This window comes from Ensifer sp. ENS07, assembly GCF_014852185.1.
GTDB classification, from domain to species: Bacteria; Pseudomonadota; Alphaproteobacteria; order Rhizobiales; family Rhizobiaceae; genus Ensifer; species Ensifer adhaerens.
Window position 1 is genome coordinate 224,724 of the sequence record NZ_JACVBE010000002.1, and the last position, 112,686, is coordinate 337,409.

The 112,686-nt window shown below is 63.0% G+C and carries 110 protein-coding genes (1 of these 110 cut by a window edge); 50 read left to right on the plus strand and 60 right to left on the minus strand.

The features are described 5' to 3' along the window. Positions 1–1,310, minus strand: partial view of a methyl-accepting chemotaxis protein gene (locus IB277_RS08150; protein WP_192370939.1) — the 5' portion only. The gene continues 1,234 nt to the left of window position 1, outside the view; 1,310 of the gene's 2,544 nt are visible here — the first part of the coding sequence; the start codon lies at positions 1,308–1,310; the stop codon falls past the left edge of the window. 454 nt (positions 1,311–1,764) lie between these two features. On the opposite strand from IB277_RS08150, the gene IB277_RS08155 reads away from it, so the two are divergent. The 3 genes from IB277_RS08155 to mobB are packed head-to-tail and all read left to right on the plus strand — an operon-like array spanning position 1,765 to position 3,866. Then, positions 1,765–2,673 (plus strand): DMT family transporter, encoded by a 909-nt coding sequence (locus IB277_RS08155; protein ID WP_060528791.1) that lies wholly within the window; start codon positions 1,765–1,767, stop codon positions 2,671–2,673. A gap of 9 nt (positions 2,674–2,682) precedes the next feature. After that, positions 2,683–3,348 carry a molybdenum cofactor guanylyltransferase MobA gene (gene mobA / locus IB277_RS08160; protein WP_090293918.1) on the plus strand — a complete coding sequence of 222 codons (666 nt, stop codon included), beginning with the start codon at positions 2,683–2,685 and terminating at the stop codon, positions 3,346–3,348. Then, on the plus strand, positions 3,345–3,866 hold the full coding sequence (gene mobB, locus IB277_RS08165; RefSeq protein WP_090293920.1) for a molybdopterin-guanine dinucleotide biosynthesis protein B: 522 nt from the start codon (positions 3,345–3,347) through the stop codon (positions 3,864–3,866). Before mobA ends, mobB begins: the two co-directional genes overlap by 4 nt. 22 nt (positions 3,867–3,888) lie before the next feature. Here the strand turns inward: mobB and IB277_RS08170 are convergent, their stop codons facing one another. From IB277_RS08170 to IB277_RS08180, 3 genes are all read right to left on the minus strand, one after another. Then, positions 3,889–5,487: a tetratricopeptide repeat protein gene (locus IB277_RS08170; protein ID WP_192370940.1), complete on the minus strand. Its 1,599-nt coding sequence runs from the start codon at positions 5,485–5,487 to the stop codon at positions 3,889–3,891. A 222-nt stretch (positions 5,488–5,709) separates the two neighbouring features. Further along, positions 5,710–6,453, minus strand: a complete 744-nt coding sequence (locus IB277_RS08175; RefSeq protein WP_110819192.1) for a polysaccharide deacetylase family protein — start codon at positions 6,451–6,453, stop codon at positions 5,710–5,712. A 168-nt stretch (positions 6,454–6,621) separates the two neighbouring features. Further along, complete coding sequence (locus IB277_RS08180; protein WP_192370941.1) at positions 6,622–9,003, minus strand: OmpA family protein; 2,382 nt, start codon at positions 9,001–9,003, stop codon at positions 6,622–6,624. A 418-nt stretch (positions 9,004–9,421) separates the two neighbouring features. On the opposite strand from IB277_RS08180, the gene IB277_RS08185 reads away from it, so the two are divergent. The 4 genes from IB277_RS08185 (at position 9,422) to IB277_RS08200 (ending at position 12,437) form a co-directional block, all read left to right on the plus strand. Further along, positions 9,422–10,204: an ABC transporter substrate-binding protein gene (locus IB277_RS08185; protein WP_034795139.1), complete on the plus strand. Its 783-nt coding sequence runs from the start codon at positions 9,422–9,424 to the stop codon at positions 10,202–10,204. Positions 10,205–10,373: 169 nt separating this feature from the next. Further along, positions 10,374–11,177, plus strand: coding sequence for an ABC transporter permease (locus IB277_RS08190; protein WP_034795142.1), 804 nt, complete (start codon positions 10,374–10,376; stop codon positions 11,175–11,177). Next, a complete protein-coding gene (locus IB277_RS08195) occupies positions 11,174–12,004 on the plus strand; it encodes an ABC transporter permease (RefSeq protein WP_060520672.1) in 831 nt (276 codons plus the stop codon). Before IB277_RS08190 ends, IB277_RS08195 begins: the two co-directional genes overlap by 4 nt. 166 nt (positions 12,005–12,170) lie before the next feature. Continuing rightward, a complete protein-coding gene (locus IB277_RS08200; RefSeq protein WP_034795148.1) occupies positions 12,171–12,437 on the plus strand; it encodes an usg protein in 267 nt (88 codons plus the stop codon). 69 nt (positions 12,438–12,506) lie between these two features. On the opposite strand, the gene IB277_RS08205 is transcribed toward IB277_RS08200, so the two are convergent. Further along, complete coding sequence (locus IB277_RS08205) at positions 12,507–13,232, minus strand: DUF2270 domain-containing protein (protein ID WP_034795151.1); 726 nt, start codon at positions 13,230–13,232, stop codon at positions 12,507–12,509. A gap of 204 nt (positions 13,233–13,436) precedes the next feature. On the opposite strand from IB277_RS08205, the gene IB277_RS08210 reads away from it, so the two are divergent. The 3 genes from IB277_RS08210 to IB277_RS08220 all read left to right on the plus strand — a co-directional run bounded on the left by IB277_RS08210 (position 13,437) and on the right by IB277_RS08220 (position 15,938). Beyond that, positions 13,437–14,264, plus strand: coding sequence for a class I SAM-dependent methyltransferase (locus IB277_RS08210; RefSeq protein ID WP_034795154.1), 828 nt, complete (start codon positions 13,437–13,439; stop codon positions 14,262–14,264). Positions 14,265–14,376: 112 nt separating this feature from the next. Beyond that, positions 14,377–15,246, plus strand: a complete 870-nt coding sequence (locus IB277_RS08215; protein ID WP_110819194.1) for an NAD(P)-dependent oxidoreductase — start codon at positions 14,377–14,379, stop codon at positions 15,244–15,246. Then, positions 15,243–15,938 (plus strand): DNA alkylation repair protein, encoded by a 696-nt coding sequence (locus IB277_RS08220; protein WP_181432607.1) that lies wholly within the window; start codon positions 15,243–15,245, stop codon positions 15,936–15,938. The genes IB277_RS08215 and IB277_RS08220 overlap by 4 nt, the downstream gene beginning before the upstream one ends. A 15-nt stretch (positions 15,939–15,953) precedes the next feature. Here IB277_RS08220 and IB277_RS08225 read toward each other — a convergent pair whose 3' ends face one another. The 3 genes from IB277_RS08225 to IB277_RS08235 form a co-directional block, all read right to left on the minus strand. Beyond that, positions 15,954–16,442 (minus strand): Lrp/AsnC family transcriptional regulator, encoded by a 489-nt coding sequence (locus IB277_RS08225; RefSeq protein ID WP_034795162.1) that lies wholly within the window; start codon positions 16,440–16,442, stop codon positions 15,954–15,956. 65 nt (positions 16,443–16,507) lie between these two features. Next, complete coding sequence (locus tag IB277_RS08230) at positions 16,508–17,143, minus strand: uracil-DNA glycosylase family protein (protein ID WP_090293927.1); 636 nt, start codon at positions 17,141–17,143, stop codon at positions 16,508–16,510. Further along, positions 17,136–17,723: a thermonuclease family protein gene (locus IB277_RS08235; protein ID WP_090293928.1), complete on the minus strand. Its 588-nt coding sequence runs from the start codon at positions 17,721–17,723 to the stop codon at positions 17,136–17,138. Before IB277_RS08235 ends, IB277_RS08230 begins: the two co-directional genes overlap by 8 nt. Positions 17,724–18,028: 305 nt before the next feature. On the opposite strand from IB277_RS08235, the gene IB277_RS08240 reads away from it, so the two are divergent. Beyond that, positions 18,029–19,564 carry a HAMP domain-containing sensor histidine kinase gene (locus IB277_RS08240; protein WP_090294420.1) on the plus strand — a complete coding sequence of 512 codons (1,536 nt, stop codon included), beginning with the start codon at positions 18,029–18,031 and terminating at the stop codon, positions 19,562–19,564. 3 nt (positions 19,565–19,567) lie between these two features. Then, positions 19,568–20,110, plus strand: coding sequence for a GNAT family N-acetyltransferase (locus tag IB277_RS08245; protein ID WP_110819195.1), 543 nt, complete (start codon positions 19,568–19,570; stop codon positions 20,108–20,110). A 4-nt stretch (positions 20,111–20,114) separates the two neighbouring features. On the opposite strand, the gene IB277_RS08250 is transcribed toward IB277_RS08245, so the two are convergent. Both IB277_RS08250 and cobT read right to left on the minus strand, forming a co-directional pair. Beyond that, positions 20,115–20,528 (minus strand): diacylglycerol kinase, encoded by a 414-nt coding sequence (locus IB277_RS08250; protein WP_034795175.1) that lies wholly within the window; start codon positions 20,526–20,528, stop codon positions 20,115–20,117. 228 nt (positions 20,529–20,756) lie between these two features. Then, on the minus strand, positions 20,757–21,773 hold the full coding sequence (gene cobT, locus IB277_RS08255) for a nicotinate-nucleotide--dimethylbenzimidazole phosphoribosyltransferase (protein ID WP_034795180.1): 1,017 nt from the start codon (positions 21,771–21,773) through the stop codon (positions 20,757–20,759). Positions 21,774–22,020: 247 nt separating this feature from the next. Between cobT and IB277_RS08260 the strand changes: the two genes are divergently transcribed. The 4 genes from IB277_RS08260 to IB277_RS08275 are packed head-to-tail and all read left to right on the plus strand — an operon-like array spanning position 22,021 to position 24,510. Beyond that, on the plus strand, positions 22,021–22,809 hold the full coding sequence (locus IB277_RS08260; RefSeq protein WP_060600886.1) for an adenosylcobinamide-GDP ribazoletransferase: 789 nt from the start codon (positions 22,021–22,023) through the stop codon (positions 22,807–22,809). Positions 22,810–22,844: 35 nt separating this feature from the next. Further along, positions 22,845–23,066: a DUF1289 domain-containing protein gene (locus IB277_RS08265; RefSeq protein WP_089044154.1), complete on the plus strand. Its 222-nt coding sequence runs from the start codon at positions 22,845–22,847 to the stop codon at positions 23,064–23,066. Beyond that, a complete protein-coding gene (locus IB277_RS08270) occupies positions 23,063–23,764 on the plus strand; it encodes a TIGR02281 family clan AA aspartic protease (RefSeq protein ID WP_060520665.1) in 702 nt (233 codons plus the stop codon). Before IB277_RS08265 ends, IB277_RS08270 begins: the two co-directional genes overlap by 4 nt. Positions 23,765–23,820: 56 nt before the next feature. Beyond that, positions 23,821–24,510: a permease gene (locus IB277_RS08275; protein ID WP_246812718.1), complete on the plus strand. Its 690-nt coding sequence runs from the start codon at positions 23,821–23,823 to the stop codon at positions 24,508–24,510. A 13-nt stretch (positions 24,511–24,523) separates the two neighbouring features. Here the strand turns inward: IB277_RS08275 and IB277_RS08280 are convergent, their stop codons facing one another. From IB277_RS08280 to IB277_RS08315, 7 genes are all read right to left on the minus strand, one after another. Continuing rightward, positions 24,524–25,285 carry an ABC transporter permease gene (locus tag IB277_RS08280; protein ID WP_034795209.1) on the minus strand — a complete coding sequence of 254 codons (762 nt, stop codon included), beginning with the start codon at positions 25,283–25,285 and terminating at the stop codon, positions 24,524–24,526. Then, positions 25,282–26,208 carry an ABC transporter ATP-binding protein gene (locus IB277_RS08285; RefSeq protein ID WP_034795212.1) on the minus strand — a complete coding sequence of 309 codons (927 nt, stop codon included), beginning with the start codon at positions 26,206–26,208 and terminating at the stop codon, positions 25,282–25,284. Before IB277_RS08285 ends, IB277_RS08280 begins: the two co-directional genes overlap by 4 nt. Before the next feature lie 106 nt (positions 26,209–26,314). After that, positions 26,315–26,800: a YeeE/YedE family protein gene (locus tag IB277_RS08290; protein WP_090293932.1), complete on the minus strand. Its 486-nt coding sequence runs from the start codon at positions 26,798–26,800 to the stop codon at positions 26,315–26,317. 395 nt (positions 26,801–27,195) lie between these two features. Next, entirely contained in the window at positions 27,196–27,528 is a 333-nt protein-coding gene (locus tag IB277_RS08300; RefSeq protein WP_034795232.1) for a metalloregulator ArsR/SmtB family transcription factor, read from the minus strand. 613 nt (positions 27,529–28,141) lie between these two features. After that, complete coding sequence (locus IB277_RS08305) at positions 28,142–29,377, minus strand: extensin family protein (RefSeq protein ID WP_192370942.1); 1,236 nt, start codon at positions 29,375–29,377, stop codon at positions 28,142–28,144. Positions 29,378–29,703: 326 nt separating this feature from the next. Further along, positions 29,704–30,255 (minus strand): Kazal-type serine protease inhibitor domain-containing protein, encoded by a 552-nt coding sequence (locus IB277_RS08310; protein WP_034795236.1) that lies wholly within the window; start codon positions 30,253–30,255, stop codon positions 29,704–29,706. A gap of 238 nt (positions 30,256–30,493) precedes the next feature. Further along, the gene (locus tag IB277_RS08315; protein ID WP_090293935.1) at positions 30,494–32,308 is read right to left on the minus strand and encodes a methyl-accepting chemotaxis protein; all 1,815 of its coding nucleotides are present in this window, start codon (positions 32,306–32,308) and stop codon (positions 30,494–30,496) included. Positions 32,309–32,581: 273 nt separating this feature from the next. Between IB277_RS08315 and IB277_RS08320 the strand changes: the two genes are divergently transcribed. The 3 genes from IB277_RS08320 to IB277_RS08330 all read left to right on the plus strand — a co-directional run bounded on the left by IB277_RS08320 (position 32,582) and on the right by IB277_RS08330 (position 34,329). After that, positions 32,582–32,971 (plus strand): acyl-CoA thioesterase, encoded by a 390-nt coding sequence (locus tag IB277_RS08320; protein ID WP_043626011.1) that lies wholly within the window; start codon positions 32,582–32,584, stop codon positions 32,969–32,971. Between the two features lie 11 nt (positions 32,972–32,982). Further along, on the plus strand, positions 32,983–33,573 hold the full coding sequence (locus IB277_RS08325; protein ID WP_162731911.1) for a hypothetical protein: 591 nt from the start codon (positions 32,983–32,985) through the stop codon (positions 33,571–33,573). A 120-nt stretch (positions 33,574–33,693) separates the two neighbouring features. Further along, positions 33,694–34,329 (plus strand): TerC family protein, encoded by a 636-nt coding sequence (locus tag IB277_RS08330; RefSeq protein ID WP_034795244.1) that lies wholly within the window; start codon positions 33,694–33,696, stop codon positions 34,327–34,329. A gap of 86 nt (positions 34,330–34,415) precedes the next feature. On the opposite strand, the gene IB277_RS08335 is transcribed toward IB277_RS08330, so the two are convergent. Continuing rightward, a complete protein-coding gene (locus IB277_RS08335; RefSeq protein ID WP_034795307.1) occupies positions 34,416–34,769 on the minus strand; it encodes a DMT family protein in 354 nt (117 codons plus the stop codon). Positions 34,770–35,242: 473 nt separating this feature from the next. Between IB277_RS08335 and IB277_RS08340 the strand changes: the two genes are divergently transcribed. Then, on the plus strand, positions 35,243–35,686 hold the full coding sequence (locus IB277_RS08340) for a TIGR02594 family protein (protein ID WP_034795245.1): 444 nt from the start codon (positions 35,243–35,245) through the stop codon (positions 35,684–35,686). Positions 35,687–35,753: 67 nt separating this feature from the next. Here the strand turns inward: IB277_RS08340 and IB277_RS08345 are convergent, their stop codons facing one another. Both IB277_RS08345 and IB277_RS08350 read right to left on the minus strand, forming a co-directional pair. Further along, positions 35,754–36,269 (minus strand): GNAT family N-acetyltransferase, encoded by a 516-nt coding sequence (locus IB277_RS08345; protein ID WP_090293937.1) that lies wholly within the window; start codon positions 36,267–36,269, stop codon positions 35,754–35,756. Positions 36,270–36,342: 73 nt separating this feature from the next. Next, positions 36,343–36,867: a GNAT family N-acetyltransferase gene (locus tag IB277_RS08350; protein WP_090293938.1), complete on the minus strand. Its 525-nt coding sequence runs from the start codon at positions 36,865–36,867 to the stop codon at positions 36,343–36,345. Between the two features lie 109 nt (positions 36,868–36,976). Between IB277_RS08350 and IB277_RS08355 the strand changes: the two genes are divergently transcribed. Both IB277_RS08355 and IB277_RS08360 read left to right on the plus strand, forming a co-directional pair. Then, positions 36,977–38,731: an adenylate/guanylate cyclase domain-containing protein gene (locus IB277_RS08355; RefSeq protein ID WP_090293940.1), complete on the plus strand. Its 1,755-nt coding sequence runs from the start codon at positions 36,977–36,979 to the stop codon at positions 38,729–38,731. 6 nt (positions 38,732–38,737) lie between these two features. Continuing rightward, positions 38,738–40,909 (plus strand): CHASE2 domain-containing protein, encoded by a 2,172-nt coding sequence (locus IB277_RS08360; RefSeq protein ID WP_060584971.1) that lies wholly within the window; start codon positions 38,738–38,740, stop codon positions 40,907–40,909. 168 nt (positions 40,910–41,077) lie between these two features. On the opposite strand, the gene IB277_RS08365 is transcribed toward IB277_RS08360, so the two are convergent. Then, positions 41,078–42,082 carry a FecR domain-containing protein gene (locus IB277_RS08365; RefSeq protein WP_090293942.1) on the minus strand — a complete coding sequence of 335 codons (1,005 nt, stop codon included), beginning with the start codon at positions 42,080–42,082 and terminating at the stop codon, positions 41,078–41,080. Positions 42,083–42,333: 251 nt separating this feature from the next. On the opposite strand from IB277_RS08365, the gene uvrB reads away from it, so the two are divergent. From uvrB to tyrS, 3 genes are all read left to right on the plus strand, one after another. After that, positions 42,334–45,360: an excinuclease ABC subunit UvrB gene (gene uvrB / locus IB277_RS08370; RefSeq protein ID WP_090293943.1), complete on the plus strand. Its 3,027-nt coding sequence runs from the start codon at positions 42,334–42,336 to the stop codon at positions 45,358–45,360. Positions 45,361–45,463: 103 nt separating this feature from the next. Further along, complete coding sequence (locus IB277_RS08375; RefSeq protein WP_192370943.1) at positions 45,464–47,008, plus strand: P-loop ATPase, Sll1717 family; 1,545 nt, start codon at positions 45,464–45,466, stop codon at positions 47,006–47,008. A gap of 377 nt (positions 47,009–47,385) precedes the next feature. Then, entirely contained in the window at positions 47,386–48,648 is a 1,263-nt protein-coding gene (tyrS, locus tag IB277_RS08380; protein ID WP_090293947.1) for a tyrosine--tRNA ligase, read from the plus strand. 589 nt (positions 48,649–49,237) lie between these two features. Here tyrS and IB277_RS08385 read toward each other — a convergent pair. Next, positions 49,238–49,588, minus strand: coding sequence for a helix-turn-helix domain-containing protein (locus tag IB277_RS08385; RefSeq protein ID WP_226020687.1), 351 nt, complete (start codon positions 49,586–49,588; stop codon positions 49,238–49,240). 166 nt (positions 49,589–49,754) lie between these two features. On the opposite strand from IB277_RS08385, the gene IB277_RS08390 reads away from it, so the two are divergent. After that, positions 49,755–50,636, plus strand: coding sequence for an NAD(P)-dependent oxidoreductase (locus IB277_RS08390; protein WP_060600926.1), 882 nt, complete (start codon positions 49,755–49,757; stop codon positions 50,634–50,636). Between the two features lie 135 nt (positions 50,637–50,771). Here the strand turns inward: IB277_RS08390 and IB277_RS08395 are convergent, their stop codons facing one another. Then, a complete protein-coding gene (locus IB277_RS08395) occupies positions 50,772–51,503 on the minus strand; it encodes an LssY C-terminal domain-containing protein (RefSeq protein ID WP_090293949.1) in 732 nt (243 codons plus the stop codon). Between the two features lie 218 nt (positions 51,504–51,721). After that, a complete protein-coding gene (locus IB277_RS08400) occupies positions 51,722–52,309 on the minus strand; it encodes a J domain-containing protein (RefSeq protein ID WP_034788490.1) in 588 nt (195 codons plus the stop codon). A 677-nt stretch (positions 52,310–52,986) separates the two neighbouring features. Here IB277_RS08400 and IB277_RS08405 point away from each other — a divergent pair. Next, the gene (locus tag IB277_RS08405) at positions 52,987–53,199 is read left to right on the plus strand and encodes a cold-shock protein (protein ID WP_034788487.1); all 213 of its coding nucleotides are present in this window, start codon (positions 52,987–52,989) and stop codon (positions 53,197–53,199) included. 327 nt (positions 53,200–53,526) lie between these two features. Here the strand turns inward: IB277_RS08405 and dusA are convergent, their stop codons facing one another. Further along, on the minus strand, positions 53,527–54,618 hold the full coding sequence (gene dusA / locus IB277_RS08410; RefSeq protein ID WP_090293951.1) for a tRNA dihydrouridine(20/20a) synthase DusA: 1,092 nt from the start codon (positions 54,616–54,618) through the stop codon (positions 53,527–53,529). A gap of 175 nt (positions 54,619–54,793) precedes the next feature. Then, positions 54,794–55,594, minus strand: a complete 801-nt coding sequence (locus IB277_RS08415) for a glycosyltransferase family 25 protein (protein WP_210339592.1) — start codon at positions 55,592–55,594, stop codon at positions 54,794–54,796. A gap of 400 nt (positions 55,595–55,994) precedes the next feature. Between IB277_RS08415 and IB277_RS38620 the strand changes: the two genes are divergently transcribed. From IB277_RS38620 to IB277_RS08445, 7 genes are all read left to right on the plus strand, one after another. Further along, on the plus strand, positions 55,995–56,117 hold the full coding sequence (locus IB277_RS38620; RefSeq protein WP_255380892.1) for a hypothetical protein: 123 nt from the start codon (positions 55,995–55,997) through the stop codon (positions 56,115–56,117). A 187-nt stretch (positions 56,118–56,304) separates the two neighbouring features. After that, positions 56,305–56,697: a hypothetical protein gene (locus IB277_RS08420; protein ID WP_060584956.1), complete on the plus strand. Its 393-nt coding sequence runs from the start codon at positions 56,305–56,307 to the stop codon at positions 56,695–56,697. A 110-nt stretch (positions 56,698–56,807) separates the two neighbouring features. Further along, entirely contained in the window at positions 56,808–57,044 is a 237-nt protein-coding gene (locus tag IB277_RS08425; protein ID WP_252160559.1) for a hypothetical protein, read from the plus strand. A gap of 193 nt (positions 57,045–57,237) precedes the next feature. Then, entirely contained in the window at positions 57,238–57,474 is a 237-nt protein-coding gene (locus tag IB277_RS08430; protein ID WP_082566472.1) for a DUF982 domain-containing protein, read from the plus strand. Positions 57,475–57,801: 327 nt separating this feature from the next. Further along, on the plus strand, positions 57,802–58,008 hold the full coding sequence (locus tag IB277_RS08435; protein WP_034788476.1) for a hypothetical protein: 207 nt from the start codon (positions 57,802–57,804) through the stop codon (positions 58,006–58,008). Positions 58,009–58,262: 254 nt separating this feature from the next. Beyond that, the gene (locus IB277_RS08440) at positions 58,263–58,949 is read left to right on the plus strand and encodes a fumarylacetoacetate hydrolase family protein (protein ID WP_060520644.1); all 687 of its coding nucleotides are present in this window, start codon (positions 58,263–58,265) and stop codon (positions 58,947–58,949) included. A 75-nt stretch (positions 58,950–59,024) separates the two neighbouring features. Next, the gene (locus IB277_RS08445; protein WP_060520643.1) at positions 59,025–59,555 is read left to right on the plus strand and encodes a gamma carbonic anhydrase family protein; all 531 of its coding nucleotides are present in this window, start codon (positions 59,025–59,027) and stop codon (positions 59,553–59,555) included. A gap of 50 nt (positions 59,556–59,605) precedes the next feature. On the opposite strand, the gene IB277_RS08450 is transcribed toward IB277_RS08445, so the two are convergent. The 3 genes from IB277_RS08450 to IB277_RS08460 are packed head-to-tail and all read right to left on the minus strand — an operon-like array spanning position 59,606 to position 61,729. Further along, on the minus strand, positions 59,606–60,001 hold the full coding sequence (locus tag IB277_RS08450) for a Fur family transcriptional regulator (protein ID WP_034788467.1): 396 nt from the start codon (positions 59,999–60,001) through the stop codon (positions 59,606–59,608). Beyond that, a complete protein-coding gene (gene znuB, locus IB277_RS08455) occupies positions 60,001–60,831 on the minus strand; it encodes a zinc ABC transporter permease subunit ZnuB (RefSeq protein ID WP_034788464.1) in 831 nt (276 codons plus the stop codon). Before znuB ends, IB277_RS08450 begins: the two co-directional genes overlap by 1 nt. Continuing rightward, a complete protein-coding gene (locus tag IB277_RS08460) occupies positions 60,824–61,729 on the minus strand; it encodes a metal ABC transporter ATP-binding protein (protein WP_060584952.1) in 906 nt (301 codons plus the stop codon). Before IB277_RS08460 ends, znuB begins: the two co-directional genes overlap by 8 nt. 183 nt (positions 61,730–61,912) lie before the next feature. Between IB277_RS08460 and znuA the strand changes: the two genes are divergently transcribed. The 3 genes from znuA (at position 61,913) to IB277_RS08475 (ending at position 64,649) form a co-directional block, all read left to right on the plus strand. Then, the gene (gene znuA, locus IB277_RS08465; protein WP_090293954.1) at positions 61,913–62,914 is read left to right on the plus strand and encodes a zinc ABC transporter substrate-binding protein ZnuA; all 1,002 of its coding nucleotides are present in this window, start codon (positions 61,913–61,915) and stop codon (positions 62,912–62,914) included. Positions 62,915–63,234: 320 nt separating this feature from the next. After that, positions 63,235–64,437 (plus strand): GTP-binding protein, encoded by a 1,203-nt coding sequence (locus IB277_RS08470; protein WP_034788454.1) that lies wholly within the window; start codon positions 63,235–63,237, stop codon positions 64,435–64,437. Continuing rightward, a complete protein-coding gene (locus tag IB277_RS08475; RefSeq protein WP_060600944.1) occupies positions 64,437–64,649 on the plus strand; it encodes a hypothetical protein in 213 nt (70 codons plus the stop codon). Before IB277_RS08470 ends, IB277_RS08475 begins: the two co-directional genes overlap by 1 nt. Before the next feature lie 35 nt (positions 64,650–64,684). Here the strand turns inward: IB277_RS08475 and IB277_RS08480 are convergent, their stop codons facing one another. Together IB277_RS08480 and IB277_RS08485 are read right to left on the minus strand one after the other, a co-directional pair. Then, positions 64,685–65,086, minus strand: a complete 402-nt coding sequence (locus IB277_RS08480) for an RcnB family protein (RefSeq protein ID WP_089044173.1) — start codon at positions 65,084–65,086, stop codon at positions 64,685–64,687. A gap of 124 nt (positions 65,087–65,210) precedes the next feature. Beyond that, entirely contained in the window at positions 65,211–66,839 is a 1,629-nt protein-coding gene (locus IB277_RS08485; RefSeq protein WP_060600947.1) for a glycoside hydrolase family 43 protein, read from the minus strand. Positions 66,840–67,184: 345 nt separating this feature from the next. Between IB277_RS08485 and IB277_RS08490 the strand changes: the two genes are divergently transcribed. Continuing rightward, positions 67,185–67,760 carry a TRAP transporter small permease subunit gene (locus IB277_RS08490; protein ID WP_034788445.1) on the plus strand — a complete coding sequence of 192 codons (576 nt, stop codon included), beginning with the start codon at positions 67,185–67,187 and terminating at the stop codon, positions 67,758–67,760. Continuing rightward, positions 67,757–69,577 carry a TRAP transporter large permease subunit gene (locus IB277_RS08495; RefSeq protein ID WP_034788443.1) on the plus strand — a complete coding sequence of 607 codons (1,821 nt, stop codon included), beginning with the start codon at positions 67,757–67,759 and terminating at the stop codon, positions 69,575–69,577. The genes IB277_RS08490 and IB277_RS08495 overlap by 4 nt, the downstream gene beginning before the upstream one ends. A gap of 82 nt (positions 69,578–69,659) precedes the next feature. On the opposite strand, the gene IB277_RS08500 is transcribed toward IB277_RS08495, so the two are convergent. The 11 genes from IB277_RS08500 to IB277_RS08550 form a co-directional block, all read right to left on the minus strand. Then, entirely contained in the window at positions 69,660–70,073 is a 414-nt protein-coding gene (locus IB277_RS08500; protein WP_090293957.1) for a cupin domain-containing protein, read from the minus strand. A gap of 149 nt (positions 70,074–70,222) precedes the next feature. After that, positions 70,223–71,329, minus strand: a complete 1,107-nt coding sequence (locus tag IB277_RS08505; protein WP_034788435.1) for a TRAP transporter substrate-binding protein — start codon at positions 71,327–71,329, stop codon at positions 70,223–70,225. A 275-nt stretch (positions 71,330–71,604) separates the two neighbouring features. Continuing rightward, positions 71,605–72,633, minus strand: coding sequence for an L-glyceraldehyde 3-phosphate reductase (gene mgrA / locus IB277_RS08510; protein ID WP_034788432.1), 1,029 nt, complete (start codon positions 72,631–72,633; stop codon positions 71,605–71,607). 129 nt (positions 72,634–72,762) lie between these two features. Beyond that, positions 72,763–73,941: a Gfo/Idh/MocA family protein gene (locus IB277_RS08515; protein ID WP_090293959.1), complete on the minus strand. Its 1,179-nt coding sequence runs from the start codon at positions 73,939–73,941 to the stop codon at positions 72,763–72,765. 15 nt (positions 73,942–73,956) lie between these two features. Then, positions 73,957–74,718 carry a sugar phosphate isomerase/epimerase gene (locus IB277_RS08520; RefSeq protein WP_090293960.1) on the minus strand — a complete coding sequence of 254 codons (762 nt, stop codon included), beginning with the start codon at positions 74,716–74,718 and terminating at the stop codon, positions 73,957–73,959. A 69-nt stretch (positions 74,719–74,787) separates the two neighbouring features. Further along, complete coding sequence (locus tag IB277_RS08525; protein ID WP_090293962.1) at positions 74,788–75,477, minus strand: D-lyxose/D-mannose family sugar isomerase; 690 nt, start codon at positions 75,475–75,477, stop codon at positions 74,788–74,790. 5 nt (positions 75,478–75,482) lie between these two features. Beyond that, on the minus strand, positions 75,483–77,957 hold the full coding sequence (locus IB277_RS08530; RefSeq protein WP_090293964.1) for a glycoside hydrolase family 2 protein: 2,475 nt from the start codon (positions 77,955–77,957) through the stop codon (positions 75,483–75,485). 89 nt (positions 77,958–78,046) lie between these two features. Further along, positions 78,047–79,141 (minus strand): ABC transporter ATP-binding protein, encoded by a 1,095-nt coding sequence (locus tag IB277_RS08535; protein WP_034788421.1) that lies wholly within the window; start codon positions 79,139–79,141, stop codon positions 78,047–78,049. Positions 79,142–79,145: 4 nt separating this feature from the next. After that, entirely contained in the window at positions 79,146–79,973 is an 828-nt protein-coding gene (locus IB277_RS08540) for a carbohydrate ABC transporter permease (protein ID WP_370689664.1), read from the minus strand. A gap of 115 nt (positions 79,974–80,088) precedes the next feature. Continuing rightward, a complete protein-coding gene (locus IB277_RS08545; protein WP_034788417.1) occupies positions 80,089–80,997 on the minus strand; it encodes a carbohydrate ABC transporter permease in 909 nt (302 codons plus the stop codon). A 200-nt stretch (positions 80,998–81,197) separates the two neighbouring features. Then, entirely contained in the window at positions 81,198–82,433 is a 1,236-nt protein-coding gene (locus IB277_RS08550; protein ID WP_090293966.1) for an ABC transporter substrate-binding protein, read from the minus strand. 520 nt (positions 82,434–82,953) lie between these two features. On the opposite strand from IB277_RS08550, the gene IB277_RS08555 reads away from it, so the two are divergent. The 4 genes from IB277_RS08555 (at position 82,954) to IB277_RS08570 (ending at position 86,802) form a co-directional block, all read left to right on the plus strand. Next, a complete protein-coding gene (locus IB277_RS08555; protein WP_060520634.1) occupies positions 82,954–84,009 on the plus strand; it encodes a LacI family transcriptional regulator in 1,056 nt (351 codons plus the stop codon). 112 nt (positions 84,010–84,121) lie between these two features. Next, the gene (locus IB277_RS08560) at positions 84,122–85,744 is read left to right on the plus strand and encodes an ABC-F family ATP-binding cassette domain-containing protein (RefSeq protein WP_090293970.1); all 1,623 of its coding nucleotides are present in this window, start codon (positions 84,122–84,124) and stop codon (positions 85,742–85,744) included. 234 nt (positions 85,745–85,978) lie between these two features. Then, positions 85,979–86,434 carry a hypothetical protein gene (locus IB277_RS08565; protein ID WP_143034190.1) on the plus strand — a complete coding sequence of 152 codons (456 nt, stop codon included), beginning with the start codon at positions 85,979–85,981 and terminating at the stop codon, positions 86,432–86,434. A 179-nt stretch (positions 86,435–86,613) separates the two neighbouring features. Next, positions 86,614–86,802 carry a hypothetical protein gene (locus IB277_RS08570; RefSeq protein ID WP_113079769.1) on the plus strand — a complete coding sequence of 63 codons (189 nt, stop codon included), beginning with the start codon at positions 86,614–86,616 and terminating at the stop codon, positions 86,800–86,802. A gap of 82 nt (positions 86,803–86,884) precedes the next feature. On the opposite strand, the gene gndA is transcribed toward IB277_RS08570, so the two are convergent. The 5 genes from gndA to ccoG all read right to left on the minus strand — a co-directional run bounded on the left by gndA (position 86,885) and on the right by ccoG (position 93,019). Further along, positions 86,885–88,315 (minus strand): NADP-dependent phosphogluconate dehydrogenase, encoded by a 1,431-nt coding sequence (gene gndA, locus IB277_RS08575; RefSeq protein WP_090293976.1) that lies wholly within the window; start codon positions 88,313–88,315, stop codon positions 86,885–86,887. A gap of 180 nt (positions 88,316–88,495) precedes the next feature. Then, on the minus strand, positions 88,496–88,654 hold the full coding sequence (gene ccoS, locus IB277_RS08580) for a cbb3-type cytochrome oxidase assembly protein CcoS (RefSeq protein ID WP_043615060.1): 159 nt from the start codon (positions 88,652–88,654) through the stop codon (positions 88,496–88,498). Further along, positions 88,651–90,939 (minus strand): cation-translocating P-type ATPase, encoded by a 2,289-nt coding sequence (locus IB277_RS08585; RefSeq protein ID WP_090293978.1) that lies wholly within the window; start codon positions 90,937–90,939, stop codon positions 88,651–88,653. Before IB277_RS08585 ends, ccoS begins: the two co-directional genes overlap by 4 nt. Then, entirely contained in the window at positions 90,936–91,448 is a 513-nt protein-coding gene (locus tag IB277_RS08590; RefSeq protein ID WP_034788399.1) for a FixH family protein, read from the minus strand. The genes IB277_RS08585 and IB277_RS08590 overlap by 4 nt, the downstream gene beginning before the upstream one ends. Further along, the gene (gene ccoG, locus IB277_RS08595) at positions 91,445–93,019 is read right to left on the minus strand and encodes a cytochrome c oxidase accessory protein CcoG (protein ID WP_034788396.1); all 1,575 of its coding nucleotides are present in this window, start codon (positions 93,017–93,019) and stop codon (positions 91,445–91,447) included. Before ccoG ends, IB277_RS08590 begins: the two co-directional genes overlap by 4 nt. A 227-nt stretch (positions 93,020–93,246) precedes the next feature. Here ccoG and IB277_RS08600 point away from each other — a divergent pair, with 227 nt between their 5' ends. The 5 genes from IB277_RS08600 (at position 93,247) to IB277_RS08620 (ending at position 97,402) form a co-directional block, all read left to right on the plus strand. Continuing rightward, a complete protein-coding gene (locus IB277_RS08600) occupies positions 93,247–94,725 on the plus strand; it encodes a sodium:alanine symporter family protein (RefSeq protein WP_089044184.1) in 1,479 nt (492 codons plus the stop codon). Then, on the plus strand, positions 94,701–95,534 hold the full coding sequence (locus IB277_RS08605; RefSeq protein WP_246802561.1) for a helix-turn-helix domain-containing protein: 834 nt from the start codon (positions 94,701–94,703) through the stop codon (positions 95,532–95,534). The genes IB277_RS08600 and IB277_RS08605 overlap by 25 nt, the downstream gene beginning before the upstream one ends. A gap of 64 nt (positions 95,535–95,598) precedes the next feature. After that, positions 95,599–96,009: an SRPBCC family protein gene (locus IB277_RS08610; RefSeq protein ID WP_112770918.1), complete on the plus strand. Its 411-nt coding sequence runs from the start codon at positions 95,599–95,601 to the stop codon at positions 96,007–96,009. Between the two features lie 4 nt (positions 96,010–96,013). Continuing rightward, a complete protein-coding gene (locus IB277_RS08615) occupies positions 96,014–96,367 on the plus strand; it encodes a VOC family protein (protein WP_034788390.1) in 354 nt (117 codons plus the stop codon). A 138-nt stretch (positions 96,368–96,505) separates the two neighbouring features. Beyond that, positions 96,506–97,402, plus strand: coding sequence for a hypothetical protein (locus IB277_RS08620; protein WP_060520627.1), 897 nt, complete (start codon positions 96,506–96,508; stop codon positions 97,400–97,402). Positions 97,403–97,436: 34 nt separating this feature from the next. On the opposite strand, the gene IB277_RS08625 is transcribed toward IB277_RS08620, so the two are convergent. Further along, positions 97,437–98,240, minus strand: a complete 804-nt coding sequence (locus IB277_RS08625) for a helix-turn-helix domain-containing protein (protein ID WP_112976544.1) — start codon at positions 98,238–98,240, stop codon at positions 97,437–97,439. 104 nt (positions 98,241–98,344) lie between these two features. On the opposite strand from IB277_RS08625, the gene IB277_RS08630 reads away from it, so the two are divergent. Next, entirely contained in the window at positions 98,345–99,898 is a 1,554-nt protein-coding gene (locus IB277_RS08630; protein ID WP_112976543.1) for an MFS transporter, read from the plus strand. A 379-nt stretch (positions 99,899–100,277) separates the two neighbouring features. On the opposite strand, the gene ccoP is transcribed toward IB277_RS08630, so the two are convergent. Genes ccoP through ccoN form a run of 4 tightly spaced genes read right to left on the minus strand, consistent with a single transcriptional unit; the run spans position 100,278 to position 103,684 of the window. After that, positions 100,278–101,141 carry a cytochrome-c oxidase, cbb3-type subunit III gene (ccoP, locus tag IB277_RS08635; RefSeq protein WP_060520625.1) on the minus strand — a complete coding sequence of 288 codons (864 nt, stop codon included), beginning with the start codon at positions 101,139–101,141 and terminating at the stop codon, positions 100,278–100,280. A gap of 4 nt (positions 101,142–101,145) precedes the next feature. Further along, on the minus strand, positions 101,146–101,298 hold the full coding sequence (locus IB277_RS08640) for a CcoQ/FixQ family Cbb3-type cytochrome c oxidase assembly chaperone (RefSeq protein WP_034788377.1): 153 nt from the start codon (positions 101,296–101,298) through the stop codon (positions 101,146–101,148). 12 nt (positions 101,299–101,310) lie between these two features. Continuing rightward, the gene (ccoO, locus tag IB277_RS08645) at positions 101,311–102,042 is read right to left on the minus strand and encodes a cytochrome-c oxidase, cbb3-type subunit II (protein ID WP_034788367.1); all 732 of its coding nucleotides are present in this window, start codon (positions 102,040–102,042) and stop codon (positions 101,311–101,313) included. A gap of 13 nt (positions 102,043–102,055) precedes the next feature. Next, a complete protein-coding gene (ccoN, locus tag IB277_RS08650; protein WP_034788365.1) occupies positions 102,056–103,684 on the minus strand; it encodes a cytochrome-c oxidase, cbb3-type subunit I in 1,629 nt (542 codons plus the stop codon). Positions 103,685–103,937: 253 nt separating this feature from the next. On the opposite strand from ccoN, the gene IB277_RS08655 reads away from it, so the two are divergent. Beyond that, positions 103,938–104,372, plus strand: coding sequence for a hemerythrin domain-containing protein (locus tag IB277_RS08655; protein WP_348646587.1), 435 nt, complete (start codon positions 103,938–103,940; stop codon positions 104,370–104,372). A 106-nt stretch (positions 104,373–104,478) separates the two neighbouring features. On the opposite strand, the gene IB277_RS08660 is transcribed toward IB277_RS08655, so the two are convergent. The 8 genes from IB277_RS08660 to hemN form a co-directional block, all read right to left on the minus strand. Beyond that, positions 104,479–105,189 (minus strand): PAS domain-containing protein, encoded by a 711-nt coding sequence (locus IB277_RS08660; protein ID WP_034788334.1) that lies wholly within the window; start codon positions 105,187–105,189, stop codon positions 104,479–104,481. Between the two features lie 371 nt (positions 105,190–105,560). Further along, positions 105,561–106,490, minus strand: a complete 930-nt coding sequence (locus tag IB277_RS08665; RefSeq protein ID WP_034788563.1) for a lipid A biosynthesis lauroyl acyltransferase — start codon at positions 106,488–106,490, stop codon at positions 105,561–105,563. 11 nt (positions 106,491–106,501) lie between these two features. Further along, positions 106,502–107,530 (minus strand): zinc-binding dehydrogenase, encoded by a 1,029-nt coding sequence (locus IB277_RS08670; RefSeq protein WP_034788322.1) that lies wholly within the window; start codon positions 107,528–107,530, stop codon positions 106,502–106,504. A 275-nt stretch (positions 107,531–107,805) separates the two neighbouring features. Next, positions 107,806–109,089, minus strand: coding sequence for a beta-ketoacyl-ACP synthase (locus tag IB277_RS08675; protein ID WP_060520623.1), 1,284 nt, complete (start codon positions 109,087–109,089; stop codon positions 107,806–107,808). Positions 109,090–109,101: 12 nt separating this feature from the next. Continuing rightward, a complete protein-coding gene (locus IB277_RS08680; RefSeq protein WP_034788318.1) occupies positions 109,102–110,304 on the minus strand; it encodes a beta-ketoacyl-ACP synthase in 1,203 nt (400 codons plus the stop codon). A 1-nt stretch (position 110,305) separates the two neighbouring features. Next, a complete protein-coding gene (locus tag IB277_RS08685; RefSeq protein ID WP_034788315.1) occupies positions 110,306–110,791 on the minus strand; it encodes a 3-hydroxyacyl-ACP dehydratase FabZ family protein in 486 nt (161 codons plus the stop codon). A 115-nt stretch (positions 110,792–110,906) separates the two neighbouring features. Beyond that, a complete protein-coding gene (locus IB277_RS08690) occupies positions 110,907–111,191 on the minus strand; it encodes an acyl carrier protein (protein ID WP_089044188.1) in 285 nt (94 codons plus the stop codon). A 118-nt stretch (positions 111,192–111,309) separates the two neighbouring features. Then, on the minus strand, positions 111,310–112,659 hold the full coding sequence (gene hemN, locus IB277_RS08695) for an oxygen-independent coproporphyrinogen III oxidase (protein ID WP_110818607.1): 1,350 nt from the start codon (positions 112,657–112,659) through the stop codon (positions 111,310–111,312). Positions 112,660–112,686 lie beyond the last annotated feature (27 nt).

The following is a 112,686-nucleotide window of genomic DNA, read 5'->3' on the forward strand; positions in this document are numbered from 1 at the left end:
AGCGTGCCGGCGATCATCGCCACGATCGAAACGTCGGCCGAACGCTGGCTGTCGACCTTGCCGGCCTCCTGGGCGCTGCTGACGAAGCTTTCGAGCGTCGTGCTGGCGGCTGCGACCATCGTCGCCGCTTCGCTCTTTGCCGTTTGCCAGCGGCCGCCGACGTCGATCAATGCAGCGGTGTCCTTGTCGATGTTGTCGAGCGACGGGCCGAGCTTACCCGGAAGGTCGCGAAGGGCAGCGTTCTTGCCGCCGAGTTCGCCGAGCTTGGCTGAGGTTTCGCGAACCGCCAGGATGTCGGCCATGACCGGCTCGCGGCCGGCGGCATCGAGCTTGCGATGCAGTTCGCTGATGTGCAGCCGCGTGCTGTCGAGGCCCTTGAAGGTGTCGCCCATCAGCGCGATCAGGGTCTTCAGCTGCGAGATCTCGGCATCCATGCCGACGAAGCGCTTGGCGGCCGTGTCGGAATTCTTCGCGGCCTCCTTGGCAAAGTCCGCTTCGTATTTCGAGAACTTGCTGAGGATCGGCACCAGCGCGTTCTTCTTCGCCTCGTTGTCATCGCCGCCGGCAAGGGTCGCCTGCACCTTCGTTGCCTGATCCTTCAGTTCGGCAATCGGCGCCTGCACCTTTTCCGAGGCGATCTTTTCCGCCTCTTCGATCTGCTTCATGAGATGCGGCAGAAGCTTGTTCGCCTGGTCGATCTTGGCGTCGGGGTTGACGGCCATGGTTACCGGCAGGCGGAATTTCTTGATGCGCTCCGCAAGGCCCTGATAGGCGGCGGCATCGAACAGCAACGCCTTGGCAAAGGCCTCCTTTTCACCCGATTCCTTGCGGATGATGTCGATCTGCTTGTAGGCGCCATTGCCCTGTTCGGTCATGTCGGCAAGAGCCTTGTCGAGCGACGCCGTCACCTGGTCGCGCTCGAGCTTGGTCGCCCAGAGCTTGTCCGTCTGGCTGCGCATGGCTTGACCAAGCGTAAGCACCGAAGCGATTTCCGCCTTGTCCTCGGCACGGGTCAACAGGCTGTCGAGCGTCTTCACGCCGCTTTCCTGTTCGTCGATCTGGGCCGACAGTGCCGTGCGCGTTTCCTCGCTCGGCGCATCGGCAAAAGCCTGCAGCGCGCCGCGCAGCGCCTGGAAATCCGAGAGATTGTTGATGGTTTCCCGCGTCACGGTCATATGGCCGTTGAGCGTGCGGGCAGTGAAGAAGCCGATGAGACCAATGCCGGCGATAAGCGCCACGAGCGGAACCACGAAAAGCAGCACCTTGGTGACGATACGCAGCCGTTGCAGCAAGCGATCGATGAAAGACATTGCGCACCCCTGATTATTCTTATGGGAAGCAGGCCCGCGCGGCGGTTTTTCTTGGCGGAAACACCGATGGGCCATCGGCCGGAGGCTCTCCCAAGCCTCAAGCAAACGTCCCTGGAATGGCCACCCTGCAAGGTTTATTGCGGCGCCACCCCGCCGATCGCGTCATGCGAATGGATGCGGAATTGTGGCGACGATAGGCAGCGAAACTTAAGATTCCGCGAATGAGCTTATGTTCGAACACACCGGCTTTACCGGCATGCGACAGTCTTTCCGGCAAAGGTTCTCCCTCGAAGGCATCTCTTCTACTTGCCGGACAAGAAAAGTCGGGGCGGCATGCGATCCCGTTTGCACAACCCGGCAGCCAATGCTTAAACATTAGGCGATCCATTCACGGATTCGCCTCCCCATCCGCCGGCAGCGCAGGCCGCTTGCCCGGCGTCGCAGGACAGCCAGCATGCAAGCCTCCACCAATTTCCGCGGCATTCTTTTCATGTGCCTGGCGATGGTCACGTTCTCGTGCAACGACGCGCTCGTCAAATCCGTCACCGGCGCAATGAATGTGGGGCAGATCATCTTCGTGCGCGGTTTGCTGACGACGCTGATGGTCGTGCTCGCGGCCTGGCATTTTCGCGCCTTCCGGCCGATCGGAACGCTGATGCGGCCGGTGATCCTCTTGCGCATCGCCATGGAGGCGTTGGCCTCGGTCACCTATATTTCGGCCCTCGGCCAGATCCCGCTCGCCAACGCCTCGGCAATCATGCAGGCGCTTCCCCTGGCCGTCACGCTCGGCGCCGCACTCTTCCTCGGCGAACCGGTCGGCTGGCGCCGCTGGACCGCGATCATCGCCGGCTTCATCGGCGTGCTCATCGTGCTCCGGCCGGGCCCCGAGGGCTTCACGCCGGCGGCGCTGACCGTGGTTGGGTGCGTCTTCGTCACCGCCACCCGCGACCTCTGTACCCGCCGCATCGGCCACGACGTGCCGGCGCTCTACATCACCGTGTCGACTTCGCTCGTCACCACCCTCGTCGGCGCCTTGCTCATCCAGCCGATGGGCGGCTGGCAGCCGATGTCGACGACGACCATCAGCCATATCGCTGCGGCAAGCGTTCTGCTGATGCTCGGCTACCAGACGATCGTGCTGGCGATGCGGGCCGGCGACATTTCGGTGATCGCCCCCTTCCGCTACACCAGCCTGATCTGGTCGATTGCGATCGGCATCTTCTTCTTTGCCGAGGTGCCGGATCACTGGATGCTGGTCGGCGTCGCGATCATCATCGGTTCGGGTCTCTACACCTTCTATCGCGAGACGCTGCGCGGTCGCAAAGCCGTCGCCCAGCGCTCGCTGACCGGCCCACTGGAATAGGAGTCGACAATGCCCGAAAGCCGTCCCTCGCCCCTGATCAGCGCATCCCTGCCCGCCGTCGTCCTTGGCGGCGGATTGTCGCGCCGTATGGGCAGCCCGAAGTTCGGCCTTCAGCTGGGCGGTCAGACGATGTTGACGCGCATCGTCGCCCGGCTCCGGCCTCAGGTGACGAGCGTCGCCGTCAACCTCAACGTCGATCCGGCTGGCGCCATCGACAGAGGCGTGCTCGTCATCGCCGACACAGTCCCCGGTTTTCTCGGCCCGCTTGCTGGCGTGCTGACAGCCATGCGCCATGTCGCGGCGACCAATCCGGCAGCAAGCCACGTCGTCGTTGTTCCGACCGATACGCCGTTCTTTCCGGATGATCTCGTCACCCGAATGGTTGCCGGCCTGACAGAGCACCAGCAGATTGCCGTTGCGGCATCCAACGCGCAGATGCATCCGTTGTTCGGGCTCTGGCCGGTCGCCCTTGCGGACGAGCTTGAGACCTTTCTGACAAGTGACCCGAAGCGCCGCGTCCGCGCCTTCATCGAACGCCACCCTTCGGTAACGGTCGATTTTCCGCTTATCGCGACGGCAGAAGGCGCATTCGATCCGTTCTTCAACGTCAACACGCCCGAGGATCTGACCGACGCGGAGCAATGGTTGCGTTTCTTCGAGGATGACAAAACATGAGCGCCATGAAGATCTTCGGCATCGCCGGCTGGAAGAATTCGGGCAAGACTGGCCTGATGGTACGGCTCGTCACCGAGCTAACGCGGCGCGGCTACATCGTCTCCACCGTCAAGCACGCCCACCACGACTTCGATATCGACAAGGTCGGGGCCGACAGCTACCGTCACCGCGAGGCCGGCGCCCATGAGGTGACGATCGTCTCCGGCACGCGATTTGCCATCATGCACGAATTGCGCGGCGCCCCGGAGCCAGGCTTCAAGGAGATCCTGGCGCGGCTCGCGCCTTGCGATCTCGTCCTCATCGAAGGCTACAAGCGCGAACCGATTCCGAAAGTCGAGGCTCGCCGTCTGGAGTCAGCGAACCGCGAGCCGCTGGCGCCCACCGACCCCCACATCTGCGCAATCGCTGCCGATCATCCGGTAGAAGGCTCCGATCTGCCGGTGTTCGAGCTCGACGACACGGCGGCAATTGCCGATTTCGTCGAGAAGGTCACAGGGTTACAGCGCAAAGGCGTCTGAAATGCGCGAAGGCGCTGCAGGCTCAACGCTGTGAGGCACGGCGATACTCTTCAGGCAGCTTCGCCAGCAACTCCTGCGCTTTCTGCATCCCTTGCGCGGCCGCCTTGGCATACCACTCGGCCGCGGCTGAAAGATCCTGCTCCACCCCATCGCCTCTCGCATAGGCGATACCGAGAAAGAATTGGGCGTCGGCATTTCCTTGCTCCGCCGCCTTGCGGAACCACCTGACGGCAGCCGGAGCGTCAATCTCCACGCCGATGCCATTGAGATAGGCGATGGCGAGATTGAACTGCGCCAAGGCATAACCCTGGTCAGCCGAAAGCTTGTAGAGCCGCGCCGCCTCCTTCGCGTTCTTCTCGATACCTTGGCCATTCGCATACATGACCGCCAGGTTGAATTGCCCTTTGGGATCTCCGCGATCGGCAAGCATCAGGAACCAGCGGTGCGCCTCGGCGTAGTTTTCATCGACGCCGGCACCCGTCAGGTACATGGCGCCGACATTCATCTGCGCTTGCGGGTTTCCCTGTTCTGCCGCCTTCAGGAACAGCTCGAATGCCTGAGCCTCGTCCTTCGCGACACCGCGACCCAGCATGTAGAAGATTGCCAGATCCACCTGCGCCGAGACCATGCCCCGGTCCGCCGCCATGCGGCACCACTTCACCGCCTCCCGATCGTCACGCCCGACGCCGAAGGCGCGCGCGTAGATCGTGCAGAGGAGATTCTGTGCCTGCCCGTTTCCGGCATTCGCAGCAAGCCGCAGCCAGCGATCGCCCTCCTTGGTATCGACCCGCCCGGCCTCGCTGTTGAAATAGAGCCTGCCGGCATTCACCTGCCCTTCGATGTTTCCCTGCTCGGCTGCTCGCACATACCAGTTGAGCGCCTCGGGAACGCTGCGTTCGACACCGGTGCCTCTCTCATACATAACGCCGAGATTGTACTGGGCGCGGGGTTCCCCGCCGACCGCGGCGCGCGACTCCCAGCGGTAGGCCTCCGCGTCATTCCTCAGCGTGCCGTTGCCCTGCAAGTAGGCGACGGCAAGATTGTGCATGGCCGCAACCAGCCCCTGGTCCGCAGCCTTCCGATACCATTCGAAGGCCCCGGCCGGATCGCGCGCCGTTCCGCGCCCCTCCTGAAGCATGTAGCCGAGATTGTATTGGGCCGCGGCATAGCCCTGCTCCGCCGCCAGCCGGTAGTAGGCAACGGCCTGCGCGTCATCCTTGGCGACACCCAATCCCTGTTCGTAGTGAACGCCGATATTGTACTGGGCGGCCGGCGTCTTCTGATCGGCTGAAAGCCGAAACCAGCGAAGCGCCTCGACATAGTTCTGCTTCACACCTTCGGCACCGTTGAAGTAGATCGAGCCGAGCAGGAACTGGGCTTTCGCGTTGCCCTTCGCTGCAGCCCTCCCGTACCAGCCGATGGCTTTCATGAGATCGTGGGCAACACCTTCGCCGGTCTGGTAGCGCATGCCGAGATCGACCTCGGCCTCAACGTCACCGGCCTCGGCGCGGTCCAGCACCTGCTCGAATGGTGGCAGAGCCGTGCCTGCGCCATAGGCACGCGTAGGCAAGGAAGCCTGCACGAGCAGTGCGATAACGAGCCCGAAGACGACACGTTTCATCCACCCCTCCAGAACCAGTCGCATAGGGAGAGAAGCCTAGGGGGACGAACCGGCAACGGAAAACGGATTTCGACGGGCCGCTACTTTGCGTCGAGCAGCGGCCTCGTGGCCGACGAGACATGAACCGCCGCGGAGGGCGCGCCGCATTCACGGCCCACACTTGCGGCTTACGCCAACGGCCTCGGCGTGCGGATATTTTCCGGTATCAGCCGTTGCTGGCGGTCAGTTCGTCGCGCCGACGGTCATTTCGTCCGGAGTGTCGTTCAGTCGCACGAAGCTGTAGCCCTTCGCCTTGAGGTCGAGGATGCCGCGGGCAACGCCGGCGCCGGCGGAATGGGTCGGTTGGTTGATATGGGCGATGATGACGTCGCCGTCCTTGGCGGCGCGAATGCGCTTCTCCGCCATCGCCGCACCCAGCAGCGAGCCACCATCACCGTTCACCGAGTAGCCGGCGATGCGGTAGCCCATGGCGCGGATCTGGCTCATCGACGAATGGGTGTATTTGGCCGTCGCGCCGCGAAACCACTTCGGCGCCGGCAGGCCATGCGCCTTGATTGCGACAGCACCGCCATCGACTTCGGCGGCGACTGCCGCCTCGGAGCCGGCTGCCGCGATGCCATAGACGGAAATCTTCACGTCGATCGGCGGCACGTGCATGGCGCCGTGGTCCTCGATCTCGAATAGATCCGGATGCGCCTTCATCACCTCGACGACGAGGCCGTTGCGCTTCAGCCAGCGCGCGGTGACGAAGATCGTGGCGGGGATGCGGTTTTCGATCAGTGTGCCGAGGATGCGCATGTCGGTGGCGCCGCTGCAGGCGTCAAGCGTCAGCGCCACCCGCGGCGCTCCGCCCTTTCCCTCGGGATTGGCGGGCAGACGCAGATCCGGCTCGACGAGCCCGGGCGCGGCGATGGCCGAATGGGCGAGCGTGGTGGCGGCAACAAGCGCGAGGGAAAAGGCTTTCATGGCAATCCGAGGAAGAAAAATCTGGGAAGGAATGTCAAACGACAGAAACCCGCCTTTTGCGAGGCGGGTTTCCTGCTCTTATCCGGGCAGTCCTGCCCGAAGCTTGATCCGCGCAGCGCCAATCATTTTGGCGCTGCGCGCGCCTTGTTAGCGCTGCGCGAAGCCCTGTTAGCGCTGTGCGACCGGGCGAACCAGCGGGGTCACACGGCGAATGGTGACGCGACGGTTCTGCTGTTCGGCGTCCTGGGTGCGAACCTTCAGGAAGCGCTCGCCATAGCCCTGGGTCGCCAGGTTTTCCGGCGGAATGCCGTAGACCTCGGTCAGCAGCGAGGCAACCGATTCGGCGCGCTTGTCGGAGAGCACCAGGTTTGAGCGGTCCGAGCCGACGGCATCGGTGTGGCCTTCGATGAAGAAGGTTTCACCCGGATCCTTGGCGAGGATCTTCTCCATCGCGGCTGCGACCTTGCGCATGGTCTTGGCCTGCGACATCGACACTTCGGCGCTGCCCGTCGGGAAGGTGATCGTGTCGAGGTCGACGCGGCGCACCTTGTCACGCAGGCGGGCGGAGTGGCGGACTTCGTCCATGGTGTAGACGCGCTCGACACGCTCGACCGGCGGCTCGGCCAGGAACTCGTAGTAGTCGCGATCCGGATCGTCGGAAACGTCGGCGATGTAGTCACGAACCGGGATGCGCAGGCGCATCGGCGGCAGTTCGTAGCCGACGTCGATGATCGCCGGACGCGGACCCTCGTCACGCTCGGGCGCATAGATCATCAGGTATTCGTTGCCGTCGCGGTCGACACGCGAGCGCTGCAGGATGTCGCCGTAACGGTTGTAGACGGTGACGATCCGGTAGCCGCCCGGACGCACGATGGTTTCGCGGGTACGACCGCGCGGAAGCTGATCGTAGTAAGTCTCTTCCGCATCGTAACGCAGGCGCGGACGGTCGTCGCCACGCACGAAGATCTGGTCGCCGACACCGAGGATCACCCGGTTGTCGACCTGCTCGACGATCTTTACCTCGGTGATGTTGTTGGTGATGTTGTTGACCGTCGTGTTGTTGTTGATCACCGTGTTGTTGATAACAGTGTTGTTGACGATGTTGGTCGTCTCCGGAACCACGAAGACCGGAGCCTCATCGACGCGCGTCCCCTTTTCGTTGAGGTTCGCTTCGATCTTCTGCGGTAGGTCGGCCGGCATCTCGGCAGCAATCGCAGCCTGCGCTGCGGCATCGTCGGCCGGCGGAGGGGCGTCCTCTTCCTTGGCGCGCAGTTCCTCACGCAGCTTCTGGCGCTCTTCGCGCGCCTGGTTGCCGCCGGCATTGTCGGCGTCCTTGTCGCTGTCGAGCACGGCAGCACCGTTTTCGACCGGCAGCACGACGGTTTCGTCGGTCGCGGCCGGATCATCGGCGATCTTCACCTTCTCTTCTTCCGTGCGGGTGTCGACCACTTCCGGAGCCGGCTGCTGCACCTGTGGCTGCTCGGCCGTTACCGGCTGCTCCGTGCCGGGCACGGGCTGACCTTCGCCGGTCTGCGGCTGCTCGGTACCCGGGACCGGCTGTCCCTCGCCCGTCTGTGGCTGTTCGGCACCAGGCACCGGCTGTCCCTCGCCCGTCTGCGGCTGTTCTGCACCAGGCACCGGCTGGCCTTCGCCGGTCTGCGGTTGTTCCGCGCCAGGCACAGGCTGGCCCTCGCCAGTCTGCGGCTGCGGCTCGACGGCGGGAGCGGTTTCGCCACCAGCCTTCGGCTCTTCGGCAGCCTTCTGCTCGTCAGCAGCCTTCTGCTCGTCAGCGGCCTTCTGTTCGTCAGCAGCCTTCTGTTCGTCAGCGGCCTTCTGCTCTTCAGCGGCCTTCTGCTCTTCAGCGGCCTTCTGCTCGTCGGCGGCCTTCTGCTCTTCAGCGGCCTTCCGCTCTTCAGCGGCCTTCTGCTCTTCGGCGGCCTTCTGCTCTTCGGCAGCCTTCTGTTCGTCAGCGGCCTTCTGCTCGTCGGCGGCCTTCTGTTCCTCTGCAGCCTTCTGCTCTTCGGCCGCCTTCTGCTCTTCAGCAGCCTTGCGGGCAGCCTCTTCCTCAGCAGCCTTCTGCTGCTCGGCAGCCTGACGTGCGGCTTCTTCTTCAGCAGCCTTCTGCTGTTCGGCAGCTTGGCGTGCGGCTTCTTCTTCAGCAGCCTTCTGCTGCTCGGCAGCCTGGCGCGCAGCTTCTTCCTCAGCGGCCTTCTGCTGCTCGGCGGCCTGGCGCGCTGCCTCTTCTTCAGCGGCACGCTGCTGCTCGGCGGCCTGACGGGCAGCCTCTTCCTCAGCAGCACGCTGCTGCTCGGCAGCTTGGCGTGCAGCTTCTTCTTCAGCGGCGCGCTGCTGTTCGGCAGCCTGGCGCGCGGCTTCTTCTTCCGCCTGGCGCTGCTTCTGCAGCAGCAGTTCCTCGTCGGATTGGCCACCGCCCTCCTGTGCAACCTCGAATGGCTTCATCAGGCTGTCGGCCACCGCGGGCGGAACCGCCACGGACACCGACAGCACCGGCAGCGCGACGGTCGCGAACAGCTTGGATCGAATCGACATTTTGTCTTCCTTCCTCTTCCTGGGAGGTCCTGGCCCGCATCCTCTCGTCAACCTGTGACACGCTGAAGAAGAGAATGCGAACACGAATACTTACGGGGCCTTGACCCAAGGTTTCGGCTTTTTTGTGTTGGCCGCGAGACGCGCGGTCCAATGCAACGCCCAAACCGCGAACCGGTTCCTTGACAAGGGCTAGCGGAGGCAAGATTAACCGCCGCTGAACGCCCCGTTCATGTTTCTCCCGCGCGGAAAACCACAATCATCGGTCGAAACTTGATTCCCGTTGAGCGCCTTCGCTTTCCTGTTGATTTTTAGTGGAAAAGAGTACGAATATCGCCACAACCGGCGGCAGACGCCCCGGCTGAAATTGGCATCCGCGAAAAACAACAATGCCGGATGTCGACCAACAGAGAGGACTATCATGCGTATTTCCAAGCGGCTGGCAGCCGCCGCATCGGCTGCCGTTTTCGTGCTCATGGCAGGCTCGGCCATGGCCGACGGCGAAAAGGTCGTGATCGGCACGGAAGGCGCTTACCCGCCCTTCAACAACCTGGAAGCGGACGGCACGCTGACGGGCTTCGACATCGACATCGCCAAGGCGCTGTGCGTGGAAATGAAGGCCGAGTGCACTTTCGTGACGCAGGACTGGGACGGCATCATTCCGGCGCTCATCGCCAAGAAGTTCGACGCCATCATCGCGTCCATGTCGATCACCGCCGAGCGCAAGGAAAAGGTCGACTTCACCAACAAGTACTACAACACCCCGCCGGCAATCGTCGTGCCGAAGGATTCGCCGATCACCGAGGCAACCGCAGCCGCCCTTCAGGGCAAGGCGCTCGGCGCGCAAGGCTCGACCACCCATTCCAACTATGCCGAAGCGCATATGAAGGGTGCCGAAATCAAGCTCTATCCGACGGCTGATGAGTACAAGCTCGACATCGCCAACGGCCGTATCGACGCAGTCATCGACGACGTCGTCGTGCTCTCGGAATGGCTGAAGACCGCTGACGGCGCCTGCTGCAAGCTGCTCGGCACCCTGCCGATCGACCCCGTTATCAACGGCGACGGCGCCGGTATCGCGGTCCGCAAGGGCGACGATGCGCTGCGCGAGAAGTTCAACAAGGCGATCGAGGCGATCCGCGCCAACGGCAAGTACAAGGAAATCAACGAAAAGTACTTCCCATTCGACGTTTATGGCAGCTGATTGACGGTTTCCGGTGCGAATCCATAGTGAATCATGCCGGAAAAACGTCGGTTGATGCGAAAATTGCAACGGCGGATGGCTTGCCCTTCCGCCGTTTTTGTTTGACAAGTGCCTAAAACAAAGCGCGATCGATACGCATAAAAACAGCGCAAAAGGGGAAATCTCTGACATGAGCGGGTTGTTTGCCGGCTTCTATTCCATCCTCTCCTGGATCGGATCGATCGTCGATCCATTCTGCGGCCCGGTCGGGGTCTTTACCTGGCTCGCACCTGGCACGCTTCTCGCCTGCGGTGACACCGGATGGGGCGACGATATCGCCCACGGCTTCGTCATTACCGCGAGCCTTGCCATCGCAACGCTGCCCGTCGGCCTGTTGATCGGCTTCTTCATCGCGCTGGGCAAGCAGTCCGAAGAGCGCACGGTTCGGCTCGCGTCGAACATTTACACGACGATCTTCCGCGGCCTGCCCGAACTGCTGACGCTCTTCATCGTCTATTACGGCTTGCAGATCCTCGTTCAACAACTGCTGGCATCGCTCGGCTACGACGGTCCGGTCGAGATCAATGCCTTCTTCGCCGGCATGATCGCACTCGGCGTCGTCTTCTCCGCCTATTGCTCGGAGGTGCTGCTGTCGGCTTTCAAGGCCATCCCGCATGGACAATACGAAGCCGGTGACGCCCTTGGCTTGCATCGCGGCCGCACCATGCGCCTCATCATCCTGCCGCAGCTCGTGCGCATCGCCCTGCCCGGTCTCGGCAATCTCTGGATGGCGCTGCTCAAGGACACCGCCCTCGTCTCGGTCGTCGGCCTGACCGACATCCTGCGCCAGACCGGCATTGCCGCCCGCGTGACCAAGCAGGCCTTCGAATTCTACGGTGTTGCCTGCGTGCTCTTCCTGATCCTCGCGATGATTTCCTCGATCGTCTTCTCCTACATTGAACGGCGAACCAAACGTGCGGAGATGGGCCGATGAGTGTCGTTGCAACGATGATCCCGCCGCAGGCGCCGCCGCCGGTTCCGCCGAAGCCCTACACGCTCACCCGCTTCGTCGGCAGCGTTGCGCTCGGCATCTGGCTGGCACTCGGCGTCGGTATCTTCCTGACCGTGGTCGGCGGCTGGGATCCGGACAAGTTTGCCAAATACGGCCCGCGCTTCATCAACGGCCTCGGCGTCACGTTGATGCTGGTCGGCCTTTCGATCGTCATGGGCGCCATCCTTTCGCTGCCGATCGCCTTTGCCCGCATGTCGAAGAACAAGGTCCTGTCGTGGTTCGCCTACGGATACGTCTACTTCTTCCGCGGCACGCCGCTGCTGGCACAGCTCTTCCTCATCTACTACGGCCTCGGCAGCTTTCGCCCGCAGCTGGAAGCGGTCGGCCTGTGGTGGTTCTTCCGCGACGCGTGGAACTGCGCGATCTTCGCTTTCACGCTCAACACTGCGGCCTACCAGGCGGAAATCCTGCGCGGCGCGATCGAGAGCGTGCCGCGCGGCCAGCGCGAAGGCGCTGACGCGCTTGGCCTTCCCCAGCGCGTCGCCTTCTGGAAGATCATCCTGCCGCAGGCAATGATCGTGGCGCTGCGCCCCTACGGCAACGAGATCATCCTGATGATCAAGGGCTCGGCGATCGTCGCGATCGTCACCGTCTTCGATCTCATGGGCGAAACCCGCTATGCCTTCTCGCGTACCTTCGACTTCCAGATGTATATCTGGGCAGCCATTCTCTACCTCATCATGGTCGAGATCCTGCGCAACATCTGGAGCCTGCTGGAAGCGCGGCTGACCCGCCATCTGAAGCGATAGGCTTTCTACGTCGGTTTCGAACAAAGCTTGGCAGCACTCCCTAAGAGAGGCTGCCAAGCTTTTGTTATTTCACGAGAAAGTTTCACTTCGGGACAAATATTAGCCCTTGATTAACAAATCAGGCGTTTCATCATAGGGACCAACCTTTGCGAGAAGTGAGGTCCACATGACGAACGAGATGGAACTTCAGCTCAAGGGCTACGGACTGACGACGGCGCAGATCCTCTACCACCTGCCCGACCATCCGGCCTTCCTGCAAACCTATATCTGGCAGCACTACGACATTGCGCCGGACTTCCCCGAAATGCGCAGCTTCCTGAAATTCTGGGAAGAGAAACTGGACGGGCCGCTGCATTCGGTGCGCTACGTGCACCGCAAGCTGATCTCGGCCACCGAATGGCGCGCACTGAAGGGCGAGCTCATTCTGCACTGAGAGCCGCCGACGGCGACCGCTCTCTGTCACCAGGAACCCTGGATCGGCGAGGCGTGACGCCCGGCGCCCTCAGACATGCACCTCCCCATGCGCGAGTTCGCCTTCGCGCGGCTCCTTGTGCAGCGAGCCGTAGAGCACCAGCCCGTAAAACACGATGACACCAACAATCACCGGCCAGCCGGGCAAGGGACCGAGGGCCGCATTCTGGGCGACGTCCATCCAGGAGCGCACGTGGCCGAAGGGCTCGCCATTGGTGGAGATCTTCGGCGAGGAAATCTTCAGCGCCCACGCGAGCAGCAGGATCAGATACATCCAGCAATAATTGCGCTGCAGCCGGCGGCAAAGCGCCTCGCGGTAGCTCATCAGGAAAGCGGGCTTGCGCAGGCTCTTGGCGATCGACGCCGCCCAATTGAGGTTCGGCGTGCCATCGGGCGCCAGGATCTGGGCGAAGTAGCCGCGCTCCAATTGCCGTACCCGGGCGCGATAGACGTCGAAGAAGCGATAGCGCCGGGCTTCGATCAGGAGCAAGAGCGTAATCAGCAGCATGGCGAAGAGCAGCACGCCATGATGCGACGACGGTGTCGACAGCGAGACCGAGAGCAGCGCCGCAACGACGGTGATTGCCCAGTTGGAGGTCCGGTCGATGCGGTCGCGCCAGCCGGCCATGCGCCCCATTTCGCCGCGATAATAGTGTACCACCGCGTTGATCTGCTCCTGCGACGTCTGCGGCAAGGGCGGGCCTTTCGGCTCCTTCGTTTCGGCGCTCAAGATCAGCGGCCCAAGCTCGGCGGACATCGGCATTCCTCCCGTCTTTTCTTATGCTTGCGATGATGACTCCTTTCCTGTCGCCGATAAATCCCGATGGCGCCGCATGGCGACGTTTTTCGTCCGGAAGGCCAAGGAAATCCTGCCACTGACCGCCAAAACGCCAGATCCACGCCCGCAAACCTTTCGCCGACGGCGATTGCCAAAAACCGGCTGCGGACGTAAGAAGCGCCCATGACCCAGAAAAGCACGAAAATCGACGAGGAAGCGCTGGCCGAGGCCTATAACCGCGCCCTCTCCCTGGAAAAGTCCGGCAAGTTCGATGCCGCGGCGCAAGCCTATGCCGAAGTGCTGGCGCTCGATCCGGAAGACCACGGCGGCGCTGCCGTGCGACTGGCCTCGATGGGACGCGGCGAAACGCCGGTGAAGGCGCCCGATGCCTATGTCGCCACGCTCTTCGACCAGCATGCCGAAGTCTTCGACAACGTGCTCGTCGACCAGCTCGGCTACTGCGTGCCGCTCCTCGTCCGCCAGCGCCTGCAGGCGCTTGAACTCGGGCCCTTCGACCGGGTGCTGGATCTCGGCTGTGGCACGGGCCTGACCGGCGGCGCGCTCCGCGACATGGCCGAAGACATCACCGGCGTCGACCTCTCCGAAAACATGGTCGAGATCGCCCACGAAAAAGACCTCTACGAGACGCTTTACGTTGCAGAGGCGGTCGACTTTCTCGACGACAACGACGACGAGCCCTTCGACCTTATCGTCGCCACCGACGTGCTTCCCTATATGGGCGCGCTCGAAGCGCTGTTTTTCGGCGCGGTCGACAACCTCGTCCCGGGCGGCCTGCTGATCTTCTCCAGCGAAACCCTGCCCGCAGAGACCTTCGCCGGCCGCAATTTCATGGTCGGCCCGCACCAGCGCTTTGCCCATGCCGAGAGCTACCTGCGCGACCGTCTCGCCGCCACCGGCTTCGAGATCGTCGAAGTCGGCGACATCACGGTGCGCCTGGAAGAAGGTGAACCGATCGCCGGACATCTGGTGGTCGCGCGCTTCAAGCCCTGATCGGGCCATGACAGCATCATGAGAAGGGAGCATCGCACGATGCTCCCTTCTCTCTTTTCCGCACCCGCGCCATCGGCTACACCAAGGCGAAAGCAATGGGAGTATTCGGAAAATGGCAAAGGTTGCATTCATCGGTCTCGGCGTCATGGGCTACCCCATGGCCGGCCACCTCAAGGTCCGCGGCGGTCACGAGCTGACGGTCTATAACCGCACCTTCGCCAAGGCCGAAAAGTGGGCGGCCGAGTTCGGTGGTCGCGCGGCGCGTACCCCGGCAGAGGCCGCCGATGGCGCCGATTTCGTCTTCTGCTGCGTCGGCAACGACGACGACCTGCGCTCTGTAACGACGGCCAAGGACGGCGCCTTCGAAAAGCTGGAGGCCAACGCCGTCTTCATCGACAACACCACGGCCTCCGCTGAGGTCGCCCGCGAACTCTACGAAGCGGCCAAGGCCCGCAATGCCCACTTCGTCGATGCCCCGGTCTCCGGCGGCCAGGCAGGCGCCGAAAACGGCGTTCTGACGGTGATGTGCGGCGGCGACGAAGCCGCCTTCGATCGCGCCAAGCCGATCATCGAAGCCTTTGCCCGCATGGTCGGCCTGATGGGTCCGGCCGGTGCCGGCCAGATCACCAAGATGATCAACCAGATCTGCATCGCCGGCCTCATCCAGGGGCTCGCCGAAGGCATCCACTTCGGCAAGAAGGCGGGTCTCGACATCGAGAAGGTCGTCGACGTCATCTCCAAGGGGGCAGCCGGCTCCTGGCAGATGGAAAACCGTCACAAGACGATGAATGCCGGCAAGTACGACTTCGGCTTCGCCGTCGACTGGATGCGCAAGGACCTCGACATCGTGCTCGCCGAAGCCCGCCGCAACGGCGCCAAGCTGCCGGTGACCGCGCTGGTCGACCAGTTCTACGGCGATGTGCAGGAAATGGGCGGCAACCGTTGGGATACGTCCTCGCTCCTCGCCCGCCTCGAAAAGTGAGCCTTAGCCCGTCCTCGACCGCGGGCGAGATCATCGCTCACCTGCGGTCTCTCGGCTCCGAAGACAATCTCGCCGGCATGGCGCGTTTCGGTATCGTCACCGACGCCGCCATCGGGCTTTCCAACGTCGAGCTGCACAAGATCACCCGGCTGGTGAAGACCGATCACCGCCGGGCGCTGGCGCTCTGGCAAACCGGCATTCGCGAGGCGCGCATCCTGGCCGCCTTCACCGCCGATCCGAAAGTACTGACGCTCGACGACGCGCGCCGTTGGGCGGAAGATTGCAATTCCTGGGAAGTGGTCGATACCGTCGCCGACCTTTTTATTGCCGCGCGCTTCGAGCGCGAACTGATTCCGGAATTTTCAGCCGACGAACGGGAATTCGTCCGCCGCATCGCCTTTGCGATGATCGCGACGGCAGCGGTTCACCTGAAGAAAGAACCGGACGCAGCGCTTCTCGCCTGGCTGCCGTTGATCGAGCAGCATTCCGGCGACGAGCGCAACTTCGTGAAGAAAGCGGTCAACTGGGCGCTCCGGCAGATCGGCAAGCGCAACGCCGCCTGCCACGGCCCGGCCCTTGCACTTGCGAAGCGACTGGCGGAAAGCTCGAACCGCGCCGCCCGCTGGACGGGCAAGGACGCGGTTCGCGAACTGTCGAACGACAAGATTCTGGCAAGGCTTGGCCTCCCCTGAGTCTGCTAGCTGAGGTCAGTCCTCGCTGGACTTCGCCTGGTCGATCATCATGTAGTCGAGCGGCAGCTCGGTCGTATACTTGATCTGCTCCATGGCGAAGACGGAGGAAACGTCGCGGATCTCGATCTTGGCGATCATGCGCTTGTAGAAGGCGTCATAGGCTGCGATGTCAGGCACGACGACACGCAGCAGATAGTCCACGTCGCCACTCATGCGGTAGAACTCGACGACTTCCGGAAATTCGGACACGACCTCGGAGAAGCGGCGCAACCACTCCATCGAATGGGAGTTCGTACGGATCGACACGAAGACCGTGACCTTGGTGTTGATCTTCACCGGATCGAGCAGCGCGACGCGGCGGCGGATGACGCCGTCCTCTTCCATCTTCTGGATACGCCGCCAGCACGGCGTGGTCGAAAGCCCGACCTTCTTGGCGAGGTCGGCAACGGCCAGCGTGGAATCCTCCTGCAGCAGGCGCAGGATTTTGCGGTCTAGGCGATCCATAAAAGTCCCTCTCGAATTATTTTTCCCTCTATAGCGCGAAATTGATGAAGATAAAGAAAATTGTTTCAGTTCGTGAGAACGAAAACACGTTCGCGCAAGAAGGGCAGCACCGCTTCGAACCAGGGATTTCGCTTCAGCCAGCCGGTGTTGCGCCAGCTCGGATGCGGCAACGGCAGGATCGCCGGCACGGCGTTGCGCATCGCGTAGCGCCGCCAGTTCTTCACCGTCTCGGTCATCGATTTCGGACAGTCCGGGCCGATATGCCAGCGTTGCGCATAGTGGCCGATCGCCAGCACCAGCTCCACCTGCGGCATCTGCTCCATCACCCGGTGGCGCCAAAGCGGCGCGCATTCGCGCCGCGGAGGCAAGTCGCTGCCATGGGCGTCATAGCCCGGAAAGCAAAAACCCATCGGCACGATCGCGAATTTCTCCGGATCGTAGAAGCTCTCGCGATCGACAGCCAGCCATTGCCGCAGCCGATCGCCGGACGCATCGTTGAACGGCAGACCGCTGTCATGCACGCGCAGTCCGGGCGCCTGCCCGGCGATCAGGATGCGCGCCGCAGTGGAGATCACCGCCACCGGCCGCGGCTCGTGCGGCAGCCGGTCGGCCTCGCCGCGCAGCGGGCTGTCGCGACAGATGCGACAGGCCGAAATTTCCGCCCGCAACCGATCGAGTTGAGCAATGCGGTCGTCAGGCATCGGCGATACCGGAAAAAAGTGCGGTCAGGCGTTCGAGCAGCCAGCTGCGGATCGCCGCAAGCCAGCCATCGATGAGGTGCGGCCCCTCGTCGGGATGACCGTTCGTCCGGCGCCACTCCTGCGGTTTCACGAACTCGCCGGCCCAGAGCCCGCGCTGCTCCCGTTCTGCCCTTGCCTCCTCAGCCTCATAGCGCCCGTAGCTCACCGCATAGCCCGAAAGCACCATCTCGCGCCCGACATCGCGGTTGGCCGCATCGCAAACACCGAGCTCGCGGCCGTATTTGTCGCGGCCGTGAAACCGACAGCGCACATCACCCGCCGAGACGAGCGCCCGCAATCGGCCGCGCGCCTCGCGGCCGCAGTCCCAGGCGACGCCATCGCGCCTGCAGGTCTGGTCGAGCTCCGGCGCGTCGATGCCCTCGATGCGGACGCGTTTACCGTCGATCCGCAGGCTGTCGCCGTCGCTCGCGATCGCCGCGCCCCGTGCCGAACCGGTCGCAGATCGCTCTCCGACGGGCAGCCTGTCGGCGACAAAGGCGCCGATCGCCAAGAGGATGAGAATGATCCATCCGCCGGCCATGCCGCCACGTCCGCCGGACGGCGCATGACCGCGGGACCTGCCGCGGCCCTTGGGAAACCGATATGTCGTCCGTCCGAATTTCACGCCTGCCCTAACCTCGATTGCCGCGGGACTGCCTCGCAGACCAGCGCGTCATAAACATGGTCGATTCCAAAAGATTAGAGAAGGAACCTCACATGCAGCGCGATCCATCACGACCTGAGCACGGCTGCGCCACAATGGTTGTCGAATCCTTCACGCACCGCAGCAACTTCTTAAGGATTGCTCACTAGACTGCAACGCAATCGCAACCGTCGCATATGAGCATGAGTATCGCTGCCAGCACATCGACCGATAAGATTATCGTCGACAAATCGCGTAGCCATCGAAACAAGGCCGTTTCGAGGACGGTCCGCGCGACGCGTGAGCGGCTGCAGACAGGCTCGTCGGTGCCCTCGGGCTTCGAGCGCGAGATGCTCAATCTCTACATCGACAGTGCTCTGCATGGCGCGATCGCCATTCCGGTGCTCGTTACGCTGATTGCGGCGGTCGGCATCTATCTCTCCGGCAATCTCGGTTTCGTCCTCTGGGCGGTCATGACGCTCTCGGCCCATGCCGTCACGCTCTTCTTTGCGCGCAAGGCACGCCGGGAAGACATCAGCGCCGAGAAGGTTCCGGTCTGGCGCCGCCGCTTCCTGCTCGGCCAGGTGCTGATGGGCCTCTGCTGGGCGACCTTCGTCGCACAGGATTGCGCGAGCTGCGGCAACGTGCGCTTCGGCTTCTTCGAGGGCACGGTACTGCTGGTCGCGCTTGCTGCGACCGCTATGGGCACGTTCCTGCTGCGCAATGCGCTCCTTTACACTTTCGCCCCGGTCGTGGCAGCCCTCGCGTTTGCATCGCTCACGACCGGCGACGTGATCTATATGGGGCTCACCGGCGTCATCTCGCTGTCGCTGCTCTTTCTGGTGCTGATGACGGACCGCATGAACCGCGCAAGCGTGCACATCCTCTCCGTTCAATCGGAAAAGGACGACCTGATCGCGGAACTCGAAGTTGCAAAGTCGATGTCCGACGAAGCCCGCCGGCGTGCCGAAGAGGCAAACCTCGCCAAGTCGCGCTTCCTCGCATCCATGTCGCACGAGCTGCGCACGCCGCTGAACGCCATTCTCGGCTTCTCCGAGGTGATGTCGACAGAGGTTCTGGGCCCGCTCAGCAACCCGACCTACAAGGAATACACCAACGACATCCACCGCTCTGGCGAGCACCTGCTGAACCTCATCAACGAGATCCTCGACCTGTCGCGCATCGAGGCCGGCCGCTACGACCTCAACGAGGATTCGGTCAGCCTGGTCGATATCGCCGAGGATTGCATCGGCATGGTGCAACTGAAGGCCCGCGCCAAGAACATCACCATCCACCAGCAGTTCGAACACGGCATGCCCTCGGTCTGGATCGACGAAAAGTCGATGCGCCAGGTCATTCTCAATCTGCTGTCGAATGCCGTGAAGTTCACCAATACCGGCGGCGAAGTCACCTTCAAGGTCGGCTGGACCGCGGGCGGCGGCCAGTATCTCTCGATCAAGGACAACGGCCCCGGCATTCCCGAGGAAGAAATCCCGATCGTGCTCTCGGCCTTCGGCCAGGGCTCGATCGCCATCAAGAGTGCCGAACAGGGCACGGGTCTCGGCCTGCCGATCGTCCAGGCCATCCTCGCCAAGCACAATGGCGAATTCATCCTGCGCTCGAAGCTGCGCGAAGGTACAGAGGCGATCGCCATCCTGCCGGCGCGCCGCGTGCTCGAAAGCCTGCCGGCGATCGAGGATGTCGCAGCCCCGGTTCGCCGCCGCAAGAGCTTCGCCTGATCCATGCACATCGAAACGCAGCGCCTCAGGCTTCGGCCCTGGGAAGAACGCGATATCGCGCCTTTCGCGCTTGCCAATGCCGATCCCGAAGTCCGGCGCTACTACTATCCGGCCATTCTGACGCGCGACGAAACGGCAACGATGATTGCCGACTGCGTCCGCCATCTCGCCGACCGCGGCTTCGGCTTCCTCGCCGTTGAACGCAAATCCGATGGCGCGCTGATCGGCGGTCTCGGCCTTTCTGAGGCTGGAGACGAAATCCCCGACGGACCGCATGTCGAAATCGGCTGGATCCTTGCCCGCCCCTACTGGCGGCAAGGATACGCGCTGGAAGCGGCGAGCGCCTACCTGGACCATGCATGGCGCACACTCGGCCTTGCCGAGGTAATCGGCTATACCTCGCGCATCAACCAGCCTTCGCGGGCACTGATGGAAAGATTGGGCATGCGCTCGGATCCGGCCGATGATTTCGACGACGTCACGGTGCCCGGGGGCAACCCGCTGCGTCCGCATGTGCTTTATCGGGTGAAGGCGCCGGCCCGCTAGCCGGTCAGTTCATGAAGCCGTCGAAGATCACGACATAGGCGGCATAGACACCGTTGGCGACAATCAGGCAGAGGCAGGCGAAGGAGCCGAGATCCTTGGCGTTCTTACCCATTTCCGAGATTTCGGGAGAAACGCGATCGACAATTTCCTCGATTGCCGTGTTGATCGCCTCGAAGGCCATCATCAGTAGGAACAGGATCGCCATCGCCACATATTGGAAGAAGGTTGCGCCGACAATGATGAAAGCGATCATCGCGGCCGCAAAGGCGATCAACTCGTGGCGAAAGGCAGCCTCGCCGATCAGCCGCTTGGCGCCGCCGAGCGAATAGCTCGCAGCGGCAAAGAGATGCCGAATGCCGGTCTGCTTCTCGACAGGACCCGTCTGTCCAATGCGGTGCGTGGTGTTCTTGGCGTCCATTTCGTCTCGACAGGGCTTGAAACTGTGCTTGCTTCGACATCGTGATTGAGGCGAATGCAAGGCGGTCTCGGTTGCAGGCACCCAAGACTATAGCTAGGGCGCGCATTTGCGCTTTGGATAGGCGAGAAGGACGCATCCATCAAGGCCCGGCACGCGACAGCTTCGCGCCCGTGACAGGCCTTGGACAGAAACCGGCCGGCCTTCCTGCAAAGCCCGGCCGGAACTTCACTATTCCTTGTTGCTGACGCCGGCCTGGGCAAAGGTCGCCATGCCGCTGTGGCAAGCGGCCGCCGCCTTGACGATACCGGCGGCAAGGGCCGCGCCCGTGCCTTCGCCAAGCCGCATGCCGAGTGCCAGCAGCGGCGTCTTGCCGAGCTTCTCGATCGCGCGCAGATGCCCCGGTTCGCCCGAAACATGGCCGATCAGGCAATGGTCGAGGGCCGACGGGTTGGCCGCCTTCAGGATCGAAGCCGCAGCGGTCGCCACGTAGCCGTCAATGATGACAGGTACCTTCTGGACGCGGGCGGCCAGGATGGCGCCAGCCATGGCCGCGATCTCACGACCGCCGAGGCGACGCATCAGTTCGAGCGGATCGGACAGGTGATCGCGATGCAACGCCACGGCCTTTTCGACCGCGGCGATCTTGCGCTTCAGCACCTCGCCTTCGGAGCCGGTACCCGGACCGACCCATTCTTCGGCCGTGCCACCATAAAGGCCGAGATTGATCGCGGCCGCGATCGTGGTGTTGCCGATGCCCATTTCGCCGATGCACAGAAGATCCGTGCCGCCAGCAATCGCCTCCATGCCAAAGGCCATGGTCGCGGCGCAATCGCGCTCGGACAGCGCGGCTTCCTCGGTGATATCACCGGTCGGGTATTCGAGTGCGAGGTCGAAGACCTTCAGCCCGAGGTCGTGGCTGACGCAGATCTGGTTGATCGCAGCGCCACCGGCGGCAAAATTCTCGACCATCTGTGCGGTGACGGATGACGGGAACGGGGTCACGCCCTGGCGGGTGACGCCGTGGTTGCCGGCAAAGATCGCCACCAGCGGCCGGTTGACCACCGGCGCCTTGCCCGTCCAGGCGGCGAGCCAGAAGGCGATTTCCTCGAGGCGGCCGAGCGCGCCCGGCGGCTTCGTCAGCTGGGCGTCCCGCTCCCGCGCGGCAACAAGGGCTGCCGCATCCGGGCCCGGCAGGTTGCGCAACAATTCGCGAAAATCATCAAACGGCAGGCCGCTGGCACTCATGGGAGGAATCCTTGCATCATCGTGAAGCTCTAACTACGCCCCTCATAGAGGGCGCCGAAAATTCGGGCAACGACATTTGCGCCAATCGGCGTCGCCGTCTCGATCCGCGAGCGGTCGCAGACGGCCTATGAAAGGTCTGGGAAAAGTGTGCGCGGCCCTCGCGGGTGCGCCCGCCCGGCTTGCGAGACTCGCCGCAGTCGGCGAGTTTGGCAGCGGCCGGGTCAATGGCCGCAACCTTGGAGGAGCCATGGGCTTCGTTGGCGATTTCTGTGACGATGTGGCGCGGTCGATCGGCTTTCTCAGCCGCATCCCGATGCCTGCGCGCCATTTCGAAGGTTATGACGGGCGCTTGAGCCGTGCCGTGCGCGCCTTCCCGCTAGCCGGCCTGGCGATCGCACTGCCATCGGCGGCCGTCGCCATGGCCCTCATGGCGCTGCAGGTGAGCTCGCTCTTTGCCGCCTTTGTCGTCGTCGCCATCCAGGCGCTTGTCACCGGCGCACTGCACGAAGACGGGCTTGGCGACACGGCCGATGGCTTTGGCGGCGGTCGCGACCGCGAAGCGGCGCTTGCGATCATGAAGGACAGCCGCATCGGCACCTATGCGGCCGTCGCCCTCATCCTCTCCTTCGGCCTGCGCGTCTCGGCGCTCGCCTCGATCCTGCCGCTCTTTTCGCCGCTGGGCGCCGCCATGGCGATCCTTGGCGCAGCGTGCCTCAGCCGCGCCGCCATGGTTTGGCACTGGTCGTCGCTTCCGCCGGCGCGCAGCGGCGGCGTCGCGGCCTCGGCTGGCGAGCCGGAACCGGCGGCCACGCGCTTCGCGCTTGCCTTCGGACTTCTTGTCGCAATGCTGCTCTTCTATCTCGCGCAGGTCCCGGCGCTCGGCGTCATCGCGGCGCTCGTCGCATTCCTTGCCACGGTCAAGGGCTTCGCTCGGCTGGCGATGCGCAAGATCGGCGGACAAACGGGCGACACGATCGGGGCGACGCAGCAACTGACCGAAATCGCCGTGCTCGGTGCCCTTGCGCTGACGGTTTGAAACATCGATATATCAAGGGAAAACTGAGCACGCCCATGGAATCTCCCTGCATTCTCGTCTGTTCGATCGATGACAAGACCGGCTACTGTTTCGGCTGCGGCCGTACCCGCGACGAAGTCGGACGCTGGACGCTCTATACCGATGCCGAACGCCGCGCGATCATGAGCGTGTTGCCTGCGCGGCTTGAGACCGTCGAACGCAAGCCGCGGCGCGAAACCCGACGCACGCGCATGGCGAGGGAACGCGGCGAAGCATGACCCGTCTTGCCATCCTGCTCTCGATCCTGGCCATCGGCCTCATCCTGCTGATCATCAACCACGACACCGGCCGCACCATGGGGCTCGCCAATGACCAGTTCGGGCAACTGGTCTCGCTCGGGGCCATCGCCACGCTGATCGGCGCCGGCATCCTGCAGAGCCGCCACCGCTTCGGCGAAGGCCTGCGTCAGATCGCCATCTGGCTCTTCGTCGTTCTGGCGCTGGTCTCGGCCTATGTCTACCGTTTCGAGTTGGAGGGCTTCGGCAACCGCCTGCTCGCCGGCCTCATCCCCGGCCGCGCCACCATCATCACCGACAGCGAGGGACAGCAGGAAGTGGTGCTGCAGAAGATGTTGAACGGTCATTTCGAGACCACTGCGACGGTCGACGGCAAGGACATCAGCATGCTGGTCGATACCGGCGCCAGCAACATCGCGCTCACCTATGAAGATGCGGAAAAGATCGGCCTCGACCCGGCCAACCTCAACTATATCGTTACGGTCATGACAGCCAATGGCCGGGCCCAGGCAGCCCCCGTGATGCTTCAGGAGATCTCGATCGGCCCGATCACCCGCCGCAACATCGGCGCAACGGTCGCAGCCAAGGGCAAGCTCGATCAGAGCCTGCTCGGCATGAGCTTCCTGTCGACGCTGGAGATGCTGCAGATGCGTACCGACGAGCTGCGTCTGCGCGACTGACCGGCATCGGCCCCGGCGCGCGGTCGTGCCACGCATAGAAGCAAGGGGAGCACGGCATGGATTTCATGCGACTGCTGAAGTCGATCGAGGAACTGCTCTATGAGCTCGTCTGCTGGCTGCTGTTTTATCCGCTCACCCTGTGGCGCACGCTGCGCCACCCGCAGGCGATGATGCGCTATGCCGACGTCGAGCTCGGCGACGACCTGCCGGAGCAGTACTCGGATGCGCTGAGCCCGCCGCTTTTTCTGCTGATCACGCTGCTCTTGGCGCATGGGCTGGAGCTCGGCCTCGTCAGCCGCGCAGTTCCCTGGGCGCCGACGTCGCTGCTTGCCTCCGACTCCAACCTGCTGATGTTTCGGGCTGTCGCCTTCAGTATTCTGCCTCTGCTGATGGCCGTGAAGCTCCTGCGCAACAAGGGTGCCAAGCTGACACGCGAGACGCTGCGTCCGCCCTTCTTCAGCCAGTACTACGTCACGGCACCCTTCGCTTTTGCCATCAGCCTCGGTGGCCAATTGCTCTTGGCCGGGCACAACGCCTTCACCACTGTCGGCGCCGCCTTCGTGGTCGCTTCGATCGTCTGGTACATCGTTGCCGAAACGCGCTGGTTCATGGCCGACCTCGGGCTCTCCGCCGTGCGGTCGCTCCTCCACGTCGTGGTCACGATTCTTCAGGCGCTGCTCGCGATGGCCGTCGCCAGCACGATCATCGCCTATGCCAGTGGAGCCGTGCCGGCGCTAGCACCCTGACGACCGATGGAAGTCAGTTACGCAGGCGGTAGCCGGTGCGGAAGATCCAGGCGAGCACCGACATGCAGACAGTCAGGAAGGCAATGATGATCACCGCGCTGAAGATCGGGTTGACGTCCGACACCTCGAAGAAGCTCCAGCGGAAACCGCTGATGAGGTACAGCACCGGGTTGAAATGGCTGACGGCCTGCCAGAAGGGCGGCAGCATCTTCACCGAATAGAAGCTGCCGCCGAGGAAGACGAGCGGCGGGATCACCAGCATGGGGATCAGGTTCAGTTGCTCGAAATCCTTGGCCCAGATGCCGATGATGAAGCCGAACAGGCTGAAGGAAATCGCCGTCAGCACGAAGAAGAAGACCATGACGAAGGGATGAGCGATCGTCAGGTCGACGAAGAGCGATGCCGTCAGGAGAATGATCGTGCCGATCATCATCCCCTTGGTCGCCGCGGCGCCGACATAGCCGAGCACGATCTCCACCATCGAGACCGGCGAGGAAAGCACCTCGTAGATCGTGCCGGTGAATTTCGGGAAATAGATGCCGAAGGACCCGTTACCGATGCACTGGGTCAGAAGCGTCAGCATCATCAGGCCGGGCGTGATGAAGGCGCCATAGGAAACGCCGTCGATCTCCTGGATGCGGCCGCCGATCGCCGCGCCGAAGACGATGAAATAGAGCGACGTGGAGATAACGGGCGACACCACGCTCTGCAGAAGTGTGCGGCGTGTGCGGGCCATCTCGAAGAAATAGATCGATTTGATCGCTTCGATGTTCATCGCCCTGCCCCCACGATTTCGACGAAAATGTCTTCCAGCGAGCTCTGTCGCGTGGAAATGTCCTTGAGCCTGATGCCGGCCTCCGCCAAGGCGGCGAGCAAGGTGGTGATCCCGGTCCGCTCGGCGCTAGTGTCATAATCGTAGATCAGACAATGGCCGTCGCCTTCGAGCGTCAGGTTGTAACCCGAGAGCACGTCAGGCACGCCATCCAGCGGATGGGCGAGATCGACGCGCAACTGCTTGCGCCCGAGCTTCGACATCAGCGCCGCCTTGTCCTCGACCAGCAGGATCTCGCCGCCGTTGATGACGCCGATGCGGTCGGCGATTTCTTCCGCCTCTTCGATGTAGTGTGTCGTCAGGATGATCGTCACGCCCGAGGCGCGCAGCCGCTCGACCACGTCCCACATGCTCTTGCGCAGGTTGACGTCGACGCCGGCCGTCGGCTCGTCGAGGAAGAGGACCCGCGGCTCATGCGACAGCGCCTTGGCGATCAGCACGCGCCGCTTCATGCCGCCCGAAAGCTCGCGCAGCATGTTGTCCTTCTTGTCCCAGAGCGACAGGTCCTTCAGCACCTTTTCGATATGGGCGGGGTTCGGTTTCTTGCCGTGCAGCCCGCGGGAGAAGGTGACCGTGTTCCAGACGGTTTCGAAAGCGTCGGTGGTCAGCTCCTGCGGCACGAGCCCGATCATCGCGCGGGTCTCGCGGAAATCGCGCACCACGTCGTGCCCCCCGACCATCACCGTTCCGCCGCTCGGATTGACGATACCGCAGATGATCGAGATCAGCGTCGTCTTGCCGGCGCCGTTCGGCCCGAGCAACGCCAGGATTTCGCCTTCCTCGATATCGAGGCTGACGCCCTTCAGCGCCTTGAAGCCGGAGGCATAAGTCTTCGACAGATTGGAAACGGAAACGATTGGCGCCATGAAAACTGATCCGGAAGGAGGGGCAGAGTCTTGAGGTCCCGCCCTATATGGGACAATTCATTCCGATTTGCAGCCGGCTGGAATGAAAAAACAAGATGACTGTGCGTCAACGCGGCTGAGACAGTCCCGTATCGGCGCCCGCTCCGGCCGATGTCTGCCTCGGGAGCTTGCGGTCAACCAGCCGGTCATGGACAAGCATCCCGGCCAGCATTGCCACCACGAAGAGGACCGTTGCCGGCAAGCCAAGCGACAGCGAGGCGAGCGCCGGGCCCGGGCAAAGCCCGACCAGCCCCCAGCCGACGCCGAAGATCGCCGAGCCGACGATCAGTCGCCGGTCGATGACCTGATTGTTGGGCAGATGAAAGGTCCCGTCGAACAGCGGATGTTTCAACCGGCGCGTCACCAGAACTCCGAGCGCCGAAACGAAGACAGCGCCGCCGAGCACGAAGGCAAGGCTTGGGTTCCAGTTGCCGGTTATGTCAAGAAAAGCCCGCACGCGGGCCGGATCGAGCATTCCCGACAGCGAAAGACCGAAACCGAATACGACGCCGGAGACGAGCGTCGCGGCAAGGCGGAGCAAGGCGCTGTTCATCCGAAGAAACCCGCAACGAAGACCGTGACGATCGCCGCTCCCATGAAGGTGGCGACCGCGGCGATCGAGCGGCGCGACAGCAAGCCCGACAACGCCATGACCGCTGGTGCAGCCCGAGCCCATGCGCGAGCCGAAGCCCACCAGCAGGCCCCCAACCACGAGAAGCGGCCAGGAGGCCGTCACAGTCACCGACGGCCAGGCATCGAAAATGAGGCGGTACAACACCGGTCCGGCAATCAGCCCCAGTACGAACAATGCGCCCGACGAAGCCTGTACGCCCTGCAGCAGGCGCCCTGCGATGCCACTGATGCCGGCCACCCGGCCAGTGGCCACCATCAGGATCGCCGCCGACAGGCCAATCAACAGCCCGCCTACCAGCGCATTCCCGTATTCATTCATGCTTTTGAACCATCTCGACAGAAGATCTGATAGAGCGAGCCGACGAGGCGCGCCACCTTGTCGTGGCTGAGCCGATAGAAAACCTGCTTGGCCTGCCGACGGGTCGCGACAATGCCGGCATCCCGCAAGACCGTCAATTGCTGTGAAAGCGTGGGCTGGCGAATGCCCAGCATTTCCTCGAGCGCCGCGACAGAATGCTCGCCTTCGAGCAGCGCGCTCACGATCAGCAACCTGTTGCGGTTGGCAAGTGTCCTGAGGATTTTAGAAACTTCGGCGGCATGCACAGCCATATCGCTGCGCATCCCCGGAAATTGCATGACCGTTCCCATTTCGTCCTCCTGTGGCGTCAAGGAGTGAGTAGGGCCCCCAATGCTTGTAGCGGCCAACCAGACACTATCCAAGATTGTTATACGAAATAATATAATATCGTATTACTTATTACAAAACCAGACGAAACGGAGAGATCGGCACGGCCTCGCCAACCCAAGGTTTTCTCATACGCAGAAAAACATATAGAAAATTCAGTCTGTTACAATTGGATCCGAAAATGCCGGGAATCGCCATATTTGGGGCAACCGTTCGGAACGCGACCCGGACGAGTAAAACCTAAAGTATAATACTACTTATTTAGGGAATCAGGTCGATTCGCAGATCTTCGCCGACAGCCGGCCAGGAACGCACTCGAACGAAAGCCGGCGCAGGATTTGCTCGGCCGACCACAGCAATTACGCCCAGCTGTCACGAAACCGTGACGCTCTTCGATCAGTTTGCATCGCGCGGGCCGCAACATCGCCCTTTGATTTGCGCTCGTGATTTGCAGGCCGGAGCCTCCCCCTTTTGCTCCGGTCGTTGGGCCGGCCTCCCCGCCGGCCTCTTTTTTTGCCGGCTCCCGAGCTTCGATAGCCGGCAGCTGGAAACCACTGGTGCCAACCGGCTGAACACCTAATCGCAGTGCCGATAACCGGTCTTGCGCGTCCTCAGGTCGAAGTGGAAATGGTCCTTGTGGAAGGGGTCGCTGCCCGGGCCGAGCACGGTGTTGAAGTACTTGCAGCTGTCGGAACGCACGGCCTTCAGCAACGCCTTCTCGCGGAAGGCGAAGAAGCCCTTCTTGCGCACGTCGATTTCCTTGCCCTTCTTCAGCACGAACTTGCCGACATCGATGGCGTTGCCGCGCGCGTGTTCCGACATCGGATTGCCGCGACGCGAATTCATCGTGCGGCAGGAGTAGCCGCCAAGCGGCTTGATCGTCTTGATGCCGGACCAGTAGCGGTAGCGTGACGACGGGGCGAGTTCGTACTTCACCCACTTCGCGAAAGCCTCGGTCACCTCGCAATTGAGCTTGACCGCCGGCTTCACACCGATGCCGCCGGACAGCCCGTTGAGTTCGATCGGATAGTCGATGCCGCAGGACGGACCGTTGCTGATGCGCGGAATGTCGCGGAAGGTGACGCCGAGCTTTTTCAGGCGCTGGCGGCAAGCAATCTCGGAACCGGGCATCGCGCCGGTATATTCGGGCGTCGACATCGGATTGTTGGCGCGCGGCAGGAAGGCGACCTGCTGCGGCTCCTGCGTGCGCTGAAGGCGCTGCTGTTCCATGGCGCGGGCGCGCTGCGCCTGTTCGGCGGCCATCTTGTCCGGCGACAGCGGCGGCAGATCCGGGTCATAGCCAAGGTTCGCTTCGGCCGGCGCGGCGCTGTTTGCGCCGCCGAGCTGGCGCACATTCTCGTCACCAATACCGCCGACCACCGGCTGGCTGGCATTGCCCTCGGCAATGTCGTTGCTCTGCTCCTCCGCAAGCCCCACCACCGGCTGCTCCACGCCGAGCATCGCATCCATGTTGACGCCCTCTTGGGGAATAGCGCTCGAGCCGGCGCTTGCCGGCTGCGCGCCCGTCGCCACCGCCTCGTCGCTATCGAGCATCGGAAGCGCGCGGCGCGTCTGCTGAGGCGCCGCGTGCTGCGGATTGGTCTGGAAGGTCGAGGGCTGCGTGGCGGCCGGATAGGCGGCCACCTCCTCTGCCGGCACGGCATCGACAGGAACCGGCCCGATCGACCCGACCCGCGCCCCGCCATCGATGCGGCCGGGCGGCGAAAGCGCGTCATCGGTGGAGCAGGTGACGAGCGAAAACGAAAGAACGAGCGCCGTCAGCGGGCGATGGAGACGAGTAACATAGGCCATACCGAACTGCGCCTTCCTCCAGGCGGTCCGAAAAAGACCACCGTCATCGCCCCGCTGCCCCTGCCGCCGCCACCGCGTTCAATTGGCACGCAATGGTTGCTACAGCACCTGCAATTGCTGCCTTTTGCCTGTGTCGCAAACCGGGCACAGCGGACAAAAAGCCTGATTTGCCTGGCATTTTATTCAAATACGGTAAACGAAGGCTTGCGCGCCAACCGCTGGAAATGGGGTGTCCGCGCTGCGAATGGTCCATCCATACCGACAAAAAAGAGCCCGCGTCCTCGTCGGACACGGGCTCGCATGCTAAAGGCTTGATCGCTTGGGCCCTAGCGGCACTCGCCGCGATGGACGATCTGGAAACCGGCACCACCCGCCTCGCAGGCGTTGGAGAAGGTTTCGATGCGGCTGCCACGCTGGCCGCAGACCGGGGCATATTCGCGGGTGCAGAACTGGCCCTCGGATGGACGGTCGTCCTCCCTGCGGCATTCGCCGCGGCCGATCACCTGGAAGCCCTCGGAACGCGCCTGGCAGGCGTTCGAGAAGGTCTGCGTGCGGCGGCCGCGCTGGCCACACACCGGATTGTATTCCATCGTGCAGGCCTGCGGCTCGCGATCCGGCGGGCGATAGTCCGGACGGCACTCGCCGCGGTGGATGACGTTGAAGCCGTCAGCGCGCGCCTGGCAGGAGTTCGGGAAGCTGCGCATACGATTGCCGCGCTCGCCACAAACCGGCGCATATTCCATCGTGCAGGCCTGCGGGCGCGTGGGCCTCGGCCCCGGCCGCGGCTCGTCGACGACGACGGTACAGGCGGAAAGAAACCCGAGCGCCAGCATCATGAGCGCGATCGGCCGGGTCAGAAGTAGTTTGAGAAGTGCCATGGTGTCCCCTCTGGTGCAGCGGCCGGCAACCGGAGCGACGCCCCGTCGAACACCTCCCGCTTCTCGCGTATCTATCCCCGGCGGTGCTGAGGTCAAGACAGAGAATGTCTCCGTGCACGACAACCGGTGTGACAACGGCGGCGCCTAAACGCGTATCCTTGCGACAGCATTGCGGCCGACCCCGAATGAAAAACCCGCGCGGCGTAGCGCGCGGGTCGCAATCGACAAACCTGTGGCGTCAGGCGGCGCGGCCGTAACCCGCGTGCGAGCCTGAAGGCTGCAGCCGGAACTTCGTCAGCAGCGACTTCAGCTCGCGGCTTTCGGCCGCCAGCGTCTGGCTCGCCGCCGTGGTTTCCTCCACCATCGCCGCGTTCTGCTGGGTCATCTGGTCCATGCTGTTGACGGCGACATTGACCTCCTGCAGCCCGGTCGCCTGCTCCCGCGCGGCCGTGGCGATCGACGCCACCTGCTCGTTGACCCGGTTGACCTGCGCCTCGATCTCCGAGAGCGCCTCGCCTGTGGAGCGAACCAGATCGACGCCGGCGCCGACCTCGCGCACCGAGGCGCCGATCAGTTCCTTGATCTCCTTGGCGGCTCCGGCCGAACGCTGCGCCAACTCGCGCACTTCCTGTGCGACGACGGCAAAGCCGCGGCCCGCCTCGCCGGCGCGCGCTGCCTCGACCCCGGCGTTGAGCGCCAGCAGATTCGTCTGGAAGGCGATCTCGTCGATGACGCCGATGATCTGGCCGATGCGGCCGGACGAGCTTTCGATCCGCCCCATGGCGTCGATGGCATTGCGCACGATGCCGCCGGACTTTGCGGCGCTGGTCCTGGTCCGGTCGACCATCTCACGCGCTTCGTTTGCCCGTTCGGAGGCATGGCGAACCGTCGAGGTGATTTCGTCCAGTGCCGCGGCCGTCTCTTCAAGGGCGGCTGCCTGCTGCTCCGTCCGGCGGGAGAGATTGTTTGCCGCTTCGGAAATATCGCCGGCGCTGGCGGTGACGATCTCGGTCGAATGCGAGATCGAGCCGATGACATCGCGAAGGGCTGCGACGGCGGTGTTGAAGTCGTCCCGCAGCTTGCCGTATTCCGGCGCGATATGGCCGATCTCGGCGGTGAGGTCGCCACTCGCCAGGAGTTCGAGCGCCGCACCAACGGTTTCCATCGTCTCGGCCTGCGCCTCAGCCGTCGCCCGCTGGCGCTGCTCGTTGCCGCGCCGCTCGGAACTCAGTCGCTCCTGCTGTTCTGCCTCACGCGAGCGCAACTCCAGCCGTTCGCGCACCGAGTCACGCAGGACAACGAGGACCTTGGCCATCTGGCCGATCTCGTCGCCACGGTCGGTTTCCGGCACCTCCGAAGACAGATCTTCGTCGGCGATCGCCCGCATCGAGGCCTTCAGCTTTTCGACCGGCTTGACGACGCTGCGCACGATCGCCAGTGCCGCCATCAGGATGGCAAGAGCGGCGGCGGCAAGAATGCCGGCAACCTGCCAGGCGCGGTCGCGGAACATCGCCGCCAGGTCGTCGGCATAGACGCCGGTCCCGACCACCCAGCCCCAGGGCTTGAAGCCGGCAACGTGCGAATACTTCAGCACCGGCGCGTCGGCACCGGGCTTCGGCCAGTAGTAGTCGACGAAACCCTGGCCGCTCTTTTCGACGGTCTTTACGAACTCGACGAAGAGCTGCTTGCCGTTGGGATCCTTGTTTTCGGTGAGGTCCTTGCCGTCGAGCTCCGGCTTGATCGGATGCATGATCATGGTCGGATGCATGTCGTTGACCCAGAAATAGCCGCTGCCCTGGTAGCGCATCGCCTTGATCGCTTCGAGCGCGCGCTTCTGCGCCTCCTCGCGCGGCAGCGTGCCGGCCACTTCCAGCTTGTGATAGCCGTCGAACACGGCGATCGCGTTCTCGTCCATCGCCGCAAGCATCGCCTTTCGTTCGCCGACGAGCTTTTCCTGCGCCTGGAACAGACCGAAGGTCAGCGCCGCCGCCATGGTCAAAAGCGCGAATGCCACCAGCGCGTAGAGACGCGCCGAAATCCTGAATTTCTTCATTGCCAATCCCTTGCCCCTCGGCGCTCCCCGCGCCGCCCCAAATCCTGGCGCCGCGGCATAGCCGGCAGGCACTCCCAGAGCCTGCAGGTTAGGATGAGGTCTTTGCAAAGCTCCTAACGAGGAACCCCTAAATTTGGCATTCCTCATTCACCCCCTGCGAAAGTATAACGAGCCGGCACCTCAAGGACGTTGCCGGCATTTGTGCGGCAGCGGGGTCTTCCCTCCACAAGTGCGCTCGGGTTACATCTTGTCTCCAACAGGGAGACAGGCTGCATGACCGAACAGACGAGACCGACCGGCGAACTCACCTTGCGCACGCTCGCCATGCCGGGCGATGCCAATGCGGCGGGCGACATCTTCGGCGGCTGGGTGATGGCGCAGATGGACCTGTCCTGCGGCATCCGCGCGGCAGAACGCGCCCGCGGCCGCGTCGTGACGGCGGCTGTCAAGGAAATGGCCTTCGCGCTGCCCGTCAAGATCGGCGACACGCTCTGCATCTATACGGACGTGGTCAAGGTTGGCCGCACCTCGATGACGCTCAAGGTCGAAGCCTGGGCGCAGCGTTATCTCTCGCATCTGATGGAAAAGGTGACGGACGCGATCTTCGTGATGGTCGCGCTCGACGAGAACGGCAAACCGAAGCCGGTGCCGGCGGAAGAATAGGAGCGCGGCGCATGGAGCCTGCCCATACCGACCCGGAGATCTTCTCGCATATCCGCGTCGTCATGGGCATGATCGTCAGCCTGAGCCTCGCTCGGCTCTTGAGCGGCATTGCACTCTTCGTCCAGCATCCCGGCAAGACGCGCGTCTACTGGATCCACCTCGGCTGGGTCCTGTTCATGTTCGTCTTCCTCGTGCACTTCTGGTGGTGGGAGTTCCACCTGCATTCGCTGGCGGTGATCGATGTCAGCGTCTACCTCTTCGTCGTCCTCTATTGCTGCGTCTTCTTCTTTCTCTGCGTCATGCTGTTTCCAACGACGCTCGACGACTACAGCGACTACGAACACTATTTCATGTCGCGCCGGGTCTGGTTCTTTGGTGCCCTGGCGCTTGCCTTTGCCGTCGATCTCGTCGACACCGCGTTGAAGGGAAAGGCCTATTTCGCGTCCTACGGCTTTGAGTACCCGGCGCGCAACGCCGCCTACATCCTGCTCTGCATTGCCGCCGCCTGGACCCCGAACCGCCGCTTTCACGCGGTCTTCGTCGTCGCAGCCGTCGCCTACCAGCTCGTCTGGATGTACCGGGCTTTCGATCTTCTCGATTGAGACGCGGCAGGGCCGTCGTTGAGGATTTCCGTCCAGTGGTCTTGATCCAGCGGCACGGCAGTGCTTTATCCGTTAGTCATATCTATATCTCGCATATGCAGGTCGGGGGACTGTTGCATCATGGAAATCTTTACCGCTGCCGGCCTGGCGGCGCTTCTTCAAGTCATCGTCATTGACCTCGTTCTCGCCGGCGACAACGCCGTCGTGATTGGTCTTGCCGCCGCTGGCCTGCCGACGGACCAACGCAAGAAGGTCATTCTCGTCGGCATCATCGCCGCCACGGTTCTGCGCATCGCGCTCGCCAGCGTCACGGTGCAACTGCTCGAAATCATCGGCCTGCTGCTCGCCGGCGGCATCCTGCTGCTTTGGGTCTGCTGGAAGATGTGGCGCGAAATTCGCGAACAGCAGGCAGCAAACGCTGCGGGCGAAAGCGGCCAAGGCTCCGAGGCGCCCAGGAAAACCTTCATGCAGGCGGCCATCCAGATCGTCGTCGCCGACGTCTCGATGTCGCTCGACAACGTGCTCGCTGTTGCCGGCGCTGCCCGCGAACATCCGACGATCCTGGTAATCGGCCTTGCGCTTTCGATCGCCATGATGGGCATCGCCGCCGGCTTTATCGCCCGGCTGCTCAACCGCTATCACTGGATCGCCTATATCGGTCTCGTGATCATCCTCTATGTCGCGCTCGACATGATCTATCGCGGCGCAGTCGAGGTCTGGCCGCATCTGGCCCCGGCCGTGGCGGCGGTGATGTAGTTACCGCAACGCCGACGACAAACCGCTTTTCGCTGAAAAGGCAGGGTTTACGCCCTGCCTTTTTCTTTGCGTCCGTTGGGGGTGCGTCAGCCCTTGAAGATGAAGGAAGCACCGGCCGCGATCAGCGCGAAGCCGACCAGATGGTTCCAGCCGATCGACTCCTTCAGCCAGAAGACGGAGAAGGCTGCAAAGACGATCAGCGTGATCACCTCCTGCATCGTCTTCAACTGGGCCGCCGAATAGACCTGGTGGCCGATGCGGTTTGCCGGCACCGCCAGGCAATATTCGAAGAAAGCAATGCCCCAGCTGGCGACGATCGCCATGTAAAGCGGCGACGACGTGTACTTCAGGTGCCCGTACCAGGCAAAGGTCATGAAGACGTTGGAGATCAGGAGCAGAAGAACGGGCCAGAGATAGGCCGGAGAAAGGGTGAACGACATGAAGAACCTCGGCGTGCGAATCACGCTGAGACGATGCGCCGCCGCCCCGTAGGCGCGCAAGTGCCGCCGCTTCTCCGGCGTAAAGACCTGCCTTGGAAGGCACCGACCCACTATTTTTTTGATGTCTGACGCGGCGAATCGCCGTTTCGCATCAGCTATTTCGGCGATTAGCAATCCCTGCCCTAATATTTTACGGGTTTTGCCACAATTTTGCACCGGCGCATGGTGAATGAAGCTTTGCTGCCCGACGGGGCAGACAGGGGAATACCACACTTCGAAACGGCAGTTGCCGTGAAGCTGGCTCCGCGGTTCGCCGACGTGCCCGATGCGGCGTTTTTCAACGCCTGCACGCGCGCGTCCGCTGATATCTCCCCGCCCAACATTGGAAACCGTTGAGCAACCGGGTGCCATGCCGGCGATTGCCAGGCCGCCCCGACCGTTCGCACCAAGCAACTTGTCAAGGAGACCTGACCATGAAGGTCCTGGCGTTTCTTGCGGCTGCCTATGTCGCGCTACTGACACCTGATTTCGCCAATGCGGGCATGCTTGCCCAGGCGCAGCAATACAAGGGCCTGCACGAGGTCAAGAACAACAAGACCCTTCGTGCAGCGCTCGGCATCAACCCGGCCCGCACCCCCTGGTGCGGCCATTTCATGGGCATGGTCGCCCGCAAGGCCGGGCGCAGTCCGCCGCAGAGCTTCGGCATCGCCCGTTCCTGGCTGCGTTTTGGCGCGCCCGTGAAGCTCTCCTATGCCCGTCCCGGCGACGTCGTCGTCGTGCGCACCGGCCGCGGCTATCACGTCGGCATCCTGTCCATGCTGTCGAAATCGACGGCCCAGCTGATCGGCGGCAACCAGTCCGGCGGCGTCAGGGTATCGCAGTTCGCACGCGGCCAGGTGGTCGCCATCAGACGGTAGCGCGGCCACAACCGCGCCCGAGCGAGCTTCTTTCAGCGCCGGCTTTCCGGAATGCTGGCTTGCGCCCTCAAGCGAGCTTCAGCCGCATGGCACAGCGCCGCTCTGCCGGCAGCCCGTGCGCAGCCTCGTTGGCAAGGATTTCGGCAAGACGCGGATCGAGTTCGCCCGCATCGAGCGTCACAAAGCCGAGCTTGCGATAGAAGTGCTCGTTCCAGGCAAGATCGCGGAACGTCGTCAGCGTGACGGCGGCGCATGACGTCACGCGCGCATGCGCGATTGCCGCCAGCATCAGCGTGCGCCCAAGCCCCTGCCCCTGACGTTCCGCCTCGACGGCAAGCTGCCAGATGTGCATGGCATCGTCAGCAACCGTAGCGCAAAGAAAAGCGATCGGCCGATCGGAGGCGTCGACCATTACCACCGATAGTCCGGTGCGCAGGAATTCGCGATGAGCTTCTGCCGATTGCACGTCGTCATCGGCAATCCAGGCAAGCTCGGGGACGGTGCGGAACACCTCGCCGGAGGAGCGCTCGATGGCGGGCAGAAGAGAAAGGTCGCTTTCGCGTGTGGGTCGAATCAGCGGCATGGTGGCGCCATCCTACCGCTGCACAGCGCCGCGTCGACCCCGCTGCGTGTTCCCTGGCTGACCGCCACGCCGCTTAAAGCGACAACGCCATCAACATCTCGTCGAAATAGGCATCGTCGACCCGCAGCGCGCGCTGTTCCAGGCCGTATTCGACAAATCCCGCCTTCCGGTAGAGGCTGAGGGCAGCGGCGTTCGACGAGACGACTGTCAGCAACAGCCGCTCCACCTTGCCCCGCGCTTCGGCGATAATCCCGCCGACGAGCAAACGCGATAGCCCGGTTCCTCGTGCCTCCGGCAAGACGTACATGCCCCAGAGGGTCCCCTTGTGCTTTGCCTTTGTCGCCGTCTGGATCGCGAGGCCAGCAACACCCATGAGCTTTTCATCGCTATCGAAGGCGCCGAGGACGAAGCCGCTATCAAGCCGTTCCGCTGTGACCTCGATCGGCCGGCTGGCCTCATCCTCGTAGGATGAACCGAAGGCTTCAGGATGCTTCAGCAGGCCGTCTAGCCGAATTGCCCGATAGGCCTCGGCATCACTCCGCGGAAGCACCGGCGAGTACAATCTCGCGTAGAAGCCGCGCGGAGCATTTTTACGCATTGTGCAGCGTCTTCAGGCCCGATCAGGGCGATTTACGCTTCTCGGACTTTCTAATTTAAGTTACGCTTAATTTCCTTCTGACCAGATGCCGCAGGAGGGGCCCGCCGCCTTGGAACGGAAGCTCGCCGTGATCCTTGCTGCCGATGTCGCTGGTTACAGTCGCCTTGTCGCGACCGACGAGGAAGGCACGCTTGCGACCCTGGCCACCTACTGCGAGACGATTTCCGGCCTTGCTGCGGAGCACGGGGGCCGCGTCTTCGGCGCGGCCGGCGACAGCCTGGTCGCGGAATTCCAGAGCGCCGTGCAGGCCGTGCGGGCGGCGGTCGCCATCCAGCGAACCCTTCAGCGCCGCAATGCCGACCTACCGCCAGAAAGGCGCATGGAGTTCCGCATCGGCCTCAATCTCGGCGACGTGGTTGTCGACGGCGGCAATTTGCTCGGCGACGGGGTCAATGTCGCCGCCCGGCTCCAGCAGGTGGCGCAGCCGAACGACATCTGCATTTCCGGCGCGCTCCACGACCAGATCGAAGGCAAGCTCGAGTTTCCGATGCAGCGCCTCGGCGAGCGCGCGCTGAAGAACATACCGCGTCCGGTCCTGGTCCACCGCGTCGAGTGGCGCGAGAACCCCGCGGGCGGCGACTTGCCCGGCATGCCGCTTTCCCTGCCCGACAAGCCATCGATTGCGGTGCTGCCCTTCGTCAACATGTCCGGCGATCCCGAGCAGGATTTCTTCGCCGACGGACTGACTGAGGACATCATCACCGCACTGTCGCTTTACCGCTGGTTCTTCGTCATCGCGCGCAACTCCTCCTTCGCCTACAAGGGCCGCGCCGTCGACGTCAAACAGATCGGCCGGGATCTCGGCGTGCGCTACATCGTCGAAGGCAGCGTGCGCCGGTCCGGCTCCCGCGTGCGCGTTACCGGCCAGCTGATCGAGGCCGAGACCGGCAACCACCTCTGGGCACAGCGCTACGAGCGTGAATTCGCCGACCTCTTCGCCATTCAGGACGAAATCACCCAGCATGTGGTCGCGGCAATCGAGCCGGAGATCCTGATCGGCGAAAACCGGCGCGCGCAATTGCGGGGAACCGACAATCTCGGCGCCTATGAATGCCACATGCGCGGCACCCTGCTGCACAATGCGCAGGATTCCGCCGCGCATTTCGACGAGGCGATCGAATGGCAGCGCCGCGCCATCGCCCTCGATCCGGAATTCGGCCGCGCGCACATGATGCTCGCCCGCTCGCTCTTTGCCCGCTGCTTCTTCGGCTTCAGCAAGGACATCGACCGCGACAGCGCCGAGCTGCAGGCGGAGGCCGCGCGCGCGGTGGTGATCGACGATCACGACCCCTATTGTCACTATGTCATGTGTCTCGCCAACTTCGCGGCCCAGCGGCCGCACGCCGCGGTCGAGGAAGCGCAACAGGCGATCGACATCAACTCCAACTTCGCGCTCGCCCACATGGCGCTCGGCTGGGCGCGCATCTATATCGGCCGCTTCGCCGAGGCGCTGGACCCGCTGCACAAGGCGCTGCGGCTGAGCCCGCACGATCCGCTTACCTATCTCTTCCTCAACCGCATGGCGCTCGCCCACTACCATCTCGGCAACTACGACGAAGCCCTGCGCTGCGCCGAACGGGCGCTGCTCTTGCGCCGCACCTATTTCAACCTGGTGATGCTGATCACCTGTCTCGGCCAGCTCGACCGCATCGATGAGGCGCGCAAGCTTCTTCCGGAAGCGATCGCCAACGCACCGAACGACGTGCCGCGCTACTGGCGCTTCTTTACCGCCTATGTCGATCCTGCCGACCACGCGCATTTCAACGACGGGCTCGTCAAGGCGGGCCTGCCCATGGTTCCGTAGGCCGCCATGACACGATCGCAACTGTTCGGGGTTCTGATCGGCATGACGGTGGTGGCGTTCTTCACCATTCTGCGCGCCCAGGATCCGCAGTTGCTGCGCCAGGCGCGCGACGTCACCTTCGACGAATACCAGCGCATTGCGCCGCGCCGCTTCGAGCCCATGCCGGTCAAGATTATCGACATCGACGAGGCGTCGCTGCGCGAGCTCGGCCAATGGCCCTGGCCGCGCGATCGGCTGGCGAAGCTGACCGACCGCTTGAGCGAGATGGGTGCGGCCGCGATCGCCTTCGACGTGCTCTTTGCCGAGCCGGACAGATTGTCGCCGCGCACGGTCGTGCGCGATGTCGGCGGCGTCGATCCCTCCTTCCTTGCCGCCCTGCCGGACAATGACGAGATCTTCGCCGAGGCGATCCGCGACAAGCCCGTGGTTCTCGGCTTCGGCCTGACCAACGAGGGCAGCTACCTGCCGCCGGTCAAGGCCGGCTTTGCCCTGACCGGCGAAAGCGCCAACGAAGCGCCGCCGCGCCTGCGGGCCGCGACGCCGCTCAGGCCGCAGCTCGAGGCCAATGCCGCCGGCCTCGGCCACATCAGCCTCAATCCCGGCTCGTCCTCGGCGGTGGTGCGCACCGCCCCGCTATTCCTGAGCGACGGCCAGCAGTTCTATCCGAGCCTGGCCATGGAGGCCCTGCGGGTGGCCCAGGGTGCTTCGACTTATGTCCTGGCGGCCGCACCAGACGTCGCCAACACGCTGACCGCCGTCAAGATCGGCGACTTCGTCGTACCGCTGATGTCGACCGGCGAGGTCTGGCTCTATGTCACACCGGACACGACGGAACGCTATATCTCGGCGCGCCGCATTCTCGCTGACGGCGAGCCTTCGCCGGATATCCGCGCCGGCATCGAAGGCAGCATCGTCTTTATCGGCACTTCGGCGGCCGGACTGCAGGATGTGCGCACCACCGCGCTCGGCCAGAACGTGCCCGGTGTTTCGATCCACGCGCAGATCGTCGAGCAGATCCTGTCGGGTCGCTATCTTTCGCGCCCGGATTGGGCGAACGGGCTCGAAATCCTCTCGATCGCGCTCGCCGGAACGCTGCTGGTGCTGCTCACCACCTTCGTCAGCCCCGTGGTCGCACTCGTCTGCGGCATGGCAGTGACGGCGCTGGCGCTCGTCGCCTCCTGGATCGCCTTCTACTATGGCGGACGGCTTTTCGATCCGCTGGCGCCGATCCTCGCGGCCTCGATCACCCATTTCGCGGCCACTGCCTACCGCTTCCTGGTGACCGATCGCGAACGCCGCGAGGTGCGGCAGGCCTTCGGCCGCTATCTCTCGCCGTCGCTGCTCTACCGCATCGAGCATACCCGCAATGCCCTCAGCCTCGGCGGCGACGATCGCGAGCTCACCGTGATGTTCGTCGACGTGCGCAGCTTCACCGAAATGAGCGAGCGCATGACGCCGACCGAGGTCGTCGCCTTTCTCAACACGCTGCTCGATGCGCTGAGCCGGCATGTGCTGGCCAACGAGGGCACGCTCGACAAGTTCATCGGCGATTCGATCATGGCCTTCTGGAATGCGCCGGTCGACGTCGCCAACCATCCGCAAAAGGCAGTGCGTGCAGCGCTTGGCATGCGCGAGACGCTAGCGCGGCTGAACGCCGACAATGCCTTCGGCTTCGGCGCCGATCAGGAAGTGCGCATCGGCATCGGCATCCATACCGGGCTTGCCTGCGTCGGCAACATGGGCGCCGAGACGCGGTTCAACTATTCCGCCGTCGGCGACACCGTGAACATCGCCGCGCGCATCGAAGCGGCCTGCAAGGACGTCAACATCGACATTCTGGTGTCCGAGGCGACCGCCCAGGCTCTGCCGGACCATGCCATGCTCGACGCCGGCTCCCTCGGGCTCAAGGGCAAGACGACGCGAACGCGGGTCTATGCCGTCGCCGGCGACGAAAACCTCGCTGCCTCGCCCGCCTTCGCGGATCTGCGCGGCCTGCACGATCGGCTGGTCGCCGCACTCGGCGCTCGGACGCAGACCAGCCGCAGCATCGTCAACGCCGCCAAGCTGAAGGCAGCGGCGCTGACGCCGGCACTCGCCGGTTTCTACGCCCGGATCGGCCGCCGCGCCGACCATTTCGCGCAGACCACCGACGAGAATACCAAGCGTCCTGCCGAATGATCTTGCCCACGGCAGCCGAAAGCCACCTCACAGAGCACATGCGGAAGCGACCGCAGCCTACTGATTCAGTGCAGTTTTCAAGAAACACAGCTCGCCAGAGGAAGGCGGCAAGGCGCACCGGCTCGGCTTTGAGATCAGGCGCGCGCCAGCAAAGCCTTCGCCGCCCCTTCAATCGTGGCTTGGGGCCTGATCCTGCGTCCCCTGATCCTGGCTCGGTTGATCGCCGCCACCGCCGTCTTGCGGCCCTGGGTCGCCGGGGTTGTTCGGCTGCGGCCCGGGATCACCCGGGTTTTGCGGCTGCGGCCCGGGATCACCCGGGTTTTGCGGCTGCGGGCCGGGATCGCCCGGGTTCTGGGGCTGCGGTCCGGGATCGCCGGGGTTCTCCGGCTGCGGGCCCGGATCCCGGGGCTTTTCTTCCGGCGGCGGCTTCTCTTCACGCGGCTTTTCTTCAACGCGAGCCGGTTGCTCTGGGATGGTACGGGTGGTGCCCTCGAACTGCGCCGCGCGCAGCCCGCAACCGCCGCCCACCCAGCCGATCGCTCCGGACAGGCGTTGACCTCCGGAGAGGAACGGCAGCGCCTGGGCATTGCCCAGGGATTTCAACGTCGTGCGGCTTACCCGTTTCGGTTCGGTGGCCCTCCGGCCAGGCTTGGCGACAACGCAATCGCAGCGCTGCGTCAGCTGCCGGCAGCCGCCTGGACCGCAGAAATCCGCCGCGCCGCTGAGCAGCACCACAGCGGTGGTGCCATCCGGGCCGACAAAGAAGTCGAAGGCGGTGCCGCGCACCCCGATGGTGCCGGCCGGCGTAACGATTTCATAGGCGGAATGGCCGGATTTGCCGCTGATCCAGCGGAACGTGCCCTTGGCGGCCATGATGGTCAGCTTCTTCACCGACTTCTTGTCGTCATAGACGAACTTGTCGATGACGACGGAAGACCCCCAGCCGACGGCAAGCTTGGTGCCGTCCTCAAAGACGAACTGCCCGAGCCCGGACTTCGATGTCGATATCCGTTCGTTCTTGTAGACAGGGTCTCTGACCGCAATCGCACCCCGCGCACCGTTGACCGCTGTCCGGATCTCCACTGCCTTGCCGACCGGTTCGGTGGCAAACAGGGACATCGGACCAAGGACCACGGCACAAAGCCCAAGTGCGGCACCACGCAAGCAGAACATGGCACCCTCCAAAGAACTATTGTTATCACGCGGCAGGCTTGGCTGTCTTCTCGCCCAATCGGGGTAACGCTGCGTCAGGCCCGCAACCGTAAGGGTTACAATGCGACAGCAATCCGACCCGTCTCGGTTGAAGCCCGCGATTCAAGGCGCAAACGGCGCCGGAATCGACTTCGGCAACCGGGGCGAAATGTTGCCCTTTTGTACTCCCTCGCCTCTTCACTTTCGGCCGGACTCTCTCCATATTCCCCGCCATGACCAAAGCTCCGAAGAATGCCCCGCCGAAGCCCTCCACCCCGTCCGGTTTCGAAGAAGCGCCGCAGGCGCCTTTGTCAGGCACGCCTCTATCCGGCAATGTTTCCGACTGGGTGAAGCAGCTTGAGGCGGACGCGGAAGCCTCGGCCTTCGAAACCCAGCGCCAGATCGCCTCCAAGGCCGGCAAGCACCGCAAGACGGTGGAGATCGCCGCCTCCAAGGCGGCGCGCAAGGCAGCGGGCGCCGATGATGAGGCGCAGCCGAAGAAGGCGGGCAAAAAGGGCAAGGTCGAGATCGTCGGCAGCAAGTCGGCGCGCGGCACCTCCATGGGCGGTTCGACCGACCCGAAGACCCGCGCCGCCGCCGGCCTCAATCCGGTGGCCGGCCTCGACGTCTCGCTGGAAGACGCCGCCAAGCTGACCTCCACCTCGGGCGTCACCGCCACCGTCGAGGCGCTTTCGGCGCTGATCGAGAGCGGCAACCCGCTGTTCAAGGACGGCAAGCTCTGGACGCCGCATCGCCCTGCCCGGCCGCCGAAATCCGAGGGCGGCGTCGAAATCCGCATGGCGTCGGACTACCAGCCGGCCGGCGACCAGCCAACGGCGATCGCCGATCTGGTCGAGGGCCTGAACTCCGGCGAGCGCAGCCAGGTGCTGCTCGGCGTCACCGGCTCGGGCAAGACCTTCACCATGGCCAAGGTGATCGAGGCGACGCAGCGCCCCGCCGTCATCCTCGCGCCGAACAAGACGCTCGCCGCCCAGCTCTATTCCGAGTTCAAGAACTTCTTCCCGGATAACGCGGTCGAGTACTTCGTCTCCTACTACGACTATTACCAGCCGGAAGCCTACGTGCCGCGCTCGGATACCTTCATCGAGAAGGAATCCTCGATCAACGAGCAGATCGACCGCATGCGCCACTCGGCCACCCGCTCGCTGCTGGAGCGCGACGACTGCATCATCGTCGCCTCGGTCTCCTGCATCTACGGTATCGGCTCGGTCGAGACCTATACCGCCATGACATTCCAGATGAGCGTCGGCGACCGGCTCGACCAGCGGCAGCTGCTCGCCGACCTGGTGGCGCAGCAGTACAAGCGCCGCGACATGGACTTCCAGCGCGGCTCTTTTCGCGTGCGCGGGGATACCATCGAGATCTTCCCGGCCCACTTGGAAGATGCGGCGTGGCGCATCTCCATGTTCGGCGACGAGATCGACGCCATCACCGAGTTCGACCCGCTCACCGGCCAGAAGACCGGCGACCTGAAATCGGTCAAGATCTACGCCAACTCGCACTATGTCACGCCGCGCCCGACGCTGAACGGCGCCATCAAGGCGATCAAGGAAGAGCTGGTGCATCGCCTCGCCGAACTGGAAAAGGGCGGCCGCCTGCTCGAAGCCCAGCGCCTGGAGCAGCGCACCCGCTACGACATCGAGATGCTGGAGGCGACCGGCTCCTGCGCCGGCATCGAGAACTATTCGCGCTACCTCACCGGCCGCAATCCCGGCGAGCCGCCGCCGACGCTGTTCGAATATATCCCCGACAACGCGCTGCTGTTCATCGACGAGAGCCACGTCTCCGTCAGCCAGATCGGCGGCATGTATCGCGGCGACTTCCGCCGCAAGGCGACGCTGGCCGAATACGGCTTCCGCCTGCCCTCCTGCATGGACAACCGCCCCTTGCGCTTCGAGGAATGGGACGCAATGCGCCCCGACACGATCGCCGTTTCGGCGACGCCCGGCAGCTGGGAGCTGGAGCAATCCGGCGGCGTCTTTGCCGAACAGGTCATCCGCCCGACCGGCTTGATCGACCCGCCGGTGGAAGTGCGCTCGGCGAAAACCCAGGTCGATGACGTGCTTGGCGAAATCCGCGAGACGGCCGCCGCCGGCTACCGCACGCTCGTCACCGTGCTCACCAAGCGCATGGCCGAAGACCTCACCGAATACCTGCACGAACAGGGCATTCGCGTGCGCTACATGCACTCCGACATCGACACGCTGGAGCGCATCGAGATCATCCGCGACCTGCGTCTGGGTGCTTTCGACGTGCTCGTCGGCATCAACCTTTTGCGTGAAGGCCTCGACATTCCCGAATGCGGCTTCGTCGCCATTCTCGACGCCGACAAGGAAGGCTTCCTGCGTTCCGAAACCTCGCTGGTCCAGACCATCGGCCGCGCGGCGCGTAACGTCGACGGCAAGGTCATCCTCTATGCCGACCAGATCACCGGCTCGATGCAGCGCGCCATGGACGAGACCAGCCGCCGCCGCGAAAAGCAGATGGCCTATAACGAGGCCAACGGCATCACGCCGGAATCGGTGAAGGCGAAGATCTCCGACATCCTCGACAGCGTCTACGAGAAGGACCACGTCCGCGCCGACATCTCCGGCGTCGCCGGCAAGGGTTTCGCCGACGGCGGCCACCTCGTCGGCAACAACCTGCAGGCGCACCTCAACGCGCTGGAAAAACAGATGCGCGACGCCGCCGCCGACCTCGACTTCGAAAAGGCCGCGCGCCTGCGCGACGAGATCAAACGCCTCAAGGCCGCCGAACTCGCCGCGATGGACGACCCGATGGCGCGGGAAGAGGCACGGTCGCAGGAGGGTGGACGCGGCACCCAGGGCGGCAAGCGCTCCGGCAAGGGCGAGCCCAGCGCAATCTCCCCCCCTGTGGGGGAGATGTCCGGCAGAACAGAGGGGGGTAAGCCCTCCTCATCCGAAACCTACTTCCAGAAACCCTCCCTCGACGACATGGGTCCGGGCACCGACACGGAAACCCCACTGTTCCGCAAACCCGACCTCGACGAAATGGGCCGCGACGTCGCCACTCCCGCCGGTGCGGACAAATCGCTGTTCCGCCGGAACACCCTCGACGAAATGACCGTCGGCCGCACCGAGAAGCCGGTCATCGGCCATGTGCCGGAAAAACCGATCCTGACGCGGGCGAAACCGGGTGTCGGGTCGTATGAGGACTCGGCAGACCAAAAGCGGCAGAAGGGTCGGACGAAGGGGAAGACCGGGCGCCCGGGGCGGTAGAGAACGGAACATTAAGGGCCAACATCGCAATCAGAAGGGGATTGCCAAATCTGAGATGCATCTTAAATTGCATCTCACGAAACAGAATTTGGTGGGGAATCAGTTGACTCTAAAAAGCATCAATTTTGGCGACGTAGACGCCAAGAACGAAATCCTTAAGAACTCCAGAACCGGAGACAGAACGTTCTCCGATTCATACTCAATTCCTGAAAGAATAGATATTGAAAAGTACTTAAATGGAGAGAGGTATTTTATACTTGGGCTGAAAGGCACAGGGAAGACTGCTCTTCTAAGGTATTTACATGACAAAGTAACCAGAGAAGGAGATCATTCCGAGCTAATACTGTTCAAGACACACGTAACCGAGGAAGACAGGCAAACACTTTCTGCAAGCGCAGGGTATCAAATAGTAAGCGTGAATGATGTGTCTGCATTCATTCAAGACTTCAAGGAACCTTGGAAATGGTTCTTGTATCAAAAGATAGCAGCAAAATTAAGAGATACTGGTTATAATGACGCGCTTTCTATAAAATTATACAAATTAACCGGATTAACTGAGAACAAAATTGGTGGCGCAATCGGAGCAATGTTCTCCAAACTTTCGTCAGGAACGCTTAAATTCTCGGGAGACGCGCTTGGAATAGCACTTGAACTCGGCGTGGAGATAGTATCAAGTTCGGGAGACACAGGAAAGGCGTCACTTTCTGATATAAACAGGGCATGTTCTGAGATACTGAAGAACCTAGAACAACGCCAGAATTTATATGTATTCTTTGATGAACTTGAGCTATTTTATCAAACTCCAGAACAATTCAATCGAGACCGAAGAATCATTAGAGACTTAATATATGCAATCTCTCACATAAACGCCGAATCTGCAGAATATGGCAGGCGTATATTCCTCATTTCATCCCTCAGAACTGAGGTTCTTCATTCAGTTTTGGAGCTTGGGCATGAAATCGGTCGTGACGTTGATGACTACGGCGATCGATTAGACTGGTCGTCCTCAACCGACGGCCCAGAGCATCCTCTTTTGAAGATTGTAGCTCGGAAGATAGCCGTTTCGTCAGAAACGGAGGTAGACGATGTCTGGAATAAATTCTTCCCAGAAAAAATCAACAACCAAGACTATTTTAAATTTATACTCAATTCATCCTACTACAGACCACGGGACATCGTTAGATTGCTCCGAGTTGCGCGGGACTACAACAATGAATCCGATTCATTTACAACAGCCCACTTTGACCAAACGTCCTTGGAGTATTCTAGGCAAACATGGCTTGAAATTACAGAGGAGCTGTTAGCCTCTTACCGGCCAGAACAAATTGCCGCCCTCCAAAGGTTCTTCCTGGGTTTCAGTACTCATTTTAGAAGAAACGACATTGAACAGAGAGCAACCATAAAGTACAAGAATGATATAGAGATAAATGAATTATTCAACAAGAGAGATATAAGTAGGACACTTTCCGATCTTTATCGTATCGGTGTTCTTGGAAATGACTTCGTCGTCAAGAACAATATGGGAAAAGTAAACCATAGAAATCGTTGGATATTTAGGGGAAACACGACGCTAAACGATGCGGAAAGAATGACAATACACAAGTCACTTTGGAAACATTTGTCGATGGTGCCTGGAAGTGCAACTTGAGGTCCCTGACTAGCTGCTGCCTAGCTTAGGTTGGCCGTATTCTCACCAATACGAGAGCACGCGAGCGAATATAGACATCCCGAGGCGAGGGGCGGCAGTTGGCGGTGCCGGCTGGCAAGCTTGGTTCGATCTGGAGTGATTGTACTTGCCCGAGTCGGGTTTGCCGCTGAAGAACTTCCAACGGCGACACGCCCTTGCCGCCTCCCCCATTCCCCGCTACAACCTCCCGCATGATCAAGACCGCGCTCATCGCTGCCAACTATTATGCGACGTCTCCATAGGGAGCGGCGCGTTTCGATCATGTCTTGAAACAAGCCGCCGTCAGGCGGCTTTGTTTTGTTCAGTGCTCCCTGGCGGCATAGCCATGGAGAGTACCGATGACCCATTCCGACATTCCCACCGATGCCTTTGAGCCACGCTCCGCGATCACACGGACGCTGGTCGAGCGCGGTTATATCAACCAGGTGACCGATCTTGCGGGCGTCGACGGCGCCTTTGCGGCCGGCGTCGTGCCGGTCTATGCCGGTTTCGATGCGACGGCGGACAGTTTGCATGTCGGCCATCTCATGCCGATCATGGCGCTGCGGCGGATGCAGCAGGCCGGTCACAAGCCGATCGTGCTGATCGGCGGCGGCACCACGCGCATCGGTGATCCGAGTTTTCGCTCGGCAGCAAGGCCGATGCTGTCGGAGGAGGAAATCGCGGCCAATGTCGCCGGCATAAGGAAAGTGTTCGAGCGGCTGCTGACCTTCGGCGACGGCCCGACCGATGCTGTCATGGTCAACAATGCCGACTGGCTGGACCGGATGGCCTGGATCGACATGCTCCGGGATGTCGGCAAGCATTTCTCCGTCAACCGCATGCTCTCCTTCGACAGCGTGAAAACGCGGCTGGAGCAGCAGGAGAACCTGAGCTTCCTTGAGTTCAACTACATGATCCTGCAGGCGGTCGATTTCCTCGAACTGTTCCGCCGCACCGGCTGCCGGCTGCAGCTCGGCGGGGGCGACCAGTGGGGCAATATCGTCGGCGGCGTCGATCTCTTGCGCCGGATCGAGGGCGCGGAAGTCTTCGGCATGACCACGCCGCTCCTGACCACCGCCTCGGGCGTCAAGATGGGCAAGACGGCGGCCGGCGCGGTCTGGGTCAACGAAGACCGCCTGTCGCCCTACGACTACTGGCAGTTCTGGCGCAACGCCGAGGATGCCGACGTGGTGCGCTTCCTCAAACTCTTCACCGAACTGCCGATCGACGAGATCGAAAGGCTCGGTCGCGCCGAGGGTGCGGAACTGAATGCGGTGAAGGAGCGGCTTGCCAACGAGGCGACGGCACTGGTGCATGGGCGGCAAGCGGCCGATCATGCACAGCAAACGGCGCGGCAGGCTTTCGGGCGAGGCGAAGCCGCCGCGGGCTTGCCGACCGTCGAACTCGACGACGCCGAGCGCACTGCCGGCGTGATGCTGATCGACCTGCTCGTCCGGGCCGGGCTGGCGGCATCGAAGAGCGAAGCGCGGCGGGCGATCTCAGGCCGCGGCGTCCGCATCGACGGTGAGGTCGCCGAGGATGGCGACGGACTGCTGACCGTCGACGGGCGCCCGCGGCGGCTCTCGCTCGGCAAGAAGCGCCATGTGGTGGTGAAGTAGCGGTTCTCCGCGACGACCACAGCCTCACCGCCCTCAACCCGGCGCTTGTTTTGGACCCTCCTCGCGCCACATCTGCGGCGCGGGGGATGCGTCGGCAAACCAAAGCGCCTGTGTGCGCTGGCTCGGCATCTCCTGCCGCGCCGACGCGCGGCGGCTGGGTCTCTGTGACAGGCACAGAGATGAGGGTGTAGGGGACGCAGCCGCAGAGATCGTGGCTGCATGGGCGTGACGACGGTAACCGGCGGCGCTCTCATGGAAGCGGGTCACGCGTCACCACCGTTGCCGAAGACGTGCCGGGATTACCCTACCGCCCTCATTCCTGTGCCTGTCACAGGAGTCCAGCAGCGCCGCATCTGCGGCGCGAAAGGCCTACTGCCAAAAAGTTTGCCGGAACGAGCCGCCGCAGTTTTCCGCCGTGCGGCCGCATTGGTACGGGATCCCTGTGACGAGCAGAGATGGACGGGGCTGCAGCCGCCAAGATCGCGGCTCCGACGGCCCGGACAACACATCGGGGCTGTGGCGGGCGACATCGTGGCACCAACGCCGCTCGAAAGTGAGCCCGCCCACGGCCACGCCGACGTCGCGGCGATCAGCCCACCGCAACCGCCCTCGCCTCGACCTGCCCTGCGTCGTCGCCAAACTCCTCGCCCCACTTGCAGAGCGCATCCGCCGCCACGTTCAGCGCGGCACCGCGTTTGGTCAGCGAATAGACCACCTTTGGCGGCGTTTCCGGATAGGTGGTGCGGCTGACGAGGCCATCGGCTTCCAGTTCGCGCAGTTGCTGCGCCAGCATCTTCTCGCTGATGGCGGGCATCGCCTGACGCAGGCGGCCGAAGCGGCGCGCGGCCTTGCCGAGTTCGCAGAGGATATCGACCTTCCACTTGCCCTCGATCGCCCGCAGCGCGGTCATGAAACCGCAGTTTTCCATGGCATCCGTCACGTCATCCTCCCTTACGCCGGGGTAACCACTTACCCGCGGGTGCGTATTGCGACCCGATTGTCCCGTCTTACGTCTCAGCCGCGACGACAAATGCGTCGCCTCGAACAATCGAAGCGGGATGCGCGTAGCGAGCGCCGATCCCGCACCAAGGATATGGAGACTGGATATGCAACCTGCAATCAGCGTTTTGGGAATGGGGCGGATGGGGTCGGCATTGGCGCATGCGCTGCTGAAGGCCGGGCACCCGACGACGGTGTGGAACCGTACGCCGGCAAAGGCCGCGCCGCTCGCCGCAGCCGGAGCCGAAGTGGCGGCCAGCGTACGCAACGCCGTCACAGCCTCCGACATCGTCATCGTCAATGTCAGCGACTACCAGGCGACGCAGAGCCTGCTGCGCGACCCTGACGTCACTGGCACCCTCAAGGGCAAGCTGATCATCGAGCTGACCTCCGGCACGCCCGACGGCGCCCGCGAGGTGCAGGCTTGGGCCGGGCGGCATGGCATCCGCTACCTCGACGGTGCAATCCTGGCGACTCCCGATTTCATCGGCACCGAAGCGGGTACGCTGCTCATCTCCGGCCCGGCCGCGGCGTTTGAGGAAAGCCGCGCAGTGCTCGGCGCGCTCGGCGGCAATGTGCAGCATATCGGCGCTGATCCGGGCCTTGCCAACGCGCTCGACAGCGCGGTGCTCGCCCTGATGTGGGGCGCGCTGTTCGGCGCGCTGCAATCGATCGCCGTCTGCCGCGCCGAGGCGATCGATCTCGAAACGCTTGGCAAACAATGGTCGGCGACGGCGCCTGTCATCGATGGCCTCGTCGCCGACCTGATCAAGCGTAGCGCCGCCGGGCGCTATACGGCCGACGACGAGACGCTTTCCTCGGTCTCGCCGCACTATGGCGCCTTCCACCATCTGGTCGAGCTGATGGCCGCCCGCGGCATCGACCGGACGATCACCGACGGCTACGAGGCGATCTTCCGCCGTGCCATCGACGCCGGCCACCTGCACGACGATTTTGCATCGTTGTCGCTGTTCATGGGGCGTCCGTAACGCGTAGGTGACGGGGCGCGCGCCGTCCGCTGTGCCGCCCCGCACCACGATCTTTCAGATTTGCGCTTTAAGCCTTTGATCCATCGCCGCGTGCTGCGCCTGCCGCGCCCTTGCGCCGAGTACAGCGGTGGGCACTCACTTCGCGGCCTCCGCACCGCCCCCTTCGCCTGCCGGCTTGAGTACTCCGACCAAGGTCTTGCCGTCGGTGAAGTAAGGATCGCCGCCGCCGTTGCGGCCCGATGTGGTAGCGCCGACGCCGGGGATCTCATAGGTCGATGCCACCTGCCCGGCCTTGTCGAGGTCGTCGATGACCAGATTGCGTTCGGCATCGAGATCGGGGCCGATGTGGTGGGTGATCTGGCCGGTATCGTGGCTGAGGCCGACGCCGCGGTCGAAGCTGGCCGAACCGAGCCAGAGCGGGCCGCTGCCCTCCACAGGCTTGGTCGTCTGCCAAAAGCGCACATGGTTGCGCTGGTCGGCGCTGTGGCCGACCGGCTTCTCGAAGGCCAGGTCCTGCTTGCGCCCCTCATAGAACAGCGGGCTGACGGGCGCGTCGAGATCCGGCCGGTCGAGCACGACGCTGAGGCCGATATCGACCGAGGACCTGAGCGTCACCTTGTCGGCGGCGTCCCATCCGGCCGCGGCGAAGGCGCGGATGATCTGCTCCTTGGAGCCGACCAGCCCGACATTGATCGGGTCGCCGGGAATGCCCTGCTCCGTGGACGTTACCATGGGATTGAGCGGAGCCCTGCGCCTGGAATCATGGAAGACCCAGAGTTCCGGGACGAGAAAATAGCTGACCGCGAGATAGGCGGCGAGCATGGTCGCCAGCAGGAAAACGGCTGCACGCATGTGTGAGCGGCTCATGCCACTCTCCTTCGCTCCAGACGATGGCAGAGGTCCCGGCTATCGGACACAGACGAAGACTATGGCACCGATGGAGGCGACTGCACAGCGGTGCCACAAAGGCGAACGCCGGTGATATCAACGCCGCCGATCGCGCCGGCCGAAAGCCAGGTGTCCGGATCGCGGGTGTCGTCGTCGTCCCGGCGTACTTACCACAGGCAAAGTCGAGACGGCGCCGCCTACTCCGCCGCGTGCGCCTTCACCTCCAGCGCCTCAAGCTCGTAGGAATACCCCTCCAGCATTTCATAGGCCTGCTCGATCGTCTTGATCTGCTCGTCGGTGCTCTTGATCGCCTCGGCGATCGAGCGCGAGCGGGCGCGCAGCATCGAGCCGAGCACGTCGGTCTCCGGCCGGCGGCCGAGGCGGTCGAGGTGCTTGCGCACGCGGGCCCGGTGGCGCTCGAGTTCGAGGATATGGAAGCGGCTCTTGACGATATCGTCCGAAAGCTTGCGGCGCATGGCGGCGACAGGATCGAAGCTGCCGGGCTCGCGCTCGTCGAGGATGAACTCGTTGACCAGCGTTTCCAGCATCATCAGGCCCTTGAGATCGCGCGCGTCGGCCAACTGCGGATCGTAACCGGTGTCGTCATAGACCTTGCGGCGCACCGGATCCTTGAGCAGCTCATAGGCCACCTGCAGTCGCGCGAACTGTTCGGGATCGCCGCCGGAATCCGGATGCGCGGATTTCGCCGCCTTGCGATAGGCGTTGCGGATCGCCTGATTGTCGGCGTCGCGTTCCAGTCCAAGCAGTTCGTAAGGGTCGATCACGCTGTCCCTCTCCGTATGTCACTCTCGCCACCAGCAAGACCTGGCCGGCGCACTCTCACCAATTCAGCCCCGGCGATACTTCGTCCGCACGGCGACACCTCGTCCGCACGGCGATACTTCGTCCGTCCTCGCGGCCGCCCGTCTGCGCCACTGGCTACGCCATCGGCGGCCAAGACGGAACCAACCTTCGGTAAAACCTGCGCGTTATCCCGGGGATGCGCAAGTGTTATGGAGAGGCGCAAGCCTTCCCCCCGGCAGTCCGCCCCCAAAACGCAAACGCCCGTTGGCGGCGCGCACGTTCGGTCGCGGTCGGGACGAAATTGTGTCCGGAAACCGGCCGTCCCCGATTTTTCTCCCTGCCCGGAAAGCGACGGTCGAGAACGGGCCAAAGCCCTGCAAAGACAGAGGCTGGACGGCTTCCCGCGGCGCACAAGGCGCTTGCCTTTTTCTGCAAATCCTGTCACTTCTTGCCCCGTTCGGGCGATTTCTATCCCGGAGACTGGACTTTCAACTGCGCCCGGCCTTGTGTCGGGACCGCCGGCAGCGGCACCGTAGACGTCTTTTCCCCGATATCGTGACCACTCGACGCCTTTCCGCTTGCAAGCGGAAGACGAGATGCCCACATCCCCCAGGGGGCGCGGGCAACGCAAATTGACTGAAGGAAAAGGACTTCTTCCATGGCCACCAAGGGCATCGTAAAATTCTTCAACCAGGACAAGGGCTTCGGCTTCATCACGCCGGATGGCGGCGCGAAGGACGTGTTCGTACACATCTCCGCCGTTCAGGCCGCTGGCCTCGCTACGCTCAAGGACGGCCAGCAGGTCACCTTCGACACCGAGCCGGATCGCATGGGCAAGGGCCCGAAGGCCGTCAACATCCAGGCTGCCTAAGCCGGATCGTCCAGTCGGACATTCATTTGGAAACGGCGCTCCGCAAGGGGCGCCGTTTTCGTTTGGGGGGCGCCTCAGCCCCCACGGATCCGTTCCTAAACCCGGCCTTATAGGCAGCGGGTCTCCAGAAGCAGCTCCAGCCCCTCCGCCATGCTTGCGCTCGACCCGAGCATCCAGAACCAGAGGCGCCATCTTCTCTCGACGCAGCAAAGCCTGCGCCGGACGCGCGGCCCAATGAGCGCTCGGGCGAACTCGAGGACGACAAACGGAGAGGTCTGCGGCACTTACCCTCGAACGCCCCGCGGCGCCCGCACACTCGGCGACCGCCTACTCCGCCGCCTGCTTGGCCGCCGTCGCCTCGAAGACCGCGTCGAAGGCCGCGTAGATAACGTCCGGCCCCGCGCCCTGGCGGGTCGCATCGGAGGACAGGATCTGGCGATAGCGTCGCGCACCCGCCCAGCCCTGGAACAGGCCGACCATGTGGCGGGTCACGTGGATCAGCCGGCCGCCATTGGCGATATGCGCAGCGGCGTAATCGGCCATGGCGTCGCGGACCTCCGCCCAGAAATCAAGATCGAGACGATGGCCGCGCTCTGAGAAGGTGGCGCCGTCTTCGACGATTGGCTTGGCGCCAGTCAGCGGATGCGGGAAATGGCGATCGGCCGCTGTCAGCATGGCGCTGTCGTGATAGGCAGCACGGCCGAGCATGACGCCGTCCAGATGCGGAAGCTGCTCAAGCGCCTGATTCAGGGTCTGAAGACCGCCGTTGATACCAATGAAAAGATTGGGATTTTCCTGCTTCAGCCGATACACAAGGCCATAGTCGAGCGGCGGGACCTCGCGGTTCTCCTTGGGGCTCAGGCCCTGTAGCCAGGCTTTGCGGGCATGCACCCAGACGGCGTCTGCGCCGGCATCGATCACCTGCGCGACGAGCGTGCGCAACGCCACTTCCGGATCCTGGTCGTCCACACCGATACGGCACTTGACCGTAACCGGGATTTTAACCGCCGCCTTCATCGCCGCCACGCAGGCGGCCACCGTTTGCGGCTCCTGCATCAGACAGGCGCCAAACGTTCCGGATTGCACCCGGTCCGACGGGCAGCCGACATTCATGTTGATCTCGTCATAACCGAAGCCTTCGGCGATCCGTGCCGCCTCCGCCATCTTCGCCGGATCGTTACCACCGAGCTGCAGCGCCACCGGATGCTCGGATACGTCAAAACCGAGCAGCCTCTGCCTGTCCCCCCGCAGGATCGCCTCGGCGACGATCATTTCCGTATAGAGCAGCGCATGCTTCGATAGCTGCCGCGCGAAAAACCGATAGTGCCTGTCCGTCCAGTCGATCATGGGCGCAACGGCGAAGACCGGTGCGTTGAAATACGCCTTTGTGCGCGCAGCTTTTCCTGCGGTCTCAGTCATCTTTCGTGCGTCTCTTGTTCAATGGCCGCGGCAAGGGCAGCGCCGAATATTCGCGCATGCCGCCAGCAGGCATTATCTAGTGTTGCCGGGCTTATATAACGCGACGCCGAAGAAAGCGAGCTTTAGACACCTACGGCAATGAGAGGCAACGAGGAGGCCTCAGCAACGCGACCCGTCAGCCAAAGGGAACGGTCGTCCAGCGGTAGCGAATGCTGCGCAAGAGGAACGGCGGCAACGCCGCCACCTGCAGTGACAGTCGCTTGCACTCGCGCCAGAGCTTCTGATGTATCTTGAGCCTCAACTTCACGCGAGCCGCTGCTCCGGCCGGCTTGCGGATCGTGCTTCCATGCGCCGGGTCGGCGCTGTCGAGAAGCATGCCCTGGATGCAGACGGCCGGATAGAGCTGATGAATGCGGCAGTCGTCCGGCCGCGGCACCTCATCGTCGAACATGAAATGATCGACAGGGCATGGAAACGCCCCTTCCGAAAGCTCAAGCAGTCTTTTTGCATAGTCCCGAGAGATGACATAGCCGCCCGTGCCGACATGGCATCCCCGCAATGCATGGATCGTGCGCCCGGCATCGGCGAGCACACGGGCACGGCTGAGAAACACCTTCTGCCGGAAAGTTTCGATCTTCAGCAGGCCCACCTCGGCCGGGATCCAATCCGATGACGACAGCGCCTGGGTTGCGCTCGGCGAAAAGAAGACATCGTCCTCGATCACCGCGCCATAGGCATCGCTCCCTTCCGCGATGATGGCCCAGCACTTCCGATGGCTCATGAAGCAGGCGATTTCAGCCTTGTTCATCCTCTTCCACTGCTTCGACACCGGCTGCATCGCGAACACGGCGTCATCGAGCTCTCGCCCGTCAACGGCAGCCACGCGCTCAAAATTCAGGCCGAAGGTGGAAAACTGGCTTCCGATGTGGATCAGTCGCTCAGGAGAACGGTCGAGATTGATCACCAGGCAGCGCATGGATACCCCCTGCTTCCTTCCATCTTGACGTGTGTGGGCCGAAGGCGCACGCCGCTTGGTCAGCCGATCGCGCCCGATCCTCGGAACTGCGAAAAAACGCTCCGAAATCAACGGCAGGGTAACCGAACCCATCGTCGGGATTCGTACAACTGCGCGACGAGCTACCACGGATCGCACGGCGTCACAACGATCAGCGCTGCAGCGACAAGCGCCTGCGTTGCGACAACTCCCCTGAGCTCCTCGCGATACGGCACTGACGGGGCCACCAGCAAGGTGCCGGCAACACGGCCGCCGCCGATAGCCTCCTGCCGACGGCGGCTCCGCGCCGGGCATGGTTTCCACTTTGTTAAGAAGAATCGCACATCTTGCCGCCTCGACTGGATCGTCATCGGAGCGAAACATGAGCTACGATTGGAGCGGCGCACGGCGCCGACGGACAATAGCGACCGTCATCGGCGCCGCATTTCTGCTGCTGGCGCTGGCGGCCACGGTCGCTGCCGCGGTTGGCACAAGCCTTTTTTGAGCGACAAGCGCTTTTTGCGCATTCGTTTCACAAAGGACGAAACTCGCAATTGCCAACGGAAAGAAGGCAGATGATCGGCTCGCCTCAGCCCCGCCGCTACGCACAGCACGGGGTTGACGGCGACCGCGGACAGGACTAGGGCAGCGTTCCTGTATCGTTACCGGTCACAGGAATAAGGACAGACGGCATGAAACGCGCGATCGCGGCACTTCTCACGCTTCTCTTGGCCGGGTGCCAATCGATGGAGTTGGAGGCGCCTGAGGTCGCAAAACCCCGGCCGACCGCCCCGTCCGTTCCGACGCTTTCGGGCGATGCGCTCCAGGCCTTCCTCGTCGGCAAGACGCTGCGGTATAATCTCAACGGCGTCAACTCCACCTTCTTCCCCGACGGCCGCTACGGTTATCGTGACTACGAGGTGCGCGATGGCGGCAGCTACACGATCACCGGCGACGAGGTCTGCATCACCTTCGAGGATGGCGGCCGGCGCTGCGACCAGTATGCGCAGATCGGCTCCGACTATTACCGGATCGAGGAAGGCGGTCGCCGAACCAAGGTGGACCGCGTCGTCCCGGCGGCCTGACAATTCCGACGGCAACGGGCGTGCCCGTATAACCCCTCATTCCCGAGGGGTTCAATTCGCCGGCCTTCTGCCATAGTGCGCGCGGGAATGCGGCCTTGTGGGAGGGACGGGTGGCCCCATTGCGAGCGACACAATGCCTGGCGCTGTCGAAGGCCGACATGGAGCGGTTGCAGCGCGTCTTTGACGCGCTTTGCATCGAACAGGGCTGGGCGCGAGACGGGGAGCCTGCGCGGCGGCATGCCAGGATGCTGATCGACGACTATCTCGCAGGCAATACCAGCGAAGGACGCCTGCTTATTGCCGGTCGCGCCTTCGCCGAAAGCTTTCAGCGTGGCATCCCCAGATAACGCCAATCGCGGCACTCGCGCCAGGCGGAGCGGCCGCCGGCGGCAGCCTGTCCTGCCATAACCGAAAAGCTGCTTACAAAACCGAACTCCTGCGCTACATTAGCAAGATCGACTGCCGACCTTCTCGAGAGGAGCCAGAGGCCGGCGGTCGCAAATGCCGATGTTCATTGAGATGATCTCGAGGAGGAGACGCATGCAATTAGTCTGGAAACAGCCGATCGAACTCGACTTCGTTAGCGGCGATTGCCGCACCGTCAAAGGCCCCTCAGACGCCCTCGCCTGCCTTGCAGACCACTGGCCTCGCCGCGGACCATTCTATGTGGCCGCCCGCAGTGCCTGCCGCGCCGCCATCGACGGCCGTCGCACCGCAGAAGAGGCCCGATCGCTGTTCATCTCGGCCGCCGAAGAAGCCGAGTTGCCTACGCACTAACGCGCCTACCGGCGCTGAACGAAAGGTGCCGCTGGAAGGCGGCGAGCGTTTGCCATCGGGCAAGCGACACGATGACTTTTTTGATTGAAACCTTGGGCCTTTGACGGCCGCGTACGATTATTCAGGCTCCGGGCATTCGCCCAGCAAACGCATCATTTCAGCACATTACTGCCCAATCTCGGGTGATTTTTCCAGAAATGGCCCGATTTCTGTCGTGAAGCATTCATTTCTTTCTACTATATTCTGAGGTGCCTCACAAAAACCAATTTCGGAGCGCCTTAGTCCCATTAAGGGAATTCAAGAAAAACGATATACGGGAGAGAACATATGAGCGAGAGCAATCTCTATCGCATCGTTGAAGTCACCGTGAAGCGTGAAGGTGGCCGTCGTGATCTCGGCATCATGACCGTGCGCCAGGCCCTTGAGCTTCCCCAGGTCCCCAGCCTCGAATACAGCCATCCTGAACTCAACTCGCGTTCGGACGGTCGGTTCCTGACCCGAGACCAGCTTCAGGCCTACGCTCATTGCGCCTGACTTTGCCGACGATGGCATCCTTTCGGATGCCGTGATCGCGCGCGCCCAGGCGGGCGCGCCTTAATCAAAATCTTCGTCCCCAATCCTTGTTCTTAATTTTTCTGCGGATCGATTCCGATTCGCGGATTTATGCAGTAACGTCCGGATTCTCTCTTGCCTCGCCTCAACCGAAATCGGCCAACGGCGAACGCCCAACAAACGCGCGGTGCTCTTCCTGTCGGTTGCGACAGGCGGACGCCCAAGACCGGACGATCATGGAAACAATCATCCCCCCACCGCTTCCCGTGCTGCTGCCGATTTCCGGCAGCCTCGTCGGCTTTCCGGTTCGCCGGGTCTATTGCGTCGGCCGCAACTATGCAGCCCACGCGATCGAAATGGGCCACGACCCGGACCGCGAGCCGCCGTTCTTCTTCCAGAAGAACCCGGACAACCTGCTTGCAGCCGGTAGCGCCTTCCCCTACCCGCCCTTGACCACCGACGTTCATCACGAGGTCGAACTGGTCGTCGCCCTGAAACGTGGCGGCAGCAACATCGCCGTCGAGGACGCGCTCGATTGCGTCTACGGCTATGCCGTCGGCATCGATTTCACCCGCCGCGACCTGCAGGCGGAGGCGAAGAAGGCTGGCAAGCCCTGGGCTGCAGCCAAGGCGTTCGAGCATTCCGCCCCGCTCTCGGCGATCGCATCGGCCGAAACGATCGGCCATCCGCTCAACGGCAATATCTGGCTGAAGGTCAACGGCGAACTCCGCCAGCAGGGCGATCTCGACCAGATGATCTGGAAAGTGCCGGAAATCATCGCCGAACTCTCCAAACTCTTCACGCTGGCCCCCGGCGACGTCATCATGACCGGCACGCCCTCGGGCGTCGGACCGGTCGCGCGCGGTGACGAGGTCACCTGCGGCGTCGATGGGGTTGCGGCGCTCGCCGTCAGCGTCGTCTAACCGGCTCACTTCCGGCAGGCGGCCCGCCGCCTGCCGGCCGGCCCCGATCGGGCATGTTGCGAAAGGACAGAATGGATGCCGCTTTACGCCCTTGGATCACTTCGCCCACAGACGCCGCCGAAGGGCAGCTATTGGGTGGCCCCGGACGCCAATGTCATCGGCCAGGTCGAGATCGGCGAAGAGGTCGGCATCTGGTTCGGCGTAACCCTGCGCGGCGACAACGAGCCCATCCGGCTCGGGGCGCGCACCAACATCCAGGAAAACGTCGTCATCCATGTCGATCCCGGTTTCCCGGTGACGATCGGCGAAGGCTGCACCATCGGGCACGGCGCCATCATCCATGGCTGCACCATCGGCGAAAACTCGCTGATCGGCATGGGCGCGACCGTGCTTAACGGCGCCAAGATCGGCCGCAACTGCCTGGTCGGCGCCAATGCGCTCGTCACCGAAGGCAAGGAATTTCCGGATAATTCGTTGATCGTCGGCGCGCCGGCCAAGGCGATCCGCACGCTGGATGATGCGGCGGTCGAAGGCTTGAAACGCTCGGCAGCGCATTACGTCAAGAACTGGCGGCGTTACGCCGCCGACCTCACCCGGCTGGACTGAGCGCCAAACACCTCAAGGTAGGCTTTCCACGGGCTCTGAAGGAGTTGCCCTTATGCGCAGCTCTGGCAATGGCCGCGGATCTCGATCGTCGTCTTCTCGGTCTTGAAGTTCTGCGCCCGCGTCAGCGTCGAAAGCCGCTGCTCGATCGCCTCGTCATGAAACTCGGTCACCTGGCCACAGCCTTCGCAGATGGTGAAGGCGGTGACGCCGTGATCGTGTTCGTGGTCATGCGGGCAGGAACAGGCGACGAAGGCATTCAGGCTTTCCAGCCGATGCACGAGGCCATATTCGAGCAGTTTGTCGAGTGCGCGGTAAACCTGCAGCGGGGCGCGGAAGCCGTGATCGCGCAGCTTGTCGAGAATGGTGTAGGCGCTCATCGGCCCTTCGGAGTGGCTGAGCGCATCCATCACCAACGTCTGGTTCTTGGTCAGTTGCGGCGTAGCCATTAGTGGTGCCCTCCAGGCGTGGAATGATGCGCCGCCTCGAGCGGGCGGCGGCCGATCGGTAGCAGACTCAGAACGAAAAGCCCAACCGCGGCAACAACGATAGACGGTCCCGACGGGGTATCCCAGTGAAGCGAGCCGAAAAGTCCGCCGGTGACGGCGAGCGCGCCGATGACCGATGCGAGTACCGCCATCACTTCCGGCGAGGTCGAGAAGCGCCGTGCCGTTGCCGCCGGGATGATCAGCAGCGAGGTGATGAGCAGAATGCCGACGATCTTCATGGCGATCGCAATCACCAGCGCCATCAAGAGCATGAAAAAGAGCCGCGTGCGTTCTGGCTTCAGACCCTCGGCTTCCGCCAGTTCCGGATTGACGGTGGAGGCCAGGAGCGGCCGCCAGAGATAGACAATCGCGAATATGACGAGGATGCCGCCGCCCCAGATGATGTCGATGTCGGACTCGGAGACCGCCAGAATGTCGCCGAAGAGGAAGCCGACGAGATCGATGCGCACCCAGGTCATGAAGGCAACGATGACGAGGCCGAAGGAAAGTGCTGAATGGGAGAGGATGCCGAGCAGCGCATCGGTCGACAGCGCCCCGCGCCGCTGCAGGAAGAGAAGCAGTACCGAGACCACGGCCGCGACGATGAAGACGCTGAGCATCAGGTTGAGCTCGAGCAGCAGCGATAGCGCCACGCCGAGCAGCGCCGAATGGGCCATGGTGTCGCCGAAATAGGCCATGCGCCGCCAGATGACGAAGCAGCCGAGCGGCCCGGCCATGACGGCAATGCCGATGCCGGCGATCAGCGCGCGCACGAAGAAATCGTCAAGCATCGCGCTTCTCCTTCACGTCATAGCCGTGCAGCCGCGAATGGTGGCCGCAGCCGCAATCCTCACCGTGGTCGTGCACGTTTTCCTCATCGTCGTGGTGATGGCCGTCACCGGGATAGCAATGTTCGGTGATCGAACCGTCCGCATGCAGCACCCGGCCGTCGGGCAAATGGGTGTGGTCGTGGTGGTGGCTGTAGACCGCAAGCGTATTGGCGGCCCGCCTGCCGAAAAGCTTCTGATATTCCGGGCTCTGGCTGACCGCCTGCGGCGTGCCGCGGCAGCAGACATGGCCGTTGAGACAAACGACCGTATCGGTCTCGGCCATGACGATATGCAGGTCGTGCGAGATCAGGAGAATGCCGCAGCCTGTGCGGTTGCGGATCTGCTTGATCAGTTCGTAGAGCGCAATCTCGCCGCTGAAATCGACGCCCTGCACCGGCTCGTCGAGCACCAGCAGGTCCGGCTTGCGGGCAATCGCGCGGGCGAGCAGCGCGCGCTGGAACTCGCCGCCGGAGAGATGCTGCACCTCGGATTTCGCCAGATGCAGCACGCCGGTCGCCGACAGCGCCTCCTCGATCTCCCGCCCCTTCAAGGGGCCGGTCAGCGTCATCAGTCGTTCGACCGTCAAAGGCAGCGTCCAGTCGACGGCAAGCTTCTGCGGCACGTAGCCTACTTTCAGGCCCGGCTTGCGCTCGACATAGCCCTCATCCGGCTTCAAAACGCCGATCGCCGCCTTCGCGGTCGTCGATTTGCCCGAGCCGTTCGGGCCGATCAGCGTGACGATCTCGCCCGGGCTGATCGAGAATTCGACGCCACGCACCAGCCAGCGACCGTTGCGGCGCACGCCGGCATTGCTGAGATTGACCAGCGGCAGCGCTTCTGGGGAACGGAAATTCAGCATGAAAAAATTCCGGATTGCATGGTTGCCACTGGCTATCGCACACGTTATAGCATAACGCAATTGATGTAATAACATTACATGGCGACTTCAAGGCTGGCAACGGCCCGTTGGAGTAACAGTTTTGCATGCCCGAAGCGCGCCTGGCCGATGTGGCAGGCACGCCAATCAAGCCCGGAGAACCCGATGAAATCGACATCCGCCCTGCTTTTTGCCTCTACCATGCTTCTTGCGGCACCCGCCGCAGCGGACAGTCCCAATGTGGTGGTTTCGATCAAGCCGATCCACTCCCTTGTCGCCTCGATCATGCAGGGTGTGGGCGAGCCGTCGCTAATCGTCGAGGGCGCCGCCTCGCCGCACACCTACAACATGAAGCCTTCGAACGCCTCGGCCCTGCAGGCGGCAAAGGTGGTCTTCTGGGTCGGTCCCGGCCTCGAAGCCTTCCTCGACAAGCCGCTCGACGCCTTGAGCAGCGGCGCAAAGGTGGTGGAGCTCAGCGAAGCGCCCGGCATCGAGAAGCTGAAATTCCGCGAAGGCGGTGCATTCGAGGCGCATGACCACGGCGACGAAGGCCACAGTGAAGAAGGCCATAGCGAGGAAGGCCACAAGCATGCCGAGGGCGAAGCGGGGCACGATCACGGCCATGACCACGATCACGGCCACGGCGATGCCGATCTGCACATGTGGCTCGATCCCATGAATGCCAAGGCGATGGCCGCCGAGATCGAAAAGACGCTCACTGAGGCCGATCCTGCCAATGCGGGCGGCTACAAGGCCAATCTGGACGCCCTGAACAAGCGCCTGGATGCGCTCGACGCCAAGCTCACGGAAACCGTGGCACCGGTGAAGGACAAGCCCTTCGTCGTCTTCCACGACGCCTACCAGTATTTCGAGCACCGCTATAAGGTTCGCGTCGCCGGCTCGATCACCGTCAGCCCTGAGGTCCTGCCCGGCGCGGATCGGGTGTCGCAGATCCATGCCAAGATCAAGGAACTCGGTGCCACCTGCGTCTTTGCCGAGCCGCAGTTCGAGCCGAAGCTGATCAATGTGGTGATCGAGGGAACGCCGGCGAAATCCGGTACGCTCGACCCGGAAGCCGGCACGCTGGAGGCCGGCCCGGATCTCTATTTCCAGATGATGGAAGGGATCGGCACCTCGCTGAAGACCTGCCTCGCCTCGGCAAGCTGACCCGACCTCCCAAGGCGGTCTCGGTGGGCGCTCGCTTGGCTCGGCTATACGGGCGCCCGCCCCTCTCTCTATCATTCTCGGGATTGGCCATCCTCGGCGAGATGGGTGCAGAACCGGGCCGCCTGCTGGAACCTCGGGTCAAGGAGGATTGACGGAAAGACTAGCCACAGGCGACCGAGAGATTGGAACGGCGACCTGCCGGCAAGTTGGGTTCAGCCCAGAGGTCCGGTGCCAAACTTCGCACTCGTATCAGGCGAGCAAACGCGCTCGCCTTTTTAACCGACGGTATTCGTAACGATATAACATACAGGAACCAATCGATGGAAAAGCTCCCTGTCACCGTTCTCTCCGGCTTTCTTGGCGCCGGCAAGACGACACTGCTCAACCACGTGCTTTCCAACCGCGACGGGCTGCGCGTCGCCGTCATCGTCAACGACATGAGTGAGGTCAACATCGATGCGGCGCTGGTGCGTGATGGTGGTGCCGGTCTGTCGCGCACGGAAGAGCAACTGGTGGAAATGACCAATGGCTGCATCTGTTGCACGCTGCGCGACGATCTCCTGAAGGAAGTCCGCAACCTCGCCGAACAGAACCGCTTCGACTATCTGCTGATCGAATCGAGCGGCATTTCCGAGCCCCTGCCCGTCGCCACCACCTTCGATTTTCGCGACGAGGACGGTGAAAGCCTGGCCGATGTCGCGCGGCTCGACACGATGGTGACGGTGGTCGATGCCGCGAACCTGCTGGCCGACTATTCCTCGCTCGATTTCCTCGCCGACCGTGGCGAAACGGCGGGCGAAGGCGATACACGCACCCTCGTAGACCTCCTGGTCGAGCAGATCGAGTTCGCCGATGTGGTGGTCTTGAACAAGGTCGGCACTGCGACGCCCGAGCAGGTGGATGCCGCGCGCAAGATCATCGTCGGGCTCAATCCCGATGCGCGGTTGATCGAAACCGATTTCGGCAAGGTGAACCTGCGCGAGGTGCTTGGAACCGGCCGCTTCGATCTCGCCAAGGCCGAAGAACATCCGCTCTGGTACAAGGAACTGCACGGCTTCAAGGATCATATCCCGGAGACCGAGGAATACGGCATCCGCTCCTTCGTCTATCGCGCTCGACGTCCGCTCGATCCCATGCGCTTCCAGGCCTTCCTCAACCGTTCCTGGCCGGGCGTGCTTCGCGCCAAGGGCTTCTTCTGGCTCGCCACCCGACCGCATTATGTCGGCGAGATCAGCCAGGCCGGCCCGCTTGTGCGGACCGGCAAGATGGGGCTCTGGTGGTCGGCCGTGCCTCAGGAGCAATGGCCGCGCGAACCAGGTTTCCTGAAGGCGGTCGGTCCCTACCTGGACCCGGTCTGGGGTGATCGTCGCCAGGAGATCGTCTTCATCGGCGCCGACCCGATGGACGAGGCGGAGCTTCGTGCCGAACTCGATGCCTGCCTGATCGCCGACGAGCGCTTTCGTCCGGAACGTTGGCGCGATCTTGCCGACCCCTTCGCCAGCTGGTCGCCACGGGCCGCCTGATGGCAGACGCCGCGCGCGTACCGCGCCGACCGCGCTTCACCTGCATGGCGCTCAACGCCGCCGGGCGGCCGGTGCCGATGTTCGATCCGTTTCTGGGAGATGAACCCGCAGATGGGGACGCGCCGGAAGCGGCAGGCGCTATCGAACTCCTGCTTTTTGGCGACCGGCAAAACCCACGCGCCGGTTACCGAAAAGGCGAAGGGGCGGCGTGAAAACGCCGCCCCTTCGCTGAACCCAGAGTGCCTTATCAGCGTGCTGCCGCCAGGCCGACAATGACGCCGGTGGCAAGGCTGATCAGCAGGAAGTCGTTGCCGGACCGTACCCATTGCTGGCCGCGCGGCGGCTGGCGAAGCTTGTAGTAACGGTAGTCGCGCACCTGCGCCATGTGGCGGCGCTCGGCCGGCGACAGGCGATGGCCGCGCGCCCAGCGCTCCTTCTTCTTGACGATCACCCGCTTTTCGATCGTGACGTGCTTGTCGACGTGACGATCCACGCGGCGGTCCATGTGACGATCGTAATCGCGATCGACGGATCGACGCGAACGATCATAGTTCTGCGCCACCTCGAAGGATCCTGCCGGCTGGGCAAGGGCTGCGACCGGCGTAATCAGAACGGAGCTGGCGACGAGCGCGATCAGGAGACGTTTCATTCGGGTGTCCTTTCTTTGTCTGCACCCGAAAATTAGACCCCGCTTCCTGAACCGAATATGAAACTCTACATTACAAATGCGTAATGATATCCATCACTTATTCCATAATTCTAATGTTTACAGATCAACTTGCCGTAAGGCTGACGTAGCGGAAGCGGTCGAAATCGGCAGCCTTGCCCGCGCCTGAGGTATCGAAGGCGAACATGCCGGCGAAGGCCCCGGTGAAGGATCCATGCTCGCCGCGGCCGCCCTCGTCGGAGACCACGCCCGCATCGAGAACCGGGCCGATCGGCTGCCAATCCACCGCTGCGGTCGCCCGCCAGAAGAACTGCAGGTCATTGTCGCGAACGTCCATGGCGAGGTCGATCGGACCATCGGGAATGGCGATGCCGCTGCCGACGGGGAACTGCAGCCGGCCGTGCGGAAAATCGCCGGGGCATGAGAGGATCGTCAGCGCCCGGCCCAACGTTTCGTGCCAGGTGATGCCGAGCGCATGGAACTTGTGGCGATTGTAGTAATGCGTCAAACCTGCAACCTGTTGGTAGGTTACGGCCGTGAAATCGACCGTCGTCTCGGCGCGGAAGGAATGATGCTCCTGCCGCCGCGCGACCAGCGCCTGCTCGAACCAGCTGCCGATGCTCTCTCTGCCGAACAGCCTGAGGTGGCCCGGCCGCCATTCGAGCGAGAAGATCCGCTCCGGTTCCGGCGTACGCAGCCATTGGAACTCGACGGGCAATGCCTGGCCGTCGAAATGCGTTTCCGCGATCACCGGTGTCGGCACCTGCCCCGTCGGTCCCGGCGCCGGCACGAGCACCTCCGGCACCGGGCCGCCGTTTTCGAGATAGAGCCAGCCATCATCGCGCCAGACACATTTTTGCAGGGCCGTCTCGCGACCGAGCGTGCAGCGCCGTCCGGGAGGCAGCGGTCGGCCGGTCAGATGCGTATGATAGGCCTGCCCATCTGGCGTCTCGACATATTGGCCGTGGCCCGCGCGCTGCAACGGCGCTTCGGGGTGGTCCTTCGACGTGATCAGAAAGATATCCGGATGCATCTCATAGGGGCCGTCGATCGCGCGTGAGCGGGCCATGGTGACGGCGTGGTCGTAGCCGGTCCCGCCTTCCGCCGTCGTCAGATAATACCAGCCGTTTCGCTTGAACAGATGCGGCCCCTCGACGAGGCCGAGTGGTGAGCCGGCAAAGATGTTCTTCACGGGGCCGACGAGCCTGCGTGTCCGTTCGTCCCATTCCTGCAGCAGGATGCCGTCAAAGGCCGGATGTTTCGGCGAGCCACCGAAGCTTTCGGTGCGGTGGTTCCACTGCATGTTGAGGAACCACTTGCGGCCGTCGTCATCATGGAAGAGCGACGGGTCGAAGCCGGAGGAATTGACGTAGACCGGATCCGACCAGGTCGCCTCGATCGCCTCAGCCGTGACGATGTAGTTGTGCGCGTCCTTGAAGTTGCCGTCGAAGCGCTTGACGTCGGTGTAGACCAGCCAGAACAGGCCATCGTCATAGGAAAGACACGGCGCCCAGACGCCGCAGCTATCCGGGTTGCCGCGCATGTCGAGCTGGCTTGCCCGCTCCAGCGGCCGGCGGACGAGTCGCCAGTTCACCAGATCCCGCGAATGGTGGATCTGCACACCCGGGTACCATTCGAAGGTGGAGGTCGCGATGTAATAGTCGTCGCCGACACGGCAGATCGAAGGGTCCGGGTTGAAGCCCGGCAGAATGGGGTTTCGGATCATGGCAGTCATGGTTCAGGCGTCCTCCCTTGGCGGCGCCATCCGACCTCAAAAATCATACAAATTCAAGCCTGCAACGTTGCAGTAATTCGCGCGTCGTATCGCCTGTGACCGGCTTTCCACATCGATTCGCTCGGCGATGTGCACCTTAAGGCGGCTGACGATCGCCGTGCCTCGCCGTCTGCAACCGGATTGCACAAACAATGGGCAAAGCGCTGGATCACCCTATTCTACTTTAGTCGGAGGCGGCCGAACTACACGGGAAAATCGCACCTCAGACTTGAACGTGCGCTTGAAATCGGCACTCTGGCTATGCTTGGCACAAGAACCATAAAAGCCATCGCGGGGAGGAAATCGATGAGAGCTTTGCTCGGCTTTAGCCGACTTATAGACACGATCACGGAATTTATCGGAAAGAGCGTTTCATGGCTGATCCTGGCCGCTGTTCTCGTCAGCGCCGGCAACGCAGTGATCCGCAAGATCTTCAACATGTCGTCGAATGCCTGGCTCGAGGCGCAATGGTATCTGTTCGGCGCCGCCTTCATGTTTGCGGCCGCCTATACCCTGAGCCAGAACGAGCACATCCGCATCGACGTGGTCTACGGTCAGTTCTCGCGCCGCGTGCAGCATTGGATCGACCTTCTTGGGCACCTCCTCTTCCTGATGCCCTTCGTGCTGCTCGTGCTCTATTACCTCTTCCCCTATGTGAAGATGTCCTACGTCTCGGGCGAGGTCTCATCATCCGCCGGCGGCCTGATCATCTGGCCGGCCAAGGCCATCCTGCTCTTCGGCTTCCTGCTGCTGGCCTTCCAGGGCGTGTCGGAGATCATCAAGAAAATCGCGATCATGACCGGAAACATGGAAGACCCGACACCCTATGTGCCGACCCATGCGCCGCTTGACGATGTCGTGTCTCCGGAGACCCGTCCATGATCGAATTCATTGCTGAAAACCTGGCGCCGATCATGTTCGCGTCACTGATCGTGTTCCTGCTTTTGGGATACCCGGTCGCCTTCTCGCTCGCCGCCAACGGCCTGCTTTTCTTCATCATCGGCGTCGAACTCGCGCCGCTGTCGGATTCGATCAACCTCTCCTGGCCGCTGCTCAACGCGCTGCCTGACCGGTTCTGGGGGGTGATGTCGAACGACACATTGCTTGCCATCCCCTTCTTTACCTTCATGGGGATCGTGCTCGAGAAATCGGGCATGGCGGAAGACCTGCTCGACACGATCGGCCAGCTCTTCGGCCCGATCCGCGGCGGTCTTGCCTATGCGGTCATCTTCGTCGGCGCGCTGCTTGCAGCCACGACAGGCGTCGTTGCCGCCTCGGTCATCGCCATGGGCCTGATCTCGCTGCCGATCATGTTGCGCTACGGCTATGACCGGAAGGTCGCCTCGGGCGTTATCGCGGCTTCCGGCACGCTCGCCCAGATCATCCCGCCGTCACTCGTGCTCATCGTTCTTGCCGACCAGCTCGGCCGTTCGGTCGGCGACATGTATGCCGGCGCGCTGATCCCGGGCCTGGTGCTGACCGGACTGTACATGGTCTACATCCTGATCATGACGATCCTGAAGCGTGACTCCATGCCGGCCCTGCCGCTGGAAGCCCGCACGCTGGGCTCCGGCGTTACCTCGCTGTTCATCGCGCTCGCGGTCGCAGCCGGCATTGCCTATGCCGCCCACGTCTATCTCTACCCGACCCAGGGCGAGAACGCCGATATCCTCGGCGGCACAGTGGGCGTTGCCTTCATCTATATCGTCGCCCTGCTCGACCGCGGCCTGAAGATCAATGCGATGTCGAGGCTTGCCCAGCAGGTCATCATCGTGCTGATCCCGCCGCTGGCGCTGATCTTCCTCGTCCTCGGCACCATCTTCCTCGGCATCGCAACGCCGACCGAAGGCGGCGCCATGGGTGCAGTCGGCGCGCTGATCATGGCGGCCGCCAAGGGTCGTCTCAATCTGGACGTCGTGCGCGGCGCACTGACGGCAACGACAAGGCTTTCCGCCTTCGTGCTGTTCATCCTGATCGGTGCACGCGTCTTCTCGCTCACCTTCTATGGCGTCAACGGCCATATCTGGGTCGAGCACCTGCTGACGGCGATGCCGGGCGGCGAGACCGGCTTCCTGATTGCCGTCAACCTGCTCGTCTTCTTCCTGGCGTTCTTCCTCGATTTCTTCGAGCTCGCCTTCATCATCGTGCCGCTGCTTGCGCCCGCTGCCGACAAGCTTGGCATCGACCTCATCTGGTTCGGCGTGCTCCTCGGCATCAACATGCAGACGAGCTTCATGCACCCGCCCTTCGGCTTCGCGCTCTTTTACCTGCGCTCGGTCGCGGCCAAGGTGCCCTATCTCGACAAGATCACCGGCAAGTCGATCCAGCCCGTTACGACCGGCCAGATCTACTGGGGTGCCGTACCCTTCGTCGGTATCCAGATCGTGATGGTGGGCCTGACGATCATGTTCCCGCAGATGGTCATGCACTACAAGGGAACCGGAACGGGCGTCGATCCGAACACCATCAAGATCGAGGTGCCCGGCTTCGGCGCCGGCGGTGGCGGTCTCGGCCTGCCCGGCGGCCTGCAGCTTCCAGGCGGCAGCCCGCTCGACCAGAAGCCGGCCGATCAGGGTGGAGCCCAGCCGCAGACCGCTCCGTCGAACGACCTCAGCCAGCCTCCGTCGTTTGGCAGCCCGGGTGCCCAGCCACAGCCGGCCCCCTCAAACGACCTCAGCCAGCCGCCGTCGTTCAAGTAGGACCGCTGGCAGACAGAAAAGCAAAGGGCGGCCGATAAGCCGCCCTTTCCATTTCTACAATCGCTGAGACGACCGAACTCGTTCAATCCAGCCGCTTGGCCGGATTGTCGCGGTACCAGTCGACGATCATCGGCATCGCCTCCTCGAATGGACCGCCGACATAAACGTTGAGCAGCCCCATGCGCGCTTCGCTCTCGTTCTTGAAGTCATGCATCGTCCCGCGCGGGATGACGAACAGCGAGCCCTTCGGCTTCTGGTGCCAGATGTCGCCGACGAGCACGCTCGCCGTGCCCTCGATCACGTAGAAGATCTCGTCGTTGTCGTCGTGCTTGTGGGCGCCCGGTCCCTCGTGCCTGGCATCGAGCCACCATTCCGAGACCGAAAATCGACCAGCGGTTTCAGCGCCATCGGCTTTGAAGACCGCCTGGATGGCGCCCATGTCGTAGCGGCGACCCTCGTCGGGGCCGAGCACGACCGATTGGCCTTCGCTTGGCATGGCTCTTCCTCCGTCCTGTTGAGGCAGCAACCTTACCACGAAATGCGCTCAGTACGGCGCGCAGCAATACGCCGTGCGCGCGGCAACGAAAAAGCCGCCCGCAACGGATATCGCGAACGGCTCGTTTCAATCGGCAATGAGGGGAAAGCTTAGAGCTTGCCGCCGCGCTGCTGGATCATCATGAAGGTGTCGTAATTGTATTCGGCGATCTGGGCGTTGAGGTAGTACTCGCCGCGGAAGGCCTTGATCGAGTCCCAGATCTTCTTGAAGGTCGGGTTCGAGGCTTCCATCTCCGCATAGACCTCGTTGGCCTTGTCGAAGCAGGCTGACAGGATTTCGGCGCTGAACGGGCTGAGCTTGGCACCCGAAGCCACCAGGCGCTTGATCGCCGAGGGGTTCAGGTAATCGTACTTCTGCAGCATGTTCGCGTCAGTGGCGTGGCAGGCGGTGCGCAGCAGCGACTGGTAGTTCTTCGGCAAGCCTTCGAAGGCCGCCTTGTTGAACATGGCGTGAACCGTCGGACCACCTTCCCACCAGCCGGGATAGTAGTAGTAGGGCGCAACCTTGTAGAAGCCAAGCTTCTCGTCGTCATAGGGGCCGACCCATTCGGCAGCGTCGATGGTGCCCTTTTCCAGCGCCGGGTAGATGTCGCCGCCGGCGATCTGCTGCGGCACGACGCCGAGCTTCTCGACGACCTTGCCGGCGAAACCACCGATGCGCATCTTCAGGCCCTGCATGTCGGCAACCGTCTTGATTTCCTTGCGGAACCAGCCGCCCATCTGCACGCCGGTGTTGCCGCCGGGGAAGCCGACGAGGCCTTGGGTGCCGAGGAACTCGTTGAAGAGGTCGATACCGCCGCCATGGTAGTGCCAGGCGTTCATCCCGCGCGCGTTGAGCGCGAAGGGAACGGCTGCACCGAGCGCCCAGGTTGGGTCCTTGCCCCAGTAATAGTATGCGACCGTGTGGCAGGCTTCGACCGTACCGGCAGCAGCCGCGTCAGCGGCCTGCAGGCCTGGAACGATTTCGCCGGCAGCGAAGACCTGGATCTGGAAAGCACCGTCGGTTGCCTCCGAGACGTATTTCGACAGCACTTCGCCGCCGCCATAGATCGTGTCGAGCGACTTCGGGAACGACGACGCCAGGCGCCAGTTCACCTTCGGGTTTGCCTGCGCGATGGCCGGCGTCGCAAGCGCGGCTGCACCTGCGGCCGCCAAGCCGCCGAGGCTTGCGTTTTTAATGAATGAACGGCGATCCATGGTTCCTCCCCTAGTTCTCGCCAAAGGGCGGGCGCAGCGCGCCTCTACCCATCAATCCACCCTGCCCCTTCCCGGACAAACGGTGGCTCTCCTCCTCGTTACCCGCCGAAAGCGACTGAGATCAGCACCGCAACCGGCAGGCATTGTCGCACCTTACAGAAACACCGGACCATGTCCAGAAGCCGCCTTCCGGCGTTTATTCGACTTTTGTCTAATACGCCGGAAAGCGATGTGCTTTGCCTAAAATGCAGGCAAATCAATATTTTCGGTCGAAATCAGAGCTCGGCCGACTTGGCCCAGAGGTTGATGTCCGCCTCGCGCGCATAGAGATCGATCTCGGCCAGTTCGTCGGCCGTGAACGTGTCGTTTTCGAGCGCCTTGACGCAATCGACGATCTGCTCGGAGCGGCTGGCGCCGATCAGTGCCGAGGTGATCCGGCCGTTGCGCAGCACCCAGGCAAGCGCCATCTGCGCCAGCGTCTGGCCGCGCTTTTCGGCGATACCGTTCAGCTTGCGGATGTTGTCGATGATCTCGGGGCGGATGAAGTCCTTCTTCAGGAAGTGGTTCTGCGCCGCGCGGCTATCAGACGGGATGCCGCCAAGATACTTCGTCGTCAGCATGCCCTGGGCGAGCGGCGAGAAAACGATCGAGCCGATGCCGAGATCTTCGAGCGTATGGATCAGCCCATCGTCCTCGATCCAGCGGTTGAGCATGGAGTAGCTCGGCTGGTGGATGAGGCAAGGCGTGCCGAGATCCTTAAGGATCGCGGCGGCTTCGCGGGTGCGCTGCGAGTTGTAGGAGGAAATCCCCACATAGAGCGCCCGGCCCGAGCGCACGATATGGTCGAGCGCACCGCAGGTTTCTTCGAGCGGCGTCTCCGGGTCGAAACGGTGCGAATAGAAGATGTCGACATAGTCGAGGCCCATGCGCTTCAGGCTCTGGTCGCAGGATGCGATCATGTACTTGCGGCTGCCCCATTCGCCGTAGGGGCCGGCCCACATGTCGTAGCCGGCCTTGGACGAGATGATCAGTTCGTCGCGCAAGTGCGCGAAGTCCGTGCGCATGATTTCGCCGAAGGCAGTCTCGGCCGAGCCCGGAGGCGGGCCGTAATTGTTGGCGAGGTCGAAATGGGTGATGCCCAGATCGAACGCCGTGCGGCACATGTCGACCTTGCGGTCATGCGGTGTGTCGCCACCGAAATTGTGCCAAAGCCCCAGCGAGATCGCCGGCAGCTTCAGGCCGGAACGGCCGAGACGGTTATATTTCATGGTGTCGTAGCGGTTTTCCGCCGGTAGCCAGGTCATCGCACAATCCTCCGCGATCGATCTCCGGATGGCGAACTCGTCCGCCACCCTCAAAAATGAAACGGTTTCCGTAGCGGTTGGCCGCTACGGAAACCTCAGTTCACAAAGGTCTAAACCTCTCCGGTGTCGCTATGAAGCGGCAGCGACGCGATTTCCCGACATTTCTTCTTCGGTCTCGCGCAAGAGTGCCCGAGCTTCCTCGATGCCGAGGGCGGCCGGCTGGGTGCAAGTGGTGGAGAGTTCGACGAAACGTCCCTCCTCGCCAGATTTCAGGATCGACACCATGACGTCGACGCCGTGCAGCGCGCGGTCGAGCGAGCAGCGGGCATCGCGGCCCTCGAGGATGGCGAGCGCCATGTCGGCAAGGCCGGCGGTGCGGTAATTCGCCATCGGCCCCTGCGGATGCTCCTGGTTGGCAACACCGAAAGGATGATCCCAGGGCTCCAGCGGCTCGATTTTCTTGTCGCAGCCGCTTGCTTCCACCGTGCCGCCGAAGAAGTTCGGGTCGGGCACGTAGAGCGAGCCTTCGGTGCCGTAAAGCTCCATGTTGGCATGGCGGTGCGACCAGACATCCCAGCTGGCCGACAGCGTGATCGTCGCGCCGTTCTCAAATTCGAGCAGCGCGTGGATGTTGGTCGGCGTCTTGACCGGGATCACCTCGCCCTTGCGCGGTTCGCTGGTGATCGTGCGGGTCGGGTTGGCCATGGTGGCGAGCGCCGCCACGCGCTTCACCGGGCCGATCAGGTTGATCAGGTTGGCGATGTAGTAGGGACCGAGATCGAGGATCGGGCCGCCGCCGGGCAGGAAGAAGAAGTCCGGGTTCGGATGCCACATCTCCATGCCCGGGCTCATGACGTGGCAGGTGCCCGAGGTCACCCGGCCGATCTTGCCCGCGTCAACATAGCTACGGGCAAGCTGATGCGCGCCGCCGAGGAAGGTGTCCGGCGCGCAGCCGACGGAAAGGCCCTTCGCCTTGACGATCGCCCTCAACTCCTCGCCCTGCTCCAGGGAGAGCACCAGCGGCTTTTCCGAATAGACGTGTTTGCCGGCTTCGAGGATTGCCTTGGAGACCGGATAGTGCGCGTCCGGAATGGTCAGGTTGACGACGATGTCGACATCGGGATTGACGAGCAGCGCCTCGATGCTCTCAGCTTGAACGCCGTATTCGGCCGCCCGCGCCTCGGCTGCCGCCGGGTTGATGTCGGCGCAGGCGACAACCTTGATGCCCCGGAAAAGCGGGGCAAGCTTGAAGTAGGTGGTGGAGATGTTGCCGCATCCGATGATGCCGACGCCAAGTTCCTTGGTCATGGATAAACCTGCTTCTCAATAAGATTGGATGGAGGCGAGCGAACGCTTGGCGAAGCGCTTGAAATCGCTCGGGTTGTCGTGCTCGGCGATGAAGTAGCGGGCCTTCGTGCCGGAAAGTGCCGCAAACAGGCCTTTCCAGTCGACCGTGCCCTCGCCGACATCGGCCCAGCCGTCCTCGTCCTTCTTCTCGCCTGTCGGCGCGATGTCCTTCACATGCACGGCGGTGATGCGGTCGCCATACTTCTTGATCCAGGCGATCGGATCGGCGCCGCCGCGGATGATCCAGGCGATATCGGCCTCCCAGGAGAGATCCGGTCCGCCCGCAAAGATCAGGTCCTGCGGAATACTGCCATCCGGAAGGGCCGCGAACTCGAAGTCGTGGTTGTGCCAGCCGAAGATCAGGCCGGCATCACGATAGGGCTTGCCGGCCTTCTGCAGCCGCTCGCCGAAGGCGCGCCAGCCGGCGGCATCGGTCGGGCGCTGGTCGGGCATCAGGTAGGGGCAATAGATCGCCTTGATGCCGAGCGCCTTGGCGATTTCGAGCACGCGGGCTGGATCGCTTTCGAGCATGTCCAGGCCAAAGTGCGCGGTCGGCATGGCGAGACCATTGTCGTCGAGACCTTCCTTGAAGGCGGCGATCTCGGCGTCGCTGAGCGCTGCGTAAAGCGCGCCGTAACCTTCGACCTGGCTGTAGCCGGCGTCGCCGAGTGCTTTCAGCACATTGGCGAAAGGCGGGAAATTGCGAGCGCTATAAAGCTGGAAACTGACGTCCTTCATGAAATCCTCCTCGATTTCGTCCTGGGGGTCTTGGGATAGTGGGATCTTGGGGTTGTTGGGGTCTCGGTATCACCTGAGCCAGGTATCGTAGTCCGACACCAAGAGGTGGGCGGGGCCTGCGTCCTCCTCGATCGCCGAGAAGCGACCGACCGGCTCGCGGAAATAGTTGTCGGTGAGATCGTCGTTGACGGTCGATACTTCGCCCATCAGCACGTCGGCGCCCTCGGCCCAGAAGGCGTGCCAGTTGCCAGGGAGAAGTGTGACGCTTTCACCGGCCTTGAGCTTCAGCAGGTCGCCAGCTTTCAGCGTGCGCAGCCGTGCATCGGTCGCGACAACGACGTCGCTCTCCTCGTCAACCGAGCCGTCCGGTCTGGAATTGTACATCTGCAGCACCAGCGAACCGCCGCCACGGTTGATGATGTCCTCGGTCTTGACCGCGTGACGGTGCAGCGGGTTGACCTGGTCCTTGGCGGTGATCATCAGCTTCTCGGCGTAAACCATGCCCTGCCCGGTCTTCAGATTGGCGGCATTGCCGTTGCGCAGCGTGAAGAGCACCAGCCCGAACTCGTCGAAGCGGCCCTTGCCATAGTCGGTAATGTCCCAGCCGAGCCGGGCATCAAAGATCGTCGGACTGTCGGAAGCGACGCGCGCCTTCAGTTGCTCCGGCGACCAGTAGGCAAAGGGTGGCAGGGTGAAGCCGAAGCTCTTCATGAAGGCATCGCTCTCAGCGATGATGTCGTTGAGGTGGCTGCGTTTCATGGCGGTCAACCCTTTCCCTGGCAGGATTCGAGATCGAAGGCGGAAAAGCGCGGCAGCTCACCTGCGTCAAACAGCACCTTCGGGGTAAAACGGATGACCTTCGTCTCGCCGGCCAAGAGGTCGAAGGCGTTGTCGGAATAGCGCCCGGCGACATCCGCCTCGATCATCACATGCAGCGCCAAGCCGCTCGCCTTGACCGTGACGTCGAAGGCGCCTTCGCCTGCGGGCGCGACATCGAGTGTCAGGCCGGACGGCTTGAGGTCGAGCGCCTTGTAGGTGCCGTTGACGTGGTGCCCCTCACCGCGCATGCCGTTCGATGCCTCGAACGACCAGAACAGCAGGTCGCCTTCCGGAATGTCGAAGGCCGCGATCGTCGCCAGCGTTGCCGCCCGGTCCGGGCTGCAGGTACCGGCGACCGCCGCGAGCGGCGTGCGCTGGCCATCGAGCGAAACCAGGAAGGTCTGCAGCGCGACGGTCACCGGCTCTGCCGTATCGTTGACCATCGAGAACGCGATTTCCTTTCCATCTGCCGATGGGATCGCTGCGACCGAGACCGGCTGGAAGAAGCGACGGACCATGTAGTGCATCGCCTTCCAGCTGCCGCCATAGTCGAGGCTCGACCAGGAGGCGACCGGCCAGGTGTCGTTGAGCTGCCAGTAGAGCGTGCCCATGCAATGGGGCTTCAACGAGCGCCAGTAGTCAACGGCCGTGCGGATCGCCAGCCCCTGCTGCACCTGGCTGAGATAGACGAAAGCCGGAAAATCCTTGGGGAAACGGAAGTAGCGGAACATCGTGCCGGCGATGCGCTCGTTGCCGCCGACATTCTTCTGGTGGCTCTCGATCACGGGCGACGCGATATTGAGGTCCTTCTCGGCCGCAAACTGCCGGATGACCGGCATCGACGTATAGGACTGGAAGCCGAACTCCGAGCAGAAGCGCGGCCGCACGGTGCGGTAATTGTCGAAGGACTTGTTTTCGTGCCAGACCGACCAATAGTGCATGTCGCCGGAACCATCGGCATGCCAGGCGTCGCCGAAGTCGAGATATCCCGACGCCGGGCTCGACGGCCACCAGATCGCTTCGGGCAGCGCCGCCTTCAGCGCCACCTCGATGGTGCGGTTCAGCCGGTCATATGAGACGAGATAACGGTCGCGATCCTTGCGCGGCTCATCGAACCAGGTGAGCGCGCCGACGAGCTCGTTGTCGCCACACCAGACCGCGATCGACGGATGCGACGACAGGCGCTTGGCCTGGTAGTCCACCTCGGCTGCGACATTCTCCAGGAAATCCGGCGTCGAAGGATAGAGGTTGCAGGCGAACATGAAGTCCTGCCAGACCATGAGGCCCAGCCGGTCGCACAGATCGTAGAACCAGTCCGGCTCGTAGAAGCCGCCGCCCCAGACGCGGATCATGTTCATGTTGGCATCGACAGCCGAGGTCAAAAGGTCTTCGACGCCTTCGCGGGTCACCCGCGACGCCAGCGCATCGGCCGGGATCCAGTTGGCGCCCTTGCAGAAGATCTCGCGCCCGTTGACGCGGAAGGCGAAGCGGCTGCCGGCCTCGTCCTTGTCGGTCAGAAGCTCGGCGGTGCGGAAACCGATCTGACGCGTCACCTGCTCCTGCGGCACCTCGACGGTCAGCCGCGACAGGTCCTGCTCGCCGCTTCCAGCCGGCCACCAGCGCTTGGGCTCGCTCACGGTGAAGACATGGGTGATGCGGGTCTCGCCCTTGCCGACGGCGCAATCGAGCCGTTCGCGGTCCTCGTCGAGCGAGAAGTGCACCGGCACAATACCCGGCCCATCGGCAAAGAGCGTCAGCGTCACCACCAGATCGACGCTGCCATCCTCCAGCCAGACCTGCTTGCTCGTCACATGCTCGATGCGGGCGATCTCCAGCCGGCAAAGGGCGATCTCTCCGTAGACGCCGAGCGGCGCGATCGCGAGGTTCCAGTCCCAGCCGAAATGGCACTGGGGTTTGCGCAGCATATTGCCGTTGGCGATCGGTGAATTGCCAGGGTGATAGGGCACGTAGAAGGGCTGCTCCGCCTGCCGCCGCGCGCCTTCGGCAATCGAGGAATGCAACACGATGCGGATGCGGTTCTCGCCTCCAACCAGCGTCTTCGAGACATCCGGGCGATAGCGTCGGAAGCAATTCTCCGCTTCAAGCACCAGCTTGTCATTGACGAACACCGAGGCAACCGTGTCGAGGTATTCAAGGTCGAGATACCAGTAGCCGGCAATGTCGTCGGCACCGACCGTGACCGTGCGCTCGATCACCCAGTCCTTGTGCGCCGCCCACTGCACGTCGTTTTCGTTGCGCCCCACATACGGGTCGTCGATCACGCCGGCCTTCAGCAGCGCCGAATGCACATCGCCCGGCAACTCCATTGCCAGCGCATGGCTATTGTCGACGGAAGAAAGTTGCCAATCCCCTGCGAGATCGAGACGAATGGCGGTGCGGGTGAAATCCTCAGAGAGCATGCGCATGGTTCCATAGATCGACCGGCCACGCCGGCACAGTCATTGCTGGGAGGTGCCGGGCAGCGGTGGCCGCCCGGCATCTCCTTATTTCAGAGTCGGTTCTCGCTTGTCGCATCGAAGATCGAGGCGACGCCCATGTCGAAGGAAAGCGTGACCGCCGTGCCCGGCGCATAGCGCCGCTGGCCGGCGATACGAACCGACATCGACTGTCCGGCAAGCTTCAGCCACAGCAGATTGTCGGCGCCCATCGGCTCCTCGATATCGACGACCGCCCGGTGCGAGGCCGGCGCGCCACTTGCCGCTTCGTCGACGCGCACATGCTCGGGCCTCAAGCCCAGCACCACCTTCTGGCCATGCACGAAGGGCGCGCGCGACGGATAGGCCGACACGTCGAAATCGACGCCGTTGGCGTGGACGTAGGCGCGCTGGTCGCGCAGCTGCAGTTCGCCGCGAAAGAAGTTCATCGACGGCGAACCGATGAAGCCGGCGACGAACAGGTTTTCCGGCGCGTTGTAGATCGTCATCGGATCGGCAAGCTGCTGGATCACGCCGCTCTTCATGACCGCGATGCGGTCGGCAAGCGTCAAGGCCTCGATCTGGTCATGGGTGACGTAGATCATCGTGTTCTTCAGCGACTGGTGCAGCCGCTTGATCTCGACGCGCAGTTCCGAGCGCAGCTTGGCGTCGAGGTTGGAGAGCGGCTCGTCGAACAGGAACACGTCGACATCGCGCACCAGCGCCCGGCCGATCGCCACACGCTGGCGCTGGCCGCCCGAGAGTTCCGAAGGCTTGCGCTTCAAGAGCGGCTGGATCTGCAGGATCTCGGCGGCGCGGCTGACGCGCTTGTCGATCTCTTCCTTCGGCACCTTGGCGACCTGCAGGCCGAAGGAGAGGTTCTTCTCCACCGACATCTGCGGATAGAGCGCGTAGGACTGGAACACCATGCCGATGCCGCGGTCCTTGGGCTCCTCCCAGGTGACGTTCTTGTTCTTGATGAAGATCTGCCCGTCGCTGACATCGAGCAGCCCGGCGATGCAGTTCAGCAGGGTCGACTTGCCGCAGCCGGACGAGCCGAGCAGCACCAGGAACTCGCCGTCCTTGATGTCGAGGTTGAGCGTGTCGAGCACAGTGACGGCACCGAAGCTCAACGACAGGTCTTTGACCGATACGCTGACGTTTTGCATGTTGTTACCCTTTCACTGCGCCGGCGGCGATGCCGCGGACAAAAAGCCGTCCGGAGACGAAGTAGACGAAGAGCGGAACCGCCCCGGTCAGGATCGTCGCCGCCATGTTGACGTTGTATTCCTTCACGCCCTGGACCGAGTTGACGATGTTGTTGAGCTGAACCGTCATCGGGTAGTATTCCGGCCGGGTGAACACGACGCCGAACAGGAAGTCGTTCCAGATCCCGGTGACCTGCAGGATCATCGCTACCACGAAGATCGGCAGTGACATCGGCAGCATGATCTTGAAGTAGATCGTCCAGAAGCCGGCGCCATCGACGCGCGCGGCCTTGAACAGTTCCTCCGGCAGGCCGGCGAAATAGTTGCGGAAGAGCAGCGTCAGGATCGGCATGCCGAAGATGGTGTGCACGAGGATGAGGCCGGTGAGCGTGCCGTAGATGCCCATTTCCCGCAGTACGATGACGATCGGATAGATCATCACCTGATAGGGAATGAAGGCGCCGACGATGAGGATGGTGAAGAACAGCTCCGCCCCCTTGAAGCGCCAGTTGGCGAGCGCATAACCGTTGACCGAGGCGATCGCGATCGAGACGATCGTCGAAGGAACGGTGATGCGCACCGAGTTCCAGAAGCCGCGCGAAAGGCCGTCGCAGTTGAGCCCCGTGCAAGCGCTCGCCCAGGCCTTTGCCCAAGGCTCGAAGGTGATTTCAACCGGCGGGGCAAAGATGTTGCCGAGCCGGATTTCCGGCATGCCCTTGAGCGAAGTCATGACCATCACGTAGAGCGGCAGCAGGTAGTACAGCGCCACGACAATCAGCGTGCCGTAGATCATGATGTTGCGGCCAGACAACGCCCGGCGGGGCTTGGCGCCGCGGGGGCCAGCGACGACCCGGTTTGTCTGCGCCTGCAGTGCGGCCTCTTCAGTCACCGAATTGAAAGCAACGATATCAGACACGCTTGCGCCCTCCCCCGAATTCCAGATAGGCCCAAGGCACGATGATGATGGCGACGGTGATGAGCATCATCGTCGAGGCGGCAAAGCCCTGACCGAGGTTCTGCGCCTGGAACATGTAGTCGTAGACATATTTTGCAGGCACTTCCGACGCGATGCCGGGACCGCCGCTCGTCTGCGCCACCACCAGGTCGTAAACCTTGACGATGCCGCTGGCGATGATCACCAGCGTGGTGATGAAGACGCCGCGCATCATCGGAATGACGACGAAGATGTAGGTCTTCCACATGGGTATGCCGTCGACGCGCGCGGCCTTCCAGATGTCCTCGTCGATGCCGCGAAGACCTGCGAGCATCAGGCACATGACGAGCCCGGTGCCCTGCCAGAGGGCTGCGATCAGGATGCCGTAGATGACGATGTCGGCATTATAGAGCGGGTCGAAGGTGAAGCTTTCCCAGCCGAGCGAGCGCACCACCGACTGGATGCCGAATTCCGGATTGAGCAGCCATTGCCAGACCAGGCCCGTCACGATGAAGGACAGGGCGAAGGGATAGAGCATGATGGTGCGGAAGGTATTTTCGAAGCGGATCTTCTGGTCCATCAATGCGGCCAGCACGAAGCCGATCAGCAGGCTGAAGATCAGCGAGAAGATGCCGTAGATTGCCAGATTCTGCACCGAGATCAGCCAGCGCGGCGCCGCCCAGAGGCGCTCGTACTGATCGAGGCCGACGAATGAGAGCCGCGGCAACAGCTTGGAATTGGTGAAGGAATAGACGACCGTCCAGATCGTGCCGCCGAGGAAGATCACCACGGCCGTCAAGATCATCGGGACGGAGGCAATCTTCGCGTTCAGGTTCCGCAGCCACTGGTTCGGTCGGCCCGAACCTTGTGTGTAACCCGCCATGTTTCGTTCCTCCGGAACTGCATTGGGTTTCGGACGATGGGCAGCCCCGCGCACTCAGCGCGCAGCGCTCTGCCACATCAGGGCGACAACCACTCCCATGGGGCCCGCAAACGCATCACGCGCGGACGACCGGCACATCCTGCCGAATGGGAGGCTTTGACCGGCCTCGTTTTCAAAGAGGCCGGCCAAGGCAATTGCGGTTACTCCGCGTTCGCGATGATGTCGGCGAAGCGCTTCTGCGCGTCTTCCGGCGTGATCGACGGGTTGGCGAAGAATTCGGAGAACAGGTCTTCCTTCTGCTTCTGGCTGTCGGCCGAAAGCAGCTGGTCGGTACCCTGGATCACGTTGCCCTTGGCAAGAATGTCCAGCCCCTTCTTCATGCAGTCGTTGGCAGCCGCCAGATCGACGTCGCCGCGCACCGGCAGCGAACCCTTCTTGAGGTTGAAGGCGACCTGCGTCTTCGGATCGAGCAGCGTCGAGGCCAGCGCTTCCTGCGCCTTCGACTTTTCCTCGTCCTTCAGAAGCGGGAAGTAGAAGGCGTCGCCACCGGTCGAGATGATCTCGTTGACGCCGAGGCCCGGCAGGCAGGTGTAGTCGGTTCCGGCCTTCTGGCCGGCCAGCGCGAATTCACCCTGCGCCCAGTCGCCCATGATCTGGCCGCCGGCCTTGCCGGTGATGACCATGTTGGTCGCCTGGTTCCAGTCCTGGACGTTGGAGCCTTTCGACATGCGGCGGGCATCGTCGGCAGCCTTGAAGACCTTGGCGATCTCAGGACCCGCTGCCACTTCCTCGTCCTTGTCGCCGAAGACCTTCTGGAAGGTGTCCTTGCCGGCGATCGCCACCATCAGCACGTCGAAGGCGCCGGCTGCCTGCCACGGCTGACCGCCGACGGCGAGCGGCACGATGCCTGCCTTTTCGAGCGCGGGCGCCGCGGCCACGAATTCATCCCAGTTCTTCGGAACCTCGACGCCGGCCGTCTTGAAGGCCGCATTCGACAGCCACAGCCACTGCCAGGAGTGGATGTTGACCGGGGCGCAATAGATCTTGCCGTCGATCGTGCAGGAATCAAGCAGGCTCGCCGGCTTGATGATGTCCTTCCACTTCTCGCGGGTTGCGACATCGGTGAGATCACGCATCAGCCCGGCCTGAACCAGTTCCTCGGCCTGGCGACCATGGTTGAACTGCGTGGCGCCCATCGGGTCGCCACCGGTGATGCGGCTGATCATGATCGGACGGGCGGTGCCGCCAGAACCGGCGATCGCGCCGTCGACCCAGTGATTGCCCGTCGCATCGAAGGCCTTGGCGAGTTCCGCGACCGCGGCAGCTTCGCCGCCCGAGGTCCACCAATGGGTCACTTCAAGATCGACAGCGTTGGCTGTGCTGAGCGGCAGGGCCACGGCGGCTGAAAGCACGGCGGCGAAAGAACGTAAATTCATGAGTCTCCTCCCTCACTGTAACGTTACCGTAAAAAACTTAGTGCAATCGATTACAGGACGCAACACCCACCACAATCGATTTAAACAGAATTTTAAAAAACACCCATTGCGTGCATACGGCAGCCGCGTTCCAAAGCGCTTTGCGCGCAATGGCGGCACCCACGCGGCCAGCAGGAATCCCTTACATCGCGCTGAAATACATATATTTTCCGCAAAAATGGCGTACCGGCATCGGAGGCGCCATCTCGCAAGTGCAAAAAGCATGCGCCAAAACTTCCGATTCAACCAGTCCGCTCCATCTTTCGCAGCGCAGCAACGAAAACGCTCGACATCGCAACTGTATCGTTACAGATTTGAAGCAATTTGATCCATCCAAAGCAGCATAGCCGCCACCGACTTTTCGTATATAACGCGATGACGTGACAGGGCGACGGCGCGGCGGATGGAACTGAACCGACGCGTTTCGCTGCCGGACGGGCAATCTGGCGGCGTGCGGCAAGAGAGTGGGCGGGTGACGGCAATGGACAACAAGACGAAAAACAGGCCGCAGACACTGCCGGATGGAGCCCGTCCGACACTGAAGACGATCGCCTTCATGACCGGGCTCGGCATCACTACGGTTTCGCGGGCGTTGAAGGATGCGCCCGATATCGGTGCGGAAACCAAGGAGCGTGTGCGGCTCGTCGCCAAACAGATCGGCTACCAGCCGAACCGCGCCGGCGTGCGCCTGAGAACCGGCAAGACCAATGTCATCAGTCTCGTATTGACGCTGGAAGAAGAGATCATGGGCATCACCAGCCCGATGGTCGTCGGCATCACCGAGATCCTTGCCGGCACGCCCTACCACCTGGTCGTCACCCCCTATAGCGCCGTCAAGGACGCGCTGGCGCCGATCCGCTATATCCTCGACACGGGTGCCGCAGACGGCGTGATCATCTCGCGAACCGAGCCGCACGATCCGCGTGTGGCGCTTTTGACCGAGCGCGGCCTGCCCTTCGTCACGCACGGCCGCACCGAAATGGGGATCGTTCACCCCTATCATGACTTCGACAACGAGCGTTTCGCCTACGAGGCGGTACGCAAACTGGTGGCGCGCGGCCGGCGGAAGCTGGTGCTGCTCGAGCCGCCGCCGCACCTCACCTTCTATTCACACATGCGCGCCGGTTTCGAGCGTGGGCTTCGCGATTTCCAGGCGGATGCAGTCGGCTTCCACCAGACCAACATTGACCATTCACTGGTCGAGATCCGCGACGCCTTCGAACCCCTGATGCGCTCGGCGGACGCGCCCGACGGCATCGTTTCGGGCAGCGGCTCCGGTGCGATCGCTTTGATTGCCGGCCTGGAAATGGCCAAGAAGAAGCTCGGCGAAGACTGCGACATGGTCTCGAAGTCACCGAGCGACTTCCTGCGCTGGCTGCGCCCGGAAGTCATGACCATGTACGAGGACATCCGCGTGGCCGGTCGGGAACTGGCCAAGGCAGTCATCGGCCACATCGACGGCCAGCCGCCAGAAACGCTGCAGAGCCTTAGCCAGCCCGAGTTCCAGCCGCCGATCACGCGTGGCTTGCGCGCCTAGGAAAGGCTGAAAACAGCCCTCAAGTCTTGCTTGTGACGCAGAAACCTGCGACAGGCCGGGGCAACAATTGGGCGCGACTGCGCCCCGCTCCTCCCTTCAGGCTACCGCAGACATGATCCGTATCGAAAACATCAGCAAGCAGCTCAGCCACCGCATTCTTTTCATCGAAGCCTCCGCCGCGCTCAACCGCGGCGAAAAGGTCGGCCTCGTCGGCCCGAACGGCGCCGGAAAGTCCTCGCTCTTCCGCATGATCACCGGCGAGGAAATCCCCGACGAAGGCCAGGTCGCCGTCGATAAGGGCGTCACCATCGGCTACTTCAACCAGGACGTCGGCGAGATGTCCGGCAACAGCGCCGTTGCCGAAGTGATGAACGGCGCTGGCCCTGTCAGCGAAGTTGCCGCCGAGCTGCGCGAGCTCGAGGCCGCCATGGTCGATCCGGATCGCCTCGATGAAATGGACGCGATTATCGAGCGCTACGGCGAGGTGCAGGCGCGCTACGAAGAACTCGACGGCTACGCGCTCGAGGGCCGCGCCCGCGAAGTGCTGGCGGGCCTCAGCTTCTCCCAGGAGATGATGGACGGCGACGTCGGCAAGCTCTCGGGCGGCTGGAAGATGCGCGTGGCGCTTGCCCGTATCCTGCTGATGCGGCCCGACGTGATGCTGCTCGACGAACCGAGCAACCATCTCGATCTCGAAAGCCTGATCTGGCTCGAAGACTTCCTCAAGAACTACGACGGCGCACTGATGATGACCTCGCACGACCGCGAGTTCATGAACCGCATCATCACCAAGATCATCGAGATCGACGCAGGCCAGCTCAACGCGTATTCGGGCGACTACGGCTTCTACGAGCAGCAGCGCGCCCAGAACGAGAAGCAGCAGCAGGCGCAGTTCGAGCGCCAGCAGGCGATGCTCGCAAAGGAGATCAAGTTCATCGAGCGCTTCAAGGCGCGCGCCTCGCACGCCTCGCAGGTCCAGAGCCGCGTAAAGAAGCTCGAGAAGATCGACCGGGTCGAGCCGCCGAAGCGCCGCCAGACGGTCAACTTCGAATTCCGTCCGGCGCCGCGCTCCGGCGAAGACGTCATCAACATCAAGGGCGTGCACAAGAAATATGGCAGCCGCAGCATCTATGAAGGGCTCGACTTCATGGTGCGCCGCCGGGAGCGCTGGTGCATCATGGGCATCAATGGTGCCGGCAAGTCGACGCTGTTGAAGCTCGTCGCCGGCTCGACCGAACCGGACGAAGGCAATGTCGCGCTCGGCGCCAGCGTCAAGATGGGCTACTTCGCCCAGCATGCGATGGACGTGCTCGATGGCGACCGCACGGTGCTGCAGCAGCTCGAAGACACCTTCCCGCAGGCCGGCCAGGCGCCGCTGCGCGCGCTTGCCGGCTGCTTCGGCTTTTCCGGGGACGATGTCGAGAAGAAGTGCCGGGTGCTTTCGGGCGGCGAGAAGGCGCGCCTGGTGATGGCGATCATGCTCTTTGACCCGCCGAATCTGCTTGTTCTCGACGAACCCACCAACCACCTCGACCTCGACACCAAGGAAATGCTGATCAAGGCGCTCGCGGACTACGAAGGCACCATGCTGTTCGTTTCGCACGACCGCCACTTCCTCGCAGCCCTTTCCAACCGTGTGCTGGAGCTGACGCCCGAGGGCATCCATCAGTATGGCGGCGGTTACACGGAATATGTCGAGCGGACCGGCCAGGAAGCGCCGGGTCTTCGCAGCTGAAGCAAAGCAAGCTGGGCGTCGCGCGCCGGCGCCCAGCATTTCGCAGTCACCGCCTTCCTCGGCGGGACCGAGGACCTGCAAGCAGAACCCAAACGCATAACGCGACCCTGCTCTAAATCGGTACTGAAAAAACTAGGTTCTTGTGGCGCTGCCGTGGCAACGCCCACCGATCCTAACTTATCGCGCCGTGAAATCGATGGGACTTTGGTCCGACTCTTGCTGCCAAAGGTCTGAGTGTCATTGCCGCGCCATGCACCGGTCACATATTGCACGGGCTGGGGCGCCATCGCAGCAAACAAAAAAGCTGCCAATCACTTCAGACAGGTGATGTTCGGCATGACATCGAGAATTGCATGGAAAGACAGGCTGACTGACCGCGCGTGGGCCTTCCTGTCCAATCCCTTGACCATCGGCATCTATCTGGCGCTCGCCATGCTTTGCGCTTTCGTCGGCAGCACAACGACCGGCATTCCGGCCTACCTGCTCATGGCCATCGGCTTTCTGCTGGTGATCTTTGTCGATCCGCCAAAGAGACTGGGTAGGCTGCGGCAACGGCGCCGCCGCTCGTCACCGCCAAACACGGTTACGCCATTTCCGCGTCGAACGGATGAGCGCGAAACGATGCGCGGCTCGCAGCACCCGGGCGAACGCAGCCGAACCCGCGACGATCGCCGCGCTTCTCGGCGTTAGCCGCGCCCGCCAGGGGTCTTTGGGACAACTGGCGTCACGCGGTGCACAAGCCCAGGCCGGCAACAATCGGCACTTTCGGCCGTTTCCCGTCTGACGTACATTCACAGGAACGGACGCATGACGTCCACGATGCACGAAGGCCCTCCCGGAAGGGATGGCGAAGAAAGCGCGTGGGCACGATGAAGACCAAACATTATGTCTTTCAGATTTTTCGCGCTGCCTTCACCGACAGGCTGCTGTTGATCATCGTTGTGCTGATGATTGCCTCGCTTTTCGCCGTCCTGCCGATCAAGTCCTGTTCCAATCCCAGCGCGTCAGGCGGCGGGGGAACCGCGGAACGATCGGCACCTGTCTCGATGACGGGCTAGCATCCAGTCCAGTCAGCACGATTCCCAACCGAAAACGGGGCGACCCGAAGGCCGCCCCGCATTCATCTGTTTACTCGAACGCTCAGGCGTTCAGGCCGCTGCCCCACGGGCCATGATGGCTGTCGGCACCGTCGACGCGGTCAAAGCCATGGGCGCCGAAGAAGTCGCGCTGCGCCTGGATGACGTTGGCCGTGCCGCGGCCGCGGCGGTAGCTGTCGAAGTAGCCGAGTGCGGAGGCGAGTGCCGGAACCGGCAGGCCGCCGAGAACGGCGGCCGAGACGACGCGGCGCAGCGCCCCGTCGGTGTCCTTGACCATGGCGGCAAAGGCCGGCGTGACGATCAGGTTGGCGGCATCCGGCGCCTTGGTGAAGGCGGTGGTGATCTCGTCCAGGAACTGCGAACGGATGATGCAGCCGGCGCGCCAGATCTTGGCGATCGTCGGCATCGGCAGGTTCCAGTTGAACTCCTTGGACGCCGCCGACATCACGGCGAAGCCTTGCGCATAGGCGCCGATCTTGGCGGCAAGCAGCGCGCTTTCGAGATCCTTGATGAAGGCTGCCCTGTCGGCGACCTTGAACTCGCCAACTTGGGGAAGCCCGAGGATCTTTTCGGCCGCTTCGCGCTCGTCCTTCATCGAGGAGATGCTGCGGGCTGCAACCGCCGCCTCTATGCCGGTTGCCGGCACGCCCATGTTCTGCGCCTCGATCACCGACCACTTGCCGGTGCCCTTCTGACCGGCCTTGTCGAGGATCAGGTCGACGATCGGCTTGCCGGTCAAAGGATCGGCGGCCTTCAGCACCTTCTCGGTGATCTCGATCAGGTAGGAATTGAGGCGGCCCTTGTTCCAGGTGCCGAAGACTTCGCCGATCTCGCTCGCCGACATCTTCAGGCCGTCGCGCAGGATGCCGTAGATTTCGGCGATCATCTGCATGTCGGCATATTCGATGCCGTTGTGGATGGTCTTGACGAAGTGGCCGGCGCCGTTTTCGCCGAGCCAGGCGACGCAAGGCACGTTGTCATACTTGGCGGCGATCGAGGTCAGCACGCTCTCGACGCGCTTCCAGGACTCTTCCTTGCCGCCGACCATGATCGACGGGCCGTGGCGCGCGCCTTCCTCACCGCCGGAAACGCCCATGCCGATGAAGGTAAGACCCGAATCCTTCAGCGTCTCGAAGCGGCGCATCGTGTCGCGGAAGTTGGCGTTGCCGGCATCGATCATGATGTCGCCCTTGGCGAGATACGGCTTCAGGATTTCCATCTGCTGGTCGACCGGCTCGCCGGCCTTGATCATGATGATGATCGGACGCGGCGGGCGGATGGCGGCGACAAACTCTTCAATGGTGTCGCAGGGCACGATCTGGCCCTGGAGGTCGCCGGCCTCCGCGTAGAATTTGTGCGTCGCTTCGACGGTGCGGTTGAACACCGCGATCTTGTTGCCTTTTTCAGCGATGTTGAGCGCCAGGTTCGAGCCCATGACGCCGAGACCGATTAGGCCGATTTCCGCCTGTGACACGTGATTGCCTCCATTGGACAGAAGTGCCGGGCGCGATCGGGATAAACGCGTCTGTGCCGGCCCTTCGAATTGAACTTCGCCCCCTCGCGCGGGGCTCTGTCGAAGGCCCAGGCGCGAGAAGCGACGGCGGAGGTTGTTTTGGCATTCAAATCGATTAAGGACAAGTGATTACTGACGAAATCACTTCTTTTCAGGCTTGCCATCGCCATCGTCGAGCACCCGCCAGGAGGCGCCTTCGAGGTCTTCGTATTGGCCGCTCTTCAGTGCCCAAAGGAAGGCGACGAGGCCAATCCCACCGAGAAACAGCGCGATGGGAATGAGATAGATCAGCGTGTTCATGAGGCGCTCCCGACCGGCCGCAGCGTGACAGGTGCCTTCTGTTCGGCAACCTCCGTGACATTGCCGGTCGCCGCGCGCAGGCGCAAGGCGTTGGCAACGACGATCACCGACGAGGTCGACATGGCGACGGCCGCGATCAGCGGTGTGGCATAGCCGAGGATCGCGATCGGGACGGCGATGACGTTGTAGCCGATCGCCAGGGCAAAGTTCTGGCGGATCAGCCGCCCGGCCCGGCGCGACGTATCGATCGCCATCGGCACGGCGTTCAGCCCCTGGTGCAGGAAGACGAAGTCTGCCGCCTGGCGGCCAACATCGGCGGCCGTTGCCGGCGCCATCGAGACGTGCGCGGCGCGCAGCGCCGGCGCGTCGTTGATGCCGTCGCCGACCATCAGCACCCGGTGACCGCCCTCAGCGGCGGCCGCACATTCATCGACCTTGCCGCGCGGCGTCAGTTCCGCCTTGAAGCGCTCGATGCCGGCCCGCTTGGCGAGGGCGGAGACGACCGGCGCGCGGTCGCCCGAAAGAATGCCCGTCGAAAGGCCGAGCCGTCCAAGCTCCTCGATGCTCTCGCGGGCGAACGGCCTGAGCCGGTCCTCGAAGCGGAAGCAGGCGAGTTCGCGGCCATCGAGCGACAGGATCACTTCCGACTGGCCGGTCGCCTCGCCGGCATCGCCGCAGGCAAAGGCGCGGCTGCCAAGCCGGTAGAGACCGGCTTGCGTCTGCGCTTCAATGCCGGCACCGGGGATTTCGCGGATGTCGCCATTGACGACGGGCGCGATCGCCGCCGCATCATGAATGGCCATCGCCAGCGGATGGCGCGAATGCACGGCGAGCCCCGCCGCCGTCGCGAGGATCGATGGCTGAATGTCCCCGCCATTGACGAGCCGCGGCTCGCCAACCGTGAGTGTTCCGGTCTTGTCGAGCAGCACCGTATCGATCTCGGCAAGCCGCTCCATCGCCGAGCCGTCCTTGACCATGACGCCGTTCTGGAAGAGCCGTCCGGCGGCAATCACCTGCACGACAGGTACCGCAAGCCCGAGTGCGCAGGGGCAGGTGATGATCAGCACGGCGACGGCGACCAGCATCGCATGATGGAAATCGCCGTTGACGAACATCCAGCCGATGAAGCTGAGCAGAGCCAGCAGATGCACCGCCGGCGAATAATACTGTGCCGCGCGGTCGGCGATGCGGCGGTAGCGCGCCCTGCCCCCTTCGGCGGCTTCCATCAGCCCCATGATCTCGGCAAGCAGCGAGTCGCGTGCCGCCGCCGTCGCCTCGATCGTCAGCGGTCCTGTGAGGTTCAGCGTACCCGCCTCGACGGCGTCGCCGACCTTGACCGGCGCCGGCGCGCTCTCGCCATTGACGATCGAGCGATCGAGATCGCTGGTGCCAATGAGGATGCGGCCATCAACGGGGATGCGCTCGCCGGCAGCGATCGCCAGTTTCTCGCCTGGCTTGATCTCGTCGACAGGGCGATACTCGCGTCCGCCGTCAGCATCCACCACCATGGCGCCGCGCGGCGAAAGCCTCGCCAGGCTGCTGATCGCCGAGCGGGCGCGCCCGCGCATCATGTGGTCGAGCGTGCGGCCGATCAGCAGGAAGAAGAGCAGCATCACCGTGCCGTCGAACCAGGCATGGGTGCCGTGAGTGATCGTCTCGTAGAGCGAGATCGAATAGGAGAGCGTTATCGCCAGCGCAATCGGCACGTCCATGTTGGTACGGCCGTGCTTCAGCGCGTTCCAGGCGGACGCATAGAAGAAGCGTCCGGCATAGATCAGCGTAGGGGCGGCAATCAGCGCCGAGATCCAGTGAAAGAGATCGCGGGTCGCCGCCTCCGCCCCCGACCACACCGAGACCGAAAGCAGCATGATGTTGGCCGAGGCAAAACCCGAGACGGCAACGGCGCGCACCAGCTTCTTCAGTGTCTGATCGCCGTCTTCCTCGCCCGGCGCGAAAAGATGGGTCTCGTAGCCGCGCGAACGGATGGCCCGCGCCAGTTCCCGCGGATCGGTACGGGCGCCATTTACCTCTTCCTTCCAGACGATCGACACGCGCCGGGACGAAAGGTTCACGCGCGCCCGGTCAACCTCCGGCCGTGTCTTCAAGGCGCCCTCGATCGTGCTGATGCAGGCGCCGCAATGCACGCCGGGCACGCTCAAATCCGTCTGGCGCAGACCGCCGCCGAGCGACCGGCTCATCAACCACAGCTCTTCCGTTGTCGGCAGTCCCTGCCCGGCCCTGTCGACCTCCAGAGCCATTTCGGTTCCGGGAGCACAGCAGCTCATTTCGCAGCTCCCGGCACCATGAAGCGGATGGCCTGGCGGTAGACGACGGTCTCGCCTGATGTCGCGGTGATGTCGGCGATCCACTGGCCGCGCTTCAGCGCGGTTGCGGCAACGAAGACGCCCTCGCCCTGATGCGCCATCTCGACCGTGACGTCCTCATGCTCCTCGACCGGGCGTTTCAGCACAGCCACCACCTTGTCGGCAGTCATCTCCGGGTTGCCCCGGCGCGTCAGCGTGTAGCGCAGCGCCTCGTTTTCGACGCTGAGCTTGCCGTCGAGGCCATCGGCGACAAAGGCCTTCGCTTCCTTCACCTTGCCGTTGAACTGCTGGCTCGCGACATAGGTGTTCTGCACCACCAATCCGCTCCAGCTATGGCTGGCGTTCCAGGCCATGATCAGATTGACGGTGATGATCGTGCCGAAGAACAGCACCATGACGCCGAGCATGTGCCAGCCGGTGAAGGGTCGCGGTGCCTTTGCCTGTTTCGCCCCTGCCTGGTTTATCGTCATTTTGCGGCTCCCGGGCTGTTGAAGTTGGCCTTGTAGACGTCGCGCTCATGGCTCGACGGATCCTCGACGATCAGGCTGAAACCGTCGTCCGCCTCGCCGAGCTTGTCCTTTGGCAGCGTCACGAACACCTTGACTGCCGTCACCTTGTCCGGATCGACACCGAGGGCGAAGGTCCGGCCGTCGCCCGCTGCCTGGCCGGCGATGCGCATGGTCGCAGAGGGCATCCCGTCGATTGCGAGCGTGATCGTGCGTTGTTCGGGGATCATGTTCAAGAGCTTGACCATGTAGCCGTTGCGCACCGAACCATCGGATTCGACGACGAACTGCGGGTTGCGGTCGTGCAGCACGTTGAGTTCCAGCCGGTCGCGCGACAGGAGCGCATAGAGCAGACCGATACCGACCAGCGTCCAGACGCCGAGATAGACGAGCACACGGGGCCGGAAGACGATCTTCCAGTTGAAGTGGCGAACCTTGTCCGAAAATGCGCCGTCGGCGTTGCGCACCCGACCCGGATCGATCGCCGCCGTACCGCCATTGGTGGCCAGCGCCATGTTGGCGGCATAGTCGTTGAGCGTCGCATAGGAAATCAGCCCGCGTTCACGGCCGAGCTTGTCCATGACACCGTCGCAGGCATCGATGCAGAGCGCGCAGGTGATGCATTCGAGTTGCTGGCCGTCGCGAATGTCGATGCCCATCGGACAGACGACGACGCAGGCGTTGCAATCGACGCAATCGCCGACGGCCTCCCCGGCAGCGACGGCCTTTTTCTGGTGGCGCGAGCGCGGCTCGCCGCGCCAGTCGTTATAGGTCACGACCAGCGAGTTTTCGTCGAGCATTGCCGCCTGGATGCGCGGCCACGGGCACATATAGGTGCAGACCTGCTCGCGCATCAGTCCACCGAAGACATAGGTCGTCGCCGTGAGAATCGCGACGGTCATGTAGGCGACCATGGGCGCTTCCAGCGAAACGAAGCTTTTCAAAAGCGTCGGCGCATCGGCGAAATAAAAGATCCAGGCGCCGCCCGTGGCAATGCCGATCATGATCCAGATCGAGTGCTTCGACACGCGCTTGACGATCTTGTCGAACGTCCAGGGACCGGCATCAAGCTTCATGCGGGCATTGCGGTCGCCTTCGATATAGCGTTCGACCACCAGGAAGAGATCGACCCATACCGTCTGCGGACAGGTATAGCCGCACCAGGCGCGGCCGACGGCAGACGTCACCAGGAACAGGCCGAAGCCGGCCATGACGAGCAGGCCTGCGACGAAGAAGAACTCCTGCGGCCAGATCTCGATGAAGAAGAAATAGAAGCGCCGGGCGGCGATATCGACGAGCACAGCCTGGTCCGGCGCATGCTCGCCACGATCCCAACGGATCCAGGGCGTCAGATAATAGATGCCGAGCGTCACCAGCATCACCAGCCACTTGAAGCGGCGGAAGCTGCCTTCGGCACGCTTCGGGAAGATCTTCTTGCGCTTTTCGTAGAGCGGCTTGCGCACATGCGCCGCATTGACCGGTTCGGCCTCGTGACGTTCGACGGAGGCAGGATTTGCGGCGGATTGTGGGCTCATTTGTGGGAAATCCCCGGATATGTCATGTATTGCACCACGTTTTGCCTGATTTGGCGGCCGAAAACGTTGATCTGTGTCAAGTTTGCGGGCTAAAGCGCCAGCATGCGGCGAAAGGTCCAGGCGCTCGAAAGAGATGCCAGGCTCAAAAGTAGTAAACGGCCTTTCCCATCCGATCCGCACCGCGGTTCGCCACATCACCACACCTTGCAATACCAATGAGGAACCGCATGGACACGATCATCGGCTTTCTGAACACGATCTTTTGGGGCTACGTGCTGATCTACGGCCTGCTCGCCGTCGGCATCTACTTCACCCTGCGCCTCGGCTTTCCGCAGATCGTGCATTTCGGCGAGATGTTCCGGGTCTTAAGCAGCGGCGGCTCGAAGGATGCGGCCGGTATCAGCCCGTTCCAGGCGCTGACCGTCAGCCTCGCCTCGCGCGTCGGCACCGGCAACCTCGCCGGTGTTGCCGTTGCGCTCTATCTCGGTGGTCCCGGTGCCACCTTCTGGATGTGGATGGTGGCGCTCGTCGGCATGGCGACGGCCTATGCGGAAAGCGCGCTGGCGCAGCTCTACAAGGTGCGCAACGAAAACGGTCAATATCGCGGCGGTCCCGCCTTCTACATCGCCCGCGGCCTTAACGCGCCCTGGGCGGCGACGATCTTCTCCGTCTGCCTGATCCTCTCCTTCGGCCTCGTCTTCAACGCCGTGCAGGCCAATTCCATCGCGGACGCCGTCCAGGGTGCGTTCGGTGTGCCCAAGATCGCCGTCGGTATCGCGGTTGCGACCATCTCCGGCATCGTCATCTTCGGCGGCATCCGCCAGATCGCCCGCGTCGCCGAAATCGTCGTGCCCTTCATGGCGATCGCCTATCTCCTGACCGCGATCTACGTGCTCGTCGTCAACGCGTCGATCGTGCCGAGCGTGCTGTGGACGATCATCTCCAGCGCCTTTGGCCTGCAGGAAGCGGCAGGCGGTGTCGCCGGCGGCGTCACGGCTGCGATGATGAACGGCGTCAAGCGTGGCTTGTTTTCCAACGAAGCCGGGATGGGCTCGGCCCCGAACATCGCGGCCGTCGCCACGCCCGTGCCGCATCACCCGGCGTCGCAGGGCTTCGTGCAGTCGCTCGGCGTCTTCATCGATACGATCCTGATCTGCACCGCGACCTCGGTCATGATCCTGCTGTCGGGCACCTTGGAACCCGGTTCCGGCGTCACCGGAACGCAGCTGACGCAAGCGGCCATGAACGTGCATATCGGCTGGGCCGGCAGCTACTTCATTGCCATCGCGATCTTCTTCTTCGCCTTCACCTCGATCATCGGCAACTATTCCTATGCGGAGAATGCGCTCACCTATCTCGGCGGCGCCAATCGCGTCGGCGTTCTGGTCATGCGCTGCGCCGTGCTCGTCATGGTCGTCTGGGGTGCGTCCGAAAGCATCACCACCGTGTTCGACGCGGCAGACGCCTCGATGGGGCTGATGGCGACGATCAACCTCATTGCCATCGTGCTCCTCTCCGGTACCATTGCCAAACTGACGAAGGACTATTTCGCCCAGCGCCGGCAGGGTCTCGACCCGGTGTTCCATGCGGCCGACTATCCGGAGCTGCAGGGCCAGATCGACGGCGAGATCTGGTCGCGCCAAGAGGCGGCCGGCACGGTCCGAAGCGTGGAGGACAAGGCATGGACGGCGCCCACGGGCCGCTGAGACAGACGGAGCCGGCTCCGGCAGAGCCGACACTGGCCAAGCGGCGCGGTATCTATCGAGAGTATGCCGCGCCCGGCGCACTCGTCGGCCATGTCGAATGCCTCTGGCGCCACCAATTGCCGGAGGGGACGGCCGCACCCATCGCGGTCGTGCCCGACGGCTGTGTCGATATCCTCTGGTCCAGGCACGGCCTGGCGGTTGCCGGGCCTGACCGGGTGGCCGCTTTCCCCGTCTTCGCGCCGGGCACCGACATCATCGGCCTGCGCTTCCGCCCGGGCATCGCGGCATCCTTCCTGCACACATCGCTTTCGCAGATCATCGGCGCGGTCGTTCCGCTCGACGCCTTCTGGGGTCCAGCCGCGCGCAAACTCGAAACCAGGATTGAGGACGCGCCCGATGCGGTCCGCCGCGCCGAGATGCTCACGGAAGCGGTGCTTGAGCGCCTGCCGGCCGTCTCGCCGCCATCAGGCGATATCGCCGCCACCCTCGCCCATCTGCGGCCGAGCCATGGCTCGTCCGACAACAACCCCATCCGCGCCCTCGCTGCCGTCACCGGCACCAGTGAAAGGACGCTGAGGCGCCGCTGCCACCAGCATTTCGGCTACGGCGCCAAGACGCTCGACCGCATCCTGCGCCTACAGCGCTTCCTCGGGGCATGCCAAAGGGACCCCTCCGCCACGCTCGGCCTGCTTGCGCTCGATGCCGGCTATGCCGACCAGGCGCATCTGTCGCGCGAGGCCAGGCAGCTGACCTCGCTCTCACCCGCCGAAATCCGCCGCCAGCTCGTCGGCGACCGGCGGGCGGCCTGACTGGCCGTTTCGTTCAAGACCGGTCGGGCGACCCGTGCTACTCCGTCATGCAGGAGAACAAAGCATGGCAACACTTGAAGCAAAGATCGTTCACACCACCATCGACCGCGACTGGCGCGACGTCTATGCCTTCATGGCAAAGCCCGAGAACATGCCGCGCTGGGCGTCCGGCCTGTCGTCGGGCTTGACCCGCGAGGGTGATCACTGGCTGGCGCCGGGTCCGCTCGGTAATGCCCGCGTGCGCTTTGCGCCTGACAACGCCTTCGGCGTCACCGATCATCTCGTCACGCTGGAAGACGGCACAGAGGTCCACAATGCGCTGCGCGTCGTGCCGAACGGCGACGGCGCGGAGGTGATGTTCACGCTGCTGCGGCAGCCGGGCATGAGCGCCGAACAATTTGCCGGCGATGCCGGCTGGGTGGCGAAGGATCTCGCCACCTTGAAATCGATCATGGAATCCGGAGAAGACAGGTAGAAAAATGGGTAACAAGGGCAACGACAGCCGCATCGACTATGTCGAGTTCAATGTCTCCGACATCGCCGCCACCAAGGCCTTCTACGGCAGCGCCTTCGGCTGGACCTTCACCGACTACGGCCCGGAATATTGCGAATTCCAGGACGGCCGACTGACCGGCGGCTTTACCACCACCGGCCCCGTCGGCAGCGGCGGACCGCTGATCATCCTCTATGCCGACAAGCTCGAGGATATGCTCGCCCGCGTCGAAAAGGCCGGCGGCAGGATCGTCAAGCCGATCTTCACCTTCCCTGGCGGAAGGCGCTTTCATTTCGCCGACCCGGATGGTTACGAACTGGCGGTCTGGTCTGCGCAGTAAATTGCCGGGAGGGTCAGGCCAGGAGGGCGGTGGCGCTACGACCGCACCGCTTCCCTGTGGACACGCGCTCCGGCTTTACGCCGGTTTAATCTCTACACGTCAGAATTGCGCTCGACGAACACGAGGGCGCGCAAGAGCATGGCCGACACGCATGATTTTCTGAAGAACTCCGTCATCATCGGCGCGCATCCCGATGACGAGTTGCTGTGGTTCACCTCGATCCTCCGAAAAGTCGACGAGGTGATCATCCTTTACCGCGATATCTGGTCGGAGCCGCAGATGGGCGACGCACGCGCCGCTGCGATCAAGGCCTACCCGCGCGGCAACGTGCGCTTTCTGGAAATGGAAGAAACCGGCTCCTTCGATTGCGCCGACTGGACGAACCCGAAGCCCGGTCCCTTCGGAATGGAGTTCGGCACCGAAGGCACACGCCGCGAAGCCAAGCGCATCGTCAAGAAATCGCTGTCGCAGATCATGCCCGGCAGCTTCCGCCACTCCACCCGGCCAATCGCCCAGGCTTACCGGGACAATTACGAAACGCTCTATCGCACGCTGCTGCCGCTCCTGAAGCCCGACATGAACGTCTTCACCCACAATCCCTGGGGCGAATACGGCCATGAGGATCACGTCCAGGTCTTCCGGGTGCTGGACCGGCTGCGCGACGAGATCGGCTTCAAGCTCTGGATGTCGAACTATTGCACCGAGCGCTCCATGCCGCTCGCCATGCAGTATTTCAGCCGCAGGCCGCAAGACTATATCCGTCTGCCCGCCGACAAGGGCTTCGCCGAGCAGGTGGCAAACATCTACCGCCAGCACGGCTGCTGGACCTGGCGCGACGACTGGATCTGGTTCGACGACGAGTGCTTCATGGAAGCGCCGTCGAGCAAGCCGGAAAGCGGCGGTTTTCACCTCCTGCCGATGAACCTTTTCAACTTCGGCACGGTCGTGAGAAAGCCGGTCAACACCTCGCTGCTGCTCGGCACGGCGCTATCGAGCGTCGTGGTCGGCGCTACCATCGCCGCAGCCCTCGAATAAGAAGGCCCGGCGCCTGCCGCTTCGGGCGTCGCCGTCAGGCAAGCGCCGGTTCGGCGAAGTAAACCACCATCCGCAGATGCCGGTGCTCGTCCACAACCAACGTCTCGTGGCGGAAACACAGGCGCTCGCCCCCGGCATCGATCAGGGAACCGATCCCGCGACGGACCTCGTCAACGCCAGGCGCTGCCCACCAGCGCCTGAAATCGGCCGACAGGTCCTTCAGGCTTTCGACCAGGGCCAGCATCGACGGATCATCCGGCGCCACGGCAAAATCGTATCGGAACTGGGCAAGCAGCTTCGGCGCGTCCTCGCGCCAGGCAGGCATGCGCCTCCGTATCTCGGGATCGGCAAACACCATTTGCAGGATATTGCCAAGCTCCGGCTGCCGGGCGCTAAAGCCGAACAAAGCGTCTGCCGCAGCGTTCCAGGCAACGACATCCCAGCGCAGGTTGATCACATGGGCCGGCCGGACCCTGAGCTCGTCCAGCAACGTCTGGATCAGCGGCGAAACGGTGACGCGATGATGTGCCTCCGGCGGTGGCGGCCGCTTGTGGGCAAGCAGGAACAGATGGCTGCATTCGGCGTCGTCGAGCTTCAGCGCTCGCGCCACATTCAGCAGGAACGCCTCCGACACTTTGATGTCGCGCCCTTGCTCGAACCACGTGTACCAGGTGAGCCCGACGCCGGCGAGCGCTGCCACCTCCTCCCGCCTGAGGCCCGGGGTGCGCCGCCGCCCGGTGAAGGCAAGGCCGGCATCGGCCGGCGTCAGCTTCGCCCTGTGTCTCGTCAAAAACTCCGACAGCTCGTTCTTGCTTCGCTCAAGACTTCGTTCGTTCACGCTGTTGCTCTCAGTAATAGGATAACTACTTAAATTGTAACAGGATGATTGTGCCCTGAAGATGTGGTCTCCGCAACCAGCCCAAGCGAAGACGGAGGCCACTTTTGACAATTCTCAGCGACCGACCATCCCACCTCACCGACCATGCCGATCCCGGTGAAACGCGCGCGGGCCTGCGAGAATGGGCCGGGCTCGCCCTGCTCGCGCTCCCCACCATCCTGCTCGGGCTCGACCTGACGCTGCTGCATCTCGCTTTGCCGGCGCTCGCGGCGGATCTGAAGCCCACCAGCACCCAGGCGCTCTGGATCGTCGATGCCTACGGCTTCATGATCGCCGGCTTTCTGATCACGATGGGAACGCTCGGCGACCGCATCGGTCGCCGCAAGCTCTTGATGCTGGGCGCGGCCGCCTTCGGCGTCGCCTCGGTGCTTTCGGCCTATTCCACCAGCGCCACCATGCTGATCACTGCACGCGCGGCACTCGGCGTTGCCGGCGCAACGCTGATGCCGCCGACCCTGGCGCTGATCAGCAACATGTTCCTGAACCCGCACCAGCGCGCGCTTGCGATCGGCGTCTGGGCGACCATGTTCGCGCTCGGCATGGCCGCGGGGCCGATCGTCGGCGGCATCCTGCTCGAACGTTACTGGTGGGGGGCTGCCTTCCTCGTCGCACTGCCGATCGTCGGGCTGCTGCTCATCGTCGCGCCGTTTCTGCTGCCGGAATATCGTGCCCCGCAATCGGACCGCCTGGACATGGCCAGTGTGGCGCTGTCGCTGGCGGGGCTGCTGCCTATCGTCTACGGCATCAAGCAGGTCGCCAAGGATGGCCTTGGGCTCGGCGCCACGCTCGGCCTGACCGTCGGCCTCGTCGCCACGCTCCTCTTCATCCGGCGACAACGCCGGCTTCGAAGCCCGCTGATCGACCTCGAGCTCTTCTCCGACCGCGCCTTCCGCACCGCGCTGTTGATCCTCCTGATCGGCCTGACGGCTGTCGGCGGCACGATGCTGCTCGTCACCCAGTATCTGCAGCTCGTCGTCGGGCTTTCTCCGCTGTCGGCGGGCCTGAGAATGGGCCCCTCGGCGCTCGCCATGCTTTTGGCCGGCATCACCGCACCGCTCATCGCCAGGCGCTTCGGCCCCGGCCCCGTGATCGCAGCGGCGCTGGCGCTCTCCGTGGTCGGCTACCTCCTGCTCGCCCAGCTCGGCCATACGCCATACGGGGTCGGGCTGGTAACCGCCGCATTTGCGCTCGTCTATCTCGGCCTTGGAACCATTGCCGCGCTTGGCACCGATCTCGTCGTCAGTGCAGCGCCCGCCGAAAAGGCCGGTTCGGCCTCGGCCCTCTCCGAAGTGGTGCAGGAACTCGGCCTTGCCGTCGGCATCGCCACGCTCGGCAGCCTGACCACCGCCGTCTACCGCATCGAAATGGCCGGCCAGACGCTGATCCCCGGCGAGATCGGCGACAGGCTGTCGGACAGCCTCGCCGGCGCCGTATCCGTCGCGACCGAGCTACCGGCGGGCATGCTGGAGCAAGCCCAGGCCGCCTTCATGACCGGCTTCAACGCAGCCGCCGCCGTTTGCGCCGTCGCCATCGCGATCATGGCGACGCTGGCCGTGGTTTCGTTGCGAAGGCGTGTCGGCGAAAAGGCGAGATCTTGAGTGGACACGTCGGCCAATTCATTGACATTTCCCCTCAATGACGAAACGTCTCCAGATGAAAAAGGCCGCGCCCTTTGGCGCGGCCTTTTCGACTGGATGGATGAGAGCTGCCCCTCACTGTCCTGCCGGACATCTCTCCCCGCCTGGCGGGGAGAGGAACGCTGGGGTCACCCGCCCGGCATCAAGCCTGAAAAGTCTGAGCGGTAGCCCACTCAAGAACGTGATGGGCGGCTCCATCGCCAACCATACTTTTAACCTGGCGAGGCTAGCGCGGCTTGCGCCCTTCTCCCCGCCTGGCGGGGAGAAGGGCCAGCAGGCGAATGAGGGGCGCCACCATCACCTACGGATGAGTGGCAGGTCCGCAAGCCCCTCGTTCCTCTTATTCGCCGCCACCCAGCGAATGCACGAAGATGGCGAGCTGCTTGACGGTGGTGTCGCCGAGGCGCGGCAGCCAGGCGGGCATGACGCCGTGCTTGGGCGCCTTCATCTGGGCGACGATCGCCTGTTCGCTCGAGCCGTTGAGCCACAGCGCATCGGCAAGGTTGGGCGCGCCGAACTCGCGGTTGCCCTTGGCGTCGGCACCGTGGCAGGAGGCGCAGTTTGCCTCAAACAGCGCCTTGCCCGGCTCTACCATGGAGGCATCCGACGGCGTGCCGGTGAGGCTGACGACATAGGCCGCCGTCTGCTTGATCTCTTCCGGCTGCAGGATTTCCGCGAAGGACGGCATTTCCGAGACACGGGTGTCGTCGTCGCCGTTATAGCGGATGCCGTGGGCGATCGTCTGGTAGATCTCTTCGGGCTTGCCGCCCCAGAGCCAGTCGTCGTCGTTCAGGTTCGGGAAGCCGGCAGAACCGGCCGCACCCGAGCCGTGGCACTGGGCGCAGTTGACCTTGAAGGCCGAGGCACCGCCGGAAACGGCGAAGTGCTGCAGCTGCGGATCGGCCATGATGTCGGCGAGCGAGCTCGACGCGATCTTCTCGAGGTTGCCTGCCTGCGCCGCCTTGGCGCTGGCAAGCTCCGCACTCACCTCGGCGCGGCTCGAATAGCCGAGCACGCCCTTGGTGGCGTCGGTCAGAAGCGGCACGGCCGGATAGACGATCATGTAGCCCACCGCCCAGACGATGGTCGCGTAGAAGGTATAGACCCACCAGCGCGGCATCGGGTTGTTAAGCTCGCGGATACCGTCCCATTCGTGGCCGGTGGTCTCGACGCCGCTGATTTCGTCGACGTGTTTGTCCGCCATTCTATTAATCCTCCTTCAGGGGGATGGCTGCGGCATCATCGGCGGCCTTCTTGGCGCCGGGCCGGAAGATGAAGGCGACGACGCCCAGGAAAAAGAGCGTCATGGCAAGGAGCGCCCAGCTATCGGCGAACTGGCGCATGGCCGTGTAGGTTTCCATGGTGCGGTCTCCTTAGCGATAGCCGGTGGTGTCGTCGTAGGTGGAGAAGTCGACCAGCGTGCCGAGCATCTGCAGATAAGCGATGAGCGCGTCCATCTCCGTCAGCTTCTGCGGATCGCCGTCGAAGTCGCCGAGCTTGGCCTTCGGATAGCGGCCCTCGACGCCGGACGTGTCGGCGTTCGGATCTGCCTGCGCCTTGATGTCGGCAAGCGCGTTGTCGATCATCTCGTCCGTGTAGGGCACGCCGACCGCCTTGTTGGCCTTGAGGTTCGCGGCGATGTTGTTCACATCGAGCGGCGTCGCCTTGAGGAAGGCGTAGCTCGGCATCACCGATTCCGGCACCACCGAGCGCGGCTCGATCATGTGCTGCACGTGCCACTCGTTGGAGTAGCGGTCGCCGACGCGCGCCAGGTCCGGCCCAGTGCGCTTGGAGCCCCACTGGAACGGATGGTCGTACATGGATTCCGCCGCCAGCGAGTAGTGACCGTAGCGCTCCACTTCGTCGCGGAACGGGCGGATCATCTGGCTGTGACAGACATAGCAGCCTTCACGCACATAGATGTCGCGGCCGGCAAGCTCCAGCGGCGAATAGGGACGCATGCCCTCCACCTTCTCGATGGTGTTTTCGAGGTAGAAGAGCGGCGCGATTTCCACGATGCCGCCGACGGAGACGACGAGCAGCGAGCCGACGAGCAGCAGGGTCGCGTTGCGTTCGAGCGTCGCGTGTTTGTCGAGAATGGACATTCTCTATGCCCTCCTATTCCGCAGCCTTGAGCGCGGGCGTCGCACCGAAGATCGGGGCTTCATCGCGCACGCGGCCGAGGATGGTCATGGTTACGTTGAAGGCCATGAGCAGAGCTCCGGCGAGGAAGAGTGCGCCGCCAAGGGCACGCAGCACGTAGTAGGGAACCATGGCCGCGACCGATTCCGCGAAGGAATAGACGAGGAAGCCCTGGTCGTCGTACTCGCGCCACATCAGGCCCTGCTGGATGCCGGCAACCCACATGACCGCCGCGTAGACGACGATGCCGAGCGTGGCGAGCCAGAAGTGCCAGTTGACCATGCGCACACTGTAGAGGCGCTCGCGGTTCCACAGCTTCGGAACGAGATAGTAGATCGCGCCGAAGGTGATGAGGCCGTTCCAGCCGAGCGCGCCGGAATGCACGTGGCCGATGGTCCAGTCGGTGTAGTGGCTGAGCGAGTTGACCGTCTTGATCGACATCATCGGACCTTCGAAGGTCGCCATGCCGTAGAAGGCAACTGCCATGACCATCATGCGGATGATCGGGTCGGTACGGATCTTGTCCCAGGCGCCCGAAAGCGTCATCAGGCCGTTGATCATGCCGCCCCAGGAGGGCATCCAGAGCATGACCGAGAACACCATGCCGAGCGTCTGCGCCCAGTCGGGCAGCGCGGTGTAGTGGAGGTGGTGCGGGCCTGCCCAGATGTACATGAAGATCAGCGACCAGAAGTGGATGATCGACAGGCGGTAGGAGTAAACAGGGCGATTGGCCTGCTTCGGGATGAAGTAATACATCATGCCGAGGAAGCCGGCCGTCAGGAAGAAGCCGACGGCATTATGCCCGTACCACCATTGCGTCAGCGCATCCTGCACCCCGGCAAAGGCCGAGTAGCTCTTGGAGCCGAGGAAGGAGACCGGAACCGCCAGGTTGTTGACGATGTGCAGCATCGCGATCGTGACGATGAAGGCGAGGTAGAACCAGTTGGCCACATAGATATGCGGCTCCTTGCGCGTCAGCAGCGTGCCGAGAAAGACGGCGAGATAGGCGACCCAGACGATCGTCAGCCACAGGTCCACATACCATTCCGGCTCCGCATATTCCTTCGACTGGGTGATGCCCAGCAGATAGCCGGTGGCGGCCATGATGATGAAGAGCTGGTAGCCCCAGAACACGAACCAGCCGAGATTGCCGCCGAAGAGGCGGGCACGGCTGGTGCGCTGGACGATGTAGAAGGACGTTGCGATCAGCGCGTTGCCGCCGAAGGCGAAGATGACCGCCGAGGTGTGCAACGGCCGCATGCGGCCGAAGTTGAACCAGGGCTCGATGTTGAGGTCCGGGAAGGCAAGCTGGAGTGCAACCACGACACCGACGAGAAAGCCGACGACGCCCCAAAAGACGGTGGCGATCACGCCGTACTTGACCACCTCGTCAAAATACTCCGACTGGGGTGGCGGCGGTGACGCCCTGCCCGCGGAAGCCGGGCTGAACTCGATGCGGCGCATCAGGAGGATGGTGCCAGCAAGAAGCGTGAAGAACAGCACCCACATATGGGCTTCGAAGTGCCGGTCCTGGGCAAACCCGGCGCCGACAAGCGCCAGGAATGCACCGACCCCGAGCAGGATCATCTCGAATGTGTATTTCATGGTTGGGTCCCCAACTTTATCCGAACGCACGCGACAACACCCCGAAACGAGGGGTGTCACCGCAGCTTGCCCGAAAGTGTCAGAATCGGGGCAGCCCGGCCTTGATTCAGATCAAGGCTTTGTCACCTCGTTTGGATCATCCTCGGCAAACAATAGGGAGCGCCGTGGGAGCTGGCGTCTGAAGCCGATGAAAAAGACTTTTGAAGACGGACGAATCCGCAGCCGGCTGGACCCGGCCCCCCGGCGAGAGCCCGTGGCCGAGCCGTTTGCCTGGCTTGCCCGCGCCCACGAGGAGCAGCTTGCGCTCTGCAATTGCCTGGAGGAAATCGCCGACAGCCTGCCTGCGGAAATCGACCGGCAGAAATGCCTCTATGCCGCAAAGGTGCTGGAGCCGCTGATCCGCGAGATGCATTCGGGCGAAGAAAACCTCGTCTTCTCCTGGATCGAGCGCACCTACCGCGGCGATCCGACGCTCCGCGCGACGCTGGAGCGGCTGAAATACGAACACTGCGAAGACGAGTGCTTCGCCGAGGAGCTGACCGAAATGCTGGAGCGCCTCGGCGCTGCCGACCAGACGGTCAATGCCGAGACCGCCGGCTACATGCTGCGCGGCTTCTTCACGAGCCTCAGGCGGCACGTCGGCTTCGAGCAGGAATGTCTGCGCAGCATCACCGCGCCGGTCGGATAAACCGGCCTTTGGGGGCAGCGCGCCGCAAAACGGACACGTCAGGCGGCCGTTATCCGGCCGCGCATCCCCTCATGCATTTTCGATTGATACCGCCGGAACCGGCGCCTCAGGCCGCGATCGCGCGGCGGCGGTCGGCATGTTCCTGGATCACTAGAATAGCGCCGATGAGCTTGCCGGTGCTCGACATGCACGGCGTCAGCCGGCAGCGCACGACGACCGTGCGCGCGTCGACCGTCTTGGCGAAGGTGTAGTCCACCACCTCGCCGGCGAAACACCGGTCGAGATAGGATTTCACCCGAAGCTCGAACCGCTGGATGCCGATGAACTCGACGATATGCCGGCCGATCAGGTCCATCGGGCGGCTTTCCAGATGCTCGGCATTGCGCGGATTGGTGTAAAGATAGCGGTAGTCGGGCGTGATCACCGCAAGCCGGTCCGGGAAGCTGTCGAGGATCGCCTCGTTGAGCAATCCTTCGTCCGCCCTGCCCTTGTTCGGCTGCGCCGGCAGGCGCTCCAGTTGCAGGTCGGCGAGGTTCTCCGCACCGGTCGCCGCGAAGTAGCGATTGATCAGCGATTGCAACAACTGCGAATGGCGCAACACGCAGGAAATGTCGTCGGCTTCGACGCGCAGAATGTCGATCAGGAACTGGAACTGAAGCCGGGCATCTTCGACGCTCACCGCCTTCTCGTCGTAGACGGATCTCAAGATCGGATCCAATTCGCGATCCAGAATGCTGATCAAATGCTCGTCTGCCGTACGAACGGCATACTGCAGCTGCGAATATTTGAACCAGAACAGCTCAATCAGTGCGTTCAATTCGAAACCCCAATTCCCCCACGGCAAAACCGCTTCGATGCACTTACAAAACAGGCGTAGATGCTCAGGACACTGATCTGGTTCTTGACGTTTCCCCCACCACTTCCGCGTAAAACCGCACTGCTCGGGTCATCCAAAGCGCTTGCAGGCATTTTCTCACGCGACAGGCATAAGTTTACACTCATTGCGATAGCGTTCAACAGCAGAAAGAAAAACTTAACGTTTACGCACGTTTTCGAGGGAAGATCGGTGCCGATACTCCCGCGTACTTGGCAAAACGCAAAGCCCGGCACATGGGTTGCCGGGCTTGCAGGAAGATCAAGCCTGCTTGCGCAAGACGCAATCTGGCTGGGGTCGCGGGCGAAGGAGAATCAGTCTTTCAGGTAGCGCTTGATGTGCCAGCGGTCGTGATACCAGAGCCATTGGCCGGGATATTCCCTCACCCAGCTTTCCACCTTGTCGTTCAGAACCTGCGCCGTAGCGGTCACGTCGACGCTGCCGTCGGCCTTGCGTGGGATGGCGATCGCCGGTTCGATCTCCAGGCGGAAACGGCCACCCGGCAAGCGGATGCAGCGGGCTGGATAGACCTCGCAGTTGAACTGGCGGACGAGCTTGGCGAGCAGCGGGTTGGTCTGCACGTCCTGGCCGAAGAACTTGGTCTTTAGACCCTTGCGGAACTTCTGGTCGACGAGAACCCCGACGCCCTGGCCGCGCTCCAGCTGGCGGGCGAGCGCAAAGGACGAGCCCGCATGCGACGGCACGAGCTTGCCCATGCGTTCTGCGCGGAAGTTGAAGACCTTTTCGGCCACGTATGGGTTGTTCGGCGGCCGGAACAGCACCGTCACGTCGAGCCCGAAGGCTGAGCCGGCGACCGGCAGCATTTCGAAATTGCCGCTATGCGCGGTAAAGACGATGAAGGGGCGCGGATTGTCGCGAAGCTCGAGGAACAAGGGAATGCCCGAGACTTCGATGCGCCCGGGCGTCGTGCGCTCCGGGTCGAAATCGAAGAGACGGTCGAGGAACACGTATTCGGCCGCCATGCGGCCCATGTTGCCCCAACTTTCGAGCGCGATCTGCTCGATTTCCGCTTCGCTCTTTTCCGGGAATGCGTTGCGCAGGTTCGTCAGCGTCAGCTTCTGACGGCTGGTCTTCGGGCCGATGAACCGCAGGGCGCGATCCATGAAGTTGATCGCGCCGTCAGCGGGAAACATCTTCAGGATCGTCAGAAGCAGAAACACGAACTGCGCAATCAGCCACTGGCGGAAACGATCCGCCGCCAGCACCAGCCGTGTGATCAGCATGCGCACGTCGATCAATCCATCTTCAGGATGATCTTGCCGAAGATCTGGCGCGATTCCATGCGCTCCAGCGCGCGGTCGATCTCGTCGAGGCCGATTTCGGTGTCGATGACCGGATGTACGAGGCCGCGCGCCATCTTCTGCATGGCGTTCGCCATGTTTTCCATGCGGCAGCCGAAGGAGCCGAGCAGCTTCAGCTGCTGCTGGAACAGCATCATCAGGTTCATGTCGGTGGACACGCCCGAGGTGGAGCCGCAGGTAACGAGACGGCCGCCGCGCTTCATGCAGAGCATCGAGCCCGCCCAGGTGTCCTTGCCGACGTGTTCGAACACGACGTCGACGCCCTTCTTCTTGGTAAGCTTGCGCACCACGCCCTCGAAGCGGTCGGTGCGATAGTTGATGACGTGATCGGCGCCGAGCGCCTTGGCCTTCTCGATCTTGTCGTCGGAGCCGACGGTGGTGATCACGGTGCAGCCGATCTTCTTGGCAAGCTGGATTGCCGCCGAGCCGATGCCGGAACCGCCAGCATGCACGAGGATGGTTTCGCCGGGCTCAAGCTTGGCGTTATCGAACAGCATGTGCTCGACGGTACCGAAGGTGACCGGAGCAAGGGCTGCGGCAACCGCGTCGACGCCCGGAGGTGCCGGAACCAGCAGGCGCGCCGGCAGGTTGATCTTCTCCTGTGCGAAGCCGTCGAGGTGGAAGCCGTGAACGCCGCCGACATGTTCGCAGAGGTTGTCGCGGCCTTCCTTGCACGGACGGCAGAGGCCGCAGGTGCGCGCGCCGTAGATCGAGACGAGCTGGCCCGGAAGCACGCTTGAAACACCGGGACCGATGCTGTCGACGACGCCTGCTGCCTCGGCGCCGATGACGAGCGGCATCTTGCGCTTGGCGAATGCCATGCCGCGCCAGCCCCAGACGTCGATATGGTTGAGCGCAACCGCCTTGACGCGCAACGTCACCTCGCCCGGGCCGGGTGCTTCCGGTTCCGGAATGTCGGTGATTTCGAGCTTGCGGTCATCGAGCAGTTGCAGGGCGCGCATGGTTCTTCCTTTAAATGTTCAGATCGACAGGCGGCATATACACGTCTTGTGGGCATGTCGCCATTCTACAGAGAGCGGCGCGTGCCCCCCTCTGCCCTGTCGGGCATCTCCTCCACAAGGGGGGAGATTGGATGTGGCACCCCTTTGCCCTTCACGAAAAGCACCGAAATCGGGCCTTGTTATTGGAGCGATCGGCCGGCCGCGCGTCGATCTCCCCCTTGTTGGGGGAGATGGCCGGCAGGCCAGAGGGGGTATTTCGTTTCACCAGGTCCGGCTCAAGCCGGCTCGGCCGTCATCACCAGGCTGGCGTTCTGGCCGCCGAAACCGAAGGAGTTCGACAGCACCGCAGACACCTGCTGGCTGCGTTTCACGTTCGGCACCACGTCGAGCACGATCGCCGGATCGGGGTTCTGGTAGTTGATCGTCGGCGGCAGCGTGCCCGTCAGCATCGTCTGGATCGAGAACACCGCCTCGACTGCACCGGCGGCCGTCAGGGTGTGGCCGATCATCGACTTGTTCGACGAGACCGGGATCGACGGCAGATGCTCACCGAAGACGGCAGACATCGACAGATATTCCATCTTGTCATTCTCGGGCGTCGAGGTGCCGTGCGCGTTGATGTAGCCGATGCCGCCTTCGTCGATGCCGGCGTCGGCAAGGGCCGCGCGGATCGTCGCAATCGCCGGGCCGCCGTCGGGCGACGAGCGCGTGCGATGGAAGAGATCGGCCTTCTCGCCGCAGCCCTTCAGGATGCCGTAGACGCGGGCGCCGCGGGCAACGGCAGCTTCCAGCGATTCGAGCACCAGGGTCGCAGCGCCTTCGGCGATGACGAAGCCGTCCCGATCCTTTGTGAAGGGCTTGGAGGCCTTCTCCGGCGGATCGTTCTGGGTGGAGAGCGCGGAAAGCAGCGCAAAGCGGATGAGTGCTTCGGCGCTGACCGAACCATCGGTCGCTACCGTCAGCGCACGATCGGTGCGGCCCTGGCGGATCGCCTCGACGCCGAGCTGGATCGCGGTCGCGCCCGAGGCACAGGCCGTCGAGAGCGTCACCGGCAGGCCGCGCGTGCCGAAGCGATCGGCAAGGCGCTCGGAGATCGAGCCGAAGAGCACGGCCTCATGGAACACCGGATCGGCCTTCTGGCGCATCGCGGCGAGGAAACGGTTGTACGCATCGCCCGGCTGTTCGGAAGGCGGCGAGCGGTCGGCAAGCTCGAAGCGCGCGCTCCATTCCGGCTCGATCGGCGGGGCGGCCAGAAACAGCGGACCGTTGAAGTCGCCGGAAAGCCCGGCCTGCGCCAGCGCTTCCAGCGTCGTCTCGCGCGCCATGGCGTAGGAGCGCTCGACGGAGTTGGCCGCCGGCACCTCGATGAAATCGACCATGCCGGAGATGCGGGTGTTGAGACCCTCCGTCGGGAAACGGGTGATCTTGCGGATGCCGGAGACGCCGCCGGTCAGCGCTGACCAGTTGTCTTCCAGGCCCTGCCCGAGCGAGGTGATGACGCCCATGCCAGTGACGGCGACGATCGGACGACCGAGATGATCCTTGTAAGCGTTGCTCATCAATCGTTCCTCTTATTCGGCCGAAAGGACCGCGACGCCTTCGCCGCGTGAATGACCGACGGTGGTCACGACCGCCGACCGGGCAGCCGCCGTCATCGGCTTTTCGAAGCTGCCGTCGAAGGCCGGTACCTTGGCGCCGTGGCCGAGCGTGAGTGCAGCAAGCGCGAGGCCCGCCGGAAACTGCGCCTCGATGCTGTGCCCGACGATGCCGCCATAGGCACGCACCGGCGCGCCGGCCAGATTGGCCTGCAGGAACGCCTTTTCGCTGGCGACGAGATCATGAAAGCCTGACGTGCCGGAAAAGACCACGGTGCCTGCCGGGTCGAGCTTTTCGGCCGGTTTCGCCAGGTCCGCAAGGCGTGCTTCGAGCTTGCCGTCAGCGCGGCTGCCGCGGTCGCTGCCGATCGCGTCGATCGTCGCATAGATGCGGGCACCACGGGCTTCGGCGTACTCGCGTGATTCCAGCACCAGGAAGGCTCCGACCGACCCGGGGATCATGCCGCCGCCGTTGTCGCGGCTGCGCGACCAGATCGGGTGCCAGTCACCGGTCGCCTGGCCCTGGATCGCCTCGATCATCAGCATGATGTCCAGGCGCTCGGCCGAAAACGCGCCGCCGACGAGCGTATGGGTCGACTGGCCGGCCTTGATCCGGGCAAAGGCGGTTTCGATCGCCGAGATGCCGGCCGCTTCCTCGCCCATGAAGGTGCGCGACGAACCGGTGACCTTGTGCACGATCGAGATGTTGCCGGCGAGCAGGTTCGAAAGCTGGGCCAGGAACAGCGTCGGCCGCAGTTCGGTCGTCAGCTTTTCATTGAGGAGCTGTTCGCGGTCGTTGCGCTTCAGCGCCTCGTCGACGATCAGCGAATCGACGTTGATGTCACGCTCGCCGCCGCCGGCAGCGACGATCATGTCCATGCTGCCGCAGGCTTCGAGATTGTCCTTGAGACCGGCGTCATCGAGAGCCAGGCCCGCGGAAAAAACGCCGAGACGCTGCCAGTTTTCCATCTGCCGCTGGTCGCCACGCTTGGCGATCTGCTGCGACCAGTCGATCTCCGGCAGCGGGTGCACCGGATAGGGGCTGAACTTTTCGGTCTCGACGCGCACGGCCGGCGACGTGCCGGCGGTAAGCAGCGCCAGATGCGGCTCGACGCCGACGCCCTGACTGGTGACGATACCGACGCCGGTAATGACAACGTCGTTTGCAGATTTGCTCATCTTACTTCTCCGAACCGGCTGCCGCCGAAAGCGCCGCCATCAGACCCACTTCTCCAGCCCGCTTGCGCACGATATCGCCGAGCGGAACCTGATCGAACGGCATCGTTCTCAGTTTCAGCTGGGCATCGCAGACCTTCTTGCCGCCAGAGGTGATCTTCGCCTTGGTGACGGCGAAGCCCGAACCTTCATGCTCGAGGAAAGCCTCGATCTCGAGTTCGGCCGAGGGCTCGACGAAGGTCCGCATCTTGGCGCCGTCGACCGACATCAGGAAGGGCATGGCGGCGAAATTGGTGGCGGCGAGCACCAGGAAACCGGAGGCCTGCGCCATGGTCTCGATCAGAAGCACGCCGGGCACCAGCGGGTAGCCTGGGAAATGGCCTTCGAACACCGGGCTCTTCTCCGGCACGACGGACCGCGCCGTCAGCCGGCCAGCCGAAAGATCGACCGTTTCGACACGGTCGATCATCTGGAAGTATTCAAGGAGCATTGAGGCTCACCCTGTTGGTTTCGGGCTCAAGTAAAAACGCCAATGCCGCCTGTCAAGCGCGGGGCGCGACGGGCGGCATTGGAAATCGAGTGGCAAGGCTCGGGCGAAAGCCCGATCAGCCCTTGGCAGCCCGCAGTTCGTCGATCTTGGCGCAGAGGTTCTTCAGAACGAAGTATTCTTCGGTCGAAACCTTGCCTTCGTTGACTTCCTGCGTCCACTGCTCGAGCGGAATCTTGATGCCGAATTCCTTGTCGATCGCAAACACGATGTCGAGGAAGTCCAGGCTGTCGATGCCGAGATCGTCGATCGTGTGGCTTTCCGGCGTAATCGTCTCGCGATCGATCTCGCTCGTTTCCGCGATAATGTCGGCAACCTTGTCGAATGTAGCTGTCACGCGCATACCTCTAATATTTTAAGTCGAGTCTCGGCGATCCTATAGGTAAATGCGCCGCAAAAGCCAATGGCCTTGATGGCAAAGGCTTTCGAATTGGAAAACGGTGTTGCGACAGAGCATGGGGTCAGACGGCCACCGAATGCCGGCCCCGGCCGTTGCCGAGATAGGCGTCGAAGGTGGCTGCAACCGAGCGGGCAAAGGGCCTGCCGCGTTCAGTCAGGCGGAAAACCCCGTTTTCGATCGTCGTCAGCCCATCCACGTCGCGCGCCCGAAACAGCCGTGCCTCCTCGATCACAGCCCCTGCCAGCCCGGGAAACGCTTCCTCAACCTCAGCAAAGGAGAAGGCAAAACGGCACATGACGTCGGCAATCACTTTTGCTCTCAAAGTGTCGTCCGGTGTGAAGCGATAACCGCGGACCGCAGCGAGCCCCGTGTTTTCCACATGGCGCAGATACTCACCGGTCGCCAGCATGTTCTGGACATAACCTTGACGAAACTGGCCGATCGCGGAGGCGCCAAGCCCAACGAGCGTTTCGGCGGCATCGTCGGTATAGCCCTGGAAATTGCGACGGAGACGCCCTTCCCGGCTGGCCCGCGCCAGGCTGTCGTCGGGCTTCGCAAAATGATCGATACCGATGGCCTCGTAGCCGGCGGCAGCCAGCATTTCGGCCGCGCGGCTCATCTGCGCGAAGCGCTCGACGATGCCGGGCAGGCTTTCGTCCGGGATCATCTTCTGATGCGTCTTCATCCACGGCACATGGGCGTAGCCGAAGAGTGCGACGCGATCGGGGTCGAGCGAAAGCACTGCCTCCATGGTGCGCTCAAGCGACTGGAGGCTTTGATAGGGCAAACCATAGAGCACGTCGCAATTGACCGAATGCACGCCCCTTACCCGTGACGCCTCGATCGCGTCTCGCGTCTGCTCGAAGGTCTGGATGCGGTTGATCGCCTTCTGCACGACGGGGTCGAAATCCTGGATGCCGAAGCTCGCCCGCGTCATACCGATCTCGGCCAACGCATCATGGCGCGCTTCGTCGAGATCGTTCGGATCCATCTCGACGCTGATCTCGCAATCAGCCGCGAAGGTGAAGTGATCGGTAAAGGCGCGCTTCAGCGCGATCAGGTCGTCGGGCCTGACGAGCGTCGGCGAGCCGCCGCCGAAATGCAGGGCCGTTACCTTGGCTTCGCGGCTCACCCGCCCGCCAATCTCTGCAATCTCCCGATGCAGGCCCGTGAGGTAGGTTGCCACCGGATCATACCGCAGCGTCTGCTTGGTATGGCAAGCACAGAACCAACAGAGCCGGTCGCAATAGGGCACGTGAGCATAGAGCGAGATCGCCTCATCCGGACCGATCGCCCCGAGCCAGCTTTGATAGTCAACCGGCCCCACCGCTTCGGAAAAATGCGGCGCGGTCGGGTAGCTGGTGTAGCGTGGCACGGGGTTCGCATGCTTGAGGATTAGCGCGTCGTCCATCAGTCTCTCCGCTGTCGTGAAAACGGC

Bases quoted from the DNA above. Each gene is read 5' to 3' on its own strand.
- IB277_RS08155 (WP_060528791.1), top strand. From the start codon at position 1,765: ATGCAAGCCTCCACCAATTTCCGCGGCATTCTTTTCATGTGCCTGGCG.
- mobA (WP_090293918.1), top strand. From the start codon at position 2,683: ATGCCCGAAAGCCGTCCCTCGCCCCTGATCAGCGCATCCCTGCCCGCC.
- mobB (WP_090293920.1), top strand. From the start codon at position 3,345: ATGAGCGCCATGAAGATCTTCGGCATCGCCGGCTGGAAGAATTCGGGC.
- IB277_RS08170 (WP_192370940.1), bottom strand. From the start codon at position 5,487: ATGAAACGTGTCGTCTTCGGGCTCGTTATCGCACTGCTCGTGCAGGCT.
- IB277_RS08175 (WP_110819192.1), bottom strand. From the start codon at position 6,453: ATGAAAGCCTTTTCCCTCGCGCTTGTTGCCGCCACCACGCTCGCCCAT.
- IB277_RS08180 (WP_192370941.1), bottom strand. From the start codon at position 9,003: ATGTCGATTCGATCCAAGCTGTTCGCGACCGTCGCGCTGCCGGTGCTG.
- IB277_RS08185 (WP_034795139.1), top strand. From the start codon at position 9,422: ATGCGTATTTCCAAGCGGCTGGCAGCCGCCGCATCGGCTGCCGTTTTC.
- IB277_RS08190 (WP_034795142.1), top strand. From the start codon at position 10,374: ATGAGCGGGTTGTTTGCCGGCTTCTATTCCATCCTCTCCTGGATCGGA.
- IB277_RS08195 (WP_060520672.1), top strand. From the start codon at position 11,174: ATGAGTGTCGTTGCAACGATGATCCCGCCGCAGGCGCCGCCGCCGGTT.
- IB277_RS08200 (WP_034795148.1), top strand. From the start codon at position 12,171: ATGACGAACGAGATGGAACTTCAGCTCAAGGGCTACGGACTGACGACG.
- IB277_RS08205 (WP_034795151.1), bottom strand. From the start codon at position 13,232: ATGTCCGCCGAGCTTGGGCCGCTGATCTTGAGCGCCGAAACGAAGGAG.
- IB277_RS08210 (WP_034795154.1), top strand. From the start codon at position 13,437: ATGACCCAGAAAAGCACGAAAATCGACGAGGAAGCGCTGGCCGAGGCC.
- IB277_RS08215 (WP_110819194.1), top strand. From the start codon at position 14,377: ATGGCAAAGGTTGCATTCATCGGTCTCGGCGTCATGGGCTACCCCATG.
- IB277_RS08225 (WP_034795162.1), bottom strand. From the start codon at position 16,442: ATGGATCGCCTAGACCGCAAAATCCTGCGCCTGCTGCAGGAGGATTCC.
- IB277_RS08230 (WP_090293927.1), bottom strand. From the start codon at position 17,143: ATGCCTGACGACCGCATTGCTCAACTCGATCGGTTGCGGGCGGAAATT.
- IB277_RS08235 (WP_090293928.1), bottom strand. From the start codon at position 17,723: ATGGCCGGCGGATGGATCATTCTCATCCTCTTGGCGATCGGCGCCTTT.
- IB277_RS08240 (WP_090294420.1), top strand. From the start codon at position 18,029: ATGAGTATCGCTGCCAGCACATCGACCGATAAGATTATCGTCGACAAA.
- IB277_RS08245 (WP_110819195.1), top strand. From the start codon at position 19,568: ATGCACATCGAAACGCAGCGCCTCAGGCTTCGGCCCTGGGAAGAACGC.
- IB277_RS08250 (WP_034795175.1), bottom strand. From the start codon at position 20,528: ATGGACGCCAAGAACACCACGCACCGCATTGGACAGACGGGTCCTGTC.
- cobT (WP_034795180.1), bottom strand. From the start codon at position 21,773: ATGAGTGCCAGCGGCCTGCCGTTTGATGATTTTCGCGAATTGTTGCGC.
- IB277_RS08260 (WP_060600886.1), top strand. From the start codon at position 22,021: ATGGGCTTCGTTGGCGATTTCTGTGACGATGTGGCGCGGTCGATCGGC.
- IB277_RS08265 (WP_089044154.1), top strand. From the start codon at position 22,845: ATGGAATCTCCCTGCATTCTCGTCTGTTCGATCGATGACAAGACCGGC.
- IB277_RS08270 (WP_060520665.1), top strand. From the start codon at position 23,063: ATGACCCGTCTTGCCATCCTGCTCTCGATCCTGGCCATCGGCCTCATC.
- IB277_RS08275 (WP_246812718.1), top strand. From the start codon at position 23,821: ATGGATTTCATGCGACTGCTGAAGTCGATCGAGGAACTGCTCTATGAG.
- IB277_RS08280 (WP_034795209.1), bottom strand. From the start codon at position 25,285: ATGAACATCGAAGCGATCAAATCGATCTATTTCTTCGAGATGGCCCGC.
- IB277_RS08285 (WP_034795212.1), bottom strand. From the start codon at position 26,208: ATGGCGCCAATCGTTTCCGTTTCCAATCTGTCGAAGACTTATGCCTCC.
- IB277_RS08290 (WP_090293932.1), bottom strand. From the start codon at position 26,800: ATGAACAGCGCCTTGCTCCGCCTTGCCGCGACGCTCGTCTCCGGCGTC.
- IB277_RS08300 (WP_034795232.1), bottom strand. From the start codon at position 27,528: ATGGGAACGGTCATGCAATTTCCGGGGATGCGCAGCGATATGGCTGTG.
- IB277_RS08305 (WP_192370942.1), bottom strand. From the start codon at position 29,377: ATGGCCTATGTTACTCGTCTCCATCGCCCGCTGACGGCGCTCGTTCTT.
- IB277_RS08310 (WP_034795236.1), bottom strand. From the start codon at position 30,255: ATGGCACTTCTCAAACTACTTCTGACCCGGCCGATCGCGCTCATGATG.
- IB277_RS08315 (WP_090293935.1), bottom strand. From the start codon at position 32,308: ATGAAGAAATTCAGGATTTCGGCGCGTCTCTACGCGCTGGTGGCATTC.
- IB277_RS08320 (WP_043626011.1), top strand. From the start codon at position 32,582: ATGACCGAACAGACGAGACCGACCGGCGAACTCACCTTGCGCACGCTC.
- IB277_RS08325 (WP_162731911.1), top strand. From the start codon at position 32,983: ATGGAGCCTGCCCATACCGACCCGGAGATCTTCTCGCATATCCGCGTC.
- IB277_RS08330 (WP_034795244.1), top strand. From the start codon at position 33,694: ATGGAAATCTTTACCGCTGCCGGCCTGGCGGCGCTTCTTCAAGTCATC.
- IB277_RS08335 (WP_034795307.1), bottom strand. From the start codon at position 34,769: ATGTCGTTCACCCTTTCTCCGGCCTATCTCTGGCCCGTTCTTCTGCTC.
- IB277_RS08340 (WP_034795245.1), top strand. From the start codon at position 35,243: ATGAAGGTCCTGGCGTTTCTTGCGGCTGCCTATGTCGCGCTACTGACA.
- IB277_RS08345 (WP_090293937.1), bottom strand. From the start codon at position 36,269: ATGCCGCTGATTCGACCCACACGCGAAAGCGACCTTTCTCTTCTGCCC.
- IB277_RS08350 (WP_090293938.1), bottom strand. From the start codon at position 36,867: ATGCGTAAAAATGCTCCGCGCGGCTTCTACGCGAGATTGTACTCGCCG.
- IB277_RS08360 (WP_060584971.1), top strand. From the start codon at position 38,738: ATGACACGATCGCAACTGTTCGGGGTTCTGATCGGCATGACGGTGGTG.
- IB277_RS08365 (WP_090293942.1), bottom strand. From the start codon at position 42,082: ATGTTCTGCTTGCGTGGTGCCGCACTTGGGCTTTGTGCCGTGGTCCTT.
- uvrB (WP_090293943.1), top strand. From the start codon at position 42,334: ATGACCAAAGCTCCGAAGAATGCCCCGCCGAAGCCCTCCACCCCGTCC.
- tyrS (WP_090293947.1), top strand. From the start codon at position 47,386: ATGACCCATTCCGACATTCCCACCGATGCCTTTGAGCCACGCTCCGCG.
- IB277_RS08390 (WP_060600926.1), top strand. From the start codon at position 49,755: ATGCAACCTGCAATCAGCGTTTTGGGAATGGGGCGGATGGGGTCGGCA.
- IB277_RS08395 (WP_090293949.1), bottom strand. From the start codon at position 51,503: ATGAGCCGCTCACACATGCGTGCAGCCGTTTTCCTGCTGGCGACCATG.
- IB277_RS08405 (WP_034788487.1), top strand. From the start codon at position 52,987: ATGGCCACCAAGGGCATCGTAAAATTCTTCAACCAGGACAAGGGCTTC.
- dusA (WP_090293951.1), bottom strand. From the start codon at position 54,618: ATGACTGAGACCGCAGGAAAAGCTGCGCGCACAAAGGCGTATTTCAAC.
- IB277_RS08415 (WP_210339592.1), bottom strand. From the start codon at position 55,594: ATGCGCTGCCTGGTGATCAATCTCGACCGTTCTCCTGAGCGACTGATC.
- IB277_RS38620 (WP_255380892.1), top strand. From the start codon at position 55,995: ATGAGCTACGATTGGAGCGGCGCACGGCGCCGACGGACAATAGCGACC.
- IB277_RS08420 (WP_060584956.1), top strand. From the start codon at position 56,305: ATGAAACGCGCGATCGCGGCACTTCTCACGCTTCTCTTGGCCGGGTGC.
- IB277_RS08430 (WP_082566472.1), top strand. From the start codon at position 57,238: ATGCAATTAGTCTGGAAACAGCCGATCGAACTCGACTTCGTTAGCGGC.
- IB277_RS08435 (WP_034788476.1), top strand. From the start codon at position 57,802: ATGAGCGAGAGCAATCTCTATCGCATCGTTGAAGTCACCGTGAAGCGT.
- IB277_RS08440 (WP_060520644.1), top strand. From the start codon at position 58,263: ATGGAAACAATCATCCCCCCACCGCTTCCCGTGCTGCTGCCGATTTCC.
- IB277_RS08445 (WP_060520643.1), top strand. From the start codon at position 59,025: ATGCCGCTTTACGCCCTTGGATCACTTCGCCCACAGACGCCGCCGAAG.
- IB277_RS08450 (WP_034788467.1), bottom strand. From the start codon at position 60,001: ATGGCTACGCCGCAACTGACCAAGAACCAGACGTTGGTGATGGATGCG.
- znuB (WP_034788464.1), bottom strand. From the start codon at position 60,831: ATGCTTGACGATTTCTTCGTGCGCGCGCTGATCGCCGGCATCGGCATT.
- IB277_RS08460 (WP_060584952.1), bottom strand. From the start codon at position 61,729: ATGCTGAATTTCCGTTCCCCAGAAGCGCTGCCGCTGGTCAATCTCAGC.
- znuA (WP_090293954.1), top strand. From the start codon at position 61,913: ATGAAATCGACATCCGCCCTGCTTTTTGCCTCTACCATGCTTCTTGCG.
- IB277_RS08470 (WP_034788454.1), top strand. From the start codon at position 63,235: ATGGAAAAGCTCCCTGTCACCGTTCTCTCCGGCTTTCTTGGCGCCGGC.
- IB277_RS08475 (WP_060600944.1), top strand. From the start codon at position 64,437: ATGGCAGACGCCGCGCGCGTACCGCGCCGACCGCGCTTCACCTGCATG.
- IB277_RS08480 (WP_089044173.1), bottom strand. From the start codon at position 65,086: ATGAAACGTCTCCTGATCGCGCTCGTCGCCAGCTCCGTTCTGATTACG.
- IB277_RS08485 (WP_060600947.1), bottom strand. From the start codon at position 66,839: ATGACTGCCATGATCCGAAACCCCATTCTGCCGGGCTTCAACCCGGAC.
- IB277_RS08490 (WP_034788445.1), top strand. From the start codon at position 67,185: ATGAGAGCTTTGCTCGGCTTTAGCCGACTTATAGACACGATCACGGAA.
- IB277_RS08495 (WP_034788443.1), top strand. From the start codon at position 67,757: ATGATCGAATTCATTGCTGAAAACCTGGCGCCGATCATGTTCGCGTCA.
- IB277_RS08500 (WP_090293957.1), bottom strand. From the start codon at position 70,073: ATGCCAAGCGAAGGCCAATCGGTCGTGCTCGGCCCCGACGAGGGTCGC.
- IB277_RS08505 (WP_034788435.1), bottom strand. From the start codon at position 71,329: ATGGATCGCCGTTCATTCATTAAAAACGCAAGCCTCGGCGGCTTGGCG.
- mgrA (WP_034788432.1), bottom strand. From the start codon at position 72,633: ATGACCTGGCTACCGGCGGAAAACCGCTACGACACCATGAAATATAAC.
- IB277_RS08515 (WP_090293959.1), bottom strand. From the start codon at position 73,941: ATGACCAAGGAACTTGGCGTCGGCATCATCGGATGCGGCAACATCTCC.
- IB277_RS08520 (WP_090293960.1), bottom strand. From the start codon at position 74,718: ATGAAGGACGTCAGTTTCCAGCTTTATAGCGCTCGCAATTTCCCGCCT.
- IB277_RS08525 (WP_090293962.1), bottom strand. From the start codon at position 75,477: ATGAAACGCAGCCACCTCAACGACATCATCGCTGAGAGCGATGCCTTC.
- IB277_RS08530 (WP_090293964.1), bottom strand. From the start codon at position 77,957: ATGCTCTCTGAGGATTTCACCCGCACCGCCATTCGTCTCGATCTCGCA.
- IB277_RS08535 (WP_034788421.1), bottom strand. From the start codon at position 79,141: ATGCAAAACGTCAGCGTATCGGTCAAAGACCTGTCGTTGAGCTTCGGT.
- IB277_RS08540 (WP_370689664.1), bottom strand. From the start codon at position 79,973: ATGATCTACGGCACGCTGATTGTCGTGGCGCTGTACTACCTGCTGCCG.
- IB277_RS08545 (WP_034788417.1), bottom strand. From the start codon at position 80,997: ATGGCGGGTTACACACAAGGTTCGGGCCGACCGAACCAGTGGCTGCGG.
- IB277_RS08550 (WP_090293966.1), bottom strand. From the start codon at position 82,433: ATGAATTTACGTTCTTTCGCCGCCGTGCTTTCAGCCGCCGTGGCCCTG.
- IB277_RS08555 (WP_060520634.1), top strand. From the start codon at position 82,954: ATGGACAACAAGACGAAAAACAGGCCGCAGACACTGCCGGATGGAGCC.
- IB277_RS08560 (WP_090293970.1), top strand. From the start codon at position 84,122: ATGATCCGTATCGAAAACATCAGCAAGCAGCTCAGCCACCGCATTCTT.
- IB277_RS08570 (WP_113079769.1), top strand. From the start codon at position 86,614: ATGAAGACCAAACATTATGTCTTTCAGATTTTTCGCGCTGCCTTCACC.
- ccoS (WP_043615060.1), bottom strand. From the start codon at position 88,654: ATGAACACGCTGATCTATCTCATTCCCATCGCGCTGTTTCTCGGTGGG.
- IB277_RS08585 (WP_090293978.1), bottom strand. From the start codon at position 90,939: ATGAGCTGCTGTGCTCCCGGAACCGAAATGGCTCTGGAGGTCGACAGG.
- IB277_RS08590 (WP_034788399.1), bottom strand. From the start codon at position 91,448: ATGACGATAAACCAGGCAGGGGCGAAACAGGCAAAGGCACCGCGACCC.
- ccoG (WP_034788396.1), bottom strand. From the start codon at position 93,019: ATGAGCCCACAATCCGCCGCAAATCCTGCCTCCGTCGAACGTCACGAG.
- IB277_RS08600 (WP_089044184.1), top strand. From the start codon at position 93,247: ATGGACACGATCATCGGCTTTCTGAACACGATCTTTTGGGGCTACGTG.
- IB277_RS08605 (WP_246802561.1), top strand. From the start codon at position 94,701: ATGGACGGCGCCCACGGGCCGCTGAGACAGACGGAGCCGGCTCCGGCA.
- IB277_RS08610 (WP_112770918.1), top strand. From the start codon at position 95,599: ATGGCAACACTTGAAGCAAAGATCGTTCACACCACCATCGACCGCGAC.
- IB277_RS08615 (WP_034788390.1), top strand. From the start codon at position 96,014: ATGGGTAACAAGGGCAACGACAGCCGCATCGACTATGTCGAGTTCAAT.
- IB277_RS08620 (WP_060520627.1), top strand. From the start codon at position 96,506: ATGGCCGACACGCATGATTTTCTGAAGAACTCCGTCATCATCGGCGCG.
- ccoP (WP_060520625.1), bottom strand. From the start codon at position 101,141: ATGGCGGACAAACACGTCGACGAAATCAGCGGCGTCGAGACCACCGGC.
- IB277_RS08640 (WP_034788377.1), bottom strand. From the start codon at position 101,298: ATGGAAACCTACACGGCCATGCGCCAGTTCGCCGATAGCTGGGCGCTC.
- ccoO (WP_034788367.1), bottom strand. From the start codon at position 102,042: ATGTCCATTCTCGACAAACACGCGACGCTCGAACGCAACGCGACCCTG.
- ccoN (WP_034788365.1), bottom strand. From the start codon at position 103,684: ATGAAATACACATTCGAGATGATCCTGCTCGGGGTCGGTGCATTCCTG.
- IB277_RS08665 (WP_034788563.1), bottom strand. From the start codon at position 106,490: ATGCTGATCACACGGCTGGTGCTGGCGGCGGATCGTTTCCGCCAGTGG.
- IB277_RS08670 (WP_034788322.1), bottom strand. From the start codon at position 107,530: ATGCGCGCCCTGCAACTGCTCGATGACCGCAAGCTCGAAATCACCGAC.
- IB277_RS08675 (WP_060520623.1), bottom strand. From the start codon at position 109,089: ATGAGCAACGCTTACAAGGATCATCTCGGTCGTCCGATCGTCGCCGTC.
- IB277_RS08680 (WP_034788318.1), bottom strand. From the start codon at position 110,304: ATGAGCAAATCTGCAAACGACGTTGTCATTACCGGCGTCGGTATCGTC.
- IB277_RS08685 (WP_034788315.1), bottom strand. From the start codon at position 110,791: ATGCTCCTTGAATACTTCCAGATGATCGACCGTGTCGAAACGGTCGAT.
- IB277_RS08690 (WP_089044188.1), bottom strand. From the start codon at position 111,191: ATGCGCGTGACAGCTACATTCGACAAGGTTGCCGACATTATCGCGGAA.
- hemN (WP_110818607.1), bottom strand. From the start codon at position 112,659: ATGGACGACGCGCTAATCCTCAAGCATGCGAACCCCGTGCCACGCTAC.